The organism is Variovorax sp. RCC_210, from assembly GCF_041355175.1.
Classification (GTDB): Bacteria; Pseudomonadota; Gammaproteobacteria; order Burkholderiales; family Burkholderiaceae_C; genus Variovorax.
The window spans coordinates 111,475-223,597 of record NZ_JBFUPJ010000012.1; the positions used below are offsets into that span (position 1 = coordinate 111,475).

Consider the following 112,123-nt stretch of genomic DNA (forward strand, 5'->3'; position numbering starts at 1 on the left):
ACACGATGAGCGGCGCGTTGCCGCCGAGCTCCAGCGACAGCTTCTTGATGGTGGGCGCGCACTGCTGCATCAGCAGGCGGCCCACGCCGGTGGAGCCGGTGAAGCTGAGCTTGCGCACGGTGTCGCTCTCGCACAGCGCGGCGCCGATGGCCGGTGCGTCGCCGGTCACGATCTGCAGCACGCCCGGCGGCAGGCCGGCCTCCAGCCCCAGCACGCCCAGCGCGAAGGCGCTCAGCGGCGTGAGCTCGGCCGGCTTCACGACGATGGTGCAGCCCGCGGCCAGCGCGGGGCCGACCTTGCGCGTGATCATCGCGGCCGGAAAATTCCACGGCGTGATGGCCGCGCACACACCGATGGGCTGCTTGAGCACCACGATGCGCTGGCCGCCGCGCTGCGGCTGCAGCACCTCGCCATCGACGCGCTTGGCCTCTTCGGCAAACCATTCGATGAAGGAGGCGGCATAGGCGATTTCGCCGCGCGCTTCGGCCAGCGGCTTGCCCTGCTCCAGCGTCATGAGGCGGCCCAGGTCGTCCTGGTGCGCGAGCATCAGGTCGGCCCAGCGGCGCAGCACCTGGGCGCGCTCGCGGGCGGTGCGGGCGCGCCAGGCGGGCAGCGCGGCGGCGGCGCCGGCAATGGCGCGCTCGGTTTCGGCGCGGCCCATGCGGGGCACGTCGGCAATGTGCCGGCCAGTGGCGGGGTCGGTCACGGCGAGCGTGGCGCCGTTGTCGGCGGCGGTCCATTCGCCATCGATGAGGCAGGCGGGCTGCAGCAGGTCGGGGCGCTTAAGGCCCAGGGGGTTGGTGGCGTGGATGTTGTTGGCGTTGGTCATGCGCGTATTTCCATCAAGCCTGCAGCGCGTTGTCGATGATGCCCAGCGCGCGTTCGAACAGCGCGTCGGGAATGGTCAGCGGGTACAGGAAGCGGATCACGTTGCCGTACATGCCGCAGCTCAGCAGCAGCAGGCCCTGCTCCATCGCCTTGGCCTGCACGCGCTTCACGGCCTCGGCGTCGGGCGCGCCGGTGGCGGGGTCCCACAGCTCGATGGCGACCATCGAGCCCTGCGCGCGCACTTCGGCGATGGCCTTGTTCGATTCCTTCGCGTCGAGCAGGCGCGACACCAGCCGCGAGCCCAGTTCGGCGGCGCGGTCGCACAGCTTTTCTTCCACGATCACGTCGAGCACCGCATGCGCCGATGCCACGGCCAGCGGGTTGGCCGCGTAGGTGCCGCCCAGGCCGCCCGGCGCGGGCGCGTCCATGATGGCCGCGCGCCCCGCCACCGCCGACAGCGGCATGCCGCCCGCCAGGCTCTTGGCCATGGTGACCAGGTCGGGCTCCACGCCGTGGTGCTGCATGGAAAACAGCTTGCCCGTGCGCGCGAAGCCGCTTTGCACCTCGTCGGCGATCAGCACGATGCCGTGCGCATCGCACAGCGCGCGCAGGCCCTGCAGCAGCTCGGTGGGCGCGACGTTGAAACCGCCCTCGCCCTGCACCGGCTCGATGACGATCGCGGCCACGCGCTGCGGGTCGATGTCGGTCTTGAACAGGCGCGCCAGCGCGGCCAGCGAATCGGCCGCGCTCACGCCATGCAGCGCGCTGGGGAACGGCACGTGGAACACGTCGGCCGGGAACGGGCCGAAGCCCAGCTTGTAGGGCGCGACCTTGCCCGTCATGGCCAGCGTCATGAGCGTGCGGCCGTGAAAGCCGCCGCCGAAGGCCACCACGCCGGCGCGGCCGGTGTGGGCGCGCGCGATCTTCACGGCGTTTTCGAGCGCCTCGGCGCCGGTGGTGAAGAAGGCGGTCTTCACCGGGCCCGAGATGGGCACCAGCGCGTTCAGCCGCTCGGCCAGCGCAATGGCGCTTTCGTAGGGAACGATCTGGTAGGCCGTGTGCGTGAAGCGGGCCAGCTGCGCCTCGATGGCGGCGACCAGCTTCGGGTGGCGGTGGCCGGTGTTGAGCACCGCGATGCCGGCGGCAAAGTCGATGTACTCGCGGCCTTCCACGTCCCACAGGCTCGCGTTCTCGGCGCGCTGGGCATGAAAGTCGCACATCACGCCCACACCGCGCGGGGTGGCGGCGAGGCGGCGGTTCTTGAGTTCGCTGTTGGTGGTCATGGAGGCTCGCTGGAAAGAGAAGGAAGGACGGAAAGAAAGAAGGATGGAGATCGCTCGAAAGATCTGATTGAATCCGGCATTGGCCCCATCGAAAAGATCCGCTTTCGCTCAAATGCATGGGGCCATTTGAAAACCTGCATGAAATCCATCTGTGCCGACCTTGTGCTGCAACGCCTCGCCCCCGATGCCGGGGCCGCGCTGAACCGCCAGCTGTACGACTGCCTGCGCGAGGCCATCCTCGACGGCAGCCTGCCGCCTTCGAGCCCCCTGCCCGCCTCGCGCGACCTGGCGCGCGAAATTGCCATGTCGCGCAACACCGTGCTGCACGCCTATGCGCAGCTGCAGGCCGAGGGCTATGTGCATTCGCGCGTGGGCAGCGGCACCTTCGTGGCCGCGACCACGCCCGAGAGCCAGCTGAGCGCGGGCCGCGCGCGCGCCGCCGCCCCCGAGGCGCCCGCCGCCGTGCGGCTGGCCAGGCGCGCACAGGCGCTGGTGGCCGACGCGGCGGCGGCGCCGCGCCAGTGGGGCGCCTTCATGCCCGGCGTGCCCGACGTGACGCAGTTTCCGCACCGCACCTTCGGGCGCATCGTGTCGCGGCTGTGGCGCGCGCCCACGCCCGACCTGCTCACCTATTCGCACGGCGGCGGCCACCCGGCGCTGCGCGAGGCCATTGCCGAGCACCTGCGCGTGGCGCGCGCGGTGCGCTGCAACGCCGACCAGGTGCTGGTGACCGAGGGCGTGCACCAGGCCATCGACCTGTCGCTGCGCATGCTGGCCGACCCGCGCGACACCGTGTGGGTGGAAGAGCCCGGCTACTGGGGCTTTCACAAGGTGCTGCAGATGGACGGCACGCGCGTGCGCGCGCTGAAGGTCGAAACTGGCGACGACAGCCCCGAGGCCGGATGGCCGCGCGGCGGCACGCCGCCGCGCCTGATCTTCGTGACGCCTTCGCACCAGTACCCGTTGGGCTCGGTGATGAGCCTGGCGCGCCGCCGCGCGCTGCTCGACCATGCGCGCGCCTCGGGCGGCTGGATCTTCGAGGACGACTACGACAGCGAATTCCGCTTCGCGGGCCGGCCGATTCCGTCGATGCAGGGGCTGGAGCCTGACAGCCCCGTGATCTACGTCGGCACCTTCAGCAAGACGCTGTTCCCCGGCCTGCGCGTGGGCTACATGGTGCTGCCGCGCGCGCTGGCCGCGCCCTTTCGCACGGCGCACGCCGACCTGTACCGCGAAGGCCATGCGCTCACGCAGGTGGCGCTGGCCGAGCTGATCGACCAGGGCCACTACGCCGCGCACATCCGCCGCATGCGGGTGCTGTACGCGCGGCGGCGCGCGCTGCTGGCCGGGCTCATCGCCACGCACCTGGGGCCGGCGTACCTGCACCCGCAGGCGAGCAACGCCGGGCTGCACCTGGTGCTGCAGCTGCCCGAGGGCTGCGACGACGTGGCCGTCTCGCAAGACGCGGAAGCCCACGGCGTGCTCACGCGCCCGCTGTCGCGCTACTACCGGCGCAAGAGCGCGCAGCGCGGGCTGCTGCTGGGGTACGCGTGCGTGCAAGAGGCGGACATCGAACCCGCGTTCGAGGTGCTGCTGGGTTGCCTGAAACGTGCACGGGCTGCTTGAACCATGGCACGGCCACCAAGGCTACGATCGACGCGCATGCCCTCCCGCACCTTGCCCTCTGTTGTTGCATCCCTCGGCTTCGAAGGCCCCGCGCAAGAAGTGGCGCGCCGTTTGATCGGCGTGACCGTGCTGGTCGACGGCGTGGGCGGGCGCATCGTCGAGACGGAGGCGTACGACAGCACCGAGCCCGCGGCGCATGGGTTCATCGGGCTGCGGCCGCACAACGCGGCGCTGTTCGGGCCGCCGGGGCATGCCTACGTGTATCGGTCGTACGGCATTCACTGGTGCCTGAACTTCGTGTGCCGCGAGGTCGGCCATGGCGCTGGGGTGCTGATACGCGCGCTGGAGCCCACGCATGGCATCGAGCGCATGCAGGAGCGGCGCGGGCTTGAAGACCTGCGGTTGCTGTGCGCGGGGCCGGGCCGTGTCGGCCAGGCGCTGGGCATCGACCGCGGCTTCGACGGCATGGCGCTGAACGCGCCGCCGTTCGAGCTGCTGGCGCCGGCGGGCAACCAGGCGTTGCCTGAACTCGAGGTGGGGCCGCGCATCGGCATCACGAAAGCGATCGAGCTGCCGTGGCGTTTCGGCGAGAAGGGCTCGCGCTATTTGAGCAAACCGTTCCGTCGCGCTTGATCGCGCGCACTGCCTGCGCGAAAGACCCTGCACTGCACATCGCGGAAGCTGTATTTGTTGGCGCTTGTCGCGACTTCGTGCAGCAACAAGGCGCTTGCGGCGAGGGGCTCTGCTCTTAAAGTGAATGCCCCGGCAACTCATCGACCCGACAAGGGAACCAGAAAGGCGCAACACACACAGCACTGAAAAATTCTTGAAGGCTGCTTGCCTCGCGGCAGGTTGTCGGTGCGAAAGCACCGATGCAGAAGCGAGGTATCAAAAGGCGACGGCCGGGGTGCTAGAACACCCCGACCGTCTAACCAAAGAAGTGCACAAACCTCAAAAGGACCGCACAAAAATGGCTACCAAGACTATAGCCCGGCCACCCACGCCCGGCGTTTCCGAAGACAGCGCCCAAGACACACCAGCTCCGGCGGATCTTCTGGAAAACACACTCTCTCAACTCGAAGCGCTCCTGTGGGTCTGCCACGGCGAAGACATCGACTGGTGCGGCCGCAGCGGGCCGCAGCAGCTGGACAACCTGCTTTGGCTCGCGGCCGACTTGGCGCGCAAGGCCGGAGAGCTGTTTCAGTTGAGCGAGAAGGCGCGACACAAGGCGCCTGAGACCGGCAGCTGACCGCTGGTCTGACGGGCTGCGAATTTCGCGGCCCGTCTTTGAAAAAATCACATGAAACGACAGATGCATCCGTGCGCCCGCACGGCATGGTCGGCCACCACGTGCAGCGCCTATGCTTGGCGCTCAAGAACAAGGCCCCTCCCCGGCCACCGCCTGAAGACAAGACCCTCCCCGATGCAATCGACCGGAACCCTGCGCGGCATCGCCGCGATGCTGTTGGCCTGCGCCTTCTTCGCGTGCATGGACGCGCTGCTCAAGACCCTGGCCGGCCACTACCCGCCGGTGCAGGTGATGGCGCTGCGCGGCCTCACCGCGCTGCCCCTGGTGGGCCTGTACATCGCCTGGCGGCGCGAGGCCGCCGGCGTTTTCAACCGCAAGCTGCGCTGGCGGCTGCACCTGCTGCGCACCGTGCTGAACATGTCGATGCTGGTGCTCTTCGTCTACGGCCTGAAAACACTCGGGCTGGCCGAGGCCTACACGCTCACCTTCATCGCCCCGCTGCTGATGGTGCTCATCGCCGTGCCGCTGCTCGGCGAGGCGGTGCAGCCGCGGCACTGGGTCGCGATCGGGCTGGGCTTTGTCGGCGTGGTGATCGCGCTGCGGCCCGAGCAGGGCGCGTTCCTGTCGATGGGCGCGCTGGCGGTGCTGGTGGCCGCGGTTTGCTATGCGCTGTCGAACATGCTGGGGCGGCTCATCAGCCGCACCGAGCCGAGCGCCGCGCTGGTCTTCTGGACGACCGCCGGCATGGCGCTGGGCGGCACCGTGCTGGCGGTGCCGCAGTGGGTGCCCATTCAGGCCGAACACACGTGGGTGCTCGCGGGCCTGGCCATCAGCGGCTTCCTGGGCCAGATGGCCATCGCCGAAGCGTTCCGCCACGGGCAGGCCGCGGCCATCGCGCCGTTCGAGTACAGCGCGCTCGCGTGGGGGTTGATGCTCGACTGGTTGTTCTGGCACGCCGCGCCCGATGCGTGGACGCTGGGCGGCGGGGCGCTGATCGTGGCGAGCGGGCTGTGGCTCGCGCGCAGCGAGGCGCCGAAGGCTGAGGAAAAAAAGGGCCAGGCGGCGTGAGGTCTGGAGACGATGCCGCGCGGTGCATGCGCAAAAGCGAATGCGCAATCAGCCTGCAGCCGGGCCCCGCGCGTCCACGGCGCGGGTGATCTTGCGGCTCAGCGCCAATAACGGCGCGTGCAGCTCCGCGGCCACGTCGGCCGGCAGCTCCGTGGACGACACGCTCACGTTCAGCACGTAGCCCCACTCGGCGTCCAGCTTCAGCGGCGTGGCAAGCGCCACCACCTCCGGCTGCCATGAGGCAGCGCACCAGCCGCGCTGCCCGACGCTGTCGATGGCCTTCTCGATCTCGCTGCGCAGCCGGGGCCAGTCGCTTCTTCGCGCAGCGAAGTCCGCGAACAGCAGTTCGCGCACGTCGGCTGGCGCCACGGCCAGCCAGGCGCGCCCCAACGAGGTCAGCTCGATGGGCACGCGCTGCCCGCTCACCACGTTGCGCAGCGACGCACGGCGGTTGTAGCGAATCGATTCCAGGTAGACCATGTCGGACCGGTCAGCCACCGCCAACCCGACGTTGATGCGCAGCTTTTCGGCCAGCGCGCGCATCAGCGGTGCGGCCGCCTGCAGCACGACGGAGCCGGTGCGCATCGCGTGCGCCAGGCTCAGCACCGGCGCGGCCAGGCGATAGGCGCGCGCGCTTCGGTCGTGCGCCAGCATGCCGGCCGCCACCAGCGTTTGCGTGAGGCGGCTCACGGTCGCGGGCGAGAGCCCGGTGCGCTCCGCGATTTCGCCGTTGCCCAGCAGGGCGGAACCCGGCCGGAAGGCGCGAAGGATCTCGATGCCGCGTTCGAGCGAACGATTGAGCGTGCTTGCCATCCTGTCTCCTTGTCTTCATTGGCGCGAAGCGCCGGCCATTTCCATTGGGTGGAATTGGCCGGGTGCGCGGGCGGAGTATGCGACCTAAGCTGAAGGCTCGCTTCATCCGTGCCTTTCCCTGCCTTTCCCCTGCCTTCATTCCCGCATTCCGCCCCAACAAAAGAGAGACATCCGCATGCCGGCCTTCACACCGTTTCGCGCGCTCGCCCTGTCGTTCACCGTGCTGGCACCGCCCGCGGCATGGGCGGCCTTTCCCGACAAGCCGCTGCACATCGTCGTGCCCTTCGCGCCCGGCGGCGGCACCGACGCCATCACCCGTTCGCTTGGCGTCGGCATGTCCCAGGCGCTCGGGCAGCCCGTCATCGTGGACAACAAGCCCGGCGCGGGCACCATCATCGGCAGCGAGTTCGTCGCCAAGAGCGCGCCCGACGGCTACACGCTGGTCATGGCAACGTTCGCGCACGCGGTCAACCCGGGCCTGCAGCCGAAGATGCCCTACGACACCGACAAGGCCTTCGCGCCGGTCGCGTTGATCGGCGTGTCGCCCAACGTGCTGGTGGTGCGCGCCGAGAGCCCCTACAAGACGGTCGCCGAGCTCGTTGCAGCGGCCAAGGCAACGCCGGGCAAGCTGACCTTCGCGTCGCAGGGCAACGGCACCTCGGCGCACCTGGCGGGCGAGCTCTTCAAGAACCTCGCGAAGGTCGAGCTCACCCACATTCCCTACCGCGGCGCGGGCCCGGCCATGACCGACCTGCTGGGCGGCCAGGTCGACATGATGTTCGCCACCGCCTCGGCGGTGCGCCCCTTCGTCGACAGCGGCAAGATGCGCGCGCTCGGCGTGACCACCGCGCGCCGCTCCCCCGCCTACGCCAGCGTGCCGACACTCGCCGAGGCCGGCGTGCCGGGCTATGCGGCCGAGAGCTGGTACGGCCTCTACGTGGCGGCCAAGACGCCCAAGGACGTGATCGACCGGCTCAATGCCGCGGTCAAGAAGGCCGTGAAGGCGCCCGCCTTCGCCAAGCAGACCGACGCGGAAGGCCTCGCCGTCGACGTCGGCGCGCCCGAGCAGCTCGACACCTACGTGCGCGCCGAGGAAGTGCGCTGGCGCAAGGTCGTCAAGGACAACCACATCACCACAGACTGAGGAGCACCCATCCCATGAACACCCCACTGGACACCCCGCTCGACACCCAGGACGCGGCGCCGTCGCTGATCGAGCTGCGCGTCGACGCAGGCATCGCGACCCTGACACTGAACCGCCCCGACAAGCGCAACGCCATCACCGACGGCATGCGCAGCGACTTCATCGTGGCGCTCGAGAAGATCGGCGCCGACAGCGCGGTGCGCGCGCTGGTGCTGACCGGCGCCGGCAAGGGCTTCTGCGCCGGCGGCGACGTGGCCGGCATGCAGCGGCGCATGGACGCGCCCGCGGGCGAGGTCGGCTTCAACGGCTGGAGCCGCCAGCAGCGCGTGCACCACTCGGTGTCGCTGCTGCACACGATGCCCAAGCCGGTCGTCGCGGCGGTCAACGGCGGCGCCAACGGGCTGGGCGCCGACATGGCGATGGCCTGCGATTTCGTGCTGGCCGCCGACACGGCCAGCTTCGCGTGGAGCTACATCAAGCGCGGGCTCATTCCGGACGGCGGCGGCATGTACTTCCTGCCGCGGCGCGTGGGGCTCTCGCGCGCGAAAGAACTGATCTTCACCGGCCGCAAGGTGGAGCCCGACGAAGCGCTGAGGCTCGGCATTGCCGACCGCGTGACCAGCGCGCAGAACCTGCTCGCCGACGCGCACGCGTGGGCCACCGAGCTGTCGCAAGGCTCGGCGGCGGCGATCGCGCTGGGCAAGTCCATCCTCAACCAGAGCTTCGAGTCGCCGGCCGAGCAGGTGTTCGCCAAGGGCAGCCAGGCACAGGGCATCTGCTACACCACGCAGCAGCATCGCGATGCGGTGCTGGCGTTCTTGAACGCGGGCAAGGAGAAGGCGGCATGAGCGCCCTCTTGCCTGATGTGCCCGGCGTGCCTGACGTGCCTGACAACGCGATCGCCCGGCTCATGAAGCCGCGCAGCGTCGCCGTGATCGGCGCTTCGGCCGATCCAACGAAGACCGCCGGCCGCCCGGTCGCCTACCTCACGAAGCACGGCTTCGGCGGCGCCATCTATCCGGTCAATCCGCGCGCCGACGTGATCGGCGGTCTGAAGAGCTACCCCGACGTGCAGTTGCTGCCCGAGGCGCCCGATGTCGGCATCGTGCTGCTGGGTGCCGAGCGCGCGCACGAGGCGGTGCGCGACCTGGCCGCGCGCGGCACGGCGGCCGCCATCGTGCTGGCCAGCGGCTACACCGAAGTGGGTGCGGAAGGCGCGCGGCGCCAGCAGCAGCTGCTGGAGGCCGCGGGCGGCATGCGCATCCTGGGGCCCAACACCATCGGGCTGGTCAACCTCACGGACCGCATCACGCTGTCGGCCACGGGCGCGCTGGAGCTGGAAGATTTCGAGGCCGGCAGCATCGGCGTGGTGTCGCAGAGCGGCGGCATCCTCGGCGCGCTGCTGTCGCGCGCGGCGGCACGCGGCATCGGCTTGTCGAAGCTGGTCTCCACGAGCAACGAGGCCGACCTGGACATGGCCGACTTCATCGACCACCTCGCCGACGACGACGCGACCTCGGTCATCGCGCTCTACATGGAAGGCGTGCGCAACCCCGCGAAGTTCAAGGCCGCGGCGCTCAAGGCGGCGCGCAAGGGCAAGCCGGTCGTCGTGTTCAAGGTGGGCCGCTCCGAATCGGGCGCGGCGGCGGCGGTGTCGCACACCGGCGCACTGGCCGGTGCGGACCGCATGTACGACGCGCTGTTCCGCGAGGTCGGCGTCATTCGCGCGCAGGCGTTTTCCGACCTGCTCGACCTGCCGGCCGCCTTGGTCACCGGCCGGCGCCTGGCGGGCCGGCGCGTGGCGGTGCTCACATCGACCGGCGGCGCCGGCACGCTGGTGGCGGACAGCCTGGGCACCGCCGGTTTCGAAACCCCGGCGCCCGACGAGGCGACGGCGGCCGCGCTGCGGGCGCTGCAGTCCGGCGACCACGCGGTGCTCGACCGCAACCCCATCGACGTCACGCTGGCGGGCCTGCAGCCGGCGCTGCTGCGCGGCGCGATCACCTCGCTGCTGGCGAGCCCGAGCTACGACGCGGTGGTGGTCATCGTCGGCTCCTCCGGGCTGGCCATGCCCGACCTGATGGCCAGCGCCATCCACGACAGCCTGCCGGGCAGCGACAAGCCGCTGATGGTGTTCGTGAGCCCGCATGCGCCGGGCATTGCGAGCCTGCTGAACCGGCGCGGCGTGCCCGCCTTCATGGCGCCCGAGAGCTGCACGAGCGCGCTCGCGGCGATGCTTCAAACGACGCAGTGGAAAGAGCCTGCGGCACGGGGCGGCGATGCGGCGGCCACCGTTCGCACCGACGACCTTCGCGATGGATCGCTGAACGAAGCCGAGGCGAAGAAGCTGTTCGCGCGCTTCGGCGTGCCCTGCGTGCGCGAGCGCATCGTCGGCAATGCCGAAGAAGCGACCGCGGCAGCGCGCGAGCTGGGCGCGGGCCAGGTCGTGCTGAAGATCCTGTCGTCCGAGATCACGCACAAGAGCGACGTGGGCGGCGTGGCGGTCGGCATCGCGCAGGAGCATGTCGGCGAACGGCTGGAGCGCATGGCCGCCGAGGTGAACGAGCGCGCCGGCACGCGGCCGACCCGGTTCCTGGTGCAGGAAATGGTGGAAGGCGGCGTGGAGCTCATCCTCGGCTGCCATCGCGATCCGCTGGGCTCGGCCGTGCTGCTGGGCATGGGCGGCGTGACGGCCGAACTGCTCAAGGACACCGCGCTGCGCATGGTGCCGCCCGGCGGGCTGGACCGCGACGAGGCGTTGTCGCTGGTGCGCGAGTTGCGGACATGGCCGCTGCTGGACGGCTTTCGCGGGCGCAAGCCGGCCGATGTCGATGCGCTGGTGTCGGCCATCGTGGCGTTCTCGCGAATGATCGACGCGCTGGGCGAACGGCTGGTCGAGGCGGAAATCAACCCGGTGTTCGTGCTGCCCAGGGGAGAAGGCGTGCGCGCGGCGGACGGCGTGGCCGTGCTCGCGCGCGGGTGACAAAGAAGACGCCGCCGGCGTCTTCGCTTCGAGCCTGCGCCGCCCGGCCGGTCAGGCCCTGCGGCGCGAGGCCTCCAGCGCCTCGGGATTGACGACGTCGACGAGCCGCCCTTCGGCGAACGCGTTGACGTTGTCGAAGGCAATGCCGAAATAGCGCTCGTAGTTGTCCTTCTCGACATACCCGATGTGCGGCGTGCACAGCACGTTGGGCAGCGCGAGCAGCGGATGGTCGCGCGACATCACCGGCTCCTGCTCGTAGACATCGACCGCCGCGAACCCGGGACGGCCCGCGCGCAACGCCTGTTCGAGCGCGCCCTCGGCGACCAGCTCGGCGCGGCTGGTGTTCACCAGCAGCGCCGTGCGCTTCATGCGGGCGAGGTCGCCGGGCGTGACCAGCCCGCGGGTGTCCGCCGTGAGCCGCACGTGCAGGCTGATCACGTCGCTCTCGGCGAAGAAGGCTTCGCGCGACGGTGCCACCTCGAACCCGTCGGCGCGCGCCGCGTCGGTCGATGCCTCGCGGCCCCACACCCACACCTTCATGCCGAACACGCGGCCGTAGGCGGCCACCTGCCGGCCGATGCGGCCGTAGCTCCAGACGCCCAGGCGCTGGCCGCCGAGCTGCTGGCCGAGGTGCCCTTGCCAAAGCCCCTGGCGCATGCGGTTGGCCTCGTCGACCAGGTGCCGGCGGCTCGCCAGCGCAAGGGCCCAGCTCAGCTCCGCCGTGGCCGAACCCGCGCCGCTGCCTTCGGCCACGAGCACGCCCTGCGCGGTGCAGGCGGCCAGGTCGACATGGCCCGCGAGCTTGCCGGTCTGGCTGATCAACCTGAGCCTGGGCAGCCGGGCGAGCAGCGCGGCGTCGATGCGCGTGCGCTCGCGTGTCAGCACGATGGCGTCGGCATCGGCGAAGCGCTCGGCCAGCGCGTCGGTGCCCTCGACCGTGTCGTTGAAGATGCGCGTGTCGTGGGCGTCGAGCTTTGAGAAGCAGTCGAGGCCGCGCACGCAGTCCTGGTAGTCGTCGGGGATGGCGATGCGCATGGGCGGGTGCTCGTTTGTCATTGCAGGGTGATGTGGAGTTCGTCGACCGTGCGCTTCCACATCGCCAGGTCGCTGCGGACCAGCGCGGTGAACTGCTCGGGCGGCATGCCGCCGGGGGCGATGCCCTGGGCCTTGAAGAGATCGCGCACTTCCTTCGTCTCGAGCGCGCGCTTGACTTCGGCGTACAGGCGCCGCGTCACGTCCGCCGGCGTGCCGGCCTTGAGCAGCAGGCCGTACCAGCCGTGCACTTCGAAACCCGGGTAGCCCTGCTCGGCCACGGTCTTCACCTCGGGCAGCCCGTCGAAGCGCTGGGCCGTCGCGACCGCGAGCGCGCGCAGCTTGCCGGCCTGGATGAACGGCAGCGCGCTGCTCATGTCGAGGAACATGAACTGGATCTGCCCGCCCAGCAGGTCCTGCACCGCGGGGCCCGCGCCGCGGTAGGGCACGTGCGTCGTGCGAATGCCGGCACGCTGCGCGAAGAGCGCCGCGCCCAGGTGCGCGGAGGTGCCGTTGCCGGAGGAGCCGTAAGACAGGCCTTCGGGCCTCGCCTTCGCGCTGGCGACGAGCGCCTGCAGGTCGGCCGCGGGAAAGTCGGTGCGCACCACCACCGCGTGGGGCACGAAACCCACCACCGTCAGCGGCGCGAAATCGCGCAGCGTGTCGAAGGGATAGCCGGGCATCAACGCCGGATTGGTGACCGCCAGGATCGACGGAAAAACCAGCGTGTAGCCGTCGGCCGGCTGGTGCTTGACCTCGCTCATGCCGATGACGCCGCCACCACCGGGCTTGTTGTCGATGATCACGGGCTGGCCCAGGTGGGTCGACATGATCTTGCCGATCGCGCGCGCCATGAGGTCGGTGGGGCCGCCCGGGGAAAACGGCACCACGATGCGGATCTGCTTGCTGGGAAAGGTGTCGGCCCACGCACGCGGTGCCATGGCCATGAGTGCGAGCGCGCCTCCCATGGTGTTGAAGCGGCGCCGAGATGCGGCGGTGTCGTGGCTCATTCATGTCTCCTTCGGGGGGTGCGCGTTGCCTGAAGCGACAACTTTCTTGGGGCGCAATGGGCCAGCTTAGGCCGCGGGATGCCTTGGCGCATCCCGCCCATTCCACTGGCTGGAATTGCACGGTTCCGTGAGCGCCGCGCTGGTGGCGTGCCCTGAAAACTCGCTGGCGCACACCACTCGCAAGAGTTGATACCAAGGTGTAAGTCGAATTGACTCACCCAAACGGCGGGCAGCTAATGCCCTCCGGTCGCTCATTTCGCCCGACCTGCAACACCCACGAGGAGACACACATGTCCGCTGCTGTCGTTCAATACGTGTTCAAGCCGAACCCCGGAATCAACGTGCAAGAGCTCATCGCGTTGATCAAGGAGGCCGCCGATCTGTGGAGAAAGCACGGCGCGGATGTCAGCCTGTGGAACGTGCAGGTCGGAGAAATCGGCAACATGACCTTCGTCGCGCGCGCCGAGTCGGCGGCGAAGATGGGAGCGACCGTCGATGCGTTGAACGAAGACCAGACCTTCGTCGCGTGGCGCGCCAAGAACATGAAGGCCGGCCTCGCGACGTGGGTGCGCAGCAACCAGGCTTACGAAATTCCGATCTGACGCAGCGCGAACGGAGCGCGGAAGCGTCGCGGTATCGACGCGCCCGCTCTCAGCCGATCTCCGCGATCAGCTCTATTTCCACGCAGGCACCCATCGGGATCTGCGCCACGCCGAAGGCGCTGCGCGCATGCGCGCCCTTCTCAGGGCCGAACACCTCGGCGAAGAATTCGCTGGCGCCGTTGGTCACCAGGTGCTGTTCGGTGAAGGTGCCGACCGAGTTCACCAGGCTCATGACCTTCACGATGCGCTTGACCTTGTTCAGGTCGCCCACGGCCGCGTGCAGCGTGCCCAGCAGGTCGATGGCGATGGCGCGTGCGGCCTGCTTGCCTTCGTCGGTCGTGATGTTGGCGCCGAGCTGGCCGGCCCAGACCTTGCCGTCCTTCTTCGCGATGTGGCCCGACAGGAACACGAGGTTGCCGGTCTGCACGAAGGGCACGTAGGCCGCGGCGGGCACCGAGACCGAAGGCAGCGCGATGCCGAGGCTGGAGAGTGTGTCGTAGATGCTCATGAAGGCTCCTGCAAGGGGGGTGTGGAAGAAGAATCTATGGGGGCCGACTGCGCGGCTTCGGCCTCTTGCAGCGCGCGCCAGTTCACCTTGCCGGTCGCCGACTTGGGCAGCTGCGTCACGAAGCTGATGAGGCGCGGGCTCTTGTAGACCGCCATCTGCAGGCGGCACCATTGCACCAGCTGGTCTTCGCTCAGTTGGCCCTCGAAGCCCGGCCGCAGCACGACCAGCGCCTTCACCGTTTCGCCTCGCCGGGCGTCGCCGGACGCGATGACGCACGCCTCCTGGATGGCCGGGTGCTGATAGAGCAGGCTCTCGACCTCCGCGGGCCACACCTTGAAGCCCGACGCGTTGATCATGCGTTTGAGCCGGTCCGCGAACACGAAGAACCCCTGCGCATCGGTCGAGGCCAGGTCGCCGGTGCGAAAGAAGCGCTTTGCCCCGATGCGGATGAACGAGGCCTCGTCGGCCTCGGGGCTGTTCCAGTACCCGAGCATCAGCTGCGGCGCATGGACCACGATTTCGCCCACGGCACCGGGCGCCATCTGTTCTAGCGTCTGCGGATCGACAACGCGCGCATCCACGTCGAACAGCGGAATGCCCAGGCATTGCAGCCTGTCGCCGCCCGGCGGGCACAGGTGCGTGGCGCCCATGGTTTCCGACAGGCCGTAGCCCTCGGCATAGCCGATGCCGAGCCGCTCGGACATCGCCCGCGCCACGGCCGAGGGCATCGAGGCGCCGCCACCGCCTACATGGCGCAGGCTGGAGAAGTCGTAGCTGTCGAGCTTCGGGTTCGCCATGAAGTCGATGGCCATGGTGCTGATGAGGCCGAGGCTGGTCACGCCGTGGCGCGCGATGCTCTCGGCCGCCGCGTCGCGGTCCCAGCGCGGCAGCACGACCACGGTGGACCCCACGTACAGCGGCCCGTTGAGGCCGCTCTGCATGCCGGTGACATGGAACATCGGCAGCACCGACAGCGTGACGCTCGCGGCCGTGGTGCCGAACCACGTCGATGCGGTCACGGCGTTGACCATGGTCGTGCGGTGCGTGTGCATGCAGCCCTTGGGCCGGCCCGTGGTGCCCGAGGTGTAGGGCAGCACGGCCAGGTCGTCGGGGCCGGCGCGCAAGGGGCCGGGCACGCAACACCGGGCGAGCACGTCCGTCCACGCCACCGCCGCCGGGTGGTCCACCGGCTCGCGCGGTGCGCGCACGAAGTCCGGTACCTTCAGGTCGGTGGGCTGCGCCAGGTAGTCGCTGTAGGTCGCGACGACCACGTGGTGGAGCTCGCCTCCGAGCAGCGGGCGAATGCGTTCGAACAGGTCTTGCGCAGCAAAGGCCACGAGGGCGCCGCTGTCCCTGGCCTGGTGCGCGAGCTCGGCCGTCACGTTCATCGGGTTGACCGGCACCACGACCGCGTCGGCGCGCAGGATGGCGTAGAACGCGAGCATGAACTGCGGGCTGTTCTGCATGTAGAGCAGCACGCGGTCGCCCCTGCGCACGCCGCACTCGCGCTGCAGGTAGCCGGCGATCTTCTCGGTCTCGTCCTTGAAGCGCTGGAACGAAAGCGGCGAATCGTAGAAGAGCACGAAGGGGCGCTCGCCATAGCGCAGCGCGGAAACCTCGACGTTGCGGTAGAGGTGGGTCTGCGGAAGCGGCAGGCTGCGCGGTGCGTGCGCCGGCCAGGCGTCGGAAGAAGGGGCGGGCATGAGGTGGGTGGAGTGCGGTGATTGCGGTGATTGCGCAGGGCGACGTAAAGACGGGGCGGTCGCTGCGCGCCCTGTCAGGCGTGCAGCGAAGGGCAACGGGACGCGAGCCGCTCTGCAAGGCTGTGCGCCTCGATGTGGCGATCGCCCCCGCGCTCCGCGGCATGCACCAGCGTGCAGAGCATGTCGTTGGCGGGCGCCTCGCGGTGCTGGCTGCGCGCGAGCCGCACGACGGCGCCGTTCAGTTCTTCCACTTCGGTCAGGCGCCCCGCCTCCAGGTCTTCCCACATCGACGAGCGGGCGCGGGCATCGATGCTGGCCAGCGCCCCGCCGGCCTGCGCGAACGCGTCGTCCGCCAGGCGCAGCAGCGCGGGCAGCCGTTCGGGTGGCACATCGCCAAGCTGCGCGGGCCGGATGCCGGCCACCGCCAGCGCTGCCAGCGCCTCCTCGATCGACGCGGCGAGCACCAGCCGGTAGCCGCGCTCCTGCAACTGCGTGCGCAGCGGCTTGCCCGACAGGGCGTTGACGGCATTGTTCAGGTTGAGCAGCAGCTTGCCCCACTGGACCTCGCGAAACTCCGCGCTCGGGCGCAGCGGCAGGTGCGCCGACCTGAACACCTGCAACCATGGTTGCCAGCGCGGATGCGCCTCCACCACGATGTCGCCCGCCGTGCCCCGGTGCAGGCGGCCGTCGGGCAGCTGCACCACGTTGAACGGCACCATGGCCCCCAGCACCACGTTGTCGGGCAAGCGGCTGCGCAGCAGCGAGACGTTCTCGATGCCGTTCTGGAAGCTCACGACCAACGCGCTTCGCGGTGCGAGATGAAAGATCTGCCCGGCCGCTTCGGTGGTGTCCGCGCTCTTCACCGCCACGATCACCAGGTCGGCCGCGCACAGCGACTGCGCCGTTTCCGAAAAGCGCACCATCGCGCCGGGCACGCGGGCCTCCCAGCCGCGCGCGCCCGACATCACCAGCCCATGGCATTCGATGCGACCGCGCATGGCGGCACGGCCGATGAGGCTCACGTCGGCCAGCGCGGCAATCAGGCTTCCGCCGACAAAGGCGCCGATGGAGCCGGCGCCGAACACGACGATGTTTTTTCTTTGCATGGCGGTTGGTTCTTTCGAGCGAAATTCTGCGGGGCCGGTGCGGCGGCGTCGTTCGGTTTCTTGCGAGCGCGGGCGCAATTCATCGCAAACGTGCGATGGCCACGGCGGGCAGGTTCATGGAAGAAACCGGGCCTTCGCGCAGGAATAGGAAAGACACGCGCAAGGCAGCTTCGAACAATGGCAGGAGCACTTTCTTGACCCCTCATCCGTTCGAAGGATCGCCGTGAAATTTCCGCGCATCGCCACGCACCTTGCTTCCTTGCCCGCCTTCTCGCTCCCCTTCTCGCTTGCCTTTTCGCTCGGCATTTCGCTCGCCCTGCCAGGGCCCGCTGTGGCCCAACCGACGATGCCCGTCACCGCCCCGAACGCAGAAGGCGCGAGGACGGTGGCGCTGCTCCAGCAACTGATTCGCTTCGACACCTCGAACCCGACGGGCGACACCGCCGCGCTCGCGGCCTTCTTGCGCACGCAGTTCGAGCCTCTGGGCGTGCAGACCGACGTCATCGTGGCGCCGAACGGCAAGGCGGTTCACTTCATCGCGCGCCTGAAGGGCGACGGCTCGAAGAAGCCGGTGCTGCTGGCCGCGCATGCCGACGTGGTGCCCGTGGAACGCGACAAGTGGAGCGTGGAGCCCTTCGCCGGCATCGAGAAAGACGGCTTCGTCTACGGCCGCGGCGCCATGGACTTCAAGGGCGGCATGGCCGTGTTCGCGCGTGCCGTCATGCGCCTGGCCGAACAGAAGGTGCCGCTCGCGCGCGACGTCATCTTCCTGGCCGAGGCCGACGAGGAAGAAGGCCAGTACAACACCAGCTGGCTCGCCAAGGACCACTGGGACAAGATGGACGCAGAGTTCGCGCTCAACGAGGGCGGCTACATCCTGCAGGGCGCCGACGGCGCGGTGCGGCAGGTGAACGTCACGACCGTGGAGAAGACGTCGGTGGTGCTGCGCCTGCGCACCAACGGCCCGGTCGGCCACGCATCGCGGCCGCTGCCGTCGAACGAAACCGCCAACGGCAAGCTCATCGCCGCGCTGGAAAAGCTGTCGGTCCACGAGCCCGGCATTCGGCTCATTCCGCAGACGCGCGGCTACCTCGAAGCCTTGGCACGGCAGAACCCGGGGCCCACCGCCAACGCGGTCCGCAAGATTTTCGCGGTTGCCGACGGTCGCACCCAGGCCCTGGGCGAACGCGAGCTGATGGCCGCGCAGCCGGCCAACGCACCGCTGCTGCGCGCGCTGATGCACAACACCATGGCCATCACGATGATCAAGTCGGGGCAGGCCGCGAACGTGATTCCCGGGCAGGCCGAGGCCATCATCAATGCGCGCCTGCTGCCGGGCGCCACCACCGACCAGCTGATCGACGAAGTCAGGCGCGTGGTGGGCGACGACGCGGTGAACGTCGACTTCGCCACGCCGGTGTCGCAGGAGGCCACGCGCAAGTACTACCAGGCGAAGTCGAACATTCCGGAGTCGTCGACGGACACCGAGCTGTACCGGGCCCTGCGCACCCAGGCAGCGGCCGTGTGGCCGCAGGCACAGGTGGTTCCGGTGCTGTTCGAGGCGGGCACCGACGCGGTGGCGTGGCGCGAGCGCGGCGTGCCCGTGTACGGCATCTACCCCTACCCGCTCGATGCCGACATCCTGAAGGGCATGCACGGCCACGACGAGCGCATTGCGGTGCGCTCGCTGTACGAAGGCACGGACTGGGTCTACCGCGTGCTGCTCGACGTGGCGAAGAAGTGAGCCGCATGCCCATGCCTATGTTCACCCCCATGCCCACCTTTTTCGACCTCGATAAATTGCGCCTGGACACGCCCGGCGTCACCCACCGCAATCACCTCAACAACGCCGGCGCGGGCCTGCTGGCGCGCCCCGTGCTCGAGAAGATGGTGGCCTACCTGCGGCGCGAGGCCGACATCGGCGGCTACGAGGCAGCCTACGAAGCGTCGGGCGAACTCGCCGCGGTGTACGACAGCGTGGCGCGCCTGGTGGGCGCGTCGCCTTCGGAAATTGCGCTGACCGAGAACGCGACGGTGGCGTGGCAGATGGCGTTCTACGCACTGCGCTTCAAGCCGGGCGACCGCATCCTGACGGCCCGGGCCGAGTACGCCGCCAACTACGTGGCCTTCCTGCAGGTCGCGCAGCGCACCGGCGCGGTGATCGACGTGATTCCGGACGACGCGCAGGGCGTGCTGGACCCGGCTGCGCTCCAACGCATGATCGACGGCCGCGTGCGCCTGATCGCCATCACATGGATGCCGACCAACAGCGGCCTGGTCAACCCGGCCGAACAGGTCGGCAAGATTGCGCGCGCGCACGGCATTCCCTACCTGCTGGACGCCTGCCAGGCCGTGGGGCAGACGCCGGTCGATGTCGAGCGCCTGGGCTGCGACATGCTCTCGGCCACCGGCCGCAAGTTCTTGCGCGGGCCGCGGGGCACCGGCTTCCTGTACGTGCGCAAGTCGCTGTTGCCCGACCTGGAGCCGCCGATGATCGACCACTTCGGCGCGGTGTGGGTCGCACCCGATCGCTACGAGCTTCGCCCCGATGCGCGCCGCTTCGAGACCTGGGAAAACAACTACGCCGCGCGCCTGGGCCTGGGCGCCGCGGTCGACTACGCGCTGGCCGTCGGGCTGGGCGAGGCCGAACGGCGCTGTCGGCAGCTGGCGTCGGCGTTGCGCGACATGCTGCGCGACGTGCCGGGCGTCGCGCTGCACGACCCCGGCGCCGAGCTGTCGGCCATCGTGTCGTTCTCCGTGCAGGGGCGCGACGCGGCAGCGGTCAACCTGCAGCTGTTGAACGCGGGCATCAACGTGAGCCATTCCAAACCGTCGAGCGCCTTGCTCGACCACCTGGCCCGGCAACTACCGACGGTGTTGCGCGCCTCGCCGCATTACTACAACACGCCGCAGGAGCTCGAAGCCCTGGCCGCCGCGCTGCGCGCCCTTCGTTGACCGGGGCGGTCAGCGCTGGCGGGCCCGCCATTGCAGGGGCGACTGGCCCATGTGCCGCTTGAACTGCGTCGAGAAGTGGCTCGACGAGCCGAAGCCGCAGGCCAGCGCGATGTCCAGGATGCTCTTGCCGCCCTTGTCTGCTCCATCGCCGTTCTTTCCTTTCTCCGTCTTCTCGCTGGCTGCCCACAGCAGCCGGCAAGCGGCCTGCACGCGCGCGTTCAGGATGTACTGGTGCGGCGACTTTCCCGTGGCATCGCGAAACACGCGGCAGAAGTGAAACGGGCTCATGCCCGCGATGGCGGCCAGCTCGGCAAGAAGCAAGGGCGTGGCCAGGTGCGCGTCGATGTGGCGCTGCACCGCGACGACCGGATCGGGTGCGCCGCAAGGTTGCGCGGGCGGGTGCACCTGGCGCGCGATGCGTGCGAGCAAGGCCTTGGCCAGGAACTCGGTCTCGGCGGCCCCGTCGGGACTTCCCTCGCCGAGGTCAGCCAGCAAGGCCTGCGCGAGCGAGAGCAGCGCGCTGTTCGGCAGGATGGCCTGGTGCGCGAGCGCGAACTCCCCATGCCGGATGCCACGCTCCACACAGCACGCCGCCAGCAACTCCAGCGAGATGACGAACACCACCAGCCGCGCCGGCGGCGGTGCCCTGCCCGCCTCGCGCACATGCGTCGAGCGGTGGCACAGCGCCAGGTCGGGCGGCGTGATCAACAGGCCGTTGCGGTCGCAGAACAGCACGCCGTTCGTGCCACGGCCGATGGTCTCGGTCTTGAACGCCGGGCCGATGTTGAAGCTGATGCGCAGGCAGTCGGAACGCGCCACGGTGTAGTCGGGTCCGTTCACATGAAGGATGGACAGCCGCACATGCGGCGAGGCCGAAGGCACCCGGTGCGCGGCATCGAACATTGCAGGCAGCGCGTTCATCGCGCGACCCCCGCGCACGATTGTGAAAGCGCGCACCGGCCGCAGCAGGATCGCGGAAGACGGCACGGCAGATGAATCGAACAATTCATTTTCCAATTCCTCACTTGAAGTTCCCCATGAAATTCATGCAACTGCTTCGCGCCTTCGGCGCAATGGCCGCGGTGCTCAGCAGCGCCGCGCCCCTCCTGGCCCATGCGGACAAGCTCGACGACGTGCTCAAGCGCGGCTACCTCATCGTGGGCACCACGAGCGCCACGCCGCCCTTCGGCTGGAAGGACGAGAAGGGTGAGCTGCGCGGCTTCGACGTGGACCTGAGCCGGCTCATTGCCAAGGCGCTGTTCGGCGACCCGAACAAGATCAAGTTCGAGCTGGTGAGCAACGACACGCGCTGGCCCGCGCTGCAGAACGACCAGGTCGACATGCTTGCGCACTCGGCCACCATCACGCCGTCGCGGCTGGTGCGCGTGGGCTTCACGCCGCGCTACTTCGACACCGGCATCACGGTGGTCATCAAGAGCGACTCGAAGATCAAGACGCTGGCCGACCTGAACAACCCGGCCGTGACCATTGCGACGCTGACGGTTCCCGAGCAGATCGACCTGGTCAAGCGCATGGCGCCCAAGGCCACGGTGTCGAGCTTCGGCTCGGTCGACCAGCAGTCGCTGGCGCTGCGCTCGGGCCGCGTGCAGGCGCTGTTCGTCGACCTGCCCATCGGCATGTGGTACGCGGCTACCAACCCCGACCTGAAGGTGGTGCCCGAGGTGTATGGCGGCTACCAGAACTACGGGCTGGCCTACAAGCTCGGCGAGCTGCGCTGGAAGCAGTTTCTCGACGGCTTCGTCACCGACCTGACCACGGGCTACTCGTACATCGAGTACTCGGCCATCTACAAGAAGTACTTCAAGATGGACCCGCCGCCCCAGCGCAGCTACAAGATCCCGGGTGCGGCCTGATTCATGAGCGCCATCGAAGAATTCGACCGGTCGCTCGCACCGGCTGAACGAGAGTTTCAGGCGCGCGTGGCCGCCTTCACGGCCGCGCGCACCACGCAGATTGCGAGCGCTTCGCGCGCGCAGATCTGGATGGGCGACCTGCTGCGCGATGCATGCCGGCAAGGGCTGGGCGGCATCGAGGTGCCGGTGGCGCTGGGCGGGCTGGGGCTGGGCTTTGGCGCGCGCATTCGCGCCGCCATGGCGCTGGCAAAGGCGGACTTCTCGCTGGCCTTCGCGTTCATCAACCACCACAGCGCCGCGCTGCGCATTGCGCTGAGCGGCTCCGGCGCCGCGCGCGAGGCGTGGCTGGCGGGGTTGCTGGGCGGCGACCTGATCGGCTGCACCGCCATGTCGGAGGGCGGCGCGGGCAGCGACTTTGCGGCCATACGCACCACCGCGCGCAAGGTCAACGGCGGCTGGGTGCTCGACGGCGAAAAGCGCTGGGTGGCGAACGTGCGCGGCTGCGAAATTGCGCTGGTGTTCGCGCAGACCGATCGACTGGCCGGCACGGCGGGCATCGCCTGCTTCATCGTCGACCTGCGCCAGGCGGGTTGCACCCGCCTGCCCGAAGACCCGGTGCACGGCCTTGCGCCGGCGGGCATCGGCGGCTTCGCGCTGCATGAATACCGCGTGCGCGACAGCGACATGCTGTACGCGCCCGGCCAAGGCTTTCGCATGGCGATGGCCGGCGTCAACAAGGCGCGCACGCACGTGGCGGCCATGGCGTGCGGCCTGCTCTCCACCGCCCTGCACGACGCCGTGGCCTATGCCTCGTCGCGCATGGCATTCGGCCGGCCGGTGCTCGAGCAGCAGGGGTTGCGCTGGAACCTGGTCGATGTGAGCCTGACGCTGGAGAACATGGAACTGCTCACGCTGCGGGCCACGCGCCTCGCGGACGACGAAGGCACGGCGGCCGTGGTCGCGGCTGCCATGGCCAAGAAGTTTGCCGGCGAGCAATGCCTGGCCGGCGTTGCGGCCTGCATCCAGTCGATGGGCGCCGCGGGCATGGGCGAGCCGCGGGGGCTGGTGTCGAAGCTGGTCGCCGCCAAGGCGCTCTGCATGGCGGACGGCACGACGGAAATGATGAACGAGCGCATTGGCGCGTCGCTGGGCGCGCGGCAGCTGGAAGCGGCTGTCGCGGTTTCGCATGGGCGGCCGCCCGTCGCGAGCGCCGGGGGTTTTCGCGCGGTACGGCTCGGCAAGGACGCCAAGGGCGCGACGACCGCGGAAGTCGCCACGCTGGACAACGGCGAACTGCCGCCCGGTAACGTCGTGGTGCGCATCGCGTACTCCACGCTCAACTACAAGGACGCGCTGGCCATCACCGGGCAATCGCCGGTAGTGCGCAAGTTCCCCATGGTGCCCGGCATCGACTTCGCCGGCACGGTGGAGCACAGCGCCGACGCGCGCTACCAGGTGGGCGACCGCGTGTTGCTCAATGGCTGGGGCGTGGGCGAAACGCATTGGGGCGGGCTGGCGCAACGCGCCTGCGTGCGCGCCGACTGGCTGGTGCCGTTGCCGGCATCGATGTCCGAACGCTCGGCGATGTGCATCGGCACCGCCGGCTACACGGCCATGCTGTCGGTGATGGCGCTGGAGGCGCGCGGCATCGCACCGGAGGCCGGTGTCATCCTCGTCACCGGCGCGAACGGCGGCGTGGGGAGCATCGCCATCGCGCTGCTCTCGCGGCTCGGCTATGCGGTAACGGCCTCCACCGGGCGGCTGGAAGAAGCGCCGCGGCTCAAGGCGCTGGGCGCCACCTGCGTGATGGACCGGCGGGTGCTCGGCGAACCCGGCAAGCCCCTGCAGAAAGAAGCCTGGGCCGGTGCGATCGATTGCGTGGGCAGTCATACCTTGGCGAACGTGCTGGCGGGCATCCGCTACGGCGGCGCGGTGGCGGCCTGCGGGCTGGCACAGGGCATGGAACTGGCGGGCAGCGTGGCGCCTTTCATCTTGCGCGGCGTGGCGCTGGAGGGCGTGGACAGCGTGCATGCATCGTTCGCACGCAGGACCGTCGCCTGGGCACGGCTGGCGCGCGAGCTGCCGGGCGAGGTGGTCGAGGCGAACACCCGCGAGATCTCGCTGGTCCAGGCGCTGGTGGTGGCGCCGGAGTTGCTGCGCGGGCAGGTTCGCGGCCGTGTGGTGGTGGACGTCAATCGCTGAACCGGAGGGTGGAGGAGCAAGGGCGCGGGGGCCGAAAGGCCCCCCCGCGGCTCCCCGTTCAAAGAGACATGATGGACACGGCCTTGGTGACCAGGTAGGCCTCCAGCGCCTCCGGTCCGCCTTCGCTGCCGTAGCCCGAATCCTTCACGCCGCCGAAGGGCATCTCGGGGAAAGGCGTGGGCGGCTGGTTGATCCACACCATGCCGGCCTCGAGCGACTGCGAGATGCGGCGCGCCTGGGTGATGGACTGCGTGAACGCATAGGCGCCCAGGCCGTAGGGCAGCCGGTTGGCTTCGGCGATGGCCTCCTCGATGTCGTCGAAGCCGCGAACGGCCGCGACCGGGCCGAAGGGCTCGTTGTTGAACACGTCTGCCTGCAGCGGCACATTGGTCAGCACGGTGGGCTCGAAAAAGTTGCCTTGCATGTCGAGCCGCCTGCCGCCCGCGGCGAGCGTGGCGCCGCAGCGCACCGCGTCTTCGACCACGCGCTCCATCGCCGTGACGCGGCGCGCATTGGCCAGCGGGCCGAGCGTGGTGCCTTCGGCGAGCCCGTCGCCGGGCTTGAGGCCCTTCGCATAGGCCACCATCGCGCCTTCGAAAGCCTCGCGCAGGCTGTTGTGCACCAGGAAGCGGGTGGGCGACACGCAGGCCTGGCCGGCGTTGTGGAACTTGGTGGGCGCCATGAAGCGGGCCGCGAGCGGCACGTTGGCGTCGCTGGCCACGATGACGGGCGCATGGCCGCCGAGCTCCATGCTGACGCGCTTCATGTGCTGCCCCGCCAGCGCCGCGAGCTGCTTGCCCACCGCGGTCGAGCCGGTGAAGGTGATCTTGCGGATGAGCGGATGCGCGATGAGGTAGCCGCTGATCCGTGCCGGATCGCCGAAGACCAGCCCGACGGCGCCCGCAGGCACGCCCGCGTCGACAAAGGCGCGCAGCAGCGCGGCGGCGGACGCCGGGGTTTCCTCGGGCGCCTTCACCAGCATCGAGCAGCCGCAGGCGAGCGCGGCAGACAGCTTGCGCACGATCTGGTTGATGGGGTAGTTCCACGGCGTGAAGGCCGCGACCGGGCCCACGGGCTCCTTGGTCACCAGCTGCTGCGTGGCGGGGTTGCGCGAGGGCACGATGCGCCCGTAGATGCGCAAGCCCTCGTCGGCGAACCAGTCGATCACGTCGGCAGACGAATGCACTTCCATCGTCGATTCGGCCAACGGCTTGCCCTGCTCGGTGGTCAGCACGCGGGCGATGGATGCGGCGCGCTCGCGCAGCAGCGACGCGGCCTTGCGCAGCGTGGCCGCGCGCTGTATCGCGGGCACGGCGCGCCAGAGCGCGAAGCCCCGGTGCGCGGCCTGCACGGCACGCTCGAGGTCTTCCATGCCGGCGCAGGCGACCTGGCCGATCATCTGGCCGGTGGCCGGGTTGAGCACCGGCATGGTGTTGCCGTCGGCAGCTGGCTGCCATTCGCCGTCGATCAACAGCAGCGTGTCGGGGTAGTTCGTAGATGTCATGTGGGTTGCCTCGTTTTTTCAGTGGCTCGCGCCGCGCGCGGAAACCGGCCAGATCGCCTCGACGCGGCCGTTGCGCACGCAGACGTAGTCGTCGTGGAGGTTGACCGTGGGGTCGCAGTGCGACGGAATGAGCTTGAGCCGCGCACCCAGCGCGATGCCGGCGTCGGGCGCCAGCAGCGCGACGGTGCCGTGCTCGTCGGAGGCGGCCACCAGGCGCGCCTTGGGCTGGCCTTCGATGCCTGGCAACCCCTTCTCCAGCGTGTACGACTTGAGGCCCGCATCGACGATGACGCGGCCCTTGCCGGCGGTGCTCATCACGGTCGACAGCACGAACAGGCTGTGCTCGAACTCCGCGTAGGGTTGCCCGTCGTTGCCCTCGATGGCGGCGTATTCGCCGTCCATGAAGATGTAGGAGCCGCACTGCAGTTCGGTCCACAGCCTGGAAGCGCCCTCGAACATGAAGGTGCCGGTGCCGCCACCGCCGATCACCTCGCATTCGAGCCCCGCCCGGCGAATGGCGTCGATGCTTTGCTGCACCGCTTCGGACGCGACCTGGATCGCGGCGGCGCGCTCCGCATAGGTCTTCAGGTGCTGGGCCTTGCCTTCGTAGGCCTGCAGCCCGTCGAAGCGCAGGCCCGGCGACGCGGCGATGTGCAGCGCCAATGCCGCGGCGGGCTCGCCCGGCGGCACGCCGCAGCGCCACATGCCCATGTCGATCTCGACCAGCGCGCCAAGCTCGACACCGAATTCCTGCGCCGCGCGCGAGGCCGCATCGACCTGCTCGACGGCATCGAAGCACAGCGAAATCTTCGCTTCCTTGGCGAGGCCGGCAAGGCGTCGCAGCTTCTGCATGTCGAGCACCTGGTTGCTGACGAGCACGTCGCGCACGCCGCCGCGCACCAGTGCCTCGGCCTCGCCGACCTTCTGGCAGCACTGGCCCACGGCCCCGAGCTCGATCTGGCGAAGCGCGATGGTGGCGCTGCGGTGCGTCTTGGCGTGCGGGCGCAGGCGAATGCCGGCGACGCGCGCAAAGTCCGCCATCTTCTTCATGTTGCGCTCGAAGGCGTCGAGGTCGAGGACGAGTGCGGGCGTGTCGATCGCGCACAGGAGATCGCCGACGCGGGTCGCGACTGTGTTCATTGGAAATTCCGAAAGGGGATGGAGCGGCCTCGCCAGTGCCGCGGAAATACAGGCGCACGCAGGCAAGCGGCAGGCGCGCCCGGCGATCAGTCAGTCAAGCGATGGGTCGATCGGCCGATCAGCTAGAGGTCTGGATCTTGTAGCTGCGCTGCGGCGGCGGCGCGATCTTGAAATACTTCTTGTAGATGGCCGTGTACTCGATGTACGAGTAGCCCGTGGTCAGGTCGGTGACGAAGCCGTCGAGAAACTGGCTCCACGGCAGCTCGCCCATCTTGTAGGCAATGCCGTAGTTCTGGAAGCCGCCGAACACTTCGGGAATGACCTTCATCTCGGCATTGGTCGCGCCGTACCACATGCCGATGGGCAGATCGACCAGGAAGGCCTGGGCCCGGCCCGAGCGCAGCGCCAGCGCCTGCTGGTCGACCGAGGCGAAGCTCACGATCTGCGCCTTGGGCGCCATGCGCTTGGCAAGGTCGATCTGCTCGGGCACGGTGAGCGTGGCCAGCGTGACGCTGGGGTCGTTGAGGTCGGCGAGCGTCTTGATCTTCGAGTCCTTGCGGATCGCGGCGGTCATGCCGGTGTCGAAGTAGCGCGGCGTGAAGGCCACGCGCACCAGCCGCGACGGCGAGATGGTGGCGAACTGCGCCACCATGTCGACCTGGTCGTTCTGCAGCGCGGGCCAGCGTGCCTCGTTGGTCAGCAGCTCGAACTTGATCTTGGTCGGGTCGCCGAACAGCGCCTTGGCCACGAGCCGGCTCATGTCGATGTCGAAGCCCTGGAGCTCGCCCTTGTCGTCCTTGAAGCCGAAAGGCGGCGTCGAGCTGGTGGTGCCGACGATGAGATAGCCGCGCTTGAGAATGTCCTGCAGCTTGTCTGCATGGGCCGCCGGCGCCACGCAGGCGGCCAGCACCGTGGCCGCGATGGCGAGCCACTGACGAAATGCGTTGAACTTCATGATGAGCCTCTGGTGGTCGATGAAAGGAACGAAGGGAGGAAGCGGTGAAGTAAACAAAGCAGTCGGCAACGAAGGCCGTCAGGCGGCGACCCTGCTGCCGCCACGGTTCTGCGCATGGAAGCGCGTGAGGAACTTGCGCAGGCGCTCCGTGCCCGGGTTGGCAAGGATCGATTCGGGCGGGCCCTCTTCGACGACCAGCCCGTCCTCCATGAAGATGACCTGGTCGGCCACGTCTTCGGCAAAGTGGATCTCGTGCGTCACGCAGACCATCGTCAGGCCGCGGCGCTTCAGGTCGCGCACCACCTCCAGCACTTCGCCGACCAGTTCGGGGTCGAGCGCCGAGGTGATCTCGTCGAGCAGCAGCACCGTGGGCTCCATGGCCAGTGCGCGCGCAATGGCCACGCGCTGCTGCTGGCCGCCCGAGAGAAAGGCGGGGTAGGCGCCCTGCTTTTCCGCGAGGCCGACCTGGTCGAGCAAGGCCAGCGCGATCTTTTTCGAAGCGGCTTCGTCCTTGCCCAGGATGCGCTTGGGCCCGCACATCACGTTCTGCAGCACCGTCATGTGCGGAAACAGGTTGAACTGCTGGAACACCATGCCGATGCGCTGGCGGGCCTCGGCCTCTTCGCGGGCGTTCCAGCGGCGCCAGTCGCCGCCGGACTGCTTCGTGCGGCCGAGCGCCGCGCCGGCGATCTCGACGTGGCCGCTGTCCCAGTGCTCCAGCAGGTTGAGGCAGCGCAGCATGGTGCTCTTGCCCGATCCGCTCTTGCCGAGCAGGACCGCGGTCTTGCCCTTGGCGACGTCGAACGAGATGTCTTTCAGCACCGCGTTGGCACCGAAGGACTTGGAGAGATTGCGAACGGAAATCATGGTGTGCGGGGGTGGGTCAGGACCGTTGGGATCTGTTCATGCGCTTGGACAGGTACGCCGCGGAGCGCACCGTGCCGTAGCAAAGGACGAAGTACATGCCCAGAGCGGCAATGAAGAAGGTGAAGGGCGCCAGCGTGCGCATCACGGCTTCGTTGGTGGCGAGCGTGAGCTCCCACACGCCGATGATCGACACCACCGAGGTGGCCTTGATCACGATGGCGGCGAGGTTCATTAGCGCGGGCAGCGCGATGCGCACGGCCTGCGGCAGCACCACGACGAGCTGGATCTTCCAGTGCCGCATGCCCAGCGCCTTGCCCGCTTCGATCTGCACCTTGGGAATGGTGCGCAGCGCGCCGCGCAGAATTTCTGCGACGTAGGTGGCGAAGAAGAGCGCCAGCGCCACGCAGCCCGAATAGAAGGTGTCGATGAAGATGCCCAGCCGGGGCAGCAGGTAGTAGATGAGAAAGACGAACACCAGCAGCGGAATGCCGCGGATGCCCTCGATCACGCAGCGCAGCACGAACCCCACCGCGCGTCCGCCGAGCATGCTGGCCTCGGCAATGAGAAAGCCGAGCACCAGCGCGAGCAGTGTCGTGACGAGCGCGAGCACCAGCGTCTGGCCGAGCGCCTGCAGCAACAGCGGCGCGGCGTTGGCAAGAAGAGTCAGTTCCATGGCCGGTTACCTCGCGATGCCGCTGCGGCGTTCGAAGAAGCCACCCGCGCGGCTCAACAGCCATGACAGCAGCGAGTAGCACACCGCGATGGCAACGAAGGGCTCGAAGCTGGCGGCGGTGCGCTGCGAGATCACCTTGGCGGCCATCGTCAGGTCGACCAGCGAGATGGCCGCGCCCAGCGAGGTGTCGTGAATGAGCAGCACGAGCACCGACATCAGCGCGGGCACCGAAGCCGACCACGCCTGTGGAAACTGCACGATGCGAAAGATGGCCAGCGGCCGCATGCCGATGGCGCGCCCGGCCTCGATCTGCGCGAGCGGCACCGCGAGGAAGCCGCCGCGCAGCACCTCCGAGACGAACACGCTGTGCTGCATGACCAGCACCACGACCACGCACGTGAACGTCGGTATCTGAAAGCCCACCATCGGCAGGCCGAAGTAGATGAGGTACAGCGTGATGAGCAGCGGCGTGTTGCGCATGAGCTCGACGTAGGCCGTGAGCACCCAGGCAATGGGGCCGCGCGCCTTGAGGCGTGCCGCGCACAGCAGCAGGCCGCCCACGAGGCTGAGGCCGCCCGCGAGGCACGCGAGCATGACCGTGAGTTGGAAGCCGTTGAGCAACTCTTCACGGCTGCGGGCAATGACGCTCCAGTCAAACACGTGGGCCCCTCCCCTTGAGAAGAGTCGGCAACCACGGCCGCAAGCCGTGCGTGGAGTTCAAGGGCCATCGATTCACAGTGGGCTCGCTCTCTGAAGCAGTTGAATTACTGTACCGTCTGGACTGTACGGTAAACTAATTCCGAAGTAAACCCCAGACAAGAAACTACGGAGTCAAGCCGATGGCAGTCGAAGAGAACAAGCCCAAGCGTGGACGGCCCAGCGCGCGAGACAAGATCCTCGACGCGGCGCTGGTGCTGGTGCAGGAAATAGGCGCTTCAGAGCTCACGCTCGACGCGGTGGCCGAACGCGCGGGCGTGAGCAAGGGGGGCCTGCTCTATCACTTTCCTTTCAAGGAAGAGCTGCTCACGGCGGCGAACGAGGTCATTGCCAGCAAGCTCGCGGGCGCACGGCATGCGGAGGCGGTGAAGCTGCCCGATTCACCGAACCGCGCATTGAAGGCCTACGTGCTGGCCTCGGTCTACAACAGCGGCGACAACGACAAGATCACGACCAAGATGCTCGCCGCGGGGTCGATGCTGAAGGAGTCCGCCGACCCGATTCGCCGCTACTGGAAAGAGCGTTTTCCCGAGATATCGGCCGGCTCGGGTTTCGACCGGGGCGCGCTCGTGCATGCGGCCACCGAAGGGCTGTGGTTCATGGAGATGCTGAAGCTGTCGCCGTTCTCGCCGGAGCAACGCGACCGGCTGGTGCAGCTCATCCTGGAAATGACGGACGACGAGACGACGACTGCGCAGCCCAAGGAAAAGGGAAAGAAGAAAGCCGTCGCTTCGCCGAAGACCGCGACGCCGGTCAAGCGCAAAGCCGCTGCGCGTTGAGGCCGCTGCCCTTCAAAAACCGCCACGCCTGCCGATAAGAAAAGATCGCCCGCACATCGGGCTCATTTTCTTGATCGGATCTTGCAGTGAACGTCAACCTGAGCGCTGTCAGCCCCTTGGTGGCGAACAGCACGAGCGCCGCGTGGCGCACGACCCCGCTGACGCCGCTGGCGGCGCTGAAAGAAGCAACGGCAGCAGCACAGGCTACGGCCGCGGCAGCAGCCGCCGTTCCCGCCACTTCCGCTGTATCGGTCAGCCTCGGCCAAGCCCCCGCATCCGCCGATGCGCAGACCTACACCCTGCCCGGCCGCACCACGACCGCGTGGTCGCAGCGCCCAGGCGACGCCATCTCGTCACTGATGGCCGGCAACTTAGGCCTGCCCTCCGTCACCACGCGCTTCAACGGTCTGGGCGCCGCGATGCTGAAGCGCTTCGACACCGAGGCCGGCGGCTTCTCGCAATCGGTGACGCTGGCCACGTCAGGCGCATCAGGCGCATCGGCCATCGCGCCGGCCGACCTGTTCGCCACCGCCGACAACCAGGTCAAGCTGTCGATCAAGACCGCCAGCGGCGCGACGGTCGAACTGAGCCTGGGCAGCCAGGCCGACGGCCTGTCGGTGGAGGTCAAGGTGTCCGGCGGTGAACTGAACGACGCGGAGCGCAAGGCCTTGACGCAACTGTCGGATGCGTTCCAGGACGCCATCGACGGCCTGGGCGACGTGCCGCCGAAACTGTCGTTCGGCGGCTTCACCGATTTCGACCCGAAGGTGCTGTCGTCGGTGGACTTCACCGCGCGCAGCAAGGCCGACGGCAAGGGCGCCATCCAGGCGGTCGATTTCCATGCCGACGCGAAGGCGCGCTCGCTGAGCGCCACCGGCCCTTCCGGCACGGTGAAGGTCGATGTCGACCTGTCGCAGCCGGCCATCCTTGGCAACGCCACGCAGCAGGCGCAGGCGGTGGCGCGCTACCTGCGGCAGGCCGATGCGGCAGGCAGCCGCGGCCGGGGCGACGCGGCGCTGGTGGCCATGTTCAAGGACGCGTTCTCGCAGCTGAACAGCAACTACGGCGTGACCGCGCCGCTGGCGGGGCGCGAGGCACCGGGCGTGATCGCGCTGAACGCGGGTGACCACAGCCTGCTGAGCGGGCTGGCCGACTTCAACGCGTCGATGGTGCAGGCGCCGGACGCATCGAACCCGATGAGCCCCGAAGAGGTCGACACCTTCTCGTACAAGCTCTCGCAAGACACGAGCGTGACGGGCAAGGACCCGCGCAACCGCACCATCCACCAGGACCAGAAGGCGCAGCTGGTCGCCAGCTTCCACCGGGCGCTGTCGCCGGACGCCACGCTGCTGCTCACGGCGGCAAAGGAGTCGCAGTTCTACGAGTTCGTGCAGATCGACGACGAGGCCAAGGCATCCACCGACATCACCTACAAGGACGGCGCGCGCACCGACGCGACGGTGACGCAGAGCGCGCGGCAGTCGACGCGCGTGCAGCGCTACCTGATGGGCAAGCTGGAGTCCGACACCACGGTGCCGCTAGCGCGCCAGCGCGTGTCCGACGTGCGCAACCTGCTGTCGAGCGTCGAGAAGGCGGACATGTCGCACGACGCCGACGATGCGCGTCGGCGCGACCAGGCGCTGGCGGTGGCCGCGTCGCTGGCGGTGCTGCCGGATGGACCGACAGGGCTGCGGCAAGGCAGCAGCGCGGCGGTCTGAGAATTCAGGCGGGGTCGCTGAAGCGATGACGCGATGAAGCGATGGGCCCGGAAGGCATCTTCCGGGCCCATCGCATTCAAGCGCCTCAGACGTTGGTGCCGGCCACGATGGCAATGCCGCGGATCTGCCCCGCAGTGGCAGCACCAGCACCGGCCCCGGCCGGCTTCGCATAGCGCGACGGCGCAAAGCGATGCAGCAACTCGGCCTCGCGAACGCGCGCCGATTCAAGGTTCGCGAGCTTCACATGGCCGAAGCCCCGCACCGACATCGGCAGCGCGGCCACGCGCGCGGCGGTCGACTGGTTGCCGGCGTTCAGCTCGGTGCACATGGCCTGCAGCAGGCCGTCGAAGTGCGCGATCAGCTCGCGCTCGGTGCGCCGTTCTTCGGTGTAGCCGAACAGGTCGAGGGCGGTGCCGCGCAGGCGCTTGCCGTGCGCCAGCCACTTCAGGGCCGGCAGCATCCAGCTGCCCAGGCGCATCTTGACGGGCGGCTGTCCGTTGGCGGGGCGCGCGAGCAGCGGCGGGGCCATGTGGAACTCGAGCTTCAGGTCGCCTTCGAACTGGTCCTTCAGCTTCTGCATGAAGGCGCCGTCGGTGTACAGGCGCGCGACTTCGTACTCGTCCTTGTAGCTCATGAGCTTGAGCAGGCTGCGCGCCGCGTTCCGCGTGAAGGGCAGGCTGGCGTCGCCGCCCGGCAGCGCGGACTCGGCCTTCTGCAGCGCGCGAATGCGCGTCTCGAAGCGCGCTGCCCATGCGGCGTTCTGGTAGCCGGTGAGGTGGCGCAGCGCGTCGGCGATCAGCGCTTCCAGCGGGCGTTCGTCGGCCTGTTGCGCAGGGGCCTGCAGGGGTGCCGCGCGCAACTGGTCGAGCGCGGCCGGGTCGCCGGCCGCGAGCCGGCCCAGCGAAAACGCCGACTGGTTGGCGGCCACGGCCACGCCGTTGAGCTCGATGGCATGCATCAGCGCCTCCAGACTCAGCGGCACCAGGCCGCGTTGCCAGGCGTAGCCGGTCGCGACGATGTTCGCGGCCAGCGTGTCGCCGAGGAACTCTTCGGCCAGGCTCTGCGCGTCGAAGGTCTCGACCTGTTCTTCACCGGCCACGAAGCGCATCTTCTCGAGCAGCAGATCGACGTGCAGGTCGGCGTCGGGGTTGCGCAGCGACTCGGCCACCGGAATCTCGTGCACGTTGGCCAGCACGCGCGTGCGGCCGTGGCGCACGGTCTGCAGCGCGTCGGCCGAGGCGCCCACCACCACGTCGCACGCGAGGATGGCGTCGGCCTGCTGCGTGTCGATGCGCACCTGGTTCAGCCGCTCGGGTGAATCGGCCAGCCGTACGAAGCTCAGCACCGAGCCGCCCTTCTGCGCGAAGCCCATGAAGTCGAGCACGCTGGCCGACTTGCCCTCCAGGTGCGAGGCCATCGCGATGACGGCGCCCACCGTCACCACGCCGGTGCCGCCCACGCCGGTCACGAGCAGGTCGTACGGGCCGGTCCACGCGTGCGGCGCGGGGTGCGCCAGCGCGGCCACGCGGTGCAGGAAGGCATCGCGGCCGGCGGCCAGCGCGCCGCTCTTGCGGCGCAGCTTGCCGCCGGTGACGCCCACGAAGCTGGGGCAGAAGCCCTTGGCGCAGGAGTAGTCCTTGTTGCAGCTGGTCTGGTCGATCTTGCGCTTGCGGCCCATCGACGTTTCCTGCGGCAGCACGGCCACGCAGTTGCTCTGCACGGTGCAGTCGCCGCAGCCTTCGCACACGGCCTCGTTGATGAACAGGCGCTTGGGTGGGTCGGCCAGCTCGCCCTTCTTGCGGCGGCGGCGCTTTTCCGCGGCGCAGGTCTGCTCGTAGATGAGCACGGTCACGCCGGCCATCTCGCGCAGGCGGCGCTGCACCTCGTCGAGCGCGGCGCGATCGTGGAACTCGGTGCCGGCCGGAAACCGGTTCTTGATGGCGTCGTACTTGTCGATGGCGTCGCTGACGACCACCACCTTGGTCACGCCTTCGGACTCGACCTGCCGCGCGATGGCGTCCACGCTGATGACGCCGTCCACCGGCTGGCCGCCGGTCATGGCGACGGCGTCGTTGAACAGGATCTTGTAGGTCAGCGTGGCCTTGGCCGCCACGGCCTGGCGGATGGCGAGGTAGCCCGAGTGGTAGTAGGTGCCGTCGCCCAGGTTCTGGAACACGTGCGGCGTCCTGGTGAACATGGCGTGCGAGATCCAGTCGACGCCCTCGCCGCCCATCTGGATCAGGCCGGCGGTGCTGCGGTCCATCCAGTTGGCCATGAAGTGGCAGCCGATGCCCGCGCGCGCGGTGGAGCCTTCGGGCACCTTGGTGCTGGTGTTGTGCGGGCAGCCGGCGCAAAAGTACGGCAGGCGCTTGACGGCGTCGCTGGCGTTGCCGAGCAGCTCGGGCGGCGTGAAGTCGCGCACGTGCTGCAGGTGGTCGCCCAGGTCGTGGTTGTCGGGAAAGTGCACGGCCAGCCAGTGCGCGACCAGCTCGATGAGGCGCGAGGGGCGCAGCTCGCCCAGCGCGGACACCAGCGGCTGGCCTTCGCGGTCGTTCTTGCCCACGAGCGCGGGGCGGGCGTCCGCGGGTGCGTTGTAGAAGATGTCGCGCAGCTGCGTCTCGACGACCGCGCCCTTTTCCTCGACCACCAGGATCTCGTCGAGCCCCTGCGCAAAGGCCTTCAGGCGCGTTTGCTCCAGCGGAAAGCTCAGGCCCACCTTGTACAGGCGCACGCCGGCGCGCGCGAGCTGCTCGGGCGTGAGCGCGAGCCGGCGCAGCACCTCCATCAGGTCGTGGTGCGCCTTGCCGCAGGTGACGATGCCGACCTTGGCATGCGGGCTCACGATGACGTGGCGGTCGATGCTGTTGCGCCGGGTGAAGGCGGCGACGGCCGCGAGCTTGTCCTCGAGCCGCGACTCGATGCGCAGCGACGGCAGGTCGGGCCAGCGGTAGTGCAGGCCGTCGGGCGGCGCCTGGTGGCCGGTGGCGGCGCGCACGGCGTCGGCGGTTTCCCAGGCGGCGACGCGCGCGTTGACGGCGTCGAGGTCGACCGTGCCGGCGCTCTCGACAATTTCAGACAGCGCAGCCATGCCGACCCACGCGCCCGAGTAGCGCGACAGCTCGTAGCCGTACAGGCCGAACTCCAGGTACTCGGCCACGCTGGCGGGCTGCATCACGGGCATGCGCCAGGCCATGAAGGCGTGGTCGCTCTGGTGCGGCATCGACGACGACACGCAGCCGTGGTCGTCGCCCGCCACCACCAGCACGCCGCCGTGCGGAGAAGAGCCGTAGGCGTTGCCGTGCTTGAGGGCGTCGCCCGCGCGGTCCACGCCCGGGCCCTTGCCGTACCACATGGCATACACGCCGTCGACGGTGCGCTCGGGGTCGGATTCCACGCGCTGGGTGCCCAGCACCTGGGTGGCGGCCAGCTCTTCGTTCACGGCGGGCACGAAGCGGATGCCGGTTTTCTTGAAGCGTTCGCCGGCCTTCCAGATGGCCTGGTCGACCATGCCCAGCGGCGAGCCGCGGTAGCCGCTGACGAAACCTTGCGTGTGCAGGCCGCGCGCGGCGTCGCGCTGGCCCTGCATGGCGAGGATGCGGATCAGCGCCTGGGTGCCGGTGATGAAGATGGAACCGGCCTCGGCCCAAAGGTTGTCGGAAAGCTGGTAGTCGGGCCGTCTGAGTGCGGTTGCTGTGTGTGGGGCGTTCATGCCCGGAATTGTTCTGCCGCACCCGAAGTAAGTGTTTCTTCAATACACTGGCGCAGACCCTTGTTTGAAGAATAAATCTCTCGGAAATCGCGATGAACGTTGGTTCTGTTTCTCTTGACGAGCATTGCCTCCACATTCTTTCTGCGCTGCAGCATGACGGGCGGCAAACGGTGCAGCAGATCTCGGAGGCCGTGGGGCTGTCGCCCACGCCCTGCTGGAAGCGCATCAAGGACATGGAGGCGGCCGGCGTCATTCGCGGCTACACCGCGCTTGTCGACCCGGAGCTGGTGGGCCTGCACGTGTCGGCCGTGGCCGAGGTGAACCTCGACCGCCACAGCGAGGCGATGGTGCAGCGCTTCGAGGAGGCGGTGGCCGCCAGCCCGCAGATCATTCGCTGCGTGTCGGCCACGGGGCCGGCGGACTACATCCTGAACGTGACGGTGCCCGACATGAAGCACTACGAGCGCTTTCTGCACGAGGTGCTGTTCAGCCTGCCGGGCGTGACGCACGTGCGCTCGAGCATCGTGCTGCGCGAGATCAAGTCGGGAACGGCGCTGCCGCTGACGCACCTGCAGGGGGCGAAGGCGGGGGTGGCGGGGTCGCGGCGGGGGTAGGCTTGGCTCGGCTCGGCCCTGCGGCCTGCGCCCCGTGCCTCAGGGCGTGGCCGTCGAAGGCGCCGGCAGGCAGCCCGGCGCGCCCTCGGCCGGCACGATGCCCCAGCGCACGCGCACGCTGCGCGCGTCGTCCTCTCCCGCCCAGGGCAGGCGCAGGCTGCCGGTGCAGCTGGCGGTGGCCAGCAGCGGCTGCAGCAGCGCGCCTTCGGAGCGGAACTCCGGCGTGTCCAGCACCAGCACCATGCCGCCTTCGCGCGCCAGCGCGCCCGGCGCCAGCCAGGGCGAGGTGCGCGCGTCGCCGTCGATGAGCAACTGCGTGGCGGGGTCCATGTGCAGCATCACCGCGCCGGTGAACCAGGTGTCGCCCACCATCAGGCGCAGCGGGCGGTCGCCGGCGCGCTCGCGCCACACGGCTTCCACGGCCTCGGCAATCTGCCTGGAAGGCAGGTTGGCGCGGGTGATGTAGCCGTGCCGGGCGCTCCACACGCCCTCGACCCAGGCCTGCCCGAACGAGCCGGCCACGTGCAGCAACGCCGCGGCCGCCAGCACGCCCGCCCAGCGGCGGCGCGACCAGCGTTCGGCCTGCAGGCCCGGCACCATCGCCACCGCCCAGAGCGCGACCGGCAGGAAGAAGGTGCTGAGCCACGAGGCCACCAACCGCGTGTGCAGCAAGGTGGACGCCACCAGCACCAGGCACACCGGGCCGAAGGTGGCCCAGGCGAGAAAGCGGCGGTCGAAGGCGTTGCGCCGTGCCGATGCGGATGCCGCATCGACAGCATCGGCGGTATTGACCGCAACCGGCGCGCGCTCGCGCGTGAACCACGCCCAGCCCACGAACAGCAGCATCGGCGACAGCCGCGCCATCTGCACCAGCAGGATGCGAAGCGGCCGCGAATGCACGTGCGCGGCCAGGCCCGACGGGTGCACCGAGTGCCGCGCGTAGCCGATGGTCTGGTCGCCGTGCTGCAGCAGCCACGCCAGGTGCGGCGCCATGAGCACCAGCACCACCGCAGTGGCGCGCAGCAGGTCGCGCCGCACGCGCGCATTGCGCCACGACCCCTCGCGCACGATGAACAGCGCACCCACCGCGAACTGCACCACGGCGCTGTACTTGGTGAGCATCGACAGCGCGGCGAACACGCCGAGCCACAGCCAGTCGCGCTGCCCCGCGGCGGGCGTGCGCAGCACGCGCCACAGCATCCACCAGTAGCCCGCCATGGGCAGCAGCTGCACCGTGTTGTGGTTGAAGATGGTGGCGCGCTGCACGTGGTACGTCACCAGCGTGCCGAGCAGCAGGGCCAGCGCCGCGCGCGAAGGCAGCATCATGTCCAGCGACCAGCGCCACAGCAGGTAGAGCGCGCCCACGCCGCAGCCCACGCCCGCGGCGTAGGTCAGCCAGGCCTCGCGGCCGGCGAGCGCGACCGGCAGGCCCATCAGCCAGCTCGGCAGCGGCGGGTGCTTGTAGTAGCCCCACTGCATGCTGCCGCCCCAGAAGAGCTCCTCGACGTTGTCCCACGGCGGCGACGCGTAGAACATGGCGGCGGGCACGGTCCACAGCACGACGAGCAATACGAGCGCGGCGACGACGAAGCCGTGCATGGGGAGCGGGCGCGCAGCAGATGGCACGGCGCGGGCGGCAAGGGGCGCAGCGGGAGGATTCAGCCAGGAGTTCATTGCGCGCGTTTGTAAAGCAGCCACCCCACCGGCACCTGACCGCGACCTGTCGTAGCGCGCAAGGCGCATCTGGCGCCGTGCGCCGGCATTTCGTCGCAACGCGCTGGCATGCGGCGCGGCCGGCTGACCCAGTGCGGTCTTCGCTGTAGCCGGTAATCGACCGCGACAGCCGAGACAGCCGCATGAATCCGCAGGAGCCCCGATGACCACCATTCGCCGCGAACGCACCACCGCCACCCTCGAAGGCGACTTCGTCGTCTTCCTGATCGGCATGCGCATCAACCAGCCGCTGAAGCTGCACAAGTGGCTGCCCGTGGCCGCCGCCATGCCGCGCATGCTCAAGGAGCTGTACCGCAAGCCCGAGCGCGGCTTTCTGCACGGCGAGATGTGGTTCGGCCGCACCATCCTCGTGCTGCAGTACTGGCGATCGATGGAGCAACTGCTGGCCTACGCGAAAGACAGGCAGGCGGAACACCTGCCCGCCTGGAAGGCCTTCAACCAGGCCATCGGCACCGACGGCTCGGTAGGCATCTGGCACGAGACCTATGCGGTGTCGCCCGGCACCTACGAGAACATCTACGTGAACATGCCGCCGTTCGGGCTTGCCCGCGCGGGCACGGCGCAGGCGGTGGGCGCGGGCGGGCACTCGGCGGCGGCGCGGCTGAAGGCGAACGGCGGGGGCTAGGCGGGGCTGGGGCGCCTGGTCTTTGCTTCGGACTTGGCTTTGGCTTTGGCGTTGCGCCTGGGTTTGGGTTTGGCCTCGGGTCTGGATCTAGCTGCGGGCTTGGCGGCCGCCTTCGGCGTGGCCGGCGGCAGGCTTTGCAGGTACGCGCAGAACATGTCGGCCATGGCGTCGGCGTAGGCCGCGATCTGCGCGTCGGTGCGCGGGCTTTCCGAAAACTGCTTGCCCACCGCGCCGAAGGTGGCCGTGATCAGCTCGCCGGCCATCGCGCGCGTGGCCTCCGAGGCGTCGGGCAGCGCCTCGCGCATGAAGGCCTGCACCGTGCGCTCGCCCGACGCCCTGACCTCCAGCGCCTCGGGCGCGTCGCGGTACAGCGGCGCCGCGTCGCTCAGCGCCAGGCGCATCGAGGCCTCGTCGCACTCCGAGCGGATGAAGGCGTGCACCAGCATGCGCAGGCGCACGAGCGGCGGGTGGGCGGTGTCCATCAGGATGCCGCCGAGCATGTCGCTGGTCTGGCGCCATTCGTCGCTCTGCAGCCGGAACAGGATCGAGGCCTTGTTCGGAAAGTACTGGTAGACCGAGCCGACGCTCACGCCCGCCCGCTCGGCCACGCGCGTGGTGGTGAAGCGCTGCGCGCCCTCCTTCGCCAAAACCTGAAGGGCTGCTTCGAGAATGGCCGCCACGAGGTCGCTGGAGCGGGCCTGCTTGGGCTTTCTTCTCGAGGAGATCGGGGCGTTTCGACGGTCGGTCATGCGATGGGCTTTCAACGCGAATAGGAAATGTGAAGCTTCCTTCATATTATTTCCGCATTCATCTCCCAAAGGAAACCACCTCGTGAACACACTGAACACCGCACCGCTCGCGCCCCTGCTGGAGCGCCTCTTCGACGAAACCGCCGCCGCGTCGCCGGCCACCAGCGCCGCGCTGGCCGCGCTGCCTGCCGCCGAGCGCACGCGCCTGATGCACAGCAAGACCGAGTACCTCGACTTCTACGCCCGCCTGAAAGATGTGCCGCTGCCCGTCTCGCGCGAGACCGGCACGCTGCTCTACATGCTGGCGCGCAGCGGCGGCGCGCGCAGCGTCGTCGAGTTCGGCACCTCGTTCGGCATTTCCACCCTGTTCCTTGCCGCGGCGCTGCGCGACAACGGCGGCGGCCGCCTGGTCACCACCGAGTTCGAGCCTTCCAAGGTGGCGCGCGCCCGCGTTCACCTGAAGACCGGCGGCCTCGACGACCTGGTGGAAATTCGCGAAGGCGACGCGCTGAAGACGCTGGCCGCCGACCTGCCCGAGACCATCGACCTGCTGCTGCTCGACGGCGCCAAGGCGCTGTACCCCGAGATCCTGGCGCTGGTGGAAAGCCGGCTGCGCCCCGGCGCGCTGGTGGTGGCGGACAACGCCGACCACAGCCCCGAGTACCTCGCGCGCGTGCGCTCGCCGCAGGGCGGCTACATGTCCACGCCGTTCGGCGGCGACGTGGAGCTGTCGATGCGCGTGGGCTGAACGTAGGCGCAAGCCCTTCAACACAAATCGACGAACGCCCATGGCAATGCCGGCGGCCCCTGCCATCGTGACCTGGCCGCAGCGCGTTGCTGCGGCTCAACCAAGATCAAGACCAGGAACAGGAAAGCCCATGGAAACAAGACAGGAACACAAGCGCGGAGACCTCGCCCGCCGGCTCATGGCCGGGCTGCTGGTGCTGATCGGCGTGTGCGTGGTGGTGGTCTTTCTGGTCTACGGCTTGGCCGACCCGGCCAAGGGCCCGGGCAATGTGCCGGCCACCGGCGAGGCGACGCCGCTGCGCCAGAACGACAGCCCGCCCACGACGACATAGACGCGCCCGCCCGCGCGCGCCGGTGCCCCGGCGTAGGAGGCCCACCCACAGCCACACGCGCGCGCGGACCACCGCGCCGTCACCGATGCCGCCTAGGCTCGTGGCATCGGGACGATCAGGGGCACAACAAAATGGCAGTCATCACATTCCTCGTCGAGGACAACAAGACGATTCGCGACCAACTCATTCCCACGCTGGAGGACCTGACGAAGGCCAGGGTGCTGGGCACCGCCGAGACGGAGTCGGAAGCGATCCACTGGCTGCGGGAGCACGACGGCAGCTGGGACGTGGCGGTGGTCGATCTCTTCCTGAAAGAGGGCTCCGGCATGGGCGTGCTGCGCGGCTGCGAGCAGCGCGAGCCGCACCAGCTGGTGGTGATTCTTTCGAACTACGCCACGCGCGAGATGCGGGCGCAGTGCCTGGCGCTGGGCGCCGACGCGGTGTTCGACAAGTCGACCGAGCTCGATGTGTTCTTCGACTTCGTGCGGCATGTGCAGGGGCATGAGGACCGGGCCTGAGACGGCACCTGAGACGGCAGCTTGACCAGACCTGGGGCGCCTCGCACCGGCTGCGCTACCTGCCGAAGCCGTACATCCGAGTGAAGTCGCAACACTCCTGCGACAGCATGACGATCGAGGAAATCAGCGTGCTTCTCTGGTCGCCCTTGTACATCGCGACGTAGGTCATCTCGGGCGGCGCGGGCGTGCAGGGAATGACCGTCAGCGAGCCGTTGGCCACCATGGGCGCGAGGCATTCCTCGGGCATGCAGCCGATGCCCAGGCCGGACATGGTCAGCCCCATCATCGCCACCAGGTTGTTCACGATGATGACGTCGCTCGGCTGCACGCCCAGCGACTTCATCCAGCTGTTGTGCGCCGTGCCCGCGCCCGACCTGCTGCCCTGCAGCAGCAGCCGGCGCGAGGCCAGCTCATGCAGCCTGAAGCGCTTGCCCGGCTCGACGAAGCCCGGCTTGCACATCCAGACGCTCGAAAAGCGGCCCACCACGTGGCTCGGCAGGTGCGCCTCGGCGAACACGTCCGGCACCAGCACCAGGTCGAGCTCGTCGCTCAGCAACTTGTCCTTCAGGTTGCCGCTCGCATCCACATCGGGCTCGATGGTGACCTTGGGGTAGTAGCGCTGGATGGCCTCCACCAGCCGGTGCAGCCACGTCATGGCGGTGAGCTCGGTGACGCCGATGCGCACGCGGCGCTCGATGACTTCGGGCTTGCCGATCTGGTCGATGGCCGCGTCCCGCTGTTCGAGCAGCTTCCTGGCGAGCACGAACATTTCCTCGCCTTTTTCCGTGAGGCGCGCGGTGCGCTGGGTTCGGTCGAACAGCTCCAGGTCGAAGCCGGCTTCGAGTTCGTGCACGCGTTTCGACACGGCGGAGGTCGAGGTGTGCAGTTTCTGGGCGGCCTGCGAGAAGCCGCCCGACTGCACGACCCAATACAGGGCCTCCAACTGCTTGAACGTCATCATGGTCAGGCGAAACCCTTATCGGTTTCCTTTTTTTCCACAGAACTACCCGAAAAAATTCGCTTTTTGAAATTTTAGGCAACTTTCACAATCTCGCCATCGAATTGATGTTGAGAGCTGTGCCCATGGTTGCTTCGAGTTTTGCCGTTCATTCCACGCCGGCCGCGGCGCCACCCGAGATGCTGGCGGCGTTCCAGAAAGTGGCCACGCCGCACCTCAGCGACAACCTGCAGCGCCTGAGCGGCATCGTCGGCTTGCGGCGCTTTCACCGGCAGCGCAAGCTGGTGGGCACGGCGATCACGGTGAAGACCCGGCCCGGCGACAACCTGCTGATCTACAAGGCGCTGATGGATGCCACCCCGGGCCACGTGCTGGTGGTGGACGGCGGCGGCGACACGACCAACGCACTGGTGGGCGAACTCATCATGCTTTACGCCCAGCAGCGCGGCTGCACCGGCATCGTCATCGACGGCGCCATCCGCGACGCGGCGGCTTTTCACGACGCCGACTTTCCGTGCCATGCCCGCGCGGCGATCCACCGGGGGCCCTACAAGAACGGGCCCGGCGCGGTCAACGTGCCCGTGTGCGTGGGCGGGCAGGTCGTGCACCCCGGGGACATGGTGGTCGGCGACGAGGACGGCATCGTGACCTTTTCGCAGGCCGAAGCGCCGCGCCTGCTCGAAGCGGTGGCGCAGACGGAGCGCTTCGAAGCCGCCATCAAGGCCGAAATCGCCAACGGCAAGGCCGAGCAGTCGTGGCTCGCCAAGGCCTTCGCGCCGCATGGGCTCTGAGGCCTCTGACGCGGCCCCGCCCTTCCCCTTTCGACTTTTCCTGGAGAGCCCTGTGAACACCTTGTTGGCCCAACGCCTCGGCGGCGTCAAACCCTCCCCCAGCATGGCCGCGAAGACGCGCGTGGATGCCCTGCGCGCGGCCGGCCGGCGCATCGTCGACTTCACCATCGGCGAGCCCGACTTCCCGACGCCGCGCCACATCGTCGAAGGCGGTGTCGCCGCCCTGCTGGCCGGGCACACGCGCTACACGGCCTCCAACGGCACGCCCGCGTTGCGCCAGGCCATTGCCGACAAGCTGCTGCGCGAGAACGCGCTGGCGTACAAGCCCGAGCACATCGCCGTGGGCAACGGCGCCAAGCACATCATCTACAACGCCTTCGCCGCCACGCTGAACGAGGGCGACGAAGTGATCGTTCCCGCGCCCTACTGGGTTTCCTACCCGGACATGGTGGCGCTGCACGGCGGCACGCCGGTGGTGGTGCCCAGCAGCGCCGCCGAGGGCTTCAAGCTGACGCCCGCCGCGCTCGAGGCGGCCATTGGCGAGCGCACGCGCTGGCTGGTGCTCAACACGCCCAACAACCCCACGGGCGCGGTGTACACACGCGACGAACTGGCCGCGCTCGGCGCGGTGCTCAAGCGCCACCCGCAGGTGTGGCTGATGACCGACGAGATCTACGAACACTTCGTCTACGGCGGCGCGACGCACGTGTCGCCCCTGAACGTGGCGCCCGAGCTGGCCGAGCGCACGCTGGTGATCAACGGCGTTTCCAAGGCCTACGCCATGACGGGCTGGCGCATCGGCTACGGCGCGGGGCCGGCGGCGCTCATCAAGGCCATCACGCTGCTGCTGTCCCAGAGCACCTCGTGCCCCGGCTCGATGAGCCAGGCCGCCGCGGCGATCGCACTCGACGGCCCGCAGCACGCCGTTACCGAGGCCGCGGCCCTGTTCGAGACACGCAGGGACCGCATGGTGCAAATGCTGCAAGCGCTGCCGGGGTTCAGCTGCGCGCCGCCGGATGGCGCGTTCTACGTGTTCCCCAGCGTGGCCGGGCTGATCGGGCGGCGCACGCCGGCGGGGCAGCTCCTTGCGTCGGACGTCGACGTGGTGCTCTACCTGCTGGAGCACGCCGGCGTGGCCACCATCGACGGCACCTCGTACGGCATGCCCAACCACCTGCGCATGTCTTTCGCCACCGGCATCGAAGTGATCGAGCAGGGCGGCCAGCTGCTGCAGGCCGCGGTGGCCGAGCTGACCTGACCTGACGAATCTTTTTTTGTTCCACCCAACCTTCCCGGAGTAGACCCATGAAGAAGACCGCATCGACGCTCATCGCCGGCGCCTGCCTGGCATTGCTGGGCAACCTGGCGTGCGCGGACCAGCTCGCCGACATCAAGTCCAAGGGGGTGCTCGTGTGCGGCACCCTGGGCACGGCGGAGCCGTTCAGTTTCTCCAACGCGCAGACGCGCGAGGTGGAAGGCTACGACGTGGACTTCTGCAAGGCACTGGCCAAGTCGCTGGGCGTGAGGCTGGAGCTGAAGCTCATCTCGGTGGCCGCGCGCATTCCCGAGCTGCAGCAGGGCCGCGTCGACGCCGTGATCGCCAACCTGGGCTGGAGCGCCGAGCGCGCCGAGCAGATCGCCTTCAGCAACCAGTACTTCGCCAGCGAGCAGAAGGTGGCCGCCCGCAAGGACAGCGGCTTCACCACGCTGAAGGACCTGAGCGGCAAGCGCGTGAGCGCGGTGAAGGGCTCCAGCTCCGAGATGCTGGTGCGCAAGATGATCCCGGGGGCGACCACCATCACCTTCCAGGACCCGCCGAACGCGTTCCTGGCCATGCAGCAGGGCAAGGCGGACGGCTTCGCGGTGTCCGAGCTCAACCTCGTGAAGTTCCGCCAGCAGTCGGAAAGCACCGTGCCCATCGTCGCGCTCGAGCCCTCGCTGGTGCTGGAGCCCTGGGGCATCGGCATGCGCAAGGAAGAGACGGGGTTCATCAAGCAGGTCAACAGCACGCTGGAGGCCATGGAAAAGTCCGGCGAGGCGCAGCAGATCTTCAACAAATGGCTGGGCACGAACACGCCGTACAAGATGCAGCGCGGCTTCAGGATCGAGCCCATCAAGGGCTGACGACCGCCATGCACGAAAGCGCACGCCATGGGTAGCAAGCTCGACTTTTCCGTGCTGACGCGCGGCGACTATCCGCAGTGGATAGGGCACGGCGTGCTTACCATGTTCGAGCTCACGGCGGCGGCGTGGCTGTTCGCCATGGCGCTGGGCACGGTGCTCGCCATGGTGCGCATGTCGGACAGCCGCGTGGCGAAGGCCTGCGTGGCCGGCTACGTGGAGTACCACCAGAACGTGCCGATGCTGGTGCAGGTCTTCCTTTGGTACTTCGGAATGCCGGCGCTGCTGCCGCATGCGGCGCAGCAGTGGCTCAACGCGCACGACAGCGAGTTCCTGCTGGCCTTCATCGCCATCGGCCTGTGCATGGCGGCCTATGTGTCCGAAGGGCTGCGCGGCGGCATCCGGTCGATTCCCAAGTCGCAGCTGGAGGCCGCGCGCGCCGTCGGTCTGTCGTACCTGCAGGCCTCGCGCCTGGTGGTGCTGCCGCAGGCGCTGCGCATCGCCCTGCCCACGCTGGTGAGCCACACGGTGCTGCTGTTCAAGAACACCAGCCTCGCCATGACGGTGGGCGTGGCGGAGCTGACCTACGCAACGCGCGAAATCGAAAGCCAGTCGTTCAAGACGGTGGAGGTGTACCTGCTGTCGACGGTGATCTACCTGGGCGTGTCGCTGCTGATCATGGCCGCCGGGGCCAGGCTGGAAAACCGCTACCGCATCCGCACGAGGTAAACCGTGGACAGCATTCTTTCCATCCTGCGCGAGTACGGCATGCTGCTGCTCGTGGGCCAGTACCCGAACGGACCGCTGGGCGGCCTGGCGATCACGCTGGTGCTCTCCGTGCTCGGCCTGGCGCTCGCCTTTCCGCTCGGCGTGGCCCTCGCGCTGGCGCGCATGAGCGGGTTCGCCTGGCTGCGCTTTCCGGCCGCCGCGGTGGTCTACGTGGTGCGCGGCGTGCCGCTGCTCATGTTCATCTTCTGGGTGTACTTTTTCGTTCCGGTGCTCACGGGCCGCACGGTCAGCGGGTTCACGACGATGGTGATCACGCTCGTGATCTACCAGGCGGCGTACCTGGCCGAGATCGTGCGCGCCGGCATCGAGGGCCTGCCCCGCGGGCAGACCGAGGCGGCGCGCGCCATGGGCTTGAACTACCGCCAGACCATGACGAAGGTGGTGCTGCCGCAAGCGCTCTACAACATGGTGCCGGCGCTGGTGAGCCAGTTCGTCTCCACCATCAAGGAGACCTCCCTGGGCTACGTGATCAGCGTCAACGAAGTGACCTTCGCGGCCAACCAGATCAACAGCTCGTTGATGACGCAGCCGTTCCAGGTGTACTTCGTGCTCGCGGCCATCTACTTCTGCCTGTGCTTCTCGCTCACGCGGCTGGCACGCTGGCTGGAACACCGCATCGCCACGCGGCGCGAAGGCGGGTTCGGGGGCGCCGTATTGGCCAACGCATCGCCAGCCACGCCCACCACTTCCTCACCCATCGTTCCCAAGCAGGCCGCATGACCATGTCTTCCAGCAACACGCCCCTGATCGCCTTCGATCTCGTGAACAAGTGGTACGGCGACTACCGTGCCCTGAACGACATCAGCGCGGAGGTCCGCAAGGGCGAGGTCGTGGTGGTGTGCGGGCCCTCGGGCTCGGGCAAGTCGACCTTGATACGCACGGTGAACCGGCTGGAGAACATCCGGGGCGGCACCATTCGCTTCGACGGCCAGGACGTGCACGCGCCGTCGATCGACGTGAACAAGTTCCGCAGCCAGGTGGGCTTCGTGTTCCAGAGCTTCAACCTGTTTCCGCACCTGTCGGTCGCGCAGAACATCATGCTGGGCCCGATCAGCGTTCGAAAGCACAAGCGCGCGCAGGCCCGCGCCCGCGCGCTCGAGTTGCTCGAGCGCGTCGGCCTGGCGTCGAAGGCCGACGCGTTTCCCGGGCAGCTGTCCGGTGGCCAGCAGCAGCGGGTGGCGATTGCGCGTGCGCTGGCCATGGACCCGCCGGTCATGCTGTTCGACGAACCCACGAGCGCGCTGGACCCCGAGATGGTGGGCGAGGTGCTGCAGGTGATGAAGTCGCTGGCGCGCGACGGCATGACGATGATGTGCGTGACGCACGAGATGAACTTCGCGCGCGAAGTGGCCGACCGCGTCTGGTTCATGGACCAGGGTTGCCTGGTGGAGGCGGGCCTGCCGGGAGAATTCTTCTCCAGGCCGCGCAGCGAGCGGGCGCAGAAATTTCTTGCCGACCTGCGCTCTCACTAGCGACCAGCGGCGAGGCGGGCGCATCACCCGAAGTTCGCCCGCTCGCGCTGCGCGATGACGTGTTGCAGCGCGGCTTCGAGCATCGGCCAGCTCGCGAACACGTGCACCTTGTCGCCGGCCTCCCAGCGGCCGCCGAACTCCTCGAGCGTGGCGGCGAATGTGGCGACGCTGCCCAGCAGCGCGGGCCTCGCGGGGCCCTGGGGTTCGGAGAAACTGGCGACGGTGCAGCCCAGCCGGGCGGCCAGGGTTTCCGCGCGCTCGGCGCCATTGGTTACAGGAAGAAGCATGCGGTGGATTTTCGCCGCACTCGCCGTGTCATTTGACAGATCTGCCACGCCATTGCTCCCCATAATGCGTGCCCTCTTGCAAGGACATGGAAAAAATGAGCGCGGCCGATTTCCTTTTCGCCCCCGAGGTGCAGAAACTCCTGAAGGTGCTCTACGCGGCGCCCGAACAGCAGCTCTCGCACGCCGAGCTTGCCCGGCGCTCGAAGCTGGACGCCGCGGACGTGGCGCGCACGCTGGAGCACCTGGTGGGCAGCGGCATGCTGAAGAAGCAGAAGGAGAAACACAAGCCGAAGGCAGACCCGCAGAAGGCCGATGCGTTCGAAGAGACGGTGCAGGTCGACCGCGCCTTCGTCTTCCACGACGAGCTGCGCAGCATCGCGCTGAAGTCGTTCGCCGCCGCGGAGCCGGTCCGCGCGATGCTGCGCTCGAAGTTCAAGGACTCGGTGGTGCGCGCCTTTCTGCTGGGCGAGGACAAGGACGGCACGCTGGAACTGCTGGTCGTGCACGGCCAGCTCACGCCCGACGAGGCCGCGATGACCGCGGCCTGCCAGAAGTTGTCGAAGACGCTGCATCGCCATCTGAAAGTGCACGTGGTCTCGAACACCCGGCTCGACAACCTGGCACCGCGCGATCCGCTCGGCGCGAAGCTTTCGGCGCCTGGTGTGCTGGAGCTGATCGCGCTCGGGGAAACGAAGGCGCGGCTGCCTGCCGAGCGTGTCGGGTTCCTGCAAAGCGCGAGAAAGAAACTGGCGACACTGTCGCGCGCGTCCGCTGGCGGATCAGGGCGGACCTGAAGCGTCAGCAGTGCCCGGGCCGCGGCTCGGCTATGCCGTTGCGAGGTCGGGGTCCGCCCAGCGCGGCCCCTTCCATGCGGGCGAGCGCGACGGCTTCGGCGTGGCCGCGCCTTCTTCCTGCTGCATCCGCGCCTCCAGCATGTCGAGCAACGCGCGCAATGCCGCGCTGTTGTGCCGCCGCTGCGTGTAGGCCGCATGCAGCCACAGGTCGCGGGGCATGAATTCGGCGAGCACCGGCACCAGGCTCCCGCGGCCGATGTGCGGCTGCGCCAGCAGCGCGGGCACGCAGACCGCGCCGATGCCCGCGAGCGCCGCGGCGATGAGCGCGCCGGCGTCGTTGGCGTCCATGCGGGCGCGCACCGGCAGGTTGTAGGGCTTGCCTTCCACCTCGAACGGCAGGTGCGGGGAACCACCCGCCGCCGAGTAGGCGAGCACGTCGTGCTGGCGCATGTCGTCGGGCGTGGCGGGCATGCCGCGCCGTGCCCAGTAGGCGGGCGTGGCGCACAGCGTGAGGGCCATCGGGCGCAGCCGCCGCACGATGAGGTTCTCGTCGCCGATGCGGCCCACGCGCAGCGCGACGTCGACGCCCTCCTCCACCAGGTCGATCACCCGGTTGCTCAGGTGCAGGTCGATGTGCACGTCGGGGTGCAGCGTGATGAACTCGCCCAGCAGCGCCGGAAAGTCGGTCTGCACCAACCCGTGCGGCGCGGTCACGCGCAGCCGGCCGCTCGGGCGCGAGCCGCGGGCTTCGAGCTCGCTTTGCGTCAGCTCGACCATCTCCATCAGCGGCATGCTGCGTTCCTGCAGCAATCGGCCCGCGTCGGTGAGCGTGACCGAGCGTGTGGAGCGGTCGAACAGCCGCACGCTGAACCTGCTCTCCAGGCTGGCGACGTGCTTGCTGACGCTGGCCTTCGAGATGCCCAGCTTGCCCGCCGCGCGCGAGAAGCTGCCGCGGTTGGCCACCTCGAGAAAGGTCTTGAGCAGGTCGAGGCCGTCCATGGAAATTGCCGTGCGAAGGTCTCGGCCTGTGCGTGCGGTTCTTGTTCAGCCCTGGCTTGCGGGCACCGCCGCGGCCGCGCGTTGCGGCGGCGTGCCTTGCACCAGCACGTAGTCGCTTTCGGTGATCGGCTTGCCGTTGGCGCTGTCGACGAGCACGGGGTCGATCTGCCGTCCGGTGCCCTTCTCCTTCAGCACGACGCTGCGGCCCTCGGTCGCGAAATGCTGGTTGCCCCAGGTGACGAGCGCCAGCAGCACGGGCCTGAAGTCGTGCCCCAGCGGCGTGAGGATGTACTCGTAGCGCGGCGGCTTGTCGTTGTACTGGCGCCGCTCCAGCAGCCCGTCTTCGACCAGCGAGGTCAGCCGGCGCGTGAGCATGTTGGGCGCGATCTGCAGGCTGTTGACGAAGTCGTCGAAGCGCGTGATGCCATAGAACGCGTCACGCAGGATCAGCATGCTCCAGCGCTCGCCGACGCGCGCCAGGCTGCGCACGATGGGGCAGTACTTCATGCGCAGGGCGGGGTCGATGCGCGTGGGGGGCTCAGAAGGCGTGGTGAGCATGGCGGGCGTGGTCGGTTTCATGGGGTTGCGGCTCCGGTGCGATGCAGTGCGGTGAGGTCAGTGCGCGTCAGCCGATGGCGCCTTGGTCGGCGTCACCTTGCGCATCAGCGGCACCATCGCGGTGGCGACGATGAAGCAGACCATGATGCCAAAGAAAACATCGGAGAACGTGAGCGTGAGGGCCTCGCGGAACGTGAGGTTCCAGAGCTGCCGCAGCGAGGCCGACGCGCCCACCAGCTGGTCGGTCGCGCCCTGCAGCCGGCCGCCCAGTCCTTCGAGCAGCGTGGTGGTCGCCTCGTTGCTGCGCGTGAGGTGCTCTGCGAGCCGGTAGAAATGCAGGTTGGTGCGGTCGTTCAGCAGCGTGGCGCACACGGCGATGCCCAGCGCGCCGCCCAGGTTGCGCATGAGGTTGAACAGGCCCGAGGCGAGCTTGAGCCGGTTCATTGCCAGGCCGCCCAGCGTGAGCGTCACGGTCGGGGGCACGGCAAACTGCTGGCCGATGCCGCGCAGCGCCTGCGGCAGCAAAAGTTCGGCGGCGCCCCAGTCGTGCGTGATGGGCGTGAACTGCCACATCGACAACGCGAAGCAGGCCAGGCCGAACATCATCAGCCAGCGCAGGTCGACGCGGTTCGCGAAGAAGGCGTACACCGGGATCGCGAGGATCTGGAACACGCCGGTGGAGAACACGGCCAGCCCGATTTCCAGCGCGCTGAAGCCCCTGACGCGGCCGAGGAACAGCGGCGTGAGGTAGATGGTCGCGAAGATGCCCACGCCGGTGATGAACGAGAACAGGCAGCCCAGCGCGAAGTTGCGGTCTTTGAGCGCACGAAGGTCGACGACCGGGTGTTCATAGCGCAGCGAACGCCACACGAACAGCACGCCGGCCAGGCCGGACACCCAGGCGGCGCCGGCAATGAGCGGGTCGCCGAACCAGTCGAGGCGCGGGCCCTCTTCGAGCGTGTATTCGAGGCAGCCCAGGAACAGCGCCATGAGCAGCATGCCCAGGTAGTCGGCATTGCGCAGCAGCGACCAGTCGTGGCGATCGATCTTCACCAGCATGGGCACGGCGACGGCCACGAAGATGCCCGGCACGAGGTTGACGAAGAACAGCCAGTGCCATGAGTAGCTGTCGGTGATCCAGCCGCCCACCGACGGTCCGAGCGTGGGCGCGAGCGAGGCGATGGCGCCGATGATGGCCGCCGCGAACACGCGCTGCTTGCCCTGGAAGAACGCGAAGGCCGTGGTGAAGACCAGCGGAATCATCGAGCCGCCCATGAAGCCCTGCAGCGCCCGGAAGGCGATCATGCTCTGGATGTTCCAGGCAATGCCGCACAGCAGGCTGGTGAGCGTGAAGCCCGCGGCCGAAATGGAGAACAGCCACCGCGTGGAGAGCACGCGCGAGAGCCATCCCGACATGGGGATGACGATGATCTCGGCGATGAGGTAGCTGGTTTGCACCCACACCGTTTCGTCGGTGCCGGCCGACAGGCCACCGCCGATTTCGCGCAGCGAGGCAGAGACGATCTGGATGTCGATGAGCGCGATGAACATGCCCACGCACATCGCGGCGAAAGCGATGGCCTTGCTGGCGGTCGACATGCTGGCGGGGTCGACCACGCCCTGGGTTCCCGCGTGCGCGCCGGGGGTAGCCGTGGTCTTGCCCGCTGTCGTGGCCGCTGTCGTGGCAGTGGGTGCGTTCACGGTTCGCCGGCGCCGCGGGCGCTCAGTTGCTGCACGTCGCGTGAATCGACATCGGCGGTCACGGAGAGGCCGGGGCGCAACACGCCGAGCACGCCGTCGGCATCGTCGAGCACGATGCGCACTGGAATGCGCTGCACGATCTTGGTGAAGTTGCCCGTGGCGTTCTCCGGCGGCAGCACGCTGAACTGCGCGCCGGTGGCCGGCGACAGGCTCGCGACGTGGCCGTGGAAGCGGCGCCCGGGCACGGCATCGGCCTCGACCGTGGCGGCCATGCCGGGGCGGAACCGGGCCAGCTGGCTCTCCTTGAAGTTCGCGTCGATCCACAGGCCGCGCGCGGGCACGATGGACATCATGTGAGAGCCCGCGGCGGCATAGGCGCCCGTGCGTGCGTTGCGGTTGCCGACGGTGCCGTCGATGGGCGCGCGCAGTTCGGTGTAGCCGAGGTTGAGCTTGGCGATGTCGCGCTCGGCGGTGGCCTGGGCCAGGGCGGCGAGCGCCTGCTGGCGGCGCGTGGCGATGACGTCGATCTCGCGTTCGGCCGCGAGCTTCAGTGCCTGGGCCTTCTGCCCGTTGGCCGCGGCCTGCTTGTAGTCGGCGTCGGCGCGTTGCGAGCTTTGCACCGACACGGCGGCGGTGGCCGACAGGTTGCGCAGCCGCTGCGCGTCGTCGCGTGAGCGCTGCGTTTCGGCGGCGGCCGCCGTGACGCCGGCGTCGGCCTGCGCGATGACGGCCTGCTGCAGGCTCCGCGTGGCGAGCAGGTTGGCCAGCACGGCCTGCTGGGCTGCGACGGCCGCCTCGGCCCGCTCAAGGGCGGCGCGGTAGTCGCGGTCGTCGATCTTCACCAGCAGGTCGCCGGCATGCACGGTCTGGTTGTCGGTGACCGAGGCGCTGAGGATGTAGCCGGGCACCCGCGGACTGATGACGGTGATGTCGCCGCCCACGTAGGCGTCGTCGGTGCGCTCGACGAAGCGGCCGTTGTGCCACCAGTGCCAGCCGTAGGCGAGCGCGGCGAGCGCCACGGCGAGGAAGACGCAGGTGGCGACGAGGGTCCTGCCGCGCGGGGCGCTTCGATGTCTGTGGGCTGGCGCGGGGGCGCTTTCGCTGGCGGGGGCGGTCATGTTCGTTGTTCCTGGGTATGCGGTGGGCGTGCTTCGCTCGGTCGGTCGGTCGGTTGGCGAAGATTCACTCGTGACTTTCAATATGCAAGTTACTATAGCCCTGTAACTTTCAATATGCAAGCAACTATGCAGATCGTCTCAAAGGAACTCCCCATGAACCGGCTTCGCCACCTGTCTCGCAACCTGTTTCGCATTGGCGTCACCCTCGCCGCCCTGGCCGTGACGGCGTGCGCCGTCGGCCCCTGCTACGTCAAGCCGGACGTCGCCCTTCCGCAGAACTACCGGCACGCCCCGCCGCCCTCGCCGGGCCAGGCGTTGAAGGTCGAAGACTGGTGGAAGAACTTCAACGACCCGGCGCTGGAGCGCATCGTCGAGCGCGCGCTGGCGCAGAACCTCGACCTCGCCGCATCGATGGCCCGGGTCGACCAGGCGCGCGCCACCGCGCGACGCGCCGCGGCCACGCAAGGGCCGACGGGCAGCGCCGACGCGCAGGCCGCGCGGCAGCGACAGTCGCTGGAAAGCCCGCTGGGTGCGCTGGCGAGTTCGCAACCCGGCTACAGCCGCGACGCCACGCTCTACAGCGCGGGCCTTGGCGCGACCTGGGAGCTGGACCTGGCCGGCGGCCTGCGCCGCGACACGGAAGCTGACACGGCCGAAGCGCAAGCGGCCGAGGCCGATCACGCGGGCGTGCGGGTCGTCGTTGCAGCGGAAGCGGCCGACGCCTATTTCCGCGTGCGGGCGGCGCAGGCGCGCATCGAACTCGCACGCGCGCAGATCAAGACCGACGGCGAGCTGCTGGCGCTTGTGCAGTCGCGGCTGCGCGAAGGCATGGCCACGGCGCGCGAACGCGCGCAAGCCGAGGCGCGCGTGGCGCAGGTCAGGGCGAGCTTGCCGTCACTGCAGGCGGAGCAGGAAACGCAGCTCAACCGCCTCGACGTTCTGATGGCGGCCACGCCGGGCACCTACGCCGCCGAGCTGTCCGCGCCGGTCGAACGCGCGGAAATCCCGTCGATGGCGATGGCACTGACGCCGCATGACCTGCTGAGCCGAAGGCCCGATGTGATCGCGGCGGAGCGGCGTCTTGCCGCGTTCAACGCCCGCGTCGGCGTTGCGGGGGCGGAATACTATCCGCGCTTCTCGCTCTCGGCCTTGCTGGGCTTCGAGAGCCTGCGCACGGCGACGCCGTCGGCCGCGAACTTCCAGCCCCTGGCGGCCATCGGCATGCACTGGCGCCTGTTCGACTTCGCGCGCGTGGACGCCGAGTTGGAGCGCGCCGAAGGCGCAAGGGCCGAAGCCCTGGCGCGGTACCGGCAGTCCTTGCTTCGCGCCACCGAAGACGTCGAGAACGCGCTCGTTCGCCAATGGCAACTCGATGCCGAACGCAAGGAGCTGCTGCTGGAAGTCGATGCCGACACGAGGGCACGCGCCGCCACGCAACAGGCCTACGAAGGCGGCGTGCTCAACCTGATGGAACTGCTGGAGCAGGACCGCCAGCTGCTCACCGCGCGCGACCAACTGGTGCGTGTGCAGTCCGACACGGGCCGGGCCGTGGTCGCGACCTTCAGGGCGATGGGCGGCGGTTGGTAGCGAGGCTTCGGGGTTCGAATCAGGCGCTTGCAGCGGCCTGGAGCATTTCGCCCATCTTCTGGTGGATGAGGTTCACGGCTTTCAGCGGGCGCAGCATCACCTTGAATTCGACGATCCGGCCTTCGTCGTTCCACTTGATCATGTCGACGCCGTTGACGCTGATGCCGTCGATCTCGACCATGAATTCGAGCACGGCGTCGTGCTCGCCCTTGACTTCGCGCACGTAGCGGAAGCTGTCGTTGAAGAACACCTGGAACGCAGCCGCCAGGTACTGCTGCGTGATTGCCTTGCCGACCTGCTGCTTGTGCACGACCGGCGAATGAAAGACGGCGTCGTCGGCCAGCAGGTCAATGAGCCCCGTCGCGTCCTGGGACTTGACGAGCTTGTGCCAGGTGGCCATGGTGTCGATCGGCATGGGAATCCTTGTGCGGTGAATGAGGCGTGGGCAGTCTATTCGGCGCTTCGACGGCTTGCCAGCGTGTTGACCCGCACTTCATTTACTCCTCTTGTGGTCTCGCCCTTAGTGAGCCGCAATGTCAAAAATCCACTAACGGCGCGTAGAGGAAACAACCCTCTTCCGCATCCACGAGGCCACCGCCTCCAGCTGCTCGGCCGTGAACTTGCCATCCAGCTCTTGAGCGGTCTGCTCGATCATCTGAGGCGGAACAAGGTCGACGTACATCGCCTGGCGCCGATCTTCGAAATCGCTGGCGAACAGGCTCAGCGGCGCTTCCGCGGTGAAGCGCTCGCCAGCTCTGAGACGCGCGCGCACCTTGTCGTGAATGACCTCGACGTGGGCCACATAGATGTTGACCAGGCTTTCTCCCGCGGCGGAGTGAAAGCAGGTCTCCAGGGCGCTCCGGCTGATTCGCACCGGCGTGCGTATGCGGCCTTCCTTGTAGAAGAAATGCAGCCACTCGCCTGCGTCTTCGTTGTGTGTCCATTCTTCTGCCATGCGTTCGTTGCCTCGGGCTGTCCGCCAAAAGTGATAACGAGGCCATGTTTGGCGCAGGAAGAGGTCGAAAGTGTCAGCCGAACGGCGGTGGTCTGTGTAGGCCGAACTGAAAAGCGAGGAAAAGATCACGCGCGCGGCGCGTGATCTTCAGATGCCAGCCACGCCGCGCTGCAGTGCGAAGTCGAGCAGCACGCGATCGGACGGCTCCTCGGGCCAGGTGGTCTGGGCGACCCACTTGTAAAAAGTGCTGGCGGCCACGCGGCTGGCCGGACCGTCGCGACGCCAGGCGCGGGCAATGGGCGGCGCCAGTTGCTCCAGCCGTTGTGCCTCGAACTGCGTGCGAAGCTCGCCCTGCGCGGGCGGTTGCATCTCTCCGAACATGGCGCGCGCCTGGGCCATGCGGTCGTTTTCCCAGAGCTCGCGAATGCGCTGCATGCGATCGGACGGCGACAGCGGAATTGCCGGTGGCGCCGGGGTGTTAGTGCTTGCTGTCGCTGCAGGCGGCAACGTGCCGGCTGGCGGCAACGACTTGACGGCGGCATAGCCCTTCTTGAGCGCGTCCTTGAGGTAAGCAGCGGGGGACTTCAGTTCGGGCATGGTCGGGCTGCGCAAACGCTGGTCGACGTGATCGAGGGTGGCGCGCAACTGGGCCTCGTCGGTGGTGGCGTAGAGGTCTTGCGCTTCTTCCTGCTTGATGCCCAGGGCGATGAGGCGGCCCACCAGTGCCAGGTCGAAAACGTTGCGCTCCGCATTCGGAATGTCGCCCAGGCGCTGCTGCACCTTGGGAATCACGCGGAACTGGATCTCCTCGATCTTGCGGCCGCGCTTGTGCTCGATCAGCTCGATGCTGAAGTCTTCGCAAAGCGCTTCGATTTCCGCCAGGGCCTTGGAGATGACGTCACGCTTGAGGAAGCGGTAGTCGACTTCCTTGATGTCGCTGCGGCCGGTCAGCACCGCCGCCCACCAGACGACGTCCTCGCGCATCGAAAGCCGTCCGGGGGACGTGAGGTAGCGCGCGCCGATCTCGTAGAGTACGGCGGCGGAGTAGCTGCGCATCTGGCCGCTGATTTCGAGCAGGACGCGTGTGTACTGGTGCGGACGGACCAGCCGCTCCTTGATTTCCTCGGGGTAGCGCCAGGTGACCATGCAAGGTCGGCCCCTGCCCTGTTCCTCGATGGTGACGGTGCCGAGCAGCTGGGAAGACACCCAGCGCTTCAACGCGGGGCCGCTGGTCGACCACTCGATGGTCGTCGCCTGCATGTCGCGCAGGTGGGCCTTGAGCAGCTCGGTGTTGTTGGAGTTGAAGCGGGCGTCGCCGATGAGCTCGCTCAGCGCGAGCTTGTAGACGGGTTCGTCGACGCCCTGGCGCTGCGAGTGATACAGCAACGCGTTGTAGATGCGGCGGGACAACAGCGTGAGACGCCCGCGCTTGGGCCTAATCGCAATGGCTTCGTTGGCCTTGGCGACGCTTTGCTCTTCGGCAGTCGGTGGTTGGCGCGGGGCGCTGGGGGGAGCCTCTTCCTCGGCCATGTCTGATGTATCGCAATTGCTTGGGTTCACATCATACCTTCGTATTGTGAATCGGTAAATTCACAAAGAATTTAGCCGCCTTGTTCTATTTGAAAAATAACACTTGGGATTTTGAAGAGTTTGGCAAACGACTTTCTTCTTTTCTGACAACGACTTGGCGAGGGTTTTGTGAGTAGTTCTGGGATTCAATGTGAGATCGGATGGGATTTGGTGTGAGATCCATTGGGGTTCTCCGGTCGTTGTTGTGTGTGTCTATGGGGTCTGATGTGAGTGGATATGGGCTTCTGGCCCTCGCGAAGGCGGCTGGAAGCCTATCGAACACCGTTCCGCACGCTGATTGCAGCTTCTGGTGCGCTCTGCCCGCCTCAAAGCAAGCGAGAGACCGCAAAATCCCCCTTCCCGGCAGGGTGCCAAGACCGGGTTCCCTATCCGTTCTCACATTAGGCAGGTGCATGGACACTGAGGAATCGGTGGAACTTGTTCATTCGATGGATTCTCGTAGAATTGCCGGATTCTGTCGAATAGGGTTCACCCAATGTCCGTCCCCGTGCCTCCAGTCAGTGGAAACCAGGTTTCCAGCGACACCCAGACGCCCCCGAGGCAAGTCATCAACATGGAGCGCATTGCAGGCCTTGCCACGCGCGCGGGCTCCATGGTCGAGCAGATCCGGGGCATGCTGCTTGCTCCCGAAGCTCGCAAGATTCCGCCGGTCTATTCCACCGCGCAACTCGCTGCTTTGTGCGGCGTCGACAAGGCGCATGTCGCCTACCGCATTACCAAGGAAGATCTTCCCGCAGGTCGCCTGACGCCTTCCGGCGGCAAGCGAACTTTCGAGCTCGACGAACTCCGCCGCTGGACGCGCACCTATCGCGCAGACAAGATGCGCCCGACTGGCCGCAAGGCGATCACCATCGCCGTCGGCAATTTCAAAGGCGGCGTGGCCAAGACCACGACCGCGATGGTGCTGGCCCAAGGGCTGAGCTTGCGCGGACACCGTGTGCTGGCGATCGACACCGATCCGCAAGGATCGCTCACCACGCTACACGGCCTGCTACCCGAAGCCGAGGTGACCGAGGACATGACCATCGGCCCGCTGTGCGACGGCACCGAGAGCGATATTCGCTACGCGATCCGTTCTACCTACTGGGACGGCCTCGACCTGGTGGCCGCCGCTCCTTTCTTGTTCTCGGCCGAGTTCGCGTTGCCAGCGCGCCAGATGCAGGAGCCCGGCGCCAAGTTCTGGGACGTGCTCAATGAAGGCCTGGAGAGCGTGCGTGACCTGTACGACGTGATCGTCATCGACACGCCCCCGTCACTTTCCTATGTGACCATCAATGCGCTCTGGGCGGCCAACGGCATCGTGGTGCCGGTACCGCCGTCCGGATTGGACTTTGCGTCGTCGGCGCAGTTCTGGTCGTTGCTCGCTGACCTCGGGAGCAACCTCGACGGGCAGAGCAAGGACCGCGAAGGCAAGGCCTTCGAGTTTCTGCATGTGCTGCTCAGCCGCGTCGACGCGGCCGACCCCGCCATGCCAGCTGTGCGCCAATGGATCCAGGCGACATACGGCGAGTACACCTTGCCGGTGGAAATTCCCAAGACCAGCGTTACCAGCAACAAGGCCGCCGAGTTTGCGACCGTGTATGACGTACAGCGCTATGAAGGCGCGGCCAAAACGTACAAGCGCGCGGTCGATGCGTACGACGCGTTCGTCGAGTTGGTCGAGCAATCTGTGGTGGGTGCGTGGTCCGCGCAAGGGAAAGGGCGTTGAGGGTGGGGAGCTTCGGTCAAGATAAACCCCATCAACTCGGCGCAAGCTTCGGGAAATGCGCCGCCGTGGAAACCTGGTTTCCAGACGAGCACGGCGTCGTGCGCGCCGCCGTGCCCAACACTGTGCTGGACAAGCGCTGCGCATCGCTGCAGTTCGAGGGCGACACCGCACTCAACAATAAAAGTGCTGCTTGGGTGGAAACCTGGTTTCCACCGAGTCAGGCTGACGCGGATCACCGTTCGGCTCATGCACGGTCTTCGGCGCCTGGGCGGACGTCAATATCTAGATATATAGATCAACCTGCCAACGTGCAGTCGCTGCCGAACATTCAAACGTCAGCATCAACGACAAGTGTTTTTCGCAATGAGCCTGCGTTCGGAAATGCTTCGTCACGACTTTGTTCACTTGTTGCCGTGAAGCGCAACAGCGCCACGCCACAGAGCAAATTCGGGGCGTTCTCGAAAATTGCAGAGCCGTTAGTTTCGAGCAACCGGCTGCGTACCGACCGGGACGCTCTGGAAACCAGGTTTTCACACCCAAGCGTATCCGTTAGGCTCACGCGCGGCCGACACGCCAATTCGAAGCTCGGCACGACGCCCGCCTTTTTCAATCCCGGGAGCACCTCATGCTTGCTCCCTTCGCGACGGCCAACCTTGCCGTCGCCGCCGTTCGGGGCGTCGCGATCCCCGCTTGTGGAAACCGGGTTTCCACGCTTCAGGAGTCCGCACCATGTCTAGTACCCGAAAGCGCCTCGAAGCGCTCACCGCCAACCTGTCGCTTCCGCAGGCCCCCGCGCAACCCATGGAATTGCCCAAGGCGGCGCCGGCCGAAGAACCTGCGCCGCACGCAGCGGCCAGCGTGGAAACCAGGTTTCCACCCGCAGTCGGCGGAGGCGGCCATGCGCCGCGAACGGGGCCTGGCCAGATGCTCGCCTTCCGCGGGCAGATCCAGCAGGTCGAAGGCGAAATGGCCACGCTGCGCGAAAAGCTTCGTCAGTACGAAGGCTCGCTTCCAACCCGCAAGATGGATCCGGCAACCATTCGCCCCAGCCGCTGGGCAAACCGGCACGAGTCGTCGTTCAAGACCAGTGAGTTCGCAGGGCTCAAGGCAGACATCGAACATGCGGGCGGCAATGTCCAGCCGATCCTGGTTCGTCCGCTGAAAGAAGAGCCAGGCCAGTTCGAACTGGTCTTCGGCCATCGCCGGCATCGCGCTTCGCTGGAGCTGGGCATGCCGGTGCTGGCGTCGATCTGGGTGGACGAGTTGGGCGACTCGGCACTGTTTGCCGCCATGGACCGGGAGAACCGCGAACGCGCCGACCTTTCACCGTACGAGCAGGGCGTGATGTACCAGCGCGCGTTGGAAGAGCAATTGTTCCCCACGCAGCGCCAGCTCGCAGAAGGCCTGGGCGTGAGCCACACCTGGGTGCGCAAGGCGCTGATGGTCGCGCAGCTGCCGTCAGCCGTCGTGGAATGCTTTCGCACGCCGCTGGAGATCAGCTTCCGCCACGCCGAGCAACTCAACGCCGCCATGGCGTTGGACCGGCGCGGCCTGCTCAAGCGCGTGGAGAAACTGCGGGGCCAAAGCCTGTCGCCGGCATTGACGCTCGCTCGGCTTCTGGACGCCCCCCCCGGCTTCGAACGCAGCGAGCGCATCGAGGTCCAGGCCGATGGGCAAAAGTTCGGAACCTTGGTGCGTTCAAAAGCTGGCGAGGTGACCATCACGCTGCCGCCGAGCGCCGCCATCGGTGCACCGGTCGACGCCCTGGAGTCGGCGATCGCCGATGCCATCCGCCGGGCGCGCAGCCTGGGGTGACGGGAAAAGCGGCAAGCTCGCCCTAATGTGAGTTCCATTGGGATTTAGGCGGCAGCATTTCTTCGACTCACGCCGCCGACCTGATGGCCGTGATCGGTCCAGGCCTGGGATCAGGCTGCGGCTTCGACTTAACTCCCAATGTCACGAGCCACGACGGATCCCAACCTCTTCCGAATCCCCCAGGTGCCGTAAGCAGCGCTGGGCTCGTCCTCCCAGGCTCCAGGGGAGGGCGCCGCGCGCTGCGATTGCCCGAGGAACTGCAACGGCAGCCCGACTAAATGACTAAGCTGCCCACACGTATCTAGCCAAGCTGGGCGAGCTGCCAGCCTACGCAGCCGCTCACCGCGAGACCATCAGAGGCCGATGCCGAACACTCGAACCCGTGCCATCAATCCCAATTGTTCTCACATTTCCCTTATCGACGCCGCACGGCTCAGTGCTACGGATCGCGCATTCAAAACAGCAGGCAACTCGGAACGAACGAAAGTAAGCGCAGGCTTCAAGAAGATTCCCTTGATGCGACAGCAGGTTGCAGCCAATATCTAGACCACGGGTCAGGACTTCCTGGATACAGCACAGGAACGACCTCAAATACGCGTTGCCAACTGCAAAATCAGTCGTTGGTCACGAGCGTTGCTAAGCAGCACAACCACTGCTAGGCCAAATATCCCTAGCCAAATCAATAACTTAATCTCGACTCACGCTGCAAACTCTAGAAATGCATCCAAATATTGCGTGGATGATTATTCGCGTAATCATCGAAATAGAATGGCCCTGATCAATCCGATTCAGCACACCACAGGACTTCATGACATCACCCGGCACGTCATCACCCTTCGCACACTTCGATGACGCGACCCTCGAGGATCTGGCTTTGACCTGGCGCGCCCGCGCTCAGAGAGGCGAGCGCGAAGCCTATGGCACGGCGCACGCGCTGGAAGTCGAACTGCGCCGCCGCATGCGCGAGGCCGCAGAGTCCGCGCAAACGCCGCCCGCGCCACCGGAACCCACCCCAGTGCGCGCCTGGTGGCAGTTCTGGCGCTGACATAAACAAACAGCGCCCTCCAGCACCATGACCCCACCACCCCCCCGCAAACTCCATCGAGGCCATTTCGCCTTTATGCGGGCCTTGGCGCAGGGCATCGACGAGCGCACCAGCTGGGACCGCTACCTGCGGCTGGAAGGCGAGCATACCGACCTGCGGGTCGTGCGCCGCACCATCGCGTGGATCCGCGACGAGTTCGCCGCCGCCGCGCGCCGCGAGCAGCGCCCCGGTACCGCGCGCCTCATCCTCCTCGACCCCGAGCAGTTCTCGCCGGCGACGCCGCTCCCGAGCCTCAGCGATTTCGCGCTTGCGCAGGGCCTGGAAGATTTCTCCGAAGCCGAGCAGATCGAAGCCTACGAGGCCGCGTATCCGGGCGGCGCGCAAGCCGACAGCCGCGCAGGCACGGGCCGCGCGTCGCGCCGCATGCGCGTCGTCGAGCGGCAACTCGAAGCCCTGCGCTGGCTCGAAAGCCATACGGCGCAAGACCCTCGCCCCGGCGACAGCGTGTCCACCTGGCTCAACCACGCGATGGCCGAGCGCCTGGAGCGCGGCGGCCTCGCGACCCTGGCCGCCTTGGTTGCGCACATCAACCAGACCGGCGCGCGCTGGTGGGTCAAGGTGCCCGGCGTGGGCGAGCGCAAGGCCGGGCGCATCCTCGACTGGCTGCGCGCCAACGAAGAGCCACTACGCCTGCGCGTGGGCTCCCATGCCGCGAAGCGCCGCCACCAGGTGAGCGCGCTCGACCTCGCCGCGGTCGTTCCAAGCGGCACGGCCCTTGTTCCCTATGAGAAGTTCGTGTCCCCGCCCGAACTCGATGGCCGCAGCGGCCGCCACCGCGCCGCGCAGGATCAGTGCCGGATCGCGGCGCAGACCGATCACGAGGCCATCGGTGCATGGCTCGCAGCCAAGTGCGCGCAAGCGCAAGACGAGCCCGGCGAACTCTCTCCTACGCAACGTTCCTACCGCAGGGAGGCCGAGCGCCTGCTGCTGTGGGCGGTGCTCGAACGGCGCGCGGCCTTGTCCTCGCTGGATGTTGAAGATGCGGTGGCTTATCGCCGCTTCCTCGGCGCCCCGCCCGTGGCCTGGTGCGGGCCACGCCACAACCAGCGCTGGTCACCGCTGTGGCGGCCGCTCGAAGGGCCGCTGGCACCGACGGCGGTGCGCCAGGCCATGGCCATCCTGCGCAGTCTGTTCGCCTTCTTGATGCGCGAGAACTACCTGCTGCGCAACCCCTTCGCTGCGATGACCGAACCCGTCGAGGCGCCGCGCGCCATCGGGCAGCACCGCACGCTGAGCCTCGAGCAGTGGGCGCACCTCGACAGCCTGCTTGCCAAACATGCAGCCACCGAAGCGGGACGGCGCCTGCGCCGCGGCATGCGCTGGGTCTACGCGACGGGGCTGCGGCTGGCCGAAATCACGGGTGCCACCTGCGGCGACCTGCAAAGGGTTACGTACCGCACGCCCGACGGGCGCGACGCCGGCGGATGGCTGCTGTCGGTCAACGGCAAGGCCGGGCGCAGGCGTGAAGTGCCGGTGCCCGCCGACCTCGTGGCCGACCTGGAAGAAGAGCTCGCGCACCACGGCTTCGAGCGACAGGTGGGTGCGCCGGGCAACAGCCACATCCACGTGCTCGCGCGCTTCGACCTGCTGCCCGAGCACCCGAAGCCGTGGTCGGCCTCGGGTTTCTACAGCGCCATCAAGCTCTTCGTCGCGCGCGCCGCGCAGACGCTCGACGAGGCGCAGGCCGAGCACCTTCGGCGCGCCAGCATCCATTGGCTTCGCCATGCGCACGGTGCGCACGCGCTGCAGGGCAGGCAGGGGCGCTCGCCGGTGCCGATCCATGTGGTGCAGAACAACCTGGGCCATGTGTCGGTGGGCACCACGGCGGGTTACCTGCACGCGCAGGGCAGCGCGGGGCTGATGGAGATGCAGGGCTTCTGGACGCCGGCACCCGAGCTGTCCCTTGAACCGGTGCCCGAACTCGCGGTGGCGCTGCCGCCTGAACTGCCGCCTGCTCTGCTGGCCGAACTACAGCCCGTACCGCAGCCTTAACCGCGCACCAGCTCCCCCGTCAGCACATCGCGAATCTCGCTCGGCCGCGCGAGCCCGCCCACGGCGTCGTCGACCAGCACATCGATGCCCAGCGGGAAATACGAGCGCACTTCGTCGCCCGTTCGCGCGGCCGGCAGGCCATGCGGGTTGGCGCTGGTCGACACCAGCGCACCACCGAAGGCGCGGCACAGCGCGGCCGCCACCGGATGGTCCGTCACGCGCAGCGCAATGCCGGCGTGCCGGCCCGACACCCACGCCGGCACACGCTCGCTGCGCGGAAAAATCCAGGTGAAAGGCCCGGGCCAACTCGCCAGCACGCGGTCGAGCGCGGCCTGCGGAACCTGCGCCATGTCGACATAGGGCGCTACCTGCGAGAAGTCGGCCGCGATCAGCAACACGCCTTGCTCGACCTGACGCTGCTTGAGCTTGCAGATGCGCGTCACCGCGGCCTCGTTCGACGGATCGCAGCCCAGGCCCATCACGGCTTCGGTGGGGTAGGCGAACACGTCACCGGCGCGCAGCCGCTGTGCCAGTGCATCGGCTTGGGCAGGCACATCGCGGTAAGTCTGCATGGTGGAAGAAGTCGTCAAGAAAGAGAGGGGCCGAAGACGGGCCGCCAGTCTACCGACGCGAAACGGGCACACGCGGTGCCGAAGTAAACTCAACAAACCATCCAGATGGATTGTTTATAAAAACACCAAGAAAACGCCCGCATGACCGAAGCCCACCGCCGCCAGAAACAACCCGAAGTCGTGCGCCAGCAGCTGCTCAGCGTGGCCCGCCTGCTCCTCGTGGGCGAGGGCGCGCACGCGGTCACGCTCGACGAAGTTTCGCGGCGTGCCGGCGTGACCAAGGGCGGCCTGCAGCACCACTTTCCCAACAAGAGGGCCTTGCTCGACGCGCTGTCCGACCAGCTCTTCGCGGAGTTCGAGAACCGCTTCGCGCGCCTGCTGGCGGCCGAGTCCGCGACGCCGGGGCGCAACGCGCGCGCCTACATCCGCACCTGTTTCGACAGCGATGGCGGGCCCGACGACATCGAGATGCAGTTGGCCATCGGCCTGCTCGCGCTCGGCACGCCCGAGTACCGCGAACGCTGGAACGAGCGCATGAAGATCGAGCTCGCCACCGACCACCTGGCCGTGAAGGCGCCAGACCTGCTCCTGGTGTGCCGCCTGGCGGCCGACGGCTTCTGGTTCTCGCAGATGCTCGGTGTGTACGACCTCGACGCGGCGCACAAGGCCCGCGTGCTCTCGATGCTGCTGGCGCTGTGCGCCAAGGCGGTGAAGCGATGAGCACGTTCGCCAGCGACGCATCGCCTCCCCACGGTGGGCAAACATCCCGACCATCCGAACCATTGCAATCACTGCAAGCTTCAAGGAACCGACGCGCCCCCTGGCGTCTCTCATCCCTCTTTCCCGCTTCTTCCATGACCGACGCTTCCACCGCCCCCACCCTCGCCGGCGAAACCATCGACCGCGACCGACTGAAGCGCCTGCTCGCCGACGCACCCGCCGCGCTGCATTTCGAGCAGTGCGACTTCGACGGCACCGACCTGTCCGGCCTCGACCTGCGCCGCGCGAAGTTCGTCGACTGCAGCTTCGCCGAGGCCGTGTTCCGCAAGACCCAGTTGGCCGACAGCCGCTGGATGTCGTGCCGCACGCGCCAGGCCGACTTCGAAATGGCAGACCTCACCGACGCACGCTTCATGGCCTGCGACCTGAACAACACCGGCTGGCACCGCGCCAAGCTGTCGGCCACGCTATTCACCGAGGTCAAGCTCACCGGCGCGCACTTTCACGAAGCGCAGGTGCTCGGCATCGGCTTTCACGATTCGCTGCTGTCCGGTGCCGACCTGCGCGGCATGTCGTTTCGCAAGCAGACGCTGGAGCGGCTCGACTTCTCCGACGCCGACCTCGGCGGCTGCGACTTTCGCGACGCCGTGTTCGAAGGCGGCAGCCTGCGCGACGCCAACCTGAAGAACGCACGCTTCGACGGCGCCGACCTGCGCTCGGTCGACCTCGGCGGCCTGCGCATTGCGCACGTGGCGCAGTTCTTCAAGGGCGCCATCATTTCCTCCGACCAGGCCGCCACGCTGGTCAGCGAGCTCGGCATTCGCGTGATGTGAGCGAAAGGTATTTGTTCTCCCGATGAAAGATGAAATTCGCGACACCGGCGCCGAGCTCTCGCGCTTTCGCCGCCGCCTGCTGGTCATTGGCGGAGTGGTGCTCTTCGGCTTCGGCCTGATCGGCGCGCGCCTGGTCCACCTGCAGGTGGTGCGCTACGACGAGCTGGCCGACCGCGCCGAAAGCAACCGCACCGCCATCGTGCCGATCGTGCCCAACCGCGGGCTCATCGTCGACCGCAACGGCGTGGTGCTGGCGTCCAACTACGCCGCGTACACGCTGGAGATCACGCCGTCGAAGGCCGGCGACATCGCCGCCACCGTCGACGAACTCGCCACGCTGGTGAACGTGACGCCCGGCGACCGGCGCCGCTTCCAGCGGCTGCGCGAAGACTCGCGCAGCTTCGACTCCGTGCCCATCCGCACGCGCCTGAGCGACGAGGAGGTCGCGCGCTTCGCGGCCCAGCGCTATCGCTTTCCGGGCGTGGAGATCAAGGCGCGGCTGCTGCGCAGCTACCCGCACGGCGAGGTGGCCTCGCACGTGGTCGGCTACATCGGCCGCATCAACCAGCGCGAGAAGACCGCGATGGAAGACTGGGACGAAGAAGAGCGCGCCAACTACCGCGGCACCGACCACATCGGCAAGCTCGGCGTGGAGCAGAGCTACGAGCAGGTGCTGCACGGGCAGACCGGCGCCGAGCAGATGGAAACATCGGCCGGCGGGCGTGCCGTGCGCCGCCTTGCGCGCCACGCGGCCACGCCCGGCAACACCGTGATGCTGTCGCTGGACATCAAGCTGCAGAAGCTGGTGGAAGACATGTTCGGCGAGCGGCGCGGCGCGCTCGTGGCCATCGACCCCAAGACCGGCGAGGTGCTGGCCTTCGTGAGCAAGCCCACCTTCGACCCCAACCTGTTCGTCGAAGGCATCGACACCGAGAGCTGGAAGGCGCTGACCGAGTCGCCCGACAACCCGCTGCTGAACCGCGCGCTGCGCGGCACCTACCCGCCGGGCTCCACCTACAAGCCCTTCATGGCGATGGCCGCGCTGCAGACCGGCAAGCGCGCCGCCACCACGGTGGAGAACGACCCGGGCTACTACAACTTCGGCGGGCGCACCTTTCTCAGCCACCGCGGCGGGCTGGGCGGCGTGGACATGCACCGCGCGATCCAGTTCTCGAGCAACACCTACTTCTATTCGCTGGCCACCGAGATGGGCGTGGACCTGATCCACGACTTCATGGCCCCGCTGGGCTTCGGCCAGTTCACTGGCATCGACCTGAAGGGCGAGGTGCGCGGCGTGCTGCCCAGCACCACGTGGAAGCGCAATGCCTACCGCCGCGCCGACATGAAGCAGTGGCACGCGGGCGAGACCATTTCGCTGGGCATCGGCCAGGGCTACAACAGCTTCACCATGCTGCAGCTCGCCTCGGCCAACGCCACGCTGGCCAACGCGGGCGTGCGCTACCAGCCGCACCTGGTGCGGGCCATCAAGGACACGGTAAGCGACCGCGTGGTGCGGCAGGTGCAGCCGCCGCCGCAGGACCTGGGCTATGCGAGGAAGCACGTCGACGTGGTGCGCAACGCCATGGTCGCGGTCACGCAGGGCGGCACCGGCACGCGCGTGTTCGCGGGCGCGGCCTACACCTCGGCCGGCAAGACCGGCACCGCGCAGGCCGTGGGCCTGAGCCCGAAGGCGCGCGCCAGCGGCAAGGCGCTGGACGCCCGCCAGCGCGACCATGCGCTGTACATGGCCTTCGCGCCCGCCGAGAACCCGTCCATCGCGGTCGCGGCCATCGTGGAGAACGCGGGCTTCGGCGCGGCGCACGCGGCGCCCATCGTGCGGCGCGTGTTCGACTACTGGATCGCGGGGCAGTACCCGAACGAGGCCGACATGGCGGCCGTGCGGGCCGGCACGGCGGCGGCGCCCATCGGCAAGCCGCTGCTCGCGAGCGAGGTGCAGATGACCGAGAGCGAAGCGCGCGCGGCGAGCGACGAGGACTCCGCGGCGCTTTGATGCGCAGCCACGGCCACGGCGACGGCGACGGTGACCGCGAACGCAGCATGGGGCCGACAATGTCGGCCTCACTCCCGAAGCCCATCTTGGCCCGCCGCGTCGACCCCTACAGTGTTCGCTTGTTCGTTTCCGCCGCACGGGCGGGCTCCATCGTGCGTGCCGCCGAGCAGGAGCACATCGCGCCCTCCGCGCTCAGCAGGCGCCTGGCCGACCTGGAGCATGCCTTCGGCACGCCGCTGCTCATTCGCTCCCCGCGCGGCGTCGTGCTCACCGATGCGGGCCGGCTGGTGCTGGCGCGCGGCGAGAAAATCGACGAAGACCTGCAGGCCCTGGTGCGCGAAGTGCAGACCGAAGGCGACGAGGTGCGCGGCACGGTGCGGCTCTGCGCCAACATGTCGGCCGTCATCGGCTTCCTGCCGGAGCGGCTGCGCGCGTTCATGGCCGCGTTCCCCGAGGTGCAGGTGTCGCTGCAGGAGCAGAACACGCGCGACGTGATCCGCGCCTGTCTAGACGATCGCGCCGATGTGGGGGTAGGTGTGCACGTGCCGTTGCCCGCGGGGCTGGAGTCGTGGCACTTCGCCACCGACCCGCTGCAGGTGGTGCTGCCGGCCGGCCATGCGCTGGCCGGGAAGCGGGCGATGCGCTTCGCGCAGGCGCTCGAACATCCGCTGATCGGCGTGCACCAGGGCGGCGCCCTTGACCGGTCGCTGCACGAACGCGCCGAGGCGCTGCGCAAGCCCTTCGCGCCCACCGTGTCGGTCAGCAGCTTCGATGCGGTCTGCCGCATGGTCGAGGCGGGCATGGGCATCGCCGTGATTCCGCAGAGCGCCGCCGCGGCCTACGCGGGCAACCCGCGCTTCGTGCGGCGCCCGCTCGACGAACCGTGGGCCCAGCGCGAGCTGCGCATGTTCGCGCTGCGCAAGACGCCGCGGCCGCGCGCGGTCGCGGCGCTGATCGAGCGGCTGCAAGGGTAAGACCCGATCTCGCATTTTGCGAGAGCCCGTCTGCCGCATCGGCGCTTTTCGTGCTGCGGCCTGCCCGTGAAGATGGGGCATGCCAGCCACCTTGCCAGCCAGCGACTCAAGTCCTTCAGCCCTGCTGTTCGCACCGGCCGTTCTCTTCCTGAGCCGGTCGCCCGACACGGTAATGCGCAGCCTGCGCGGCGAGCGCGTTCCGCTCGCCGAGGCGCGCCCCTTGCGCGACGACATCTCGACCGACGAGATCACGCCACTGCCCATCCTCACGCACTACGACGACACGCTCGGTCGCTATCCGTACACCGGTTTCAGGGCGGGCGACGCGACGCCCATCGGCACAGACGCCATTCGCACCCACGGCGTGGAAGTGGTGGTGGCCGGCACGCGCTACGGCAAGGGGTCTTCGCGCGAGCACAGCCCGGCGGCGGAGAAGTGGGCCGGCGTGCGGCTGGTGATTGCCGAGAGCTTCGAGCGCATCTACCGGCAGAACGCCGACAACATCGGCCTGTTCACCTCGACCGACTTCGGGCTGGTCGAACGCATCCAGGCCGGCGAGGCGATCACGCTCGACGAGCTGGTGGCCGGCCGCGACGCGCTGGCCGCAGCCATCCTGCGAAGCGGCGGGCTGCTTCGCTTCGGCCAGCGGTTCATGCGTGACATCACGGCCGTGCGCGATGAAGCGGGGCGGGCTGATGAGGCGGGCCGGCCCGGTGCACCGGCAGAACGCCCTCGCACCCTGTTCGAAAAGATCGTGGCCCGCCATGCTCTGGCCACCGAGCTGACCGAGGCGCACCCCGCGGCCGGCGACGGCGCCTTCGTGCGCGCCGACTGGCGCTTCATTCACGAGTACTACACCGGCATGGCCGCGCACATGCTGCACGCCACCTTCGGCCGGCCGCTGGCGTTGCGCGATCCGGCCTCGGTCATCGTGTTCGAAGACCACACCTCCTATGTCGAGGAAAGCCCCGCGCACGTGCGTGCCGGGCTGGTGCCCAACGTGCACCGCATGGTCGAGGCGCAGCGCGACTTCGCGGCCACCTATGCGTTGCGCTCGCACCGCACGCTGACAGAGGCCGAGGCAGAGGTGGACGTGGCCAATGACGGTGGGCGCAACGTGGCGGGCATCTCGCATGCGATGGTGTCCGAGCACTACGCGCTGCCTGGCCAGCTCGTCGTCGGCACCGATTCGCACACGCCGCACAGCGGCGCCCTCGGTTGCGTGGCCTTCGGCGTCGGCACCACCGACATGGCCAACGCCTTCGTCACAGGCGCCGTGCGGCTCACGGTGCCGCAGTCGCTGCGCGTCGTGCTCGAGGGCCGCGTGCCGGTGGGCGTCACGGCCAAGGACATCGTGCTGCACCTGCTCGCGCAGCCGTTCATCCGCGGCGGTGGCGGCGTGGGCAAGGTGTTCGAGTTCTGCGGCGAGGCCGTCGCGGCGCTGGGCACCGACGAGCGCGCCACGCTCACCAACATGACGGCCGAGCTCGGCGGCTTTACCGGCATCGTCGCACCCGATGCGGAAACCGTGCGCTTCCTGCGCGAGCGCCGCGGCATCGACGTGGCGCTCGCGCCATGGATGCACAGCGACGAAGGCGCCGACTACGCCCACACCCTGCGCGTCGATTGCGCGCGCGTGCCGCCGATGGTGGCGCGCCCGGGCGACCCCGGCAACGGCCTGCCCCTGGCGCAGTTGCAGGCGCAGGTGGAGGCCCCCGTGCGCATCGACATCGCCTATGGCGGCTCGTGCACCGCCGGCAAGCGAGAAGACTTCGCGCACTACCACGCGGTGCTGCGCTGGGCCGCCGACCGTGGCCTGAAGGTGGCGCCCCACGTGCAGCTCTTTCTGCAGTTCGGCACCACCGCCGTGCGCGACCACTGCATTGCGCAGGGCTACATGGACGCCTTCGAGAAAGTCGGCGCGCGCATGCTGCAGCCCTCGTGCGGCGCCTGCGGCAACTGCGGCCCCGGCGGTTCCGCGGCGCCGGAGCAGGTCAGCGTGAGCGCCATCAACCGCAACTTTCCCGGCCGCGGCGGGCCGGGCCAGGTGTGGCTCGCGAGCCCGCCGACCGTGGCGGCCAGCGCCATCGCCGGCGAGCTCGTGTCGTTCGAGACGCTGCAGCAACGCCACGCCTGAGCGCACAGATCAACAACAAGGAGACAAGCCCATGAACCCCCCGATGTCACGCCGCGCCGCGCTGGCGGCGCTGCTCGCCTGCAGTTGCATCAACGCGGCCCATGCCGAGAAAGACACGCAAGACAAGCCGCTTCGTATGGTCGTGCCGCTGGCCGCGGGCTCCACCGTGGACGCCGTCGCGCGCGCCATCGCGCCGGCTTTCGGCAAGGCCACCGGCCACCCGGTGGTGGTAGAGAACCTCGTGGGCGCCGGCGGCATTCCGGGCACCGCCCAGATCGTGAAGGCGCCGAAAGACGGGCTCACGCTCGGCATGATCTCGTCGAACCACGTGATCAACCCCGGCATCTACAAGACCATGCCGTACGACACCCTGAAGGACATCACGCCCATCGCCGTGCTGGCCACCGTGCCGCTGGTGCTGGTGGTGAACCCGGCGCTGCCGGTGCGCGACGTGAAGGGCTTGCTGGCCTATGCCAAGGCCAACCCCGGCAAGCTCAACTACGGCTCGGCCGGCAACGGCAGCACCCTGCACCTGGCGGGCGAACTGCTCATCAGCGAGACCGGCATCGACATGAAGCACGTGCCCTACCGCGGCACCGGACCGCTCATCACCGACATGATCGGCGGGCAGGTGCAACTGGGTTTCGTTTCCATCTCGCAGGTCGGCCCGCAGGTGAAGGCGGGCACCTTGCGCGCGCTGGCCGTGTCGACATCGGCGCGTTCCGCGGCGCTGCCCGACGTGCCGACGGTGGCCGAGGCGGGCGTGCCGAAGTACAGCTTCGATGCATGGATTGCGCTGATCGGCCCGGGCGGGCTGCCGAAGACCGTGGTCGACAGCGACTACGCGGCAGTGAAGGCCGCGCTCGCATCGCCGGAGGCGCAGACAGCCTTCGCGGCGCAGGGGCTCACGCTTCTGGACACGGGGCCCGACCTGGCGCCGGCATTTTTCAAGGCTGAACTGGCGAAGCACCAGAAGCTGGTGAAGCAGTCGGGTGCGACGCTGGATTGAGGTCCGTCGCCGAACCGCGTAACCTGCCGCTCATGCGCACCATCAACATCTGCCTGCCCGATGCAATGAAGTCCTTTGTAGATGAACAAGTGGCGCGACGCGCACATGAAACCGGCAGCGATTAAGTGCGAGCGCTGATTCAAAAGGATCAAGACAGAGTGCAGTTGCGTGCGCTGCTTCTGCAGAGCGCCGTGTCGGCACCGGCGACGGCGGCCGATTCAGCCTACTTCCTGTCCTTGCGAGACAGGATCAGGAAGGCCAGCGGCCGGGTGGGCACGACGCGATAGGCTCGCGCTGAAAAAGCCACGCGCCCCGCCTCCCCTCAGAACTTGTACCGCGCAATCACCTGCGCGCTGCGCGGCGCCCCGTACGTGCCCGAGTACCACCAGCCCGACATCGAGGCGATGTACTTGCGATCGAACAGGTTCTGCACATTGAGCGTCAGCGACAGCTTGTCGTTGACGTCGTAGCGGGCCATCAGGCTGGCCACGGCATACGCGTTTTGTCGTGCGGTGACGGTGCGGTCGATCTGCCAGGCATTGCCCGTGTAGCTGATGCCGCCGTTCCACTCCACGCCGCCGCCCAGCGTCACCCGGCGCCACTCGCCGGGCAACCGGTAGGTGGTCCACAGGCGGGCCATCTGGCGCGGGAAGGTGGTGTTGATGCGCTGGCCGGTCGCGTCCTTGGAGGCGCTGTAGTTGTACGAGGCCGTCAGGTTCCAGTCGCGGGTGAGCGCGCCGGTGAGTTCCAGGTCGATGCCCTGCGTCTTCGCACCCTTCACGGCGCGCGAGGCGGTGGCGGTGGTGCCGGGAATGAAGTGGCCCTCGTCCGGTTCTGAAATGTTGTCCTGGCGGATCTGGTAGACGGCGGCGCTGCTGGTCACGCGGCCGTCGAGAAAGCTGCTCTTCACGCCGGCTTCGTAGGTGTTGCCCTCCTGCGCGGCCAGCAGGTTGCCGTTGCGGTCGAGCGCGCTCTGCGGGTTGTAGATGGTGGCAAAGCTCGCGTAGAGCGTGTGGGTGGGGTTCAGCTCGTACACCAGGCCGGCATAGGGCGTGAACTTGCTTCGCTCGGACGACGGCGAGGTCGTGTGGTAGCCGGCGGTGGTGTCGGTGATGTAGTCGCTGTCGTAGTCCAGCAGCTTGCCGCCCACGATGAGCTTGAGCTGGTCGCTCAGCTGGAAGCGGCCCGCGCCGTAGATGCTCTTCTGGCGGCGCGTGCTGTCGAAGGTGACGAAGCGCTCGCCGAATACGGGGTTGTCGGCCCGGTTCCAGCTGTACACGTTGACGGCCGCACCATTGATGCCCGTGATGTCGAAGCTGCCGTTGGTCAGGCTGCGGAAGTCGGTGTAGTCGATGCCGATCAGCGCCTCGTGCTGGCGCCCGAACAGGGTGAACGGGCCGCTCAGCTTCAGGTCGACGGTCTTGTTGTGCAGGTCGTAGTCGCGGCGCTCGCTGTTCAGGCGCAGGCCGTCGCCGGTGAACTTGTCGAACAGGCTGCTGTTGACCGCCAGGTAGGTGGAGTCTTCGCGCTGTTTGGAGCGCAGGTAGTTGGCCGAGAGCTTGAGCTTCCAGTCGTTGGCGAACGACTGCTCCAGCGTGAGGAAGCCGCTGGTGGAATTGGTGTTGAAGCGGTTGTTGCGCCCGGCGCCGCTGAAGGACACGGGAAAATCGGCCTGCTCGCCGCTGCTGTTGAACAGCGGGTAGCCCAGGTACGACAGCGATCCGCGCGAGCGGTTCTCCTGGCGGTCGATGCCGGCGGTGAGCTTCAGCGATGAAGTCAGGTCGGCCTCGACCACGCCGTAGAGCACGTCCTTCTTCTTGCTGTAGTTGTCGATGTAGCTGTCGCCCTGCTGGTGCAGCGCGACCATGCGCCCGCGCACGCTGCCCGATGCGTTCAGCGGGCTCGACAGGTCGAGCACCGCGCGGCGATCGCCCCACGAACCGACGCTGGCTTCGACCGAGCCCTGGAAGGCGGCGGTGGGCTTCTTGCGCACCATGTTGATGATGCCGGAGGGGTCGCCCGCGCCCGTGGTCAGGCCCGAGGCGCCGCGCAGCACCTCGACGCGGTCGTACAGCGCCATGTCGGCGATGCTTTGCGAGGGCAGGGCGTCCAGCCCCAGGAACTCGGTGTGGGTGCTGACGCCGTCGAGCTGGTAGTTGGTGATGGCGTAGCCGCGCGCGCTGGCCGCCGAGCGCTCGGTGCCCAGCACCGAGGTCGAGATGCCCGGCGTGCGCGCCAGCACCTGGTTGATGCTGGTGAGGTTCTCGTCCTCGATGCGCTGCTGCGTCATCACGCTGATGGACTGCGGCGTGTCCTTCAGGCTCAGGTTGAGCCCGGTGGCCGCGACGCTGGGGCCGCGCGCGGCGTAGCTGCCGGTGCCTTCGGTGGTGCCGCTGCGGTCGGCGTCCGCGATGACGCGCACTTCGGCCAGCGTCGAGCCCGCGTCCGATGAGGAAGACGGGGCTGCCGCTGCGGTGGCGACCACGGTCAGCGTGCCGCCCGGCGTCTGCGCCAACGCCAGCCCGCTGCCCGCGAGCGCCTGCTGCGCGGCCTGCGCCACGGTGAAGCGGCCCTGCACGGCGTGGGCGCGGCGCCCGGCCACCAGGGCGGGGGCGGCGCTGATGCTTCGCCCGCCCTGGCGAGCGATGCGCGCGAGCACGATGCCCATGTCGTCGGCCGGCAGGTTCCAGGCCATGGCGCCGTCGACCGCCGTGCGTGAATCGGGTGAAGCGGGCAGGGTCTGCGCGAACGCCGCGGTGCTGCAAGCGAGCAGGGCGGCCAGCGCGAGGGCGGCTTGGCGCAGGGGCACTGGCGAACGTTGGGACGGGCGTTGGGGCAGGCGCTTGGCGGACGGAAGAAGGGGCAGTGTCACGTCGGACATCCTCGAATCGGTGCGGTTGATCGGTGCGTTCAACCCTGTATGTCCCGCGAGGGGTCGCAAACCCGTCAGGCCGTCGCTGTAGATGCAGTGCCGACGCAGTACCGAGGCGTTTTTTCAGCTGCCGCGCACGTCCACGTACACCACCCAGTCGCCCCAGCGGCGCACGCGCAGCGGCAGCGTGTCGACCAGCGCCTGCAGCACCTCCATCGGCCGGTCCAGCGGATAGACGCCGTAGACGCCGACGCGCGCGGCCTCGGGGCTGGCGCGCAGGATGGCGGGCGTGTACGGGCGCAGCGCGTCGAGCACGTCGGCCAGCGGCTGGTCGTGCACCTCGAGCACGCCGGTGGACCAGGCGCTCGGGTCGGTGCGCGTGTCGGTCAAGGGCTCCACGCGGTCGGCCTGCAGCCATGCGCTGCGGCCTTCGGCCAGGTCGGTGGGAGCCATGCGAACGTCTTCCCGCATCGGCATCAGCCGTACGCTGTGTTCCAGCACCGACACCAGCGTGCGTCCCTCGTCCTGCCGCACCATGAAGCGCGTGCCCAGCGCGCGCACGCTGCCCTGCGCGCTCTGCACCACAAAAGGCCGCTGCGCTTCGGAAGCGACCTGCACGATGAGCGCGCCCGCGCGCAGCCGCACCAGGCGCTGCGTGGGGCTGAAGTGCAGGTCGGCGGCCGAGCGTGCGTCCAGCAGCACGTCGCTGCCGTCGTCCAGAACGAAGCGCCTGCGCTCGGCGGTGCCGGTGTGCAGGTCGGCGGACCACGCCATCAGCGGCGCGCGCCGGTCGGCCCACAGCGCACTGCCGCCCGCGGCGCCCAGCAGCGCCACCGTGGCACCGCCGAGCAGGGCGCGGCGGCGGGTGCGGTGGTCGGGTGGCGGCGCGCTCAGGGCGCGCACGCCGGTAGGCGCGTGGCCGCCGGTTTGCAGCTGGTTCAGCGCGGGCGCGATGCGCTGGTCGAGCCGCTGTTGCAGCGTGGCCCACGCGGCGGCGTGCGCGGGGGCGGCGGCGAGCCAGTGGGCGAAGGCACGGCGGTCGCTGTCGCTGCCGTGGCCCGAGTCGAGCCGCACCAGCCAGTCGATGGCCTGCTCGGTCACGGCGTCGAGCTGCGGCGGCGTGGCGTGCGCCGGCACCTCAGGCATCGGCCTGCGCCGGGCAGGTGTACAGGTGCACGATGGCCTGCTTGACGTAGCGCTCCACCGAGGTGATCGACACGTCCATGCGCGCCGCGATCTCGCCGTGCGCCAGCCCTTCGAGCTGGCGCAGCAGGAAGGCCTCGCGCACCTTGGGCGGCAGGCCGTCGAGCCAGCGGTCCAGCGTTTCGATGGCTTCGCGCACCAGCGCATAGGCCTCGGGCGACGGCGCCAGCTCTTCGGGCTGGGCCGCGAGCGCATCGAGCCAGGCGCGCTCCAGTTCGCGGCGGCGCCAGAAGTTGTAGAGCACGCGCTGCGCCAGCGTGGTCAGGTAGGCGCGCGGCTCGCGGATGGCCTGCGTCTGGCCGCCCACGATGACGCGCACGAAGGTGTCCTGCGTCAGGTCCGCGGCCGTGTGGCCGTCACCCAGCCGGCGCCGCAACCAGCCTTGCACCCAGTCGCGATGCTCGCGGTAGAGCGCGTCGATCGGGGCTGCGGCAGCGGGGGAGGACATGAAAACAGGGGTGAGTCAATGAGAATTACTCTCATTCTAGCCCGCGCTGCCATGGTGGCCGGCACCCCCGGCGACCCCGAGAACACAGCCCCGGTCGCACAATGCGGCCATGACCCAACAACCGATGAACCCGGTGAACCCCGTGAGAGCCGTCGCCTTGCCCGCCGAAAGCGACATCGCCCACCTGTTCGGCGATGCGCATCTGGCCGACGCCTTCGCGATCACGCTGCCGGCCGGTGCGCCGCAAGACACCGAGCTGCTGGCGCGCGCGGTGTTCGGCAACCCGGCCCCGTGGTTTCGTGCGCTGCTGGCCTGCAGGGACGCCATCGTCGCGCCGTTCGGCATCAAGACCGCGGCGAAGATTCGCCGCGAACTGGGCGGCGACGCCTCGGCCACGCACATCGACTTCTTTCCCATCGTGGCGCGCCACCGCAACGAACTCATCCTCGGTGAAAACGACCGGCACCTGGACTTCAGGGCCTCGGTGCTGCAGCGCGCCACCGCCGGCGGCGCGGGGCGCGAGCTGGTCGCGACCACGGCCGTGCATTGCCACAACCCGTTCGGCCGCGTCTACCTCTTCGTGATCACGCCCTTCCACCGGCTGGTGGTGCGCTCCTTCCTGGCGCGCGCCGCGGCGCGAGGGTGGACGGGCGCCTGACCGGTATCTGTATCTATATCTATATCTAGCAAGCAGGGACGACGCTCAGCCGCGGTACAGCGCATCCTGAATGCGCTCCAGGTCCGGCGGCTTCGCAAAGTGCGCGTCGAAGCCCGCCGAGCGCGCCTTGTCGCGGTCCGACTCCTGGCCGTAGCCCGTCAGCGCGAGCAGCACCATGCCTTGCCAGCGCGCGTCCGCGCGCACGCGCCGCGCCAGGTCGTGCCCGCTCATGCCCGGCAGGCCCACGTCGAAGATGCCTGCGTCGAAAAGCGCCGACTGCGCTTGCAACAGCTCCAGCGCGCGCTCCGCGCTGTCGGCGGTGCTCACGTCGTGGCCTTCCAGCGTGAACCAGTCGGCCAGCACCACCAGCGCGTCGCGGTTGTCGTCGACCAGCAGCATGCGCAGCCGCGGGCGGGTGTCGGCGCTGGCGCTGGCTGCAGGCAGCGGCAACGCGGCCTCGGTGCGTGCCAGCGGCAGCCGCACGGTGAAGGTGCTGCCCTGCCCGGGCCCGGCGGAGTGCGCCTCGATGGTGCCGCCGTGCAGCCGCGTCAGGCTGTGCGCAATGGCCAGGCCCAGCCCGAGCCCGCCCGCGGCGCGCTGCAGCTGCTGCTCGCCCTGCACGAAACGCTCGAACACCTGCGACAGCAGCGCGGGCGCAATGCCGATGCCGGCGTCGGCCACGGTCAGCTCCGCGTGCCCGTCGTGCGTGCGCAGCGCGATGTCGATGCGCTCGTCGGGCTGGGTGAACTTGGCGGCGTTGTTCAGCAGGTTGCCCACGATCTGCGCGAGCCGCAGCGGGTCGCCCTGCACGCTCACCGGCGCGTCGGGCAGCAGCACATGCGGCATCTGCCCGCGCGCCTGCAGGGCGGGCAGGGTGAGCTCCAGTGCCTTGGCCACCGTGTCGCGCAGGTCGACGCGCTCGGGCCGCAGCACGATCTTTCCGGACACGATGCGCGAGATGTCGAGCAGGTCGTCGACGAGCCGCGACAGGTGCCTGACCTGCCGCTCGATGATCTGCCGCTCGCGCGGAAACGCCGCCGGGTCGCGCCGCTCGATGAGCGTGAGCGCCAGCGAAATGGGGGCCAGCGGGTTGCGCAGCTCGTGGCCCAGCATGGCCAGGAACTCGTCCTTGGCCTTGCTGGCCACCTCGGCCTGCGCCTGGGCCTGGCGCGCGCGGGCCAGCAGGCGCACGTTGTCCAGCGCCAGCGCCGCGCGCTGCGCCAGCTCGCCGATGAGCGCGCCGTCTTCCGGCCCGAAGCGGCGCTTCGAGCGGTCCTGCAGGATGGCCATGGCGCCGATGGTGCGGCCGCGCGCCACCAGCGGCACCACGCAGCCCGCGGTAATGCCCAGCCCCTGCACGAAGTCGCGCAGCTGCGGGTGCGCGTTGTCGAGCAGGCCGGGCTCGTCGAGGTTGTGCAGAAAGGTCTGGCCGGTGGCAATCGCCCACGGAAAAAAGCCGGGGACGTCGGCCGGCGCTTCGCGCGTGCCCACCATGGCTGCGATCTGCGCGCCGCGCGCGGGGTCGGCATGGTGTGTGAGCTTGCGCTGCAGCACGTCGTGTTCGTCGAGCAGGTCGATGCGGCACAGGTCGGCCACCTCGGGCACGATCACCTCGGCAATGGCGTGCAGCGTGGAGTCTTCCTCGAGCGAGCGCGACAGCGCGGCGCTGGCGCTCACCAGGCGCTCCAGCCGCCGTTGCGCGCCCTGTGCCGAAGTGCGGGCGTCGCGCTCGGCCCCGAGCAGGCGCTCGCGTTCCACCTCGTGCCGCTGGCGCTGGGTGGCGGCCGAGGTCAGCGCGTTGCCCACGGCGTCGACCTCGGCGATGCCCGAGCGCACGTCGCTCACCGGCTGGCCCAGGCCGAGCGCGTCGGCGTTCTGGCGCAGCCGCGCCATCGGGCGCGTGATGGCGCGCGACATCCACCAGGCGGCCAGGGCGCCCAGCAGCAGCGAGAACAGCAGTCCGCTGCCGTAGGCGATGAGCGTGCGGCGCATCGCGTCTTCGGCGACCGCCGTGGGGGCGCCCAGCGCCACCGTCCAAGGCGCGAAGTCCAGCCGCGACACGGCCGTCTGCACGTGCGTGCCGTCCACGTTGCGCGTGCTGCCGACGAACTCCTGGCGGTCGCGGCGCGAGCCGAGCAGCGCCTTCAGCGAGTCGCTGGGCGCCTGGCCCCTAAAACGCGCGTCTTCGCGCGAGCGCGCCACGCGCAGGTCGTTGGAGTCGAACACCGAGGCCGCCCAGCCCTCGGGCACGCGCTGGCGCATCAGCACCGCGTGAATGGCCTCGGGCCGCACGATGGCCGTGAGCACGTAGCGCACCTCGCCGTTGCGCACCACCGGCACGCGCACCGCGAAGGCCGGGTTGCCCCGCGGCCCGGGCGTGAGCGGGCCGACCGCGGGCTGCCCGTTGTGCACCACCTGGGCCAGGCTCGCGGCCTCGACCACGTTCTCGCCCGTGCCGGTGACGGCGCCTTCGGTGCTGAAGATGACCTTGCCGTTGGGCGCCACCAGCAGCACGCCGCGCCACTCCGGATGCGAGGCGCGCAGCGCCTTCGACAGCAGCAGCGCGTCGACCAGGCCCGAAGACTCCGGCGCGCCCAGCGGCTCCGTCAGCGCCAGCGCCTGCAGCGCGGCCACGGTGAGGCGCAGTTCGCTGTCCACCGCCGTGGCCAGCGCGCGCGCCACGCCGAGCGTGGAGGTCTGCGTCTGCTGGCGCTGCCCCTGCAGCAGCCCGTGCAGCGCGAAGCCGCAGACGACGGCCAGCGGCAGCAGCGCCGCGGAGGCAACCAGCAGGAGGCGGGCCGACAGGGTGGGGGTGCGAATGGACAACACGGGGCGAGGACGGCAGGAGGGCAGAAAGGCCAGGGCGTGGGGTGGCGGGCTCGAAGAGCCGACATTGTGGCGTGGCCCGGGCCGTTTCATGCGGTCGGCACGGCGTCGGCACCGCGTCGGCACTGCGTCGGCACTGCGTCGGCACTGCGTCGGAATCCCGCCGAGATTTCGCTGAATGCCGCCGAAAGCGGCGGCGTCATCACCCGGACGCGCCCTTTGCCTACATCCCCGCGCGCGCGAAAGCCCGAGCGTGGCTGCCATGAAACTTGCCGTCTACATCGTCGAGGACGAACCGCTGATCCAGGACAGCCTGAAGGTCGTCATCGAGGGCTACCTGCGCGCCGAGGTGATGGGCGCGGCGCCCTCGGAGGCCGAGGCGGTCGCGTGGTTGCGCGCCAACGACGGCGCCTGGCACCTGCTGGTGGTCGACCTGAACCTGGCGCAGGGCTCGGGGCTGGGCGTGCTGGCGGCGGTGGCCGGCGCACGCGTCGAAGACGCCAGCAACGGCGATGGCAACGGCAAGCGCAGGGGCAAGGCGCGGGTGAAGGGCGTGGTCGTGGCGCTGACCAACGCGGCCTCCGCCGGCAACCGGGCCGAATGCCTGCGCCTGGGTGCGGACGCGGTGTTCGACAAGGCGGCGGAGATCAACCAGTTCCTCGCGTACTGCGAGAAGAAGATACCGGGCGCGATGGCCTGAAGCCCGCCGCGAGGCCGCCCCGCATGCGCGCTGCATGCGCGCTGCCTCCGAGCCCGGGCCGGCCAGATGTAGCAGCGCTGTTTCAACTGCGCCCATGCCGGCGGGCTCCAGGTGGGGTTTGAACGGAGGCCCCCTGCGCCGCGCCAATGAGAGCATCACGGCGCAACTCAGGAAAAGACGATGAACCACCGGATTGCCTCTTTCGCCGCGCTGCTGGCCACCGCCGTGCTCGCCGCCTGTTCGCAGGTGCCGCAGACCTACACCGAGAAAGCCACCGCGCAAGCCACCGCCAACGCGCAGCCCGGTGCGCGGCGCTCGCCGGCGCAGACGCTGCCCACGCCGACCAACGACGTCAGTCCGCAGATGCAGGCGCTGATCGGGGCGCCGTATCCGGCGCACTTCAACGCCGAGCCCAAGAACGCCGCCGAGTGGAAGGCGCTGGTCAACAGCCGCGCCGCACCGGTGATTGCCGCGATTCCGGCGCTCAAGCAGAAGCTGGGCGTGAGCGTGCTGCCCACCAAGATCGCCGGGGTGAACGTGTTCGTCGTCACGCCCAACAAGTTCGCGCCGGGCAACGAGCGGCGCCTGCTGATGCACGTGCACGGCGGCGGCTACGTGTTCGGCCCCGGCGAGGCGGCGCTGCCCGAGGCCATGCTGCTCGCGAGCATCGGCGGCTACAAGGTGGTGTCGGTCGACTACCGCATGCCGCCCGACTACCCGTACCCCGCGGCCATGGACGACGCCATGGCGGTGTGGAAGGAGCTGCTCAAGACCAACCGCGCGCGCGGCATGGGCGTGTTCGGCACCTCCACCGGCGGCGCGATGACGCTGGCGCTGGTGCTGCGCGCCAAGGCCGAGAACGTGCCGCTGCCCGCGGCCATCGCGCCGGGCACGCCGTGGTCCGACATCGCCAAGATCGGCGACACCTACCAGACCAACGAGTGGGTCGACAACATCCTCGTTACCTGGGACGGCTGGCTCGGCCGCGCCGCGCTGCTCTACGCCGGCGGACGCGACCTGAAAGACCCGCAGCTCTCGCCCATCTACGGCGACTTCAAGGGCTTTCCGCCGGCCATCCTGACCACCGGCACGCGCGACCTGTTCCTGTCGAACACCGTGCGCACGCACCGCAAGCTGCGCCGCGCCGGCGTCGAGGCCGAGCTGAACGTGTACGAAGGGCAGTCGCACGCGCAGTACGGCATCAACCCCGATGCGCCGGAAACGCGAGAAGCATTTGGCGATATCGCGCGTTTCTTCGACAAGCACCTGGGGCGCTAGCGGGCATGGCGCATCGATACTCGGTCGCCACCCAACGACCGACGACGCATGCCCACGCCCACATCATCTTCAGCACCACCCCCCGCGCCCTCGTCCACGGACGCCGTCGACCGACTGAAGAACGACCTCGCATCTGAAGTGCGCAAGGGCGTCGACCTGGCCCTGTCGCACGGCCCGCTGCGCCGCGGCAAGGGCATGGTCAGCGGCATGGTCGCGCTGGTGCTGGCCAACTTCAGCATGCTGGCCGTGCTGATGTTCCAGTTTCCCGCCTTCCTCAGCACGCCCAAGGTGCGCGAAGTGTTGAGCTTCGACGCCATGCGCGGCGTGCTGCTGGCGGCCATGGTGCTGTGCGGCGCGCTGGCGCTGACCAACATCGTCTTCAACCGCGTGCGGCGGCTGTCGGCCTGGGCGCTGTTCTGGCTGGCGGTGGCGGTGGTCGGCTCGCAACTGGGCGTGAGCACGGCGGGGCAGGGCTGGCTGCCGGCGAGCGCGGTGCCGCTGCCCGCGAACATGCCCTACCTGGGCGTCGACTGGTTCATCTTCGACCTGCTGGCGACCACGCTGCTGTTCACCACCATCGAGAAGCTCAGGCCGCTGCGCGCCGACATGCCGGTGTTTCGCAAGGGGTGGCAAACCGATTTCATGTACTTCGTGACCGGCCACCTGCTGGTGGGGCTCACGCTGTTCCTGGTCTACGCCATTCTTTATGGCGCGACCGGCATGTTCGCTGGCGTGCACCCGGTCGCGCAGGACACGCTGCGCGGCTGGTTTCGAAACCTGCCGTTCGGCTGGGCGCTGTTGCTGCTGATGTTGATCACCGACTTCGCGCGCTACTGGCTGCACCGCTTCTATCACCAGACCGCCATCGGCTGGCGGCTGCATTCCATTCACCACAGCGCCGAGCACATGGACTGGATCTCGGGCAGCCGCACCCACGGCGTGGAGACCGTGCTGTCGACCGTGGTCATTCTTGCGCCCGCGTTCCTGCTGGGCTTTTCGCAGAGCGTGATCAACGTGTACATCGTCATCGCGGGCGTGCAGGCGGTGTTCAACCACACCAACGCGTCGGTGCGGCTGGGGCTGCTGCGCTACCTGGTCGTGACGCCCAACTTCCACCACTGGCACCACAGCCGCGATGCGGAGGGCCTGGACCGCTGCTACGCCGCGCACTTCGCGTTCTGGGACTACCTGTTCGGCACCGCGGTGAAGACCGACAGGAACAAGGTCTGGCCCGACAACTACGGCGTGGTGGGCGGCTATGTGCCCGAGGGGTTCTGGCGGCAGCAGCTGTATCCGCTGACGTGGTCGGGGCGGTGGACGGATGAGCACGGGGTGGCGCATCGGGAGAACCGCTGAAAGATTCCGTTCCCGGCAAGGTCGAGGACGGTCGCGTCTGTCGCCCGGCGCATCCCGCATTGCCCTTCGCCAGATACCTGCCGACCCCTGCGAAACAGGTCCATGATCGGCGTCTCATGACCCCGTGGCGTTCGCTCGTTCCGCTCTCGCTCGCGTGCCTGTGCACCCTGGCCAGCGCGGACATGCCCGCCCAGCCGAGCAACCTGAGCCCTGAAGAGCGCGCCTGGATCGCCGGCCGCCCCGTGGTGCGTATCGCGATCGCCTCCGACGCCAAGCCGGTGCAGTACATGGAAGGCGGCGAGCTCAAGGGCATCGCCTCCGAATACCTGAAAGTGCTCGAGCAAAAAAGCGGGGCGGAGTTTCGCTATGTCGCGGTCGACAGCAACGAAGCCGGCGCCGACATGATGCGGCGCGGCCAGGCGGATGCGATGTCTCTCATGCGCGCGGTCGGCGCGCCGGTGCAGGAGCAGGGCCTGCTCTACACCCGCACGCGCATCGGGTTCCCCTTGATGGTGGTCACCCGGGCGGGGGAGCGGTTCATTGCCGGCATTCCGGAGCTGAACGGAAAGAAGATCGCCACGGCCCTGCATCCGTTCATCGACACATTGCGCGCCGAGCTGCCGGATTCGACATTGACCGAGTACCGCTCGGCCCTCGACCTGCTCACGGCCGTTGCGAACGGCAGCGCGGACGTGGCCGTGGCCACGCAGCTGAACACGCTGCCCTACCTGTATCGCCGCTTCAAGGGCGTGCTGCAGATATCGGGGGTGCTGTCGGAGTACTCGAGCCAGTACGTGCTGGCCGTCAGGCAAGACGAGCCGGTGATGTACGCGGTCTTGCAGAAGTCGATCTTCTCTGTCAGCGGCGAAGAGCTGGCGCAGGTCTACAGCCGCTGGCTCGAGGCCGACGCCTTCGACACCCCCTCTTTCAAGGCGCTCGCCAGCGAGTACATGACCGAGTTCCTGCTGCTGGCGTTGATCGCCTTGCTGTTGGCGGGGCTCGTCTACCAGGCGCACCGGCAGCGCCTGCGCGCGATGCGCAACGAGGGCGAGAAGGCGCGCTTCCTGGCGGTGATGAGCCACGAGGTGCGCTCGCCGATGAACGCCATCCTCGCGGCCGTCGAGCTGCTGGAGCGCACGCCGCTCACCCGCGCGCAACGGCGCCTGGCCGGCATGGCGGACAGGGCCGGCCGCGCGCTGCTCGGGCTGCTGGACGACGTGCTCGACTATTCCCGGCTCGAGGCGCGCCAGCTGAAGCTGTCGCTCGCGCCGGTGGACGTCACCGCCTTCGTGCACCAGGTCGCGCAGCTGCATCGCGCCGACGCCGATGCGAAGCAGCTCGCGCTCACCGTGCACACCGCGGCGGACGCGTGCTGGTTGCTGCTGGACGAGGCGCGGGTGGCGCGCGTGTTGAACATCCTGCTGTCGAACGCGGTGAAGTTCACCGAGGTCGGCGGCATCGATGTTCGCGTGGGCTGCGTGCCCAGCGACGCACGCGGCGAGGGGCAAGGCAAGGTGCAACTGGCCCTCTCCGTGGCCGACACCGGCATCGGCATCGTGGCTCACAACCAGGCACGGCTGTTCGAGCCCTACGCGCAGGCGGCCAACACCTACAAGCGCTCAGGCGGCACCGGCCTGGGGCTGGCGGTCTGCCGCGAACTGGCTTTGCTGATGGGCGGCACGCTGTCTCTGGCAAGCGAAACGGGCAAAGGCACGACGGTGACCTTGTCGCTGCGCGCGCAGATTGCGCAGAGCGCGCCGGGCCCGGTCGAGCCGCCATCGGATCTGGATGCGCACACGCCTTCTCCGGCCGGCACGCTTGCCGCGGCTTCATCAATCTCCGCAGTGCGCATCCTGCTGGTCGAAGACGCACCCGCGAACCAGGAAGCGATTCGCGCCCAGGTGCGCGGCTTCGGTTGCACGTTGCGCGTGGCCGCCAACGGCGCGCAGGCACTGGCTGCATTCGCCGACGAGCGCTTCGACCTGGTGCTCATGGATTGCGAGCTGCCCGGCCAGGACGGCTACGCAGTGGCGAGCGCCCTGCGGCGCATGGAGATCGCGCCCGTGCGCGCGCCCATCCTCGCCATTTCGGCCACGACCGGCACCGCGCACACCGAACGCTGTTTCGACGCGGGCATGGACGGCGTGCTGGGCAAGCCCATCGGCCTGGCCAAGCTGCGCAATGCCATCGAGCTGTGGTGCGACGTGAGCCTGGCGCCGGCAACGGACGTCGTGACGTCGAACGAAGCGGTTGAAGAGGTGGGCAAACTGCCGCAAGTGCGCGATGCCTTGTCGCGCGATGTGCGCGACCTGCTGCGCGCCGTGGCATTGCGCGATGCCGACGCCGCGTTGCGCGCTGCGCACCGCCTGCACGGCGCCGCGCTGACCCTGGGCTGGCAACACATCGCGCAGCCCGCCGGCGGCATCGAGTCGCTGCTGCGCGCGCAAGCGCCATGGCACGACGAAGACTACGCCGCGCTGCTGGCAAGGCTCGTTGCGGGCGCGCCGCCGATGGCCGTGGCAGTGGCGAGCGGTGACCGATGAGGCTGCGCATGAAGGCCTTGCTTGCGATTCCCGCATTGGTGCTGAGCCTGCTGCTGGCAGGCGCCGCGGCGGCTGCACACCTGCCCGCCGACAAAGACTTGTTGACCGGCGAAGAGCAGCAGTGGGTCGCGCGGCACCCCGCGTTGCGCGTCGGCTTCGTCGCGAACATCCAGCCCATCGAGTATTTCGAGAACGGCGAGCCGCACGGTCTCTCCGTCGAATACCTGCGCGCGATGGCGGCCAAGGCCGGCATCCGCCTGAGCCCGGTGCCCTGCCCCGACCGCGTGGCCTGCAGGCAGATGCTGGTGCGCGGCGACATCGACGTGGTGTCCGACAACAGGCCGCTGGGCGCGCCTTCGCCCGACGTCGCCATCGCGTACACCGCGCGCCACCAGGTCAGCACGGGGCTCGTCGTCACGCAGGCGGACCGCTCCCTGTTGCTCGACGCCGTGCAGCTGAACGGCATGTCCATCGCCATCGGCCGGCAGTCGCCGTACGAGGCCGTGCTGCGCAAGCAGTTGCCGAAATCGACCTTCGTGGTGACCGATTCGGCGCGGCAGCTGCTGGCGTCGGTGCGCGATGGTGCTGCCGATGTCGGCATTGCCACGGAAGCCTTCGTGCTGCCGTACCTGGACCGCGAGTTCAAGGCGTACCTGCAGATTGCGGGCGTGGTGCCCTACATCTCGCTGCAGCTCGATTTCGGCGTGCGCGCGGACGACCCCGTGGCGCTGTCCGTGCTCGACAAGTTGCTGAAGACGCTGACGCTCGAAGAGCGCCGCGACATCTACGGCCGATGGCTGGGCCAGGCCGACTTCGACATGCCCTTCGTGACCGTCGTCGCGCGGCATTACGTGCGCGAATCGCTGCTGGCCTTGCTGGCGCTGCTGCTGCTGGTGGCGCTTGCGTACCAGACCCGTCGGCGGCGGCAGGCGGCCCGGCGCAACGAGCGCGAGAAGACGCACTTTCTCTCGCTCACCAACCATGAAATGCGCTCGCCGATGAACGCGATGCTGGGCGCCGTGGAGTTGCTGCGCCTGACGCCCATGGACAAGGGCCAGCAGCACCTTGCAGACCTTGCCGACCAGGGCGGCCAGGCGTTGCTGCGGGTGCTCGACGAGGGCCTGGACCCGACCGGCGCGAACGCTGTGCCGCCCGGGCTGACGCGCACGCCGACCGACGCGGCGGCGCTCGTGCGCAGCGTGGCCGAGCTGCATCGCCTGCGCGCGAAAGAAAAGAACATCGCGCTGACCGTGACCCTGCACACCCCCACCGCGTGGCTGATGCTGGACGAGGCGCGCGTGGCCCAGGTGCTGCGCAACCTTGTCTCGAACGCGATCAAGTTCACCGAGGCGGGCGGGGTGGACATTGCCGTGCGCGTGGACGATGCCGACGCGCCGGCCTTCAGGCGGCTGACCATCGACGTGACCGACACGGGCGTCGGCATTTCCGGGCAGACGCAGGCGCGGCTGTTCCAGCCCTATGCGCAGGCCGCCGATTCGTACGGGCGCGCGGGGGGAACGGGGCTGGGCCTGTTCATCAGCCGCGAACTCGCGACGCTGATGGGCGGCACGTTGTCGATGACCAGCATGCCCGGGCAGGGCACGACGGTTACACTGGCGCTGATGGCCGAGCTGGCCGTTGAAAACTCGCAGCAGGCGGCGCAAGAAGAGGCGCCCGACCCGCACGTATTCGCACACGGTGAGCAAGCGCCCGCTCGCCCTTTCAGCGTGGCGAGCAGCGGTGTTCGCGTGCTGGTGGTCGAAGACACGCCCGCCAACCAGGAGGTGCTGCGCGCGCAGTTGCTGAGCCTGGGCTGCGAGCCCGTGGTGGCGCCCGATGCCGCGCGCGCCATGGCGCTCTTTGCGGAAGAAAATTTCCAGCTCGTGCTGATGGACGTCGACCTGCCCGACAAGGATGGCTACACGCTGGGCGCCGAGCTGCGCCGCTTCGAGGCCGGGCAACAGCGCGGGCGCGTGCCCATCATTGCCATCTCGGCTTCGACGGGCGAAGAGCACCTGCAGCGCTGCACCCTCGCCGGCATGGACAACGTGCTGAGCAAGCCCATTCGGCTGGCGCGGCTGAAGGCAGCCATCGAACATTGGTGCGGGGTGAAGCTGGTGCCGCACGGTGGAGCCGCAGCCCCGCAAGACCCGTCGCACGCGAGCGACGAAGCAGGCGATGTCGACGTGGCCATCGACGCGCTGCTCCAAGCCACGGCCCTGCATGAGCGCGACGCAGGCCTGCACGCTGCCCGCCGCTTGCACGAGGCCGCGGCGCAACATGGCAGCGCACAAACGGCACAGGCCGCCGCGCTCATCGAGTCCTCGATGCGCGCGCCGCACCCGTGGCCCACCGACGAACAGGCACAGATGCTGGCCCGAATGGTTGATGCATGGGAAAGCGATCGCGGATAGCCGGCGCCCCGGCTTTCCACCGCCGATGCGCGGGGTTGCTGCAACGCGGCGAAACTAGGCCCTGAAACCGCCGGCCCTGCTGGCGACCTTTCAGTCTTTCCCGGGAGCTTCTCACTTGTCATCCAACAAAGTCTTTCGTGTCGCCCTGTCGGCCTCGGCGGCCGCCATCGGCAGCCTTGCCGCGTACTGGACGCTGCTGGCCACGCGCCAGGGCGACATCCTGTTCAACGCGCGCAAGCTGCCCGTCGTTCATCTGTCCGAAGATTTCTCCACCTACTCGCACACGGTGCCGGGCGGCATGGTGCGCGGCTACGTGTATCACCCGCAGGGCGAAGACGCGCTGCAGGACCTGTTCATCTACTTCGCGGGCCGCGGCGAAGACGTGCGCGCCACCGCGCAGATGCTGCACTGGCTGCCGGAGGGCTTCGGCTTTGCCGCGCTCAACTACCGGGGGGTGGCCGACTCGCAGGGGCGGCCGTCGGAAATCGCCTCTGTCGAAGACGCCGCGCAGTTCGCCAACCACCTGCGCCGCGCGCTCCCGCATGCGCGGCTGCACGTGGTGGGCCGCAGCCTGGGAACGGGCGTGGCCATCCAGCTGGTGGCGCGGCAGGAGTTCGCGAGCCTGCAGCTGGTGACGCCCTACGACTCGATGCTGCAGGTGGCCAAGCGGCGCTTTCCGCTGGTGCCGCTGTCGCTGCTGTTGCGCCACCAGTTCAACTCGCTCGAACACAGCCGCGAGGTGGCCGCGAAGACGCAGGTGCTGCTCGCCGAGCGCGACGACGTGGTGCTGCCCGAACGCTCCGCCAGGCTCATCGAAGCGTGGCCGACGCCCATCAGCGTGCAGACCGTGCCGGGCTCGGACCACCACAGCATCATGGGGCTGGAGGCGACGTGGCTGTATCTCATCGACTTTGCGCTGACGTCGATCCTGCCGGAACCGAAGGTCGCCTGATCGCGACCCGATGCCCTGACTGCCAGCGCTTCCAGCCGTGCGATTGAGCGCCGCCGCCAGCGCCTTTGTCAGCCTGTGTCAGCCTGTGTCAGGCCGGCGCCCTGACCAGCTTGCCCGTGGACGAAGCGCGCGCAACCAGGCGGCCGTCCGGCGCGAACAGGTCGGCCTCGAGAAAGACCACGCTGCGGCCCCAGCGAAGAATGCGCGCCTCGGCCTCGAAGGTGGTCACCTCGGCACGGTCGAGAAACGACACCTTGAGCTCCAGGCTGGCGAGGCTGGCCGTCGGGTCCTTGGCATTCACCGCGAAGGCCATGGCGCAGTCGAGCCACGCCGTGACCAGCCCGCCCTGCACCACGGTGCCGTTGCTGTGCGCGAACTCGGGCCGCGCGACGAAGCGCACGCGCGCCGAGCCCTTGTCCGACGAGGTGTGCAGCACTTGCGAGAAGCCGATGGTCTGCATCAGCGCGCTGGGGAATTTTTCGATGTCCATGCGGCGCATTTTCTGGCGATACGATGCGCCCGCGCCAGGGCACGCTGTCGCCTGCGCAACCGCGAGGCCCCGCGGCCCGATCGCTTGACCCGGCCCCTGCGGCCACCTTCATAAAGACGCCCATCAGTCCCACAACGAGGTGATGCCGTGACCCTTTCCGCCCGATTCCTGAACCCTTCCGAGGCCGCCCGCCGGCTCGGCGTGTCCACCAAGGCCTTGCGCCTGTACGAGCAGCGCGGCCTGCTGGCGCCTGCGCGCAACGCGGCCGGCTGGCGCTCCTACGGGCCCGACCACATGGCCCGCGGCACCGACATCGTGGCCTTGCGCACGCTGGGCCTCAGCCTGGCGCAGGTCGCGCGCGTGCTGAACGGCGATGCCGACGGGCTGGCGCCCGCGCTGGCGGCGCACCAGGCCTTGCTGGAAGGCCGCACGCGTGAACTGGAAGTTGCCATCGACAAGGTCCGCAAGCTGCGCGCCGACCTCGCGGCCGGCCAGACGCCGAGCGTGGGCGAGCTGACGCGCGCGCTGGCGCCCGCTGCCGCGCTGCAGGTGGAGTTCGAGCTGCCCTGGCCATGGGGCGGCGAGCGCTTCGCGCTGCGCGACATCCGGCCGCTGAACTACATCGTCGGCCCGCTCGGCAGCGGCAAGACGCGGCTGGCCTTGCGCCTGGCGCAGGAGATTCCGGGCGCGGTGTTCATCGGGCTGGACCGGTCGAGCAACGGCGGTGCGACCGCGAATCTGGAGGCGGACCCCGCCCTGCGGCTGCGCGTGGACCGGGCGCTGGCGTGGCTGCTCGAAGACGGCGCCACGGCGTCCGACGCCTTACTCGCCCTGCTCACCGGCCTGGAAGCCGAAGGCCCCACTGCCGTGGTCGTGGACCTGATTGAGCAGGGGCTCGACCAAGCCACGCAGCAAGCGTTGATGGCCCACTTGCGCCGCAGCAGCGGGGCCGAGGGCCGGCCGCTGTTCCTGCTCACGCGCTCGTGCGCCGTGCTGGACCTGGCGGCCGTCGGCGCGCACGAGTCGATCATCCTGTGCCCGGCCAACCACAGCCCGCCCACGCGCGTGGCGCCGTATGCGGGCGCACCGGGCTACGAGGCCGTCGCGACCTGCCTGGCCTCGCCCGAGGTGCGGGCGCGCACGCAGGGCGTCATCGCGTGGCTGCCAGGTGGGCAGGGCGGTCCGAGCGGTCCTGGCGCAGGGCGTGCGCCTCAACCCGCCAGCGCGCGCGCATAGCGGCCGGGCGGCTGACCTACGTGCCGGCTGAACGCGGTGCTGAAGGTGCTCGCCGAGCTGTAGCCCACGCGCTGCGCTACCTCGTCCAGCGCCAGGTCTTGCTGGCGCAGCAGCTTCTTGGCAAGGGCCATGCGCCACGAGAGCAGGTACTCCATCGGCGGCAGTCCGACCGCCTGCGTGAAACGGTCGAAGAACGACGAGCGCGACAGCGCCGCCTTCTGCGCGAGCTGGGCCATGGTCCATGAGCGCGCGGGGTCGTCGTGCATCTGCCGCATCGCCCGGGCGAGCCGCTCGTCCGCCAGGCCGCGCAGCAGGCCGGGCGGGGCGTCGTCGCCTGAAGAAGAACGCAGCGCCTCGATCAGCAGCACCTCCACCAGCCGCGTGAGCACCAGCTCGCGGCCCGAGCGCGCCGCGCGAGATTCCTCGCCCACGAGCCGCACCAGCACCGACAGCCGCTCGACGCCGCGCACATGCACCAGCGCGGGCAGCAGCGACACCAGCAGCGCCGCGTCGGGCGAATCGAACACGAAGTAGCCGCCCAGCAGCCGCACATCGGGCCGTCCGCCGCGCGTGCCGTGGCGCACCTCGCCGGTGGGCGCGGGCGCTCGCCGGGGGTCGATGTGCACCGGCGCCGCGGGCTCGAAGCCCGACATGGTGAAGCCCGGCGTGGCCGGCATCAGCACGAAGTCGCCGGCCGCGAGCGTGAGCTCGGCCTGCCCGTCGACCGCCAGGCGGCAGCTGCCCTCGAGCACCGCGCAGAAGCTCGGCTCGCCGAACTCCGCGTAGCGCACGGCCCAGCGGCCGGCACCGCTGATGCCCTTGGAGAACACGGCGCGCGGCTGCAGCAGCGCGATGACGTCGGAGAGCGGGTCTTTCATGCGTGGACGCTCGCAAATGAATCGTGGACTTTTCATTGTAGAAGGTCCGAAAGATGCTGGCTATCGTTCAGGCCTTGTTCAAACCACCGAGGAAACACAGACATGAAAACCGTGCTCGTCACAGGCTGCTCGTCCGGCTACGGCCTGGAAACCGCCCGCCACTTTCTTGCCCAAGGCTGGCACGTGATCGCCACCATGCGCACGCCGCGCGAAAATCTGCTGCCCGCGTCGCCCCGGCTGCGCGTGCTGGCGCTGGACGTGACGAACGCCGAAAGCATCGCCGCCGCTGTAGAAGCCAGCAGGCCCATCGATGTGCTGGTCAACAACGCCGGCATCGGCCTCATGGGCGCCTTCGAGGCCACGCCCATGGCCACGGTGCGCGAGGTGTTCGAGACCAACACCTTCGGCGTGATGGCGATGACGCAGGCGGTGCTGCCGCAGTTTCGCGAGCGCCGCGCGGGGCTGGTGGTGAACGTGACCTCCAGCGCCACGCTGGCGCCGATGCCGCTGGTGGCCGTGTACACCGCGAGCAAGACGGCCATCGAGGGCTTCACCGAATCGCTGGCGCACGAACTCGCGGCCTTCGGGGTGGGCGTGAAGCTGGTGCAGCCGGGTTACGGACCGTCGACCGGGTTCACCGGCAATGCCGGCTCGCGCATGGACGGGTTGTTTCCGCCGGCCTATGCGCCGTATGCGCAGGGCGTGTTCGCCGCGTTCGCGAACCCCGAGGCGGTGACGGTCGCGAGCGACGTGGCCGAGGGGGTGTGGCGCGCGGCGAACGATGTGTCGGGCCAGCGCCGGTTTCCGGCGGGCCCTGATGCGGTGGCGCTGGCCGCGGCCACGATGGTGACGGCGGCGGAGCCGGTGCCGGTGCGTTAGGCGCCGAAGACCAGCAGCAGGTTGTTCGCCGGCATCTCATGCCGCGCGCGCAACGACAGCCCTGCCTGGCGGGCCTGTGCTTCCACGTCCGCCAGGCGGCGAATGCCCCACGAGGCATCGCGCTCGCGCAGGCTGCGGTCGAACGCCAGATTGCCGGGCGCGGGCGGCGTGCCGTCTTCGAAGTAGGGGCCGTAGGTGATCAGCAAGCCGCCCGGCAGCAGGTGCCGCGCGGCGCCCGCCATGAGCGCGGCGCAGGTGGCGGGCGGCGAGATGTGCAGCATGTTCGCGCAGTAGATGGCATCGAAGCCCTGCGCGAATGCTTCGCCCTGCGTCGGCCAGGGCGCGGCCATGACATCGAGCAGCAGCGGCGCGCGCACGTTGTCCAGGCCTTCCTGCGCGATGCGGCTTGCGATGCCGGGCAGCGCGCGCGCATCCGCATCGGTGGGCTGCCAGGTCCACGAGGGCAGGGCCGCCGCGAACCACGCGACATGCTGGCCGGTGCCCGACGCGATCTCCAGCGCCGTGCCGCGCTCGCCGAGCGTGCGGCGCAGCACGTCGAGGATGGGCTGCTTGTTGCGGTCGGCGGCGGTGCTGTGCGGAAGATCGGCCATCTGTGTCGTGTGCCCGGGCGGGCGTTGGAGTGAGCGGCGTGCAGGGTAGCAGGCCGGCCGCCTCAGGCGCCGCCTGCGATCCGGTCCAGCTTCGCGATCGCGTCGGCCGGCAGGCGCAGGTCGACCGCCGCCAGGTTCTCGTTCAGGTGGCCCACCGACGAGGTACCCGGAATCAGCAGGATGTTCGGCGCGCGCTGCAGCAGCCACGCCAGCGCGACCTGCATCGGCGTCGCGCCCAGCGTGCTCGCAACCTCTGACAGTGCCGTCGATTGCAGCGGCGTGAACCCGCCCAGCGGAAAGAAGGGCACGTAGGCAGTGCCGTGCCTGGCCAGCTCGTCGATGAGCGCGTCGTCTTCGCGGTGCGCGAGGTTGTACATGTTCTGCACGCACACGATGGGGCAGATGCGGCGGCCGTCGGCAACCTGCGTCGGCGTCACGTTGCTCAGGCCGATGTGGCGCACCAGGCCTTGCTGCTGCAGTTCGGCGAGCGCGGTGAGGGGTTCTTCCATCGAGCCCTCCGCCGGCCCGTGCACGGAAAGCATGCTGCGCAGGTTGACCACCTGCAGCACGTCCAGCCCCAGGTTGCGCAGGTTGTCGTGCACGGCCTGCGTCAGGCCCTCGCGCGAGAACGCGGGCAGCCATGCGCCGTCGTCGCCGCGCCGCGCGCCGATCTTGGTCACGATGGTCAGCGTGTCGCGGTACGGGTGCAGCGCCTCGCGAATGATCTGGTTCGTGACGTGCGGGCCGTAGAAGTCGCTGGTGTCGATGTGGTCCACGCCGCTTTCCACCGCCGCGCGCAGCACGGCGATGGCGCCCGCGCGGTCCTTCGGCGGGCCGAACACGCCCGGGCCGGCGAGCTGCATCGCGCCGTAGCCCATGCGGTGCACGGTGCGCGTGCCAAGGGTGAATGTGCCTGCCTTGCCGATGTCGTTCATGGTGCTTTCCTTGGTGTCCGTTGGGGTTCGTCGGGTGTCTGGCAGCCAATGTAGCCAGCATCCATTCAATCGATAAGGGGCCCGCATCGGCACGGGCTGTGCGAAATACCGAACAGCGGGCGCTGGCGACCAAGCGGCGGATCGCGGGTTTCCGAGCAATCCGACTTCGACGGATTTTGGTTGACACCTGAATCGATGAAAAGTAATGTAATAGGGCATCGCTCCCCCGGGTCCGTGCTGCGGCCGCCGGTTCATCGACACCTGCTATTCGACTTTCGACATGAAAATTGCGATTCTTGGAGGCGGCCACGGCGCCTATGCGGCCGCCGCGGACCTGTCTGAAACCGGCCATGAAGTGCGCCTGTGGCGCCGTGACGCCGCGGCGCTCGAACCGCTGGTGCGCGCCGGCGCCATTACCCTGAAAGACGCCGACGGCGCGCGCGAGGTGGCCATTGCGCTGGCCACGCCCGACATCGGCGAGGCGCTGAAGGGCGCGGAGCTCATCGTCATTCCCACGCCCGCCATCGCCCAGCACGACATCGCGCTGGCGATGGCGCCGCACCTGGTCGACGGCCAGGTCGTCTTCCTGCCGCCGGGCACCTTCGGCAGCTACGTGATGGCCAGGGCGGTGAAGGCGGCCGGCAACCGCGCCGATGTCGCCTGGGCCGAGACCGGCACCTTGCCTTACCTGGCACGCAAGCACGGCGAGCGCGAGGTGAACGTCACCATCCGCGCCATCCGCCTGCCCACCGGCGTGTACCCGGCGCGCAAGGAGGCGCAGGCGATCGAGGTGATCCGCCGCGTCTACCCGGCCGTGCACGGTTGCGGCGACGCGCTCTCGGGCGCGCTCATGAATGCCGGCCCCGTCATCCACCCGCCGCTGATGGTGATGAACGCCGCGCCGCTGCAGCACTTCGAGCGCTGCGACATCCACAACGAAGGCACGCAGCGCGCCGTGCGCGACGTGACCGACCGGCTCGACCAGGAGCGCATCGCCGTGCGCGAGGCCTTCGGCCAGGGCGCGCCGCACTACCCGCTGGCCGACCACTACGACAACGACCGCTGGATGTATGGCGACGCGCACAAGCAGCTCGTGAAGTCGGGCGACTGGCGCGAGAACATCGACCTGCACACGCACCGCTACATCACCGAAGACACCGAACTCGGCCTCGCCTTCCTGGCCTCCGCCGCGCGGCACGCGGGCGTGGACGCGCCCATTGCGCACGGCCTGCTGGCCATCGTCGGCGGCTTCCTGGGCCGCGACCTGCGCCAGGGCCCGCGCACTTTCGAAAGCCTGGGCCTGGCCGGGCTGAGCGCGGTGCAACTCAGGCAGAGGCTCCACGATGGCGAATGAGCCGGCGCCGCCCCGCTTCGCCGCGGTCGGCGCGGGCCGCATGGGGCGCGGCATCGCCATCGCCTTCGCTTATGCCGGCCACCGCATCGCGCTGGTCGACCTGCGCCAGCGCAGCGACGCAGCGTGGCAACGCCTGCGCGATGAAGCGAGGGCAGAGATCGACGCCAGCCTCTCGGGGCTCGCGCAGCTCGGCGTCATTGATGCGGACCAGGTCGCGCGCATCGCCGCGCGTGTGGAGTTCGTCGACGCGGCTGCCGCACCGCACGCGCTCGCCGCGGCCGACCTGGTGTTCGAAGGCGTGCCCGAAACCCTGGAGGCCAAGCGCGAGGCCTTCGAGCAGCTCAACCGCCATTGCCGCGACGACGCCATCCTCACCTCGACCACCAGCAGCATCCTCGTCACGCAGCTGGCCGCGTTCGTGCGGCTGCCAGAGCGCTTCCTGAACATGCACTGGCTGAACCCGGCCTATGTGATCCCGGTGGTCGAGCTGAGCTGCCACCCCGGCACCGATGCCGCCGTGCTCGCACGCACCAAGGCGCTGATGGAGGCCATCGGCAAGCTGCCCGTGGTGTGCGGCGCGTCGCCGGGCTACATCGTTCCGCGCCTGCAGGCGCTGGTGATGAACGAGGCCGCGCGAATGATCGAAGAGGGCGCCGCCACGGCCGAAGAAATCGACAAGGCCACGCGCTACGGCCTGGGCCTGCGCTTTGCCGCGCTGGGCGTGGTCGAGTTCATCGACTTCGGAGGCTGCGACATCCTGCACCACGCGAGCCGCGAGATGTCGGCCTCGCTCGACAAGGGGCGCTACACCGCGCCGGCCATCGTCGGGCGCATGGTCGAGCAAGGCCGCCTCGGTTTGAAGACCGGCAGCGGCTTCTACGACTACGAAGGCCGCGACGTTGCTGCCTACCGGCGCGACGTGCTCTCGCGCACGCTGGGCGAACTGCGGCATGCGGGCCTGTGGCGCGCACCGGCCGACGAGACGCAGCCATGACCATGACCATCCGCCGCGCCTTCGTCGACCTGTCGGTGGGCCAGGTGCATTGCGCGAGTTGCGGCGATCCGCACGCGCCGCCCGTGCTGTTGCTGCACCAGTCGCCGCGCAGCTGGGCCGAGTACCGCGCCGTGCTGCCGCTGCTCGGCGCGCACCGGCACGCCATTGCGATGGACACCGCGGGCTTCGGCGATTCGGCCGACGGCGGCGTGCCCGCGAGCATCGCGCAATGGGCGCGCGTGGCGTGCGAGCTGCTCGACGCGTTGAACATTCCGCGAGCCGATGTGGTGGGCCATCACACCGGCGGCGTTGTCGCGCTGGAGCTGGCCGCGGCCTTCCCGCATCGCGTGCGCAGCCTCGTGCTGTCTTCGACGCCGTACACCGACGAGGCCTTCAGGCGCGCGCGGGCGCAACGCCCGCCCATCGACGAGGTCGCGCCCAGCGAAGACGGCTCGCACCTCGCGGCGCTGTGGCAAAAACGCCAGGCTTTCTACCCGCCGGGCCGGCCCGACCTGCTCGAAGCCTTCGTGCGCGATGCGCTGAAGGTAGAGCGTGTCGAGGACGGCCACCGCGCTGTGGCCTCCTGCCGCATGGAGGACCGCATCGGCCTCGTCACCCAACCCGCGCTCATCGTGCGCGCCACGCTCGACCCGTTCGCCGCGCCGCACGCCATCGAGCTGCAGCACCACCTGCCGCAGGCGCGCATCGTCGACATCGAAGGCGGCATGGTGCCGCTGCCCGACCAGATGCCCGAGGCTTTCGCGCGCACGGTGCTCGACTTTCTGGCGACGCTGCCATGAAGGCCGTGCGCATCCATGGCTTCGACGCGGTGCCCGTGCTGGAAACGCGCGCGGACCCGGTGCCGCGGCCGGGACGCACGCTGGTGCGCATGGAGGCCGCGACGGTCGGCCACATCGACCGCACCGTGTGGCGCGGCAGCTTCCTGCGCCATCCGCCGCTGCCCTACACGCCGGGCGTGGAGGCCGCGGGTGTGGTGGTCGCGAGCGAGCGCTACGACATCGGGCAGCGCGTGTGGCTGCGCGGCAGCGGCCTGGGCACGCTGTTCGACGGCACGTGGTGCGAGCTGATCGATGCGCCCGACGAAGCGCTGGGCGCGTTGCCGGACGACGTGTCCATGCCCTTGGGCGCCGCCTTCTTCTCGCCGTGCACCTCCGCGTGGGTGGCGCTGCACGACGTGGCCAGGTTGCAGCCGGGCGAGCAGGTGCTGGTGACCGGCGCGACCGGCGCCGTGGGTTCGCTGGTGATGCAGCTGGCCAGCGGCATGGGCTGCACGGCCACGGCGGTGAGCCCCGACGCCGCACCGCCCCCGGCAGGGAGCGCCGACCTGCTGATCGACACCGTCGGCGGCGACGTGCTGGCGAAGGTGCTGCCTGCCGTGCGTGCGGGCGGCCGCGCGGTGCTCGTCGGCTACACGGCGGGCCCGACGCTGCAGCTGGACATCGCTCACTTCCTGCAACGCGATGTGGCGCTGTTGCCGCTCAACATGTTTCGACGTGAATCCGCGGGCCGTGCCGCGGCGCCCGAGTTGCTGGCCAGGTTGGGAAAGCGTGGGAAGCCGGGTGAGGGCAGCCTGCACCTCGACGTGCAGACCTTCGCGCTCGCAGACGCGGCGCGCGCGCTCGACTGGATCGCGCAGCGCGGCCACCGTGGCCGCGCGGTGCTGGTGCCCGATCCGCCACACCTCTGACCCGCGCCAGACCAGGCGGGGCCCGCAAGCTCAGTCTTCGTCCGGCGCCACGACCTGCTCGGCCACCGGCAGGTTCACGTGCAGGTCGATCATCTGCCGCAGCGTCTGCTTGAGCTCTTCGGCGCGCCGCAGCCCGAAGGGCTCCAGCACGCGCCGCTCGTGTTCGCGCGCCAGTTCCATCAGGTGCTCGACCGCCTTCAACCCCTTGCGCGTGATGCGCACCAGCGTGATGCGGCGATCACTCTCATGGGGCAGGCGCTCCACCTGTCCGCGCGATTCCATGCGGTCCAGCAGCCGCGTCACCGTGGGTTGCTTGGTCACCGTCACCTGCGCGAGCTGGCCGATGCTGATGGCCTCGCTGCCCGCGAGCGACGCCATCACGCGCCACTCCGAAATGGAGAAACCCTGCTGCCGCGCCACCTCGTGGAACTCCGAGGAAATCAGCTGGCTGGCCTGCGCCAGCAACGCCGGCAGGTAGTCGTCGACGAAGCGATGGGGCGGTGCGGCTTTTTCAGCCATGAACGCACCCCGTGCATGTGGCGGGCACGCAGTTTGCATGTCTAGGGTAATTCATGATTGTGGATACATTCATTTGTCAACATTATAGAAAGCATGATGTGGCAGCTGAAGCGCATCGTCCCACGATAGACAACAAGGACCCACATGGCTGAGCGTTCGTTCGTCGAAGAAGTCAAGAAATTGCGCCTTTCGGGCGGCGATGTCTTTCGCGGTGAAGGCATTCTGGCGGTCACCAAGGCCCTGCTGGAATCCGGGGTGTCGTACGTGGCGGGCTACCAGGGCGCGCCCATCTCGCACCTGATGGACGTGCTGGCCGACGCGCAGGACATCCTCGCCGACCACGGCATCCGCTTCGAGAACAGCGCCAGCGAGGCCACCGCCGCCGCCACGCTCGCGGCATCGGTCAACTACCCGCTGCGCGGCGCCGTCACCTTCAAGGCCACCGTGGGCACCAACGTGGCGTCCGATGCGCTGGCCAACCTGGCCTCGGGCGGCGTCACCGGCGGCGCGCTCATCATCGTGGGCGAAGACTACGGCGAGGGCTCGTCGATCATGCAGGAGCGCAGCCACGCCTTTGCCATGAAGTCGCAGATCTGGCTGCTCGACCCGCGCCCCAACCTGCCGAGCATCGTCGACGCGGTGAAGCAGGGCTTCGACCTGTCCGAGGCCAGCAACACGCCCGTGATGCTCCAGTTGCGCATCCGCGCGTGCCACGTGCACGGCCACTTCATCGCGGGCGACAACAAGCGCGCCAGGTTCACGCTGAAAGACGCGCTGGAAAACCCGCAGCGGGACGTCGGTCGCATCGTGCTGCCGCCCGCCAGCTTCGTGCACGAGCAGGAGAAGGTGAAAGACCGCTGGCCCGCCGCCGTGCGCTTCATCGAGGAGCGCAAGCTCAACGAGTTCTTCTCCGAAGACGCCGACGACATCGGCATCATCGTGCAGGGCGGCAGCTACAACACGCTGCTGCGCGCGCTGGAGCGCCTGGGCCTGGCCGACGTGTACGGCAACACCCAGGTGCCGCTGTACGTGATGAACGTGGCCTACCCTGTCATCGAGAGCGAAGTCATCCGCTTCTGCGAAGGCAAGCGCGCCGTGATGATCGTGGAAGAAGGCCAGCCCAACTTCGTCGAGCAGAACCTCGCGACCATCCTGCGCCAGGCCGGCTCCACCACCGCGCTGCACGGCAAGGACATGCTGCCCGTCGCCGGCGAGTACACGGCCTCCGAACTGCTGAAGGGCGCGCGCACGTTCTGCGAACGCTACGAGCGCCTGGCACCGCTGCCCGTGCCTGTGCCGGTACGCAAGGTGATCCAGCTGAAGGAAGTGGCCGCCATCGGCGTCGATGCCGCCCCTGAACCCGTGCAGCCATCGACCTTATCGACCGTATCGACCGAACTGGGTGACGTGGTGCACGCGCGCCCGCCAGGCTTTTGCACCGGCTGCCCCGAGCGCCCCATCTTCAGCGCCATGAAGCTGGTCGAGCGCGAGCTGGGCGCGCACCACGTGAGCGCGGACATCGGCTGCCACCTGTTCTCCATCCTGCCGCCCTTCAACATCGGCAACACCACCATGGGCTACGGCCTGGGCGGTGCGGGCGCCGCGGCGCTGAACGCACCGGCGGGCAAGCGCGCGATCTCGATGATGGGCGACGGCGGCTTCTGGCACAACGGCCTCACCAGCGGCGTGGCCAACGCGGTGTTCAACAAGAGCGACAACCTCACCATCGTCGTCGACAACAACTACACCTCGGCCACCGGCGGGCAGGACATTCTTTCGTCGAACGCCGTCAACAAGACGCGCAGCACCGGCCACGAGATCGAACGCGCCGTGCGCGGCGTGGGTGTCGAGTGGGTGAAGACGTTGCGCCGCACCTACGACGTGGCCGGCATGCGCGACGCGCTGAAAGACGCGCTCACCACCAAGACCCGCGGCCCCAAGGTGCTCATCGCGCAGTCGGAGTGCATGCTCAACAAGCAACGCCGCGAGAAGCCGCTGGTGCGCAAGGCCGTGGCCGAGGGCAAGCGCATGGTGCGCGAGAAGTTCGGTGTCGATTCCGACACCTGCACCGGCGACCACTCGTGCATTCGGCTGTCGGGCTGTCCGTCGCTGTCGATCAAGCCCAACCCCGATCCGCTGCGCACCGACCCGGTCGCCACCGTGCTCGACAGCTGCGTGGGCTGCGGCGTGTGCGGCGAGGTGTCGCATGCCGCCGTGCTGTGTCCCTCTTTCTACAAGGCCCAGGTCGTGAGCAACCCCAGCCGCTGGGACGTGCTGCGCCAGCGCGTGCGCGCCGCCGTCATCGGCTGGCTGCAGCGCGGCGAGGCGCGCCGCCGCGAAGCCTATGCCTTCTGAAGCGACGACACGATGACGACCCTCAAGGCACAACCCATCAAGATCGCCATCCTCGCCATGGGCGGGGAAGGCGGCGGCGTGCTCGCCGACTGGATCGTCGACATGGGCGAGGCCAACGGCTATGTGGCGCAGACCACCTCGGTGCCGGGCGTGGCCCAGCGCACCGGCGCGACCATCTACTACGTCGAGCTGTACCCCGACGCCCAGGCGCAGGCCGATGGCGGGCGCCCCGTGCTGGCGCTGATGCCGCTGCCCGGCGACGTCGACGTGGTGCTGGCTTCGGAACTCATGGAGGCCGGCCGCGCCGTTCAGCGCGGCCTGGTCACCAGCGACCGCACCACGCTCATCGCCTCCACGCACCGCGTGTTCTCCATCGCCGAGAAAAGCGCGCTGGGCGACGGCCGCGTCGACAGCGAGCAGCTGCTCAAGCACACCGCGCGCGCCGCCAAGCGCTTCATCCGCTTCGACATGGCGCAGGCCGCGGAAGCCTCGGGCAGCGTGATCAGCGCCGTGCTGTTCGGCGCGCTCGCGGGTTCGGGCGTGCTGCCCTTCAGCCGCGCGCAGTTCGAGGCGACCATCGAGCGCGGCGGCGTGGGCGTGAAGCCCAGCCTGAAGGCCTTCGGTGCGGCGTTCGACCGTGCCCAGCGTGGCGACGACGGCGAACCCGCGAAGGAAGCAGCCGCTGCCGCACCGGTACCCCAGCCGCGCCACCCGGCCGTGCGAGCGCTGGTCGAGCGCGTGCAACGCGACTTTCCGCTGCCGGCGCAAGACTTCCTGCTCGAGGGCGTGCGCCGCCTCATCGATTACCAGGACCCGCCCTACGCCGCGCTGTACCTCGACCGCATGGCCGCCATTGCCAAGCTGCCCGACGATGCCCATCGCCTGCTGCGCGAAACCGCGCGTCACCTGGCGCTGTGGATGTCTTACGAAGACACTGCCCGCGTGGCCGCGTTGAAGACCCGCGCCACCCGCTTCGAGCGCGTGCGCGGCGAGGCGCGCGTGCAGCCGGGCCAGGTGCTCGCCATCAAAGAATACATGCACCCGCGGCTGCAGGAAATCTGCGAGACGCTGCCCGGCGGCATCGGCCGCTGGCTCACCAACTCGACCCTGCCCCGCAAGCTCGTGGAGCGCTTCACGCAGCACGGCCGTGTGATCCAGACCAGCTCGTTGCGCGGCTACCTCATGCTGCGCACCGTGGCCGCCATGAAGCGTTGGCGCTTGTCGACGATGCGCTACGCCGAGGAAAACCGCCGCATCGAGGAATGGCTGCAGCGCATCGCCGCCACCGCGCAACGCAACCCGGCGCTGGCCGTCGAGCTGGCGCAGTGCCAGCGCCTGGTGAAGGGCTACAGCGACACGCACGAGCGCGGCATTCGCAACTACGACACCGTCATGCGCGCCGTCGAGCGCGCTGGCGCACAGCTCGCGCCCGCCACCTTGCGCGAGCTGCGCGACGCGGCGCTCGCCGACGAACACGGCCACAAGCTGCAGGCCGCGCTGGCGCAGCACGCCCTGGCCTGAAGAGAAGAGACAACGGACGCACGATGACCGCTCCCACCGCCACGCTCCAGCTTCGCGTCGCCGAAGCGCGCCCACTGAACCCGCTGATCCGCATGCTGCGCCTGCGCGCCGAAGACGGCCGACCGTTGCCCGGCTTCGCGGCCGGCGCGCACATTCGCGTGCAGGTGTCGCTGCCTGGCGGCGCCACCGACTGGCGCCACTACTCGCTGATCAACTTCGCGACCGCGCGCAACGCCACCAACGCGCCGACCGAGTACGTGATCGCCGTGCGCAAGGAGGCCGAAGGCCGCGGCGGTTCGCGCTTCATGCACGAGCAGCTGAAAGAGGGCGACACCCTCGCCATCGAGGCGCCGAAGAACGACTTTCCACTGCACACCGGCCCCGGCGGTTCGGTGCTGGTGGCCGGCGGCATCGGCGTGACGCCGCTCGCCACGATGGCCGCGCGCCGCCGCGCCGAAGCGGCACCGGTGCGCATGCACTACGCCGGCCGCAGCCGCGAGCTGATGGCCTTCCTGCCCGAGCTGCAGGCGCTGCTGGGCGACGACCTGCGCGTGCACGCCGACGCCGAGGCCGGCGCGCCACTCGACATCGACGCGTTGCTGAACACCGTGCCTGACGGCGACCGCCTCTACGTGTGCGGCCCCAAGGTCATGCTCGACGCGGTGCTCGAACGCACCCAGGCCCGCGGCTGGGAACACGACCGCGTGCATTTCGAGCTCTTCACCGAGCCCGTCGCCGAAGCGGGCGACCAGCCCTTCGAGGTGGAGCTCGCCCAGTCGGGCCAGCGCTTCACCGTGGGAGCGGCGCAGAGCATCCTCGATTGCCTGATCGACAACGGCTGCGACCCGATGTTCGACTGCAAGCGCGGCGAATGCGGCGTGTGCGCGGTGCCGGTGATCGACGGCGAGATCGACCACCGCGACTACGTGCTCACCGCCCGCGAGAAGGCCGAGGGCAACGTCATGCAGATCTGCATCTCGCGCGCCAAGGGTGCGCGCCTGGTGCTCGACCTCTGAAGCCAGGAGCCGCCAGACCATGACCTCGTACCGAGACAACCCCGACGCCGTTCGCGCGCTGGTGCAGCACGACCGCGTGCACCGCGACCTGTACACCAGCCAGGAATTGTTCGAGCTGGAGCAGGAACACTTCTTCGCCAACACCTGGAACTACGTGGGCCACGAGAGCCAGCTGCCCAGGCCCGGCGACTGGATCAGCAACGAGATCGCGGGCAAGCCGCTGATCGTGGTGCGCCACACCGACGGCAGCGTGCGCGTGATGATGAACCGCTGCGCCCACAAGGGCTCGCGCCTGGTGAACGGCCCGTGCGGCAACACCGGCAAGTTCTTTCGCTGCCCGTACCACGCCTGGACCTTCAAGACCGACGGCGCGCCGCTGGCCATTCCGCTGAAGACGGGCTACGAGCACACGCAGCTGCACGAGTGCGAATCGGGCAAGGGCCTGGCCACCGTGAAGCATGTGCGCAGCCACCGCGGCTTCATCTTCGTGAAGCTCAATGACGCGGGGCCCGACTTCGACGCGTACTTCGGCGACTCGCTGAGCTCCATCGACAACATGGCCGACCGCTCGCCCGAAGGCGAGCTCGAAATCGCTGGAGGCTGCCTGCGCTTCATGCACCAGTGCAACTGGAAGATGTTCGTGGAGAACCTCAACGACACCATGCACCCGATGGTGGCGCACGAGTCGTCGGCCGGCACCGCCAAGCGCATGTGGGCCGACAAGCCCGATGACGAACCCAAGCCCATGGCCGTGGAGCAGTTCGTGCCCTTCATGTCCGACTACAAGTTCTTCGAGGACATGGGCATCCGCACCTACGACAACGGCCACAGCTTCACGGGCGTGCACTTCAGCATCCACAGCAAGTACAAGGCGATTCCCGCGTACGACGACGCCATGAAGGCGCGCTACGGCGAAGAGAAGACGGCGCAGATCCTCGGCATGGCGCGACACAACACCGTGTACTACCCGAACCTGACGATCAAGGGCGCGATCCAGGCGATTCGCGTGGTCAAGCCCATCTCCGCGGACAAGACCCTGATCGAGAGCTGGACCTTTCGCCTGAAGGGCGCGCCGCCCGAGCTGCTGCAGCGCACCACCATGTACAACCGGCTGATCAACTCGCCCTTTTCCGTGGTCGGGCACGACGACCTGCAGGCCTATCGCGGGATGCAGGCCGGCTTGCACGCCAGCGGCAACGAGTGGGTGAGCCTGCACCGCGACTACGACCCGTCGGAGTTGAAGGGCGGAGAAATCACCACCGGCGGTACCAGCGAACTGCCGATGCGCAACCAGTACCGCAGCTGGGTGCAGCGCATGACGGAGACGATGTGATGGCCGCCGCCGATATCGCTCGCCAGGACCTGGTCGACTTCGTCGTGAACGAGGCGCACCTGCTCGACACGCGCCGCTACGAGGAATGGAACGCGCTGTTCACCGACGACGCGTTCTACTGGATTCCGCTGGTGCCCGACCAGGAAGACGGGCTCAACCACACCTCGCACCTGTACGAGGACAAGCTGCTGCGCGAGCTGCGCATCGAGCGGCTGAAGAGCCCGCGTGCTTTCTCGCAGCAGCCGCAAAGCCGCTGCCACCACCTGCTGCAGGTGCCGGTGGTCGAGCAGTTCGACGCCGAGGCCCGCCGCTTCGTGGTGCGCACCGGGTTCCACTACACCGAGTCGCAGGGCGACGAGCTGCAGTTCTACGTGGGCACCTTCTTTCATCACCTCACCGTGCAGGACGGCGCCTTGCGCATGACGCTCAAGCGCGTGAACCTGCTCAACTGCGACGCGGCCCTGCCGGCCGTCCAGCTCTTCATCTGAAGGACGAGATGGCACACCACACCGTCCACCAGGTTTTCATGGCGACCGCACAGCGCACGCCGCAGGCCGAGTTCCTGTTCACCGAATCGGTGACCGCCGCGGCCTACGGCATCGAGGCGGGCGCCATCCGCTGGGGCGAAGCCGCCGCGCAGATCGAGCGCTTGCGCGCGGCCTATGCGCAAGCGGGCTACGGCCACGGCCACCGCGTCGGCCTGCTGCTGGAGAACCGGCCCGCGTTCATCTTCCACTGGCTCGCGTTGAACGCCCTGGGCGCGAGCGTGGTGCCCATCAACGCCGAGATGCGCTCGGCCGAGCTGGTCTACCTGATCGGCCACAGCGAGATCGGCCTGGCCGTGACCTTGCCCGGCCGCGCCGCCGACCTGCACGCCGCGGCGGCGCAGGCCGGCGTGGCCTTCGAGACCATGGGCCCCGACGACGCGGTGCCTCGGGCGAAAACGCCCGCGCCGCGCGCGCATGAACCCGTGGGCGTCGACACCGAATGCGGCCTGCTCTACACCTCGGGCACCACGGGCCGGCCCAAGGGCTGCATCCTGAGCAACGCCTACTTCCTGCGCGCGGGCGAGTGGTACGCCGCGCTGGACGGCGTGTGCGGCATTCGGCCCGATGCCGAGCGCGTCATCACGCCGCTGCCGCTCAACCACATGAACGCCATGGCGTTCTCCACCATGGTCGTGCTGGTGGCGGGCGGTTGCCTGGTGCAGCTCGACCGCTTCCACCCGAAGAGCTGGCTGGCCAGCGCGAAGGAAAGCGGCGCGACCATCGTGCATTACCTGGGCGTGATGCCGGCCATGCTGCTGTCGGCACCCGCCTCGGCCGCCGACCGCGACCACGCGATCCGCTGGGGCTTCGGCGCCGGCGTGGACCGCAAGAACCACGCGCCCTTCGAAGCGCGCTTCGGCTTTCCGCTGGTCGAGGCCTGGGCCATGACCGAGACCGGCGCGGCCGCCTGCATCATGGCCAACCGCGAACCGCGCCTGGTGGGCACGAGCTGCTTCGGCCGGCAGGAAGACTTCGTGCAGATCCGCCTCGTGGGCGAGGATGGCGGCGACGTGGCTGTCGATGCGCCGGGCGAACTGCTGGTGCGCTCTTCGGGCGACGACCCGCGGCGCTACTTCTTCTCCGGCTACCTGAAAGACGTGGACGCCACGCGCGAAGCCTGGGCCGATGGCTGGTTTCACACCGGCGACCTGGTGCGGCGCGACGCCGAGGGCAACTTCTTCTTCGTCGACCGCAAGAAGAACGTGATTCGCCGCAGCGGCGAGAACATCTCGGCCGTGGAGGTGGAGAGCGTGCTCAACCAGCACCCGGCCGTGAAGGCCTCCGCCGTGGCCGCCACGCCCGACGCGGTGCGCGGCGACGAGGTGCTCGCCTGCATCGTGGTGCGCGAAGACGCCGACGCTTCGCAGCGCGAGCAGATTGCCGCCAGCATCGTCGAGCACGCGCTGGCGCAGCTGGCGTACTACAAGGCGCCGGGCTACGTGGCCTTTGTCGATACGCTGCCGCTCACGCCTTCGCAGAAGATCCAGCGCGGCCAGCTGCGCGACATGGCGCAGTCGCTGCCGGGCCAGGGCCACTGCATCGACACCCGCGCCATGAAGAAGCGGCAGGTGGGCCACGCATGACGAAGCAACGGCTTTCCTACGAGGGCGTGGCGGTCGCGGTGCCCGTGACCGTGCCCTACGTGCGCTACTCCACGCACACCGCGCACTGGTTCATCGGCCAGGCGGTGCAGGCGCTGGTCGAGGCCAGCGGCGTGCCCAAGGAGCAGATCGACGGCCTGTGCCTCAGCAGCTTCTCGCTCGCGCCCGACACGGCCGTGGGCGTCACGCAGCACCTGGGGCTGTCGCCGCGCTGGCTCGACCACGTGCCCACCGGCGGTGCCTCGGGCGTGATGTGCCTGCGCCGCGCCGCGCGCGCCGTGCAGGCGGGCGATGCCGACATCGTCGCCTGCGTGGGCGCCGACACCAACCATGTCGACTCCTTCCGCCAGACGCTGGGCAGCTTCAGCAACTTCGCGCGGGACGCGAGCTACCCGTACGGCTCGGGCGGGCCGAACTCGATCTTCGCGTTCATCACGGCCAACTACATGCGCACCTACGGCGCGAAGCGCGAAGACTTCGGCCGCATCTGCGTGGACCAGCGCACCAACGCGCTCGGCAACCCGAACGCGATGTTCAAGAAGGGCCTGACGCTCGACGAGTACATGGCCGCGCGGCCCATTTCCGACCCGATTCACCTGTTCGACTGCGTGATGCCCTGCGCCGGCGCCGATGCCTTCCTGGTGATGAGCGAGGAGCGCGCGCGCGACCTGGGCCTGGCGCACGTGGTGATCCGCGGCGCCATCGAGCGGCACAACGCCTACGCCGAAGACCCGGTGATGGTGCAGGGCGGCTGGCGCAAGGACCGCGACGACCTCTATGCGCAGGCCGGCGTGCAGCCCGCCGCGCTCGACTTCGTGCAGACCTACGACGACTACCCCGTCATCGTGATGATGCAGTTCGAGGACCTGGGCTTCTGCGAGAAGGGCGAGGGCTCGGCCTTCGTGCAGTCGCACACCATGCGCTTCGACGGCAGCTTTCCGAACAACACCAGCGGCGGGCAACTCTCTGCCGGGCAGGCCGGCGCCGCGGGTGGCTTTCTCGGCATGGTCGAGGCCGTTCGCCAATTGACCGGTGAAGCCGGCGCGCGCTCAGTGCCCGATGCGCAACTGGGCCTGGTCGCCGGCTTCGGCATGGTGACCTACGACCGCTGCCTGTGCACAGGCGCCGTCATCCTCGGGAGACCCGCATGACGATGCCCTTCATGCGCCCCCCGCGCAAGAACCCGGTGCTGCGCACCCGGCAGATGAACCTGCCGCCCGGCGCGCGCGGCCGCGTGGCGCTGGGCCTCACGGCCGCCGCCGCGGAGGGCCGCTTCGAGTTGCAGACCTGCGAAGACTGCGGCACGGTGCAGTACCCGCCGCGCGAGGTGTGCCACAAGTGCCTGTCCGCCGCGCTGCGCTGGCGCGCGCAGGGCGGCGAGGGCGAGCTGCTGGGCAGCACCACGCTGCACCATAGCAACGACCTGTTCTTTCGCGAGCGGCTGCCGTGGCGGCTGGGCCTGGTGCACCTGGATGCCGGCCCCACGCTCATGGTGCACCTGCACGGCGAGGTCGGCGAGGCGCCTTCGCGCGTGCGTGTCGGTGCCCGGCTCGACCGCGCAGGGCAAGCCGTTCTCATTGGTTTTCCGAATGAAGGGAGTGCCCACATGGCCGACGACAAGATGCTGCGCGAGATGACCAGCGACCCCAAGTTCCGCAAGGTGCTGGTGACCGACGGCAAGACCGAGACCGGCCAGGCCATCGTGCGCGCGCTGGTGAAGGCCGGCGCCGACATCGTCTGGGTCGGCCACGCCGAACCCTGGAAGAAGATGGGCGACGGGCTGGACGACATCTCCGCGCTGCCGCAGGTCACGCTGGTGCCGCTGGACCTGACCAACGGCCGGCAGGTGACCGAGCTGGCCGGCTCCATCGGCGGCAAGGTCGACATCGTGATCAACAACGCCGAGGTGCACCGTACCTTCGGCATCGGCGCGCGGCGCGGCACCGACGTGGCCAAGGCCGAGATGGACATCAACTACTTCGGCCTGCTGCGCCTGGCGCAGGAGTTCGGCCCGGCGCTGAAGGGCCGGTCGGCCGACGGCACCACCGGCGCGACCGCGTGGGTGAACCTGCTGTCGATCTACGCGCTGAGCAACTTCCCGCCGCACGGCACCTTCAGCGCGTCGAAGGCCGCGGCGCATTCGCTCGCGCAGTGCCTGCGCGCCGAGATGCGACCGGCCGGCATTCGCGTGATCAACGTGTTCCCCGGGCCCATCGACGACGAATGGAACCAGCACACGCCGCCGCCCAAGCTCGCGCCCAGCGCGCTGGCCAATGCCATCGTGAAGGCGCTGCGCGACGGCGTGGAAGACGTGTACCCCGGCGACGTGGCGCAGGAGTGGCTGGAGCGCTGGCGCGACAACCCCAAGGTGCTAGAGCGCGAACTCGCGGCCGGCGGCTGAAAGAGGAAACCTACGATGACGACAACCACCGAACCCATGTCCGCCGCCGCAGTTCTCGGCGGCCTGGTGAGCGCGATGGCCACCGGCCGCATTCGCGTGATCGACCTCACGCAGACCCTCACGCCCGAGTTCCCGCAGATCGCGCTGCCGCCCGAGATGGGCCAGTGCTGGCCCTTCCGCATCGAGGAGGTGTCGAAGTACGACGAGCGCGGACCGGGCTGGTACTGGAACAACTTCTCGTGCGGCGAGCACACGGGCACGCACTTCGACGCGCCCATCCACTGGATCTCCGGGCGCGACCTGCCGAACAACTCGGTCGACACCATTCCCGTGCAGAACTTCGTCGCGCCGGCCTGCGTGATCGATTGTTCGCCGCAGGTGAAGGACGACCCCGACTACCTGTTGACGCTGGAAGACATCGAGGCCTACGAGGCCGCGCACGGCCGCATCCCGAAAGGCGCGTGGGTGCTGATGCGTACCGACTGGTCCAAGCGCACCGACCCCGAGGCGTACCAGAACTTCGACGAGACCGGCCAGCACACGCCGGGGCCGAGCACCGCGGCCGTGCGCTTCCTGGTGGAGCAGCGCGACGTGCTGGGCTTCGGCTCGGAGGCCATCGGAACGGACGCGGGGCAGGGCTACCACCTGCGGCCGCCGTACCCGTGCCACTACTACATGCACGGGGCGGGGCGCTATGGGCTGCAGTGCCTGAGCAACCTCGACCTGCTGCCGCCGGCAGGGGCGGTGCTGATCTGCCCGCCGTTGAAGATCGAGAAGGGCAGCGGGAGCCCGCTGCGCGTGCTGGCGCTGGTGGGAGCATCGGCATGAGCGGCGCGGCACCCAAGGTCGCGGCCGTCACCGGCGGCAGCGCGGGCATCGGCAGGGCCATCTGCGAAGACCTGCTCGCGCAGGGCTACGAAGTGATCTCGCTCGCTCGCCGCAAGGCCGAGATCGACCACCCCAGGCTGCACAGCCTCGAGGTCGACCTGAGCGACCGCGCCGCCACCGGCCAGGCCGTGAAGGAACTGGTCGAGCGCTTCGCCCCGACCACCCTCGTGCACAACGCCGGCGTCATCCGCGCCGCGCTGCTGCCCGACGTGAAGCTCGACGACCTCGATGCGCTGGTCGACCTGCACCTGGGCTGTGCCATCCAGCTCGTGCAAGGGGCATTGCCCGCCATGCGCGCGCAGCGCTTCGGCCGCGTGGTGCTGCTGTCGTCGCGCGCCGCGCTCGGCCTGGCCACGCGCACCAGCTACTCCGCCACCAAGGCCGGCATGCTGGGCATGGCGCGCACCTGGGCGCTGGAACTCGCCGCGGACGGCATCACGGTCAACGTGGTGGCCCCGGGCCCCATCCGCACCGACATGTTCTACGACGTGGTCGAGGCCGGCAGCGAGAAGGAGCGCGCGCTCGCGGCCTCGGTGCCCGTCAAGCGCCTGGGCGAGTCGGCCGACGTGGCACGCGCCGTGCGTTTCTTCGCCGATGCGGACAACAGCTTCGTCACCGGCCAGGTGCTGTACGTGTGCGGCGGCACCAGCGTCGGCAGCCTGGCCCTCTGAATTCATTTCCCCGCTTTCCCTCGTTCCATTCAAAAAAACCACCTCTGGAGCATCGCCATGAAAGTCCTGAACCGAATTCGCACCCTCGCTGCCGTCGCCGCGGGCCTGGGCGCGCTAGTGAGCACCGCGGGCGCGTGGGCCGCCGACCTGAAGGTCGGCTTCATCACGTCGATGTCGGGCCCCGTGTCGTCCCTCGGCATTCCGTACGACAAGGGCATGAAGGCCGCGCTGGCCTACAAGTCGGAGGTGGGCGGGCGCAAGGTGCAGGTGATCCAGCTCGACGATGCCTCCGACCCGTCCACGGCGGCGCGCAACGCGCGCAAGCTCATCGAAGAAGACAAGGTCGACGTCATCATCGGCACGGCCGGCGCCCCGGGTTCGCTGGCCATCGCAGGCGTGGCGCGCGAAACGAAGACGCCGCTGATCTCCATCGCCAACGCCGACCTCGCCGGCGAAGAGGGCGCATGGATGGTCACGCTGCCGCAGCCCGCTCCCTTGATGATGGGCGCGATGGTCGAGAAGATGAAGCAGGCCGGCGTGAAGACGGTGGCCTACATCGGCTACTCCGACGCCTGGGGCGACCTGGTGTACGACGCGCTGATGAAGTCGACGCCGGCCGCCGGCATCAAGGTGGTGTCGAACGAGCGATACGCGCGCAGCGATTCGTCGGTGGCGGGCCAGGTGCTGAAGATCGTGGCGCTGAAGCCCGACGCGGTCATCACCGGCGCATCGGGCACGCCCGGCGCGTTGCCCTACCTGGCGCTGACAGAGCGCGGCTACAAGGGAAAGATCTACGGCATGCACTCGCTGATCAACCCCGACTTCATCCGCGTGGGCGGCCCCTCGGTCGAAGGCCTGCTGGCACCCACGGGCCCGGTGGTGGTGGCCGAGCAGCTGCCCGATGCCAACCCGATGAAGAAGATCTCGATGGACTTCCGCGCCGCCTACCAGAAGGCCAACGGCGCCGCGCCC

The 112,123-nt window shown here is 68.8% G+C and carries 98 protein-coding genes and 2 pseudogenes (2 of these 100 running past the window's edge); 62 read left to right on the forward strand and 38 right to left on the reverse strand.

Annotation, left to right across the window (positions count from 1 at the left end):
- Positions 1-829: the 5' portion of an NAD-dependent succinate-semialdehyde dehydrogenase gene (locus tag AB6807_RS27815; protein WP_371087077.1), read on the reverse strand. The gene continues 656 nt to the left of window position 1, outside the view; the window shows 829 of its 1,485 coding nt (coding positions 1-829); the start codon lies at positions 827-829; its stop codon lies beyond the left edge, outside the window.
- Between the two features lie 13 nt (positions 830-842).
- On the reverse strand, positions 843-2,111 hold the full coding sequence (locus AB6807_RS27820; protein ID WP_371087078.1) for a 4-aminobutyrate--2-oxoglutarate transaminase: 1,269 nt from the start codon (positions 2,109-2,111) through the stop codon (positions 843-845).
- Between the two features lie 138 nt (positions 2,112-2,249).
- On the opposite strand from AB6807_RS27820, the gene AB6807_RS27825 reads away from it, so the two are divergent.
- The 4 genes from AB6807_RS27825 (at position 2,250) to AB6807_RS27840 (ending at position 6,054) form a co-directional block, all read left to right on the forward strand.
- Complete coding sequence (locus AB6807_RS27825; RefSeq protein ID WP_371087079.1) at positions 2,250-3,737, forward strand: PLP-dependent aminotransferase family protein; 1,488 nt, start codon at positions 2,250-2,252, stop codon at positions 3,735-3,737.
- Between the two features lie 36 nt (positions 3,738-3,773).
- A complete protein-coding gene (locus AB6807_RS27830) occupies positions 3,774-4,370 on the forward strand; it encodes a DNA-3-methyladenine glycosylase (protein ID WP_371087080.1) in 597 nt (198 codons plus the stop codon).
- Between the two features lie 337 nt (positions 4,371-4,707).
- Positions 4,708-4,986: a hypothetical protein gene (locus tag AB6807_RS27835; protein WP_371087081.1), complete on the forward strand. Its 279-nt coding sequence runs from the start codon at positions 4,708-4,710 to the stop codon at positions 4,984-4,986.
- Positions 4,987-5,160: 174 nt separating this feature from the next.
- A complete protein-coding gene (locus tag AB6807_RS27840; RefSeq protein WP_371087082.1) occupies positions 5,161-6,054 on the forward strand; it encodes a DMT family transporter in 894 nt (297 codons plus the stop codon).
- Positions 6,055-6,102: 48 nt separating this feature from the next.
- Here the strand turns inward: AB6807_RS27840 and AB6807_RS27845 are convergent, their stop codons facing one another.
- A complete protein-coding gene (locus AB6807_RS27845) occupies positions 6,103-6,867 on the reverse strand; it encodes an IclR family transcriptional regulator (RefSeq protein ID WP_286514161.1) in 765 nt (254 codons plus the stop codon).
- A gap of 175 nt (positions 6,868-7,042) precedes the next feature.
- Here AB6807_RS27845 and AB6807_RS27850 point away from each other — a divergent pair, with 175 nt between their 5' ends.
- The 3 genes from AB6807_RS27850 to AB6807_RS27860 are packed head-to-tail and all read left to right on the forward strand — an operon-like array spanning position 7,043 to position 10,994.
- The gene (locus AB6807_RS27850; protein ID WP_371087083.1) at positions 7,043-8,011 is read left to right on the forward strand and encodes a tripartite tricarboxylate transporter substrate binding protein; all 969 of its coding nucleotides are present in this window, start codon (positions 7,043-7,045) and stop codon (positions 8,009-8,011) included.
- Positions 8,012-8,025: 14 nt separating this feature from the next.
- Entirely contained in the window at positions 8,026-8,859 is an 834-nt protein-coding gene (locus tag AB6807_RS27855) for an enoyl-CoA hydratase/isomerase family protein (protein WP_371087084.1), read from the forward strand.
- Positions 8,856-10,994 (forward strand): acetate--CoA ligase family protein, encoded by a 2,139-nt coding sequence (locus AB6807_RS27860; RefSeq protein ID WP_371087085.1) that lies wholly within the window; start codon positions 8,856-8,858, stop codon positions 10,992-10,994. Before AB6807_RS27855 ends, AB6807_RS27860 begins: the two co-directional genes overlap by 4 nt.
- 51 nt (positions 10,995-11,045) lie before the next feature.
- Here AB6807_RS27860 and AB6807_RS27865 read toward each other — a convergent pair whose 3' ends face one another.
- Entirely contained in the window at positions 11,046-12,029 is a 984-nt protein-coding gene (locus tag AB6807_RS27865) for a D-2-hydroxyacid dehydrogenase family protein (RefSeq protein WP_371087086.1), read from the reverse strand.
- Positions 12,030-12,046: 17 nt separating this feature from the next.
- A complete protein-coding gene (locus AB6807_RS27870; RefSeq protein WP_371087087.1) occupies positions 12,047-13,036 on the reverse strand; it encodes a Bug family tripartite tricarboxylate transporter substrate binding protein in 990 nt (329 codons plus the stop codon).
- 290 nt (positions 13,037-13,326) lie between these two features.
- On the opposite strand from AB6807_RS27870, the gene AB6807_RS27875 reads away from it, so the two are divergent.
- Entirely contained in the window at positions 13,327-13,638 is a 312-nt protein-coding gene (locus AB6807_RS27875) for a hypothetical protein (RefSeq protein ID WP_116909977.1), read from the forward strand.
- 49 nt (positions 13,639-13,687) lie between these two features.
- On the opposite strand, the gene AB6807_RS27880 is transcribed toward AB6807_RS27875, so the two are convergent.
- The 3 genes from AB6807_RS27880 to AB6807_RS27890 all read right to left on the reverse strand — a co-directional run bounded on the left by AB6807_RS27880 (position 13,688) and on the right by AB6807_RS27890 (position 16,955).
- A complete protein-coding gene (locus tag AB6807_RS27880) occupies positions 13,688-14,146 on the reverse strand; it encodes a RidA family protein (protein ID WP_371087088.1) in 459 nt (152 codons plus the stop codon).
- A complete protein-coding gene (locus tag AB6807_RS27885; RefSeq protein WP_371087089.1) occupies positions 14,143-15,849 on the reverse strand; it encodes a long-chain-fatty-acid--CoA ligase in 1,707 nt (568 codons plus the stop codon). Before AB6807_RS27885 ends, AB6807_RS27880 begins: the two co-directional genes overlap by 4 nt.
- A 74-nt stretch (positions 15,850-15,923) precedes the next feature.
- Positions 15,924-16,955: a 2-dehydropantoate 2-reductase gene (locus AB6807_RS27890; RefSeq protein WP_371087090.1), complete on the reverse strand. Its 1,032-nt coding sequence runs from the start codon at positions 16,953-16,955 to the stop codon at positions 15,924-15,926.
- Between the two features lie 346 nt (positions 16,956-17,301).
- On the opposite strand from AB6807_RS27890, the gene AB6807_RS27895 reads away from it, so the two are divergent.
- Positions 17,302-18,699 carry a M20/M25/M40 family metallo-hydrolase gene (locus AB6807_RS27895; RefSeq protein ID WP_371087091.1) on the forward strand — a complete coding sequence of 466 codons (1,398 nt, stop codon included), beginning with the start codon at positions 17,302-17,304 and terminating at the stop codon, positions 18,697-18,699.
- Positions 18,700-18,728: 29 nt separating this feature from the next.
- The gene (locus tag AB6807_RS27900) at positions 18,729-19,910 is read left to right on the forward strand and encodes an aminotransferase class V-fold PLP-dependent enzyme (RefSeq protein ID WP_371087092.1); all 1,182 of its coding nucleotides are present in this window, start codon (positions 18,729-18,731) and stop codon (positions 19,908-19,910) included.
- A 9-nt stretch (positions 19,911-19,919) separates the two neighbouring features.
- Here the strand turns inward: AB6807_RS27900 and AB6807_RS27905 are convergent, their stop codons facing one another.
- Positions 19,920-20,867 carry a helix-turn-helix transcriptional regulator gene (locus AB6807_RS27905; protein ID WP_371087093.1) on the reverse strand — a complete coding sequence of 316 codons (948 nt, stop codon included), beginning with the start codon at positions 20,865-20,867 and terminating at the stop codon, positions 19,920-19,922.
- An 80-nt stretch (positions 20,868-20,947) separates the two neighbouring features.
- On the opposite strand from AB6807_RS27905, the gene AB6807_RS27910 reads away from it, so the two are divergent.
- The 3 genes and pseudogenes from AB6807_RS27910 (at position 20,948) to AB6807_RS27920 (ending at position 23,986) form a co-directional block, all read left to right on the forward strand.
- Positions 20,948-21,784, forward strand: coding sequence for a transporter substrate-binding domain-containing protein (locus AB6807_RS27910; RefSeq protein WP_371087094.1), 837 nt, complete (start codon positions 20,948-20,950; stop codon positions 21,782-21,784).
- A 3-nt stretch (positions 21,785-21,787) separates the two neighbouring features.
- Positions 21,788-22,921, forward strand: a pseudogene (locus AB6807_RS27915) (acyl-CoA dehydrogenase family protein); the annotation flags it as partial.
- Between the two features lie 24 nt (positions 22,922-22,945).
- Positions 22,946-23,986 carry an MDR family oxidoreductase gene (locus AB6807_RS27920; protein WP_371087183.1) on the forward strand — a complete coding sequence of 347 codons (1,041 nt, stop codon included), beginning with the start codon at positions 22,946-22,948 and terminating at the stop codon, positions 23,984-23,986.
- Positions 23,987-24,044: 58 nt separating this feature from the next.
- On the opposite strand, the gene AB6807_RS27925 is transcribed toward AB6807_RS27920, so the two are convergent.
- The 6 genes from AB6807_RS27925 to AB6807_RS27950 all read right to left on the reverse strand — a co-directional run bounded on the left by AB6807_RS27925 (position 24,045) and on the right by AB6807_RS27950 (position 29,785).
- Positions 24,045-25,490, reverse strand: coding sequence for an NAD-dependent succinate-semialdehyde dehydrogenase (locus tag AB6807_RS27925; protein WP_371087095.1), 1,446 nt, complete (start codon positions 25,488-25,490; stop codon positions 24,045-24,047).
- A gap of 18 nt (positions 25,491-25,508) precedes the next feature.
- Positions 25,509-26,630, reverse strand: coding sequence for a DSD1 family PLP-dependent enzyme (locus tag AB6807_RS27930; protein ID WP_371087096.1), 1,122 nt, complete (start codon positions 26,628-26,630; stop codon positions 25,509-25,511).
- Between the two features lie 118 nt (positions 26,631-26,748).
- The gene (locus tag AB6807_RS27935) at positions 26,749-27,585 is read right to left on the reverse strand and encodes a transporter substrate-binding domain-containing protein (protein ID WP_371087097.1); all 837 of its coding nucleotides are present in this window, start codon (positions 27,583-27,585) and stop codon (positions 26,749-26,751) included.
- A 78-nt stretch (positions 27,586-27,663) separates the two neighbouring features.
- Positions 27,664-28,452: an amino acid ABC transporter ATP-binding protein gene (locus tag AB6807_RS27940; RefSeq protein ID WP_371087098.1), complete on the reverse strand. Its 789-nt coding sequence runs from the start codon at positions 28,450-28,452 to the stop codon at positions 27,664-27,666.
- A gap of 16 nt (positions 28,453-28,468) precedes the next feature.
- Positions 28,469-29,125 (reverse strand): amino acid ABC transporter permease, encoded by a 657-nt coding sequence (locus AB6807_RS27945; protein ID WP_286514119.1) that lies wholly within the window; start codon positions 29,123-29,125, stop codon positions 28,469-28,471.
- A gap of 6 nt (positions 29,126-29,131) precedes the next feature.
- A complete protein-coding gene (locus AB6807_RS27950) occupies positions 29,132-29,785 on the reverse strand; it encodes an amino acid ABC transporter permease (RefSeq protein ID WP_286514117.1) in 654 nt (217 codons plus the stop codon).
- A 179-nt stretch (positions 29,786-29,964) separates the two neighbouring features.
- On the opposite strand from AB6807_RS27950, the gene AB6807_RS27955 reads away from it, so the two are divergent.
- Positions 29,965-30,621, forward strand: coding sequence for a TetR/AcrR family transcriptional regulator (locus tag AB6807_RS27955; protein WP_371087099.1), 657 nt, complete (start codon positions 29,965-29,967; stop codon positions 30,619-30,621).
- Positions 30,622-30,707: 86 nt separating this feature from the next.
- Positions 30,708-32,339, forward strand: a complete 1,632-nt coding sequence (locus tag AB6807_RS27960) for a hypothetical protein (RefSeq protein WP_371087100.1) — start codon at positions 30,708-30,710, stop codon at positions 32,337-32,339.
- 85 nt (positions 32,340-32,424) lie between these two features.
- Here AB6807_RS27960 and AB6807_RS27965 read toward each other — a convergent pair whose 3' ends face one another.
- Positions 32,425-36,048 (reverse strand): indolepyruvate ferredoxin oxidoreductase family protein, encoded by a 3,624-nt coding sequence (locus AB6807_RS27965; RefSeq protein ID WP_371087101.1) that lies wholly within the window; start codon positions 36,046-36,048, stop codon positions 32,425-32,427.
- A 92-nt stretch (positions 36,049-36,140) separates the two neighbouring features.
- Between AB6807_RS27965 and AB6807_RS27970 the strand changes: the two genes are divergently transcribed.
- Positions 36,141-36,662: an Lrp/AsnC family transcriptional regulator gene (locus tag AB6807_RS27970; protein ID WP_371087102.1), complete on the forward strand. Its 522-nt coding sequence runs from the start codon at positions 36,141-36,143 to the stop codon at positions 36,660-36,662.
- A gap of 39 nt (positions 36,663-36,701) precedes the next feature.
- Here AB6807_RS27970 and AB6807_RS27975 read toward each other — a convergent pair whose 3' ends face one another.
- Positions 36,702-38,261: a glycosyltransferase family 39 protein gene (locus AB6807_RS27975; RefSeq protein WP_371087103.1), complete on the reverse strand. Its 1,560-nt coding sequence runs from the start codon at positions 38,259-38,261 to the stop codon at positions 36,702-36,704.
- Positions 38,262-38,538: 277 nt separating this feature from the next.
- Here AB6807_RS27975 and AB6807_RS27980 point away from each other — a divergent pair, with 277 nt between their 5' ends.
- On the forward strand, positions 38,539-39,021 hold the full coding sequence (locus AB6807_RS27980) for a DUF4188 domain-containing protein (RefSeq protein WP_371087104.1): 483 nt from the start codon (positions 38,539-38,541) through the stop codon (positions 39,019-39,021).
- Here AB6807_RS27980 and AB6807_RS27985 read toward each other — a convergent pair.
- Complete coding sequence (locus AB6807_RS27985) at positions 39,018-39,770, reverse strand: TetR family transcriptional regulator (protein WP_371087105.1); 753 nt, start codon at positions 39,768-39,770, stop codon at positions 39,018-39,020. The genes AB6807_RS27980 and AB6807_RS27985 overlap by 4 nt on opposite strands.
- Before the next feature lie 82 nt (positions 39,771-39,852).
- Between AB6807_RS27985 and AB6807_RS27990 the strand changes: the two genes are divergently transcribed.
- The 3 genes from AB6807_RS27990 to AB6807_RS28000 all read left to right on the forward strand — a co-directional run bounded on the left by AB6807_RS27990 (position 39,853) and on the right by AB6807_RS28000 (position 41,367).
- Positions 39,853-40,518: an O-methyltransferase gene (locus AB6807_RS27990; RefSeq protein ID WP_371087106.1), complete on the forward strand. Its 666-nt coding sequence runs from the start codon at positions 39,853-39,855 to the stop codon at positions 40,516-40,518.
- Between the two features lie 130 nt (positions 40,519-40,648).
- On the forward strand, positions 40,649-40,849 hold the full coding sequence (locus tag AB6807_RS27995; protein WP_371087107.1) for a hypothetical protein: 201 nt from the start codon (positions 40,649-40,651) through the stop codon (positions 40,847-40,849).
- Between the two features lie 131 nt (positions 40,850-40,980).
- Positions 40,981-41,367, forward strand: a complete 387-nt coding sequence (locus AB6807_RS28000) for a response regulator (RefSeq protein ID WP_371087108.1) — start codon at positions 40,981-40,983, stop codon at positions 41,365-41,367.
- Positions 41,368-41,422: 55 nt separating this feature from the next.
- Here AB6807_RS28000 and AB6807_RS28005 read toward each other — a convergent pair whose 3' ends face one another.
- Positions 41,423-42,325: a LysR family transcriptional regulator gene (locus tag AB6807_RS28005; RefSeq protein WP_286515702.1), complete on the reverse strand. Its 903-nt coding sequence runs from the start codon at positions 42,323-42,325 to the stop codon at positions 41,423-41,425.
- A gap of 125 nt (positions 42,326-42,450) precedes the next feature.
- Between AB6807_RS28005 and AB6807_RS28010 the strand changes: the two genes are divergently transcribed.
- The 6 genes from AB6807_RS28010 to AB6807_RS28035 are packed head-to-tail and all read left to right on the forward strand — an operon-like array spanning position 42,451 to position 47,498.
- Positions 42,451-43,116, forward strand: a complete 666-nt coding sequence (locus AB6807_RS28010; protein ID WP_371087109.1) for an RraA family protein — start codon at positions 42,451-42,453, stop codon at positions 43,114-43,116.
- Between the two features lie 52 nt (positions 43,117-43,168).
- The gene (locus tag AB6807_RS28015; RefSeq protein ID WP_371087110.1) at positions 43,169-44,374 is read left to right on the forward strand and encodes a pyridoxal phosphate-dependent aminotransferase; all 1,206 of its coding nucleotides are present in this window, start codon (positions 43,169-43,171) and stop codon (positions 44,372-44,374) included.
- A gap of 47 nt (positions 44,375-44,421) precedes the next feature.
- On the forward strand, positions 44,422-45,240 hold the full coding sequence (locus AB6807_RS28020; protein WP_371087111.1) for an ABC transporter substrate-binding protein: 819 nt from the start codon (positions 44,422-44,424) through the stop codon (positions 45,238-45,240).
- Positions 45,241-45,267: 27 nt separating this feature from the next.
- The gene (locus AB6807_RS28025) at positions 45,268-45,966 is read left to right on the forward strand and encodes an amino acid ABC transporter permease (protein WP_371087112.1); all 699 of its coding nucleotides are present in this window, start codon (positions 45,268-45,270) and stop codon (positions 45,964-45,966) included.
- Between the two features lie 39 nt (positions 45,967-46,005).
- A complete protein-coding gene (locus AB6807_RS28030; RefSeq protein WP_371087184.1) occupies positions 46,006-46,746 on the forward strand; it encodes an amino acid ABC transporter permease in 741 nt (246 codons plus the stop codon).
- 23 nt (positions 46,747-46,769) lie between these two features.
- Entirely contained in the window at positions 46,770-47,498 is a 729-nt protein-coding gene (locus tag AB6807_RS28035) for an amino acid ABC transporter ATP-binding protein (protein ID WP_371087185.1), read from the forward strand.
- A gap of 23 nt (positions 47,499-47,521) precedes the next feature.
- On the opposite strand, the gene AB6807_RS28040 is transcribed toward AB6807_RS28035, so the two are convergent.
- Positions 47,522-47,785, reverse strand: coding sequence for a hypothetical protein (locus AB6807_RS28040; protein WP_116909990.1), 264 nt, complete (start codon positions 47,783-47,785; stop codon positions 47,522-47,524).
- A gap of 95 nt (positions 47,786-47,880) precedes the next feature.
- Here AB6807_RS28040 and AB6807_RS28045 point away from each other — a divergent pair, with 95 nt between their 5' ends.
- Positions 47,881-48,579 (forward strand): hypothetical protein, encoded by a 699-nt coding sequence (locus AB6807_RS28045; RefSeq protein WP_371087113.1) that lies wholly within the window; start codon positions 47,881-47,883, stop codon positions 48,577-48,579.
- A gap of 30 nt (positions 48,580-48,609) precedes the next feature.
- Here AB6807_RS28045 and AB6807_RS28050 read toward each other — a convergent pair whose 3' ends face one another.
- The 5 genes and pseudogenes from AB6807_RS28050 to AB6807_RS28070 form a co-directional block, all read right to left on the reverse strand.
- A complete protein-coding gene (locus tag AB6807_RS28050; RefSeq protein WP_371087186.1) occupies positions 48,610-49,371 on the reverse strand; it encodes a substrate binding domain-containing protein in 762 nt (253 codons plus the stop codon).
- Positions 49,372-49,401: 30 nt separating this feature from the next.
- Positions 49,402-49,578: pseudogene (locus AB6807_RS28055) on the reverse strand (LysR family transcriptional regulator); the annotation flags it as partial.
- Positions 49,579-49,623: 45 nt separating this feature from the next.
- On the reverse strand, positions 49,624-50,085 hold the full coding sequence (locus tag AB6807_RS28060; protein WP_371087187.1) for a winged helix-turn-helix transcriptional regulator: 462 nt from the start codon (positions 50,083-50,085) through the stop codon (positions 49,624-49,626).
- Between the two features lie 108 nt (positions 50,086-50,193).
- Entirely contained in the window at positions 50,194-51,735 is a 1,542-nt protein-coding gene (locus AB6807_RS28065) for a DHA2 family efflux MFS transporter permease subunit (protein WP_371087188.1), read from the reverse strand.
- A gap of 98 nt (positions 51,736-51,833) precedes the next feature.
- Complete coding sequence (locus AB6807_RS28070) at positions 51,834-52,955, reverse strand: HlyD family secretion protein (RefSeq protein WP_371087114.1); 1,122 nt, start codon at positions 52,953-52,955, stop codon at positions 51,834-51,836.
- Between the two features lie 153 nt (positions 52,956-53,108).
- On the opposite strand from AB6807_RS28070, the gene AB6807_RS28075 reads away from it, so the two are divergent.
- Positions 53,109-54,542 carry an efflux transporter outer membrane subunit gene (locus AB6807_RS28075; RefSeq protein ID WP_371087115.1) on the forward strand — a complete coding sequence of 478 codons (1,434 nt, stop codon included), beginning with the start codon at positions 53,109-53,111 and terminating at the stop codon, positions 54,540-54,542.
- Between the two features lie 19 nt (positions 54,543-54,561).
- Here the strand turns inward: AB6807_RS28075 and AB6807_RS28080 are convergent, their stop codons facing one another.
- The 3 genes from AB6807_RS28080 to AB6807_RS28090 form a co-directional block, all read right to left on the reverse strand.
- A complete protein-coding gene (locus AB6807_RS28080; RefSeq protein WP_371087116.1) occupies positions 54,562-54,957 on the reverse strand; it encodes a nuclear transport factor 2 family protein in 396 nt (131 codons plus the stop codon).
- A gap of 132 nt (positions 54,958-55,089) precedes the next feature.
- Positions 55,090-55,497 carry a hypothetical protein gene (locus tag AB6807_RS28085; protein ID WP_371087117.1) on the reverse strand — a complete coding sequence of 136 codons (408 nt, stop codon included), beginning with the start codon at positions 55,495-55,497 and terminating at the stop codon, positions 55,090-55,092.
- A gap of 147 nt (positions 55,498-55,644) precedes the next feature.
- Positions 55,645-57,057 carry a RepB family plasmid replication initiator protein gene (locus tag AB6807_RS28090; protein WP_371087118.1) on the reverse strand — a complete coding sequence of 471 codons (1,413 nt, stop codon included), beginning with the start codon at positions 57,055-57,057 and terminating at the stop codon, positions 55,645-55,647.
- 583 nt (positions 57,058-57,640) lie between these two features.
- Between AB6807_RS28090 and AB6807_RS28095 the strand changes: the two genes are divergently transcribed.
- The 4 genes from AB6807_RS28095 to AB6807_RS28110 all read left to right on the forward strand — a co-directional run bounded on the left by AB6807_RS28095 (position 57,641) and on the right by AB6807_RS28110 (position 63,707).
- Positions 57,641-58,795 carry an AAA family ATPase gene (locus AB6807_RS28095; RefSeq protein WP_286514072.1) on the forward strand — a complete coding sequence of 385 codons (1,155 nt, stop codon included), beginning with the start codon at positions 57,641-57,643 and terminating at the stop codon, positions 58,793-58,795.
- A gap of 729 nt (positions 58,796-59,524) precedes the next feature.
- The gene (locus AB6807_RS28100; RefSeq protein WP_371087119.1) at positions 59,525-60,610 is read left to right on the forward strand and encodes a ParB/RepB/Spo0J family partition protein; all 1,086 of its coding nucleotides are present in this window, start codon (positions 59,525-59,527) and stop codon (positions 60,608-60,610) included.
- An 808-nt stretch (positions 60,611-61,418) separates the two neighbouring features.
- A complete protein-coding gene (locus tag AB6807_RS28105) occupies positions 61,419-61,655 on the forward strand; it encodes a hypothetical protein (protein ID WP_371087120.1) in 237 nt (78 codons plus the stop codon).
- Between the two features lie 75 nt (positions 61,656-61,730).
- On the forward strand, positions 61,731-63,707 hold the full coding sequence (locus tag AB6807_RS28110; protein ID WP_371087121.1) for a phage integrase family protein: 1,977 nt from the start codon (positions 61,731-61,733) through the stop codon (positions 63,705-63,707).
- Here AB6807_RS28110 and AB6807_RS28115 read toward each other — a convergent pair.
- A complete protein-coding gene (locus AB6807_RS28115; RefSeq protein ID WP_371087122.1) occupies positions 63,704-64,279 on the reverse strand; it encodes a Sua5/YciO/YrdC/YwlC family protein in 576 nt (191 codons plus the stop codon). The genes AB6807_RS28110 and AB6807_RS28115 overlap by 4 nt on opposite strands.
- 141 nt (positions 64,280-64,420) lie before the next feature.
- Here AB6807_RS28115 and AB6807_RS28120 point away from each other — a divergent pair, with 141 nt between their 5' ends.
- The 6 genes from AB6807_RS28120 (at position 64,421) to AB6807_RS28145 (ending at position 71,963) form a co-directional block, all read left to right on the forward strand.
- Positions 64,421-64,999, forward strand: a complete 579-nt coding sequence (locus AB6807_RS28120) for a TetR/AcrR family transcriptional regulator (protein WP_371087123.1) — start codon at positions 64,421-64,423, stop codon at positions 64,997-64,999.
- A gap of 134 nt (positions 65,000-65,133) precedes the next feature.
- The gene (locus AB6807_RS28125; protein ID WP_371087124.1) at positions 65,134-65,832 is read left to right on the forward strand and encodes a pentapeptide repeat-containing protein; all 699 of its coding nucleotides are present in this window, start codon (positions 65,134-65,136) and stop codon (positions 65,830-65,832) included.
- A 22-nt stretch (positions 65,833-65,854) separates the two neighbouring features.
- Positions 65,855-67,843 (forward strand): penicillin-binding protein 2, encoded by a 1,989-nt coding sequence (gene mrdA, locus AB6807_RS28130; RefSeq protein WP_371087125.1) that lies wholly within the window; start codon positions 65,855-65,857, stop codon positions 67,841-67,843.
- A 59-nt stretch (positions 67,844-67,902) separates the two neighbouring features.
- Entirely contained in the window at positions 67,903-68,817 is a 915-nt protein-coding gene (locus AB6807_RS28135; protein ID WP_371087126.1) for a LysR substrate-binding domain-containing protein, read from the forward strand.
- A 79-nt stretch (positions 68,818-68,896) separates the two neighbouring features.
- Positions 68,897-70,954, forward strand: a complete 2,058-nt coding sequence (locus AB6807_RS28140) for an aconitase family protein (RefSeq protein ID WP_371087127.1) — start codon at positions 68,897-68,899, stop codon at positions 70,952-70,954.
- A 31-nt stretch (positions 70,955-70,985) separates the two neighbouring features.
- Positions 70,986-71,963 carry a tripartite tricarboxylate transporter substrate binding protein gene (locus AB6807_RS28145; protein ID WP_371087128.1) on the forward strand — a complete coding sequence of 326 codons (978 nt, stop codon included), beginning with the start codon at positions 70,986-70,988 and terminating at the stop codon, positions 71,961-71,963.
- Positions 71,964-72,285: 322 nt separating this feature from the next.
- Here the strand turns inward: AB6807_RS28145 and AB6807_RS28150 are convergent, their stop codons facing one another.
- The 3 genes from AB6807_RS28150 to AB6807_RS28160 all read right to left on the reverse strand — a co-directional run bounded on the left by AB6807_RS28150 (position 72,286) and on the right by AB6807_RS28160 (position 76,486).
- On the reverse strand, positions 72,286-74,772 hold the full coding sequence (locus AB6807_RS28150; protein WP_371087129.1) for a TonB-dependent siderophore receptor: 2,487 nt from the start codon (positions 74,770-74,772) through the stop codon (positions 72,286-72,288).
- A 186-nt stretch (positions 74,773-74,958) separates the two neighbouring features.
- On the reverse strand, positions 74,959-75,981 hold the full coding sequence (locus tag AB6807_RS28155; protein ID WP_371087130.1) for a FecR domain-containing protein: 1,023 nt from the start codon (positions 75,979-75,981) through the stop codon (positions 74,959-74,961).
- On the reverse strand, positions 75,974-76,486 hold the full coding sequence (locus AB6807_RS28160) for a sigma-70 family RNA polymerase sigma factor (protein ID WP_371087131.1): 513 nt from the start codon (positions 76,484-76,486) through the stop codon (positions 75,974-75,976). Before AB6807_RS28160 ends, AB6807_RS28155 begins: the two co-directional genes overlap by 8 nt.
- Before the next feature lie 109 nt (positions 76,487-76,595).
- Between AB6807_RS28160 and AB6807_RS28165 the strand changes: the two genes are divergently transcribed.
- Positions 76,596-77,144, forward strand: coding sequence for a DUF2867 domain-containing protein (locus tag AB6807_RS28165; RefSeq protein WP_371087132.1), 549 nt, complete (start codon positions 76,596-76,598; stop codon positions 77,142-77,144).
- Between the two features lie 45 nt (positions 77,145-77,189).
- On the opposite strand, the gene AB6807_RS28170 is transcribed toward AB6807_RS28165, so the two are convergent.
- Positions 77,190-79,973 carry an ATP-binding protein gene (locus AB6807_RS28170; protein WP_371087133.1) on the reverse strand — a complete coding sequence of 928 codons (2,784 nt, stop codon included), beginning with the start codon at positions 79,971-79,973 and terminating at the stop codon, positions 77,190-77,192.
- A 259-nt stretch (positions 79,974-80,232) separates the two neighbouring features.
- Between AB6807_RS28170 and AB6807_RS28175 the strand changes: the two genes are divergently transcribed.
- The 6 genes from AB6807_RS28175 (at position 80,233) to AB6807_RS28200 (ending at position 89,213) form a co-directional block, all read left to right on the forward strand.
- Positions 80,233-80,670 carry a hypothetical protein gene (locus AB6807_RS28175; protein WP_371087134.1) on the forward strand — a complete coding sequence of 146 codons (438 nt, stop codon included), beginning with the start codon at positions 80,233-80,235 and terminating at the stop codon, positions 80,668-80,670.
- A 180-nt stretch (positions 80,671-80,850) separates the two neighbouring features.
- Positions 80,851-81,948 (forward strand): alpha/beta hydrolase, encoded by a 1,098-nt coding sequence (locus AB6807_RS28180; protein WP_371087135.1) that lies wholly within the window; start codon positions 80,851-80,853, stop codon positions 81,946-81,948.
- A gap of 48 nt (positions 81,949-81,996) precedes the next feature.
- The gene (locus AB6807_RS28185) at positions 81,997-83,304 is read left to right on the forward strand and encodes a sterol desaturase family protein (RefSeq protein WP_371087136.1); all 1,308 of its coding nucleotides are present in this window, start codon (positions 81,997-81,999) and stop codon (positions 83,302-83,304) included.
- 116 nt (positions 83,305-83,420) lie between these two features.
- A complete protein-coding gene (locus tag AB6807_RS28190; protein ID WP_371087137.1) occupies positions 83,421-85,847 on the forward strand; it encodes an ATP-binding protein in 2,427 nt (808 codons plus the stop codon).
- 8 nt (positions 85,848-85,855) lie between these two features.
- Positions 85,856-88,261, forward strand: a complete 2,406-nt coding sequence (locus AB6807_RS28195; protein ID WP_371087138.1) for an ATP-binding protein — start codon at positions 85,856-85,858, stop codon at positions 88,259-88,261.
- Positions 88,262-88,376: 115 nt separating this feature from the next.
- The gene (locus AB6807_RS28200) at positions 88,377-89,213 is read left to right on the forward strand and encodes an alpha/beta hydrolase (protein ID WP_371087139.1); all 837 of its coding nucleotides are present in this window, start codon (positions 88,377-88,379) and stop codon (positions 89,211-89,213) included.
- A gap of 88 nt (positions 89,214-89,301) precedes the next feature.
- Here the strand turns inward: AB6807_RS28200 and AB6807_RS28205 are convergent, their stop codons facing one another.
- A complete protein-coding gene (locus AB6807_RS28205; RefSeq protein ID WP_165840346.1) occupies positions 89,302-89,703 on the reverse strand; it encodes a PaaI family thioesterase in 402 nt (133 codons plus the stop codon).
- A 147-nt stretch (positions 89,704-89,850) separates the two neighbouring features.
- On the opposite strand from AB6807_RS28205, the gene AB6807_RS28210 reads away from it, so the two are divergent.
- Positions 89,851-90,939 (forward strand): MerR family transcriptional regulator, encoded by a 1,089-nt coding sequence (locus AB6807_RS28210; protein WP_371087140.1) that lies wholly within the window; start codon positions 89,851-89,853, stop codon positions 90,937-90,939.
- On the opposite strand, the gene AB6807_RS28215 is transcribed toward AB6807_RS28210, so the two are convergent.
- The gene (locus tag AB6807_RS28215) at positions 90,915-91,817 is read right to left on the reverse strand and encodes a cupin domain-containing protein (RefSeq protein WP_371087141.1); all 903 of its coding nucleotides are present in this window, start codon (positions 91,815-91,817) and stop codon (positions 90,915-90,917) included. The genes AB6807_RS28210 and AB6807_RS28215 overlap by 25 nt on opposite strands.
- Before the next feature lie 102 nt (positions 91,818-91,919).
- On the opposite strand from AB6807_RS28215, the gene AB6807_RS28220 reads away from it, so the two are divergent.
- Entirely contained in the window at positions 91,920-92,696 is a 777-nt protein-coding gene (locus AB6807_RS28220) for an SDR family oxidoreductase (RefSeq protein WP_371087142.1), read from the forward strand.
- On the opposite strand, the gene AB6807_RS28225 is transcribed toward AB6807_RS28220, so the two are convergent.
- Together AB6807_RS28225 and AB6807_RS28230 are read right to left on the reverse strand one after the other, a co-directional pair.
- Entirely contained in the window at positions 92,693-93,307 is a 615-nt protein-coding gene (locus AB6807_RS28225; RefSeq protein WP_371087143.1) for a DUF938 domain-containing protein, read from the reverse strand. The two genes, AB6807_RS28220 and AB6807_RS28225, sit on opposite strands and share 4 nt — an antisense overlap.
- A gap of 62 nt (positions 93,308-93,369) precedes the next feature.
- Positions 93,370-94,242, reverse strand: a complete 873-nt coding sequence (locus tag AB6807_RS28230; RefSeq protein WP_116910131.1) for an aldo/keto reductase family oxidoreductase — start codon at positions 94,240-94,242, stop codon at positions 93,370-93,372.
- 280 nt (positions 94,243-94,522) lie between these two features.
- Between AB6807_RS28230 and AB6807_RS28235 the strand changes: the two genes are divergently transcribed.
- Genes AB6807_RS28235 through AB6807_RS28250 form a run of 4 tightly spaced genes read left to right on the forward strand, consistent with a single transcriptional unit; the run spans position 94,523 to position 98,298 of the window.
- Positions 94,523-95,596 carry an NAD/NADP octopine/nopaline dehydrogenase family protein gene (locus tag AB6807_RS28235; RefSeq protein WP_371087144.1) on the forward strand — a complete coding sequence of 358 codons (1,074 nt, stop codon included), beginning with the start codon at positions 94,523-94,525 and terminating at the stop codon, positions 95,594-95,596.
- The gene (locus AB6807_RS28240) at positions 95,586-96,590 is read left to right on the forward strand and encodes a 3-hydroxybutyryl-CoA dehydrogenase (protein ID WP_371087145.1); all 1,005 of its coding nucleotides are present in this window, start codon (positions 95,586-95,588) and stop codon (positions 96,588-96,590) included. Before AB6807_RS28235 ends, AB6807_RS28240 begins: the two co-directional genes overlap by 11 nt.
- A 2-nt stretch (positions 96,591-96,592) precedes the next feature.
- Positions 96,593-97,390 carry an alpha/beta fold hydrolase gene (locus AB6807_RS28245; protein ID WP_371087189.1) on the forward strand — a complete coding sequence of 266 codons (798 nt, stop codon included), beginning with the start codon at positions 96,593-96,595 and terminating at the stop codon, positions 97,388-97,390.
- The gene (locus tag AB6807_RS28250) at positions 97,387-98,298 is read left to right on the forward strand and encodes a zinc-binding alcohol dehydrogenase family protein (RefSeq protein ID WP_371087146.1); all 912 of its coding nucleotides are present in this window, start codon (positions 97,387-97,389) and stop codon (positions 98,296-98,298) included. The genes AB6807_RS28245 and AB6807_RS28250 overlap by 4 nt, the downstream gene beginning before the upstream one ends.
- A 30-nt stretch (positions 98,299-98,328) precedes the next feature.
- On the opposite strand, the gene AB6807_RS28255 is transcribed toward AB6807_RS28250, so the two are convergent.
- Positions 98,329-98,817, reverse strand: coding sequence for a MarR family winged helix-turn-helix transcriptional regulator (locus tag AB6807_RS28255; protein WP_116910029.1), 489 nt, complete (start codon positions 98,815-98,817; stop codon positions 98,329-98,331).
- Positions 98,818-98,961: 144 nt separating this feature from the next.
- Between AB6807_RS28255 and AB6807_RS28260 the strand changes: the two genes are divergently transcribed.
- The 11 genes in view from AB6807_RS28260 to AB6807_RS28310 are tightly spaced (at most 57 nt apart) and all read left to right on the forward strand, a layout consistent with a single transcriptional unit that may run on beyond the window.
- Positions 98,962-101,172 (forward strand): thiamine pyrophosphate-dependent enzyme, encoded by a 2,211-nt coding sequence (locus tag AB6807_RS28260; RefSeq protein WP_371087147.1) that lies wholly within the window; start codon positions 98,962-98,964, stop codon positions 101,170-101,172.
- Positions 101,173-101,184: 12 nt separating this feature from the next.
- Entirely contained in the window at positions 101,185-102,693 is a 1,509-nt protein-coding gene (locus AB6807_RS28265) for an indolepyruvate oxidoreductase subunit beta family protein (protein WP_371087148.1), read from the forward strand.
- A 23-nt stretch (positions 102,694-102,716) separates the two neighbouring features.
- Positions 102,717-103,709 carry a 2Fe-2S iron-sulfur cluster-binding protein gene (locus AB6807_RS28270; protein ID WP_371087149.1) on the forward strand — a complete coding sequence of 331 codons (993 nt, stop codon included), beginning with the start codon at positions 102,717-102,719 and terminating at the stop codon, positions 103,707-103,709.
- 19 nt (positions 103,710-103,728) lie between these two features.
- Positions 103,729-105,042, forward strand: coding sequence for an aromatic ring-hydroxylating dioxygenase subunit alpha (locus AB6807_RS28275; RefSeq protein ID WP_371087150.1), 1,314 nt, complete (start codon positions 103,729-103,731; stop codon positions 105,040-105,042).
- Complete coding sequence (locus AB6807_RS28280) at positions 105,042-105,530, forward strand: aromatic-ring-hydroxylating dioxygenase subunit beta (protein ID WP_371087151.1); 489 nt, start codon at positions 105,042-105,044, stop codon at positions 105,528-105,530. The genes AB6807_RS28275 and AB6807_RS28280 overlap by 1 nt, the downstream gene beginning before the upstream one ends.
- Before the next feature lie 8 nt (positions 105,531-105,538).
- A complete protein-coding gene (locus tag AB6807_RS28285; protein WP_371087152.1) occupies positions 105,539-107,173 on the forward strand; it encodes an AMP-binding protein in 1,635 nt (544 codons plus the stop codon).
- On the forward strand, positions 107,170-108,342 hold the full coding sequence (locus AB6807_RS28290; protein WP_371087153.1) for a thiolase family protein: 1,173 nt from the start codon (positions 107,170-107,172) through the stop codon (positions 108,340-108,342). The genes AB6807_RS28285 and AB6807_RS28290 overlap by 4 nt, the downstream gene beginning before the upstream one ends.
- Positions 108,339-109,592, forward strand: coding sequence for an SDR family NAD(P)-dependent oxidoreductase (locus tag AB6807_RS28295; protein ID WP_371087154.1), 1,254 nt, complete (start codon positions 108,339-108,341; stop codon positions 109,590-109,592). The genes AB6807_RS28290 and AB6807_RS28295 overlap by 4 nt, the downstream gene beginning before the upstream one ends.
- A gap of 15 nt (positions 109,593-109,607) precedes the next feature.
- Positions 109,608-110,420, forward strand: coding sequence for a cyclase family protein (locus AB6807_RS28300; RefSeq protein WP_116910038.1), 813 nt, complete (start codon positions 109,608-109,610; stop codon positions 110,418-110,420).
- Positions 110,417-111,151 (forward strand): SDR family NAD(P)-dependent oxidoreductase, encoded by a 735-nt coding sequence (locus AB6807_RS28305; protein ID WP_371087155.1) that lies wholly within the window; start codon positions 110,417-110,419, stop codon positions 111,149-111,151. Before AB6807_RS28300 ends, AB6807_RS28305 begins: the two co-directional genes overlap by 4 nt.
- Before the next feature lie 57 nt (positions 111,152-111,208).
- Positions 111,209-112,123, forward strand: the 5' portion of a protein-coding gene (locus AB6807_RS28310; protein ID WP_116910040.1) for an ABC transporter substrate-binding protein. It continues 255 nt past the right edge of the window; the window shows 915 of its 1,170 coding nt (coding positions 1-915); it begins with the start codon at positions 111,209-111,211; its stop codon lies off the right edge, out of view.

What these genes read in the sequence shown, in the direction of transcription:
- AB6807_RS27820 (WP_371087078.1), bottom strand. Translation starts at nt 2,111, where the DNA reads ATGACCACCAACAGCGAACTCAAGAACCGCCGCCTCGCCGCCACCCCG.
- AB6807_RS27825 (WP_371087079.1), top strand. Translation starts at nt 2,250, where the DNA reads ATGAAATCCATCTGTGCCGACCTTGTGCTGCAACGCCTCGCCCCCGAT.
- AB6807_RS27830 (WP_371087080.1), top strand. Translation starts at nt 3,774, where the DNA reads ATGCCCTCCCGCACCTTGCCCTCTGTTGTTGCATCCCTCGGCTTCGAA.
- AB6807_RS27835 (WP_371087081.1), top strand. Translation starts at nt 4,708, where the DNA reads ATGGCTACCAAGACTATAGCCCGGCCACCCACGCCCGGCGTTTCCGAA.
- AB6807_RS27840 (WP_371087082.1), top strand. Translation starts at nt 5,161, where the DNA reads ATGCAATCGACCGGAACCCTGCGCGGCATCGCCGCGATGCTGTTGGCC.
- AB6807_RS27845 (WP_286514161.1), bottom strand. Translation starts at nt 6,867, where the DNA reads ATGGCAAGCACGCTCAATCGTTCGCTCGAACGCGGCATCGAGATCCTT.
- AB6807_RS27850 (WP_371087083.1), top strand. Translation starts at nt 7,043, where the DNA reads ATGCCGGCCTTCACACCGTTTCGCGCGCTCGCCCTGTCGTTCACCGTG.
- AB6807_RS27855 (WP_371087084.1), top strand. Translation starts at nt 8,026, where the DNA reads ATGAACACCCCACTGGACACCCCGCTCGACACCCAGGACGCGGCGCCG.
- AB6807_RS27860 (WP_371087085.1), top strand. Translation starts at nt 8,856, where the DNA reads ATGAGCGCCCTCTTGCCTGATGTGCCCGGCGTGCCTGACGTGCCTGAC.
- AB6807_RS27865 (WP_371087086.1), bottom strand. Translation starts at nt 12,029, where the DNA reads ATGCGCATCGCCATCCCCGACGACTACCAGGACTGCGTGCGCGGCCTC.
- AB6807_RS27870 (WP_371087087.1), bottom strand. Translation starts at nt 13,036, where the DNA reads ATGAGCCACGACACCGCCGCATCTCGGCGCCGCTTCAACACCATGGGA.
- AB6807_RS27875 (WP_116909977.1), top strand. Translation starts at nt 13,327, where the DNA reads ATGTCCGCTGCTGTCGTTCAATACGTGTTCAAGCCGAACCCCGGAATC.
- AB6807_RS27880 (WP_371087088.1), bottom strand. Translation starts at nt 14,146, where the DNA reads ATGAGCATCTACGACACACTCTCCAGCCTCGGCATCGCGCTGCCTTCG.
- AB6807_RS27885 (WP_371087089.1), bottom strand. Translation starts at nt 15,849, where the DNA reads ATGCCCGCCCCTTCTTCCGACGCCTGGCCGGCGCACGCACCGCGCAGC.
- AB6807_RS27890 (WP_371087090.1), bottom strand. Translation starts at nt 16,955, where the DNA reads ATGCAAAGAAAAAACATCGTCGTGTTCGGCGCCGGCTCCATCGGCGCC.
- AB6807_RS27895 (WP_371087091.1), top strand. Translation starts at nt 17,302, where the DNA reads ATGCCCGTCACCGCCCCGAACGCAGAAGGCGCGAGGACGGTGGCGCTG.
- AB6807_RS27900 (WP_371087092.1), top strand. Translation starts at nt 18,729, where the DNA reads ATGCCCACCTTTTTCGACCTCGATAAATTGCGCCTGGACACGCCCGGC.
- AB6807_RS27910 (WP_371087094.1), top strand. Translation starts at nt 20,948, where the DNA reads ATGAAATTCATGCAACTGCTTCGCGCCTTCGGCGCAATGGCCGCGGTG.
- AB6807_RS27925 (WP_371087095.1), bottom strand. Translation starts at nt 25,490, where the DNA reads ATGACATCTACGAACTACCCCGACACGCTGCTGTTGATCGACGGCGAA.
- AB6807_RS27930 (WP_371087096.1), bottom strand. Translation starts at nt 26,630, where the DNA reads ATGAACACAGTCGCGACCCGCGTCGGCGATCTCCTGTGCGCGATCGAC.
- AB6807_RS27935 (WP_371087097.1), bottom strand. Translation starts at nt 27,585, where the DNA reads ATGAAGTTCAACGCATTTCGTCAGTGGCTCGCCATCGCGGCCACGGTG.
- AB6807_RS27940 (WP_371087098.1), bottom strand. Translation starts at nt 28,452, where the DNA reads ATGATTTCCGTTCGCAATCTCTCCAAGTCCTTCGGTGCCAACGCGGTG.
- AB6807_RS27945 (WP_286514119.1), bottom strand. Translation starts at nt 29,125, where the DNA reads ATGGAACTGACTCTTCTTGCCAACGCCGCGCCGCTGTTGCTGCAGGCG.
- AB6807_RS27955 (WP_371087099.1), top strand. Translation starts at nt 29,965, where the DNA reads ATGGCAGTCGAAGAGAACAAGCCCAAGCGTGGACGGCCCAGCGCGCGA.
- AB6807_RS27965 (WP_371087101.1), bottom strand. Translation starts at nt 36,048, where the DNA reads ATGAACGCCCCACACACAGCAACCGCACTCAGACGGCCCGACTACCAG.
- AB6807_RS27970 (WP_371087102.1), top strand. Translation starts at nt 36,141, where the DNA reads ATGAACGTTGGTTCTGTTTCTCTTGACGAGCATTGCCTCCACATTCTT.
- AB6807_RS27975 (WP_371087103.1), bottom strand. Translation starts at nt 38,261, where the DNA reads ATGCACGGCTTCGTCGTCGCCGCGCTCGTATTGCTCGTCGTGCTGTGG.
- AB6807_RS27980 (WP_371087104.1), top strand. Translation starts at nt 38,539, where the DNA reads ATGACCACCATTCGCCGCGAACGCACCACCGCCACCCTCGAAGGCGAC.
- AB6807_RS27985 (WP_371087105.1), bottom strand. Translation starts at nt 39,770, where the DNA reads ATGACCGACCGTCGAAACGCCCCGATCTCCTCGAGAAGAAAGCCCAAG.
- AB6807_RS27995 (WP_371087107.1), top strand. Translation starts at nt 40,649, where the DNA reads ATGGAAACAAGACAGGAACACAAGCGCGGAGACCTCGCCCGCCGGCTC.
- AB6807_RS28000 (WP_371087108.1), top strand. Translation starts at nt 40,981, where the DNA reads ATGGCAGTCATCACATTCCTCGTCGAGGACAACAAGACGATTCGCGAC.
- AB6807_RS28005 (WP_286515702.1), bottom strand. Translation starts at nt 42,325, where the DNA reads ATGACGTTCAAGCAGTTGGAGGCCCTGTATTGGGTCGTGCAGTCGGGC.
- AB6807_RS28010 (WP_371087109.1), top strand. Translation starts at nt 42,451, where the DNA reads ATGGTTGCTTCGAGTTTTGCCGTTCATTCCACGCCGGCCGCGGCGCCA.
- AB6807_RS28020 (WP_371087111.1), top strand. Translation starts at nt 44,422, where the DNA reads ATGAAGAAGACCGCATCGACGCTCATCGCCGGCGCCTGCCTGGCATTG.
- AB6807_RS28025 (WP_371087112.1), top strand. Translation starts at nt 45,268, where the DNA reads ATGGGTAGCAAGCTCGACTTTTCCGTGCTGACGCGCGGCGACTATCCG.
- AB6807_RS28030 (WP_371087184.1), top strand. Translation starts at nt 46,006, where the DNA reads ATGCTGCTGCTCGTGGGCCAGTACCCGAACGGACCGCTGGGCGGCCTG.
- AB6807_RS28040 (WP_116909990.1), bottom strand. Translation starts at nt 47,785, where the DNA reads ATGCTTCTTCCTGTAACCAATGGCGCCGAGCGCGCGGAAACCCTGGCC.
- AB6807_RS28045 (WP_371087113.1), top strand. Translation starts at nt 47,881, where the DNA reads ATGAGCGCGGCCGATTTCCTTTTCGCCCCCGAGGTGCAGAAACTCCTG.
- AB6807_RS28050 (WP_371087186.1), bottom strand. Translation starts at nt 49,371, where the DNA reads ATGCCGCTGATGGAGATGGTCGAGCTGACGCAAAGCGAGCTCGAAGCC.
- AB6807_RS28060 (WP_371087187.1), bottom strand. Translation starts at nt 50,085, where the DNA reads ATGAAGTACTGCCCCATCGTGCGCAGCCTGGCGCGCGTCGGCGAGCGC.
- AB6807_RS28065 (WP_371087188.1), bottom strand. Translation starts at nt 51,735, where the DNA reads ATGTCGACCGCCAGCAAGGCCATCGCTTTCGCCGCGATGTGCGTGGGC.
- AB6807_RS28070 (WP_371087114.1), bottom strand. Translation starts at nt 52,955, where the DNA reads ATGACCGCCCCCGCCAGCGAAAGCGCCCCCGCGCCAGCCCACAGACAT.
- AB6807_RS28075 (WP_371087115.1), top strand. Translation starts at nt 53,109, where the DNA reads ATGAACCGGCTTCGCCACCTGTCTCGCAACCTGTTTCGCATTGGCGTC.
- AB6807_RS28080 (WP_371087116.1), bottom strand. Translation starts at nt 54,957, where the DNA reads ATGCCGATCGACACCATGGCCACCTGGCACAAGCTCGTCAAGTCCCAG.
- AB6807_RS28085 (WP_371087117.1), bottom strand. Translation starts at nt 55,497, where the DNA reads ATGGCAGAAGAATGGACACACAACGAAGACGCAGGCGAGTGGCTGCAT.
- AB6807_RS28095 (WP_286514072.1), top strand. Translation starts at nt 57,641, where the DNA reads ATGGAGCGCATTGCAGGCCTTGCCACGCGCGCGGGCTCCATGGTCGAG.
- AB6807_RS28100 (WP_371087119.1), top strand. Translation starts at nt 59,525, where the DNA reads ATGTCTAGTACCCGAAAGCGCCTCGAAGCGCTCACCGCCAACCTGTCG.
- AB6807_RS28105 (WP_371087120.1), top strand. Translation starts at nt 61,419, where the DNA reads ATGACATCACCCGGCACGTCATCACCCTTCGCACACTTCGATGACGCG.
- AB6807_RS28110 (WP_371087121.1), top strand. Translation starts at nt 61,731, where the DNA reads ATGCGGGCCTTGGCGCAGGGCATCGACGAGCGCACCAGCTGGGACCGC.
- AB6807_RS28115 (WP_371087122.1), bottom strand. Translation starts at nt 64,279, where the DNA reads ATGCAGACTTACCGCGATGTGCCTGCCCAAGCCGATGCACTGGCACAG.
- AB6807_RS28120 (WP_371087123.1), top strand. Translation starts at nt 64,421, where the DNA reads ATGACCGAAGCCCACCGCCGCCAGAAACAACCCGAAGTCGTGCGCCAG.
- AB6807_RS28125 (WP_371087124.1), top strand. Translation starts at nt 65,134, where the DNA reads ATGACCGACGCTTCCACCGCCCCCACCCTCGCCGGCGAAACCATCGAC.
- mrdA (WP_371087125.1), top strand. Translation starts at nt 65,855, where the DNA reads ATGAAAGATGAAATTCGCGACACCGGCGCCGAGCTCTCGCGCTTTCGC.
- AB6807_RS28135 (WP_371087126.1), top strand. Translation starts at nt 67,903, where the DNA reads ATGTCGGCCTCACTCCCGAAGCCCATCTTGGCCCGCCGCGTCGACCCC.
- AB6807_RS28140 (WP_371087127.1), top strand. Translation starts at nt 68,897, where the DNA reads ATGCCAGCCACCTTGCCAGCCAGCGACTCAAGTCCTTCAGCCCTGCTG.
- AB6807_RS28145 (WP_371087128.1), top strand. Translation starts at nt 70,986, where the DNA reads ATGAACCCCCCGATGTCACGCCGCGCCGCGCTGGCGGCGCTGCTCGCC.
- AB6807_RS28155 (WP_371087130.1), bottom strand. Translation starts at nt 75,981, where the DNA reads ATGCCTGAGGTGCCGGCGCACGCCACGCCGCCGCAGCTCGACGCCGTG.
- AB6807_RS28160 (WP_371087131.1), bottom strand. Translation starts at nt 76,486, where the DNA reads ATGTCCTCCCCCGCTGCCGCAGCCCCGATCGACGCGCTCTACCGCGAG.
- AB6807_RS28165 (WP_371087132.1), top strand. Translation starts at nt 76,596, where the DNA reads ATGACCCAACAACCGATGAACCCGGTGAACCCCGTGAGAGCCGTCGCC.
- AB6807_RS28175 (WP_371087134.1), top strand. Translation starts at nt 80,233, where the DNA reads ATGAAACTTGCCGTCTACATCGTCGAGGACGAACCGCTGATCCAGGAC.
- AB6807_RS28180 (WP_371087135.1), top strand. Translation starts at nt 80,851, where the DNA reads ATGAACCACCGGATTGCCTCTTTCGCCGCGCTGCTGGCCACCGCCGTG.
- AB6807_RS28185 (WP_371087136.1), top strand. Translation starts at nt 81,997, where the DNA reads ATGCCCACGCCCACATCATCTTCAGCACCACCCCCCGCGCCCTCGTCC.
- AB6807_RS28190 (WP_371087137.1), top strand. Translation starts at nt 83,421, where the DNA reads ATGACCCCGTGGCGTTCGCTCGTTCCGCTCTCGCTCGCGTGCCTGTGC.
- AB6807_RS28195 (WP_371087138.1), top strand. Translation starts at nt 85,856, where the DNA reads ATGAAGGCCTTGCTTGCGATTCCCGCATTGGTGCTGAGCCTGCTGCTG.
- AB6807_RS28205 (WP_165840346.1), bottom strand. Translation starts at nt 89,703, where the DNA reads ATGGACATCGAAAAATTCCCCAGCGCGCTGATGCAGACCATCGGCTTC.
- AB6807_RS28215 (WP_371087141.1), bottom strand. Translation starts at nt 91,817, where the DNA reads ATGAAAGACCCGCTCTCCGACGTCATCGCGCTGCTGCAGCCGCGCGCC.
- AB6807_RS28220 (WP_371087142.1), top strand. Translation starts at nt 91,920, where the DNA reads ATGAAAACCGTGCTCGTCACAGGCTGCTCGTCCGGCTACGGCCTGGAA.
- AB6807_RS28225 (WP_371087143.1), bottom strand. Translation starts at nt 93,307, where the DNA reads ATGGCCGATCTTCCGCACAGCACCGCCGCCGACCGCAACAAGCAGCCC.
- AB6807_RS28230 (WP_116910131.1), bottom strand. Translation starts at nt 94,242, where the DNA reads ATGAACGACATCGGCAAGGCAGGCACATTCACCCTTGGCACGCGCACC.
- AB6807_RS28235 (WP_371087144.1), top strand. Translation starts at nt 94,523, where the DNA reads ATGAAAATTGCGATTCTTGGAGGCGGCCACGGCGCCTATGCGGCCGCC.
- AB6807_RS28240 (WP_371087145.1), top strand. Translation starts at nt 95,586, where the DNA reads ATGGCGAATGAGCCGGCGCCGCCCCGCTTCGCCGCGGTCGGCGCGGGC.
- AB6807_RS28245 (WP_371087189.1), top strand. Translation starts at nt 96,593, where the DNA reads ATGACCATCCGCCGCGCCTTCGTCGACCTGTCGGTGGGCCAGGTGCAT.
- AB6807_RS28250 (WP_371087146.1), top strand. Translation starts at nt 97,387, where the DNA reads ATGAAGGCCGTGCGCATCCATGGCTTCGACGCGGTGCCCGTGCTGGAA.
- AB6807_RS28255 (WP_116910029.1), bottom strand. Translation starts at nt 98,817, where the DNA reads ATGGCTGAAAAAGCCGCACCGCCCCATCGCTTCGTCGACGACTACCTG.
- AB6807_RS28260 (WP_371087147.1), top strand. Translation starts at nt 98,962, where the DNA reads ATGGCTGAGCGTTCGTTCGTCGAAGAAGTCAAGAAATTGCGCCTTTCG.
- AB6807_RS28265 (WP_371087148.1), top strand. Translation starts at nt 101,185, where the DNA reads ATGACGACCCTCAAGGCACAACCCATCAAGATCGCCATCCTCGCCATG.
- AB6807_RS28270 (WP_371087149.1), top strand. Translation starts at nt 102,717, where the DNA reads ATGACCGCTCCCACCGCCACGCTCCAGCTTCGCGTCGCCGAAGCGCGC.
- AB6807_RS28275 (WP_371087150.1), top strand. Translation starts at nt 103,729, where the DNA reads ATGACCTCGTACCGAGACAACCCCGACGCCGTTCGCGCGCTGGTGCAG.
- AB6807_RS28280 (WP_371087151.1), top strand. Translation starts at nt 105,042, where the DNA reads ATGGCCGCCGCCGATATCGCTCGCCAGGACCTGGTCGACTTCGTCGTG.
- AB6807_RS28285 (WP_371087152.1), top strand. Translation starts at nt 105,539, where the DNA reads ATGGCACACCACACCGTCCACCAGGTTTTCATGGCGACCGCACAGCGC.
- AB6807_RS28290 (WP_371087153.1), top strand. Translation starts at nt 107,170, where the DNA reads ATGACGAAGCAACGGCTTTCCTACGAGGGCGTGGCGGTCGCGGTGCCC.
- AB6807_RS28295 (WP_371087154.1), top strand. Translation starts at nt 108,339, where the DNA reads ATGACGATGCCCTTCATGCGCCCCCCGCGCAAGAACCCGGTGCTGCGC.
- AB6807_RS28300 (WP_116910038.1), top strand. Translation starts at nt 109,608, where the DNA reads ATGACGACAACCACCGAACCCATGTCCGCCGCCGCAGTTCTCGGCGGC.
- AB6807_RS28305 (WP_371087155.1), top strand. Translation starts at nt 110,417, where the DNA reads ATGAGCGGCGCGGCACCCAAGGTCGCGGCCGTCACCGGCGGCAGCGCG.